106 protein-coding genes and 2 tRNA genes (2 of these 108 running past the window's edge) are annotated in these 112,133 nt (G+C 66.2%); 41 read left to right on the forward strand and 67 right to left on the reverse strand.

What is annotated here, in order from left to right; genetic code table 11:
• The 12 genes from ligK to AACH00_RS03275 all read left to right on the forward strand — a co-directional run.
• A protein-coding gene (gene ligK / locus AACH00_RS03220; RefSeq protein ID WP_479723908.1) for a 4-carboxy-4-hydroxy-2-oxoadipate aldolase/oxaloacetate decarboxylase crosses the window boundary here: on the forward strand, positions 1-203 show its final stretch. Its footprint begins 481 nt before the window's first position; only the last 203 of its 684 coding nucleotides appear in the window; the start codon falls outside the window, past its left edge; it ends in the stop codon at positions 201-203.
• A gap of 125 nt (positions 204-328) precedes the next feature.
• Entirely contained in the window at positions 329-1,315 is a 987-nt protein-coding gene (locus tag AACH00_RS03225) for a Bug family tripartite tricarboxylate transporter substrate binding protein (protein ID WP_341397520.1), read from the forward strand.
• A 28-nt stretch (positions 1,316-1,343) separates the two neighbouring features.
• Positions 1,344-2,294 carry an amidohydrolase family protein gene (locus AACH00_RS03230; protein ID WP_341397521.1) on the forward strand — a complete coding sequence of 317 codons (951 nt, stop codon included), beginning with the start codon at positions 1,344-1,346 and terminating at the stop codon, positions 2,292-2,294.
• A gap of 2 nt (positions 2,295-2,296) precedes the next feature.
• Positions 2,297-2,740, forward strand: coding sequence for a protocatechuate 4,5-dioxygenase subunit alpha (ligA, locus tag AACH00_RS03235; RefSeq protein WP_341397522.1), 444 nt, complete (start codon positions 2,297-2,299; stop codon positions 2,738-2,740).
• 1 nt (position 2,741) lies between these two features.
• Positions 2,742-3,596 (forward strand): class III extradiol dioxygenase subunit beta, encoded by an 855-nt coding sequence (locus AACH00_RS03240; RefSeq protein WP_341397523.1) that lies wholly within the window; start codon positions 2,742-2,744, stop codon positions 3,594-3,596.
• 1 nt (position 3,597) lies between these two features.
• Positions 3,598-4,572 (forward strand): Gfo/Idh/MocA family oxidoreductase, encoded by a 975-nt coding sequence (locus tag AACH00_RS03245; RefSeq protein WP_341397524.1) that lies wholly within the window; start codon positions 3,598-3,600, stop codon positions 4,570-4,572.
• 26 nt (positions 4,573-4,598) lie between these two features.
• Positions 4,599-5,600 (forward strand): aldo/keto reductase, encoded by a 1,002-nt coding sequence (locus tag AACH00_RS03250; RefSeq protein ID WP_341397525.1) that lies wholly within the window; start codon positions 4,599-4,601, stop codon positions 5,598-5,600.
• 47 nt (positions 5,601-5,647) lie between these two features.
• On the forward strand, positions 5,648-7,249 hold the full coding sequence (locus tag AACH00_RS03255; RefSeq protein WP_341397526.1) for an ATP-binding protein: 1,602 nt from the start codon (positions 5,648-5,650) through the stop codon (positions 7,247-7,249).
• A complete protein-coding gene (locus AACH00_RS03260) occupies positions 7,246-7,938 on the forward strand; it encodes a response regulator (protein WP_341397527.1) in 693 nt (230 codons plus the stop codon). The genes AACH00_RS03255 and AACH00_RS03260 overlap by 4 nt, the downstream gene beginning before the upstream one ends.
• 69 nt (positions 7,939-8,007) lie before the next feature.
• Positions 8,008-9,942 (forward strand): potassium transporter Kup, encoded by a 1,935-nt coding sequence (locus AACH00_RS03265; protein ID WP_341397528.1) that lies wholly within the window; start codon positions 8,008-8,010, stop codon positions 9,940-9,942.
• 60 nt (positions 9,943-10,002) lie between these two features.
• Positions 10,003-11,070, forward strand: coding sequence for a M14 family zinc carboxypeptidase (locus AACH00_RS03270; RefSeq protein WP_341397529.1), 1,068 nt, complete (start codon positions 10,003-10,005; stop codon positions 11,068-11,070).
• A complete protein-coding gene (locus AACH00_RS03275) occupies positions 11,067-11,930 on the forward strand; it encodes an alpha/beta fold hydrolase (RefSeq protein WP_341397530.1) in 864 nt (287 codons plus the stop codon). Before AACH00_RS03270 ends, AACH00_RS03275 begins: the two co-directional genes overlap by 4 nt.
• Here the strand turns inward: AACH00_RS03275 and AACH00_RS03280 are convergent.
• The 9 genes from AACH00_RS03280 to AACH00_RS03320 all read right to left on the reverse strand — a co-directional run bounded on the left by AACH00_RS03280 (position 11,863) and on the right by AACH00_RS03320 (position 23,680).
• On the reverse strand, positions 11,863-15,582 hold the full coding sequence (locus AACH00_RS03280) for a PAS domain S-box protein (RefSeq protein ID WP_341397531.1): 3,720 nt from the start codon (positions 15,580-15,582) through the stop codon (positions 11,863-11,865). The genes AACH00_RS03275 and AACH00_RS03280 overlap by 68 nt on opposite strands.
• 7 nt (positions 15,583-15,589) lie before the next feature.
• The gene (locus AACH00_RS03285) at positions 15,590-16,810 is read right to left on the reverse strand and encodes an ABC transporter substrate-binding protein (RefSeq protein ID WP_341397532.1); all 1,221 of its coding nucleotides are present in this window, start codon (positions 16,808-16,810) and stop codon (positions 15,590-15,592) included.
• Positions 16,811-16,984: 174 nt separating this feature from the next.
• The gene (locus AACH00_RS03290; RefSeq protein ID WP_341397533.1) at positions 16,985-17,197 is read right to left on the reverse strand and encodes a cold-shock protein; all 213 of its coding nucleotides are present in this window, start codon (positions 17,195-17,197) and stop codon (positions 16,985-16,987) included.
• A gap of 273 nt (positions 17,198-17,470) precedes the next feature.
• On the reverse strand, positions 17,471-18,190 hold the full coding sequence (locus AACH00_RS03295) for a DUF2894 domain-containing protein (protein WP_341397534.1): 720 nt from the start codon (positions 18,188-18,190) through the stop codon (positions 17,471-17,473).
• On the reverse strand, positions 18,187-18,846 hold the full coding sequence (locus tag AACH00_RS03300) for an OmpA family protein (protein WP_341397535.1): 660 nt from the start codon (positions 18,844-18,846) through the stop codon (positions 18,187-18,189). Before AACH00_RS03300 ends, AACH00_RS03295 begins: the two co-directional genes overlap by 4 nt.
• Positions 18,843-21,062: a DUF802 domain-containing protein gene (locus AACH00_RS03305; RefSeq protein WP_423221885.1), complete on the reverse strand. Its 2,220-nt coding sequence runs from the start codon at positions 21,060-21,062 to the stop codon at positions 18,843-18,845. Before AACH00_RS03305 ends, AACH00_RS03300 begins: the two co-directional genes overlap by 4 nt.
• Positions 21,055-21,828 (reverse strand): DUF3348 family protein, encoded by a 774-nt coding sequence (locus AACH00_RS03310; RefSeq protein ID WP_341397536.1) that lies wholly within the window; start codon positions 21,826-21,828, stop codon positions 21,055-21,057. Before AACH00_RS03310 ends, AACH00_RS03305 begins: the two co-directional genes overlap by 8 nt.
• Before the next feature lie 269 nt (positions 21,829-22,097).
• Positions 22,098-22,174: transfer RNA gene (locus AACH00_RS03315), tRNA-Ile, on the reverse strand.
• Between the two features lie 21 nt (positions 22,175-22,195).
• The gene (locus AACH00_RS03320; RefSeq protein WP_341397537.1) at positions 22,196-23,680 is read right to left on the reverse strand and encodes a sensor histidine kinase; all 1,485 of its coding nucleotides are present in this window, start codon (positions 23,678-23,680) and stop codon (positions 22,196-22,198) included.
• Positions 23,681-23,955: 275 nt separating this feature from the next.
• On the opposite strand from AACH00_RS03320, the gene AACH00_RS03325 reads away from it, so the two are divergent.
• Positions 23,956-24,642, forward strand: a complete 687-nt coding sequence (locus tag AACH00_RS03325) for a TetR/AcrR family transcriptional regulator (RefSeq protein ID WP_341397538.1) — start codon at positions 23,956-23,958, stop codon at positions 24,640-24,642.
• On the opposite strand, the gene hrcA is transcribed toward AACH00_RS03325, so the two are convergent.
• Positions 24,602-25,630, reverse strand: coding sequence for a heat-inducible transcriptional repressor HrcA (gene hrcA / locus AACH00_RS03330; RefSeq protein ID WP_341397539.1), 1,029 nt, complete (start codon positions 25,628-25,630; stop codon positions 24,602-24,604). The two genes, AACH00_RS03325 and hrcA, sit on opposite strands and share 41 nt — an antisense overlap.
• A gap of 72 nt (positions 25,631-25,702) precedes the next feature.
• Here hrcA and AACH00_RS03335 point away from each other — a divergent pair, with 72 nt between their 5' ends.
• Genes AACH00_RS03335 through rapZ form a run of 3 tightly spaced genes read left to right on the forward strand, consistent with a single transcriptional unit; the run spans position 25,703 to position 29,253 of the window.
• Positions 25,703-26,590, forward strand: coding sequence for an NAD kinase (locus AACH00_RS03335; protein WP_341397540.1), 888 nt, complete (start codon positions 25,703-25,705; stop codon positions 26,588-26,590).
• 21 nt (positions 26,591-26,611) lie between these two features.
• A complete protein-coding gene (gene recN / locus AACH00_RS03340; protein ID WP_341397541.1) occupies positions 26,612-28,339 on the forward strand; it encodes a DNA repair protein RecN in 1,728 nt (575 codons plus the stop codon).
• Complete coding sequence (rapZ, locus tag AACH00_RS03345) at positions 28,336-29,253, forward strand: RNase adapter RapZ (RefSeq protein WP_341397542.1); 918 nt, start codon at positions 28,336-28,338, stop codon at positions 29,251-29,253. The genes recN and rapZ overlap by 4 nt, the downstream gene beginning before the upstream one ends.
• A 26-nt stretch (positions 29,254-29,279) precedes the next feature.
• Here rapZ and mutY read toward each other — a convergent pair whose 3' ends face one another.
• The 3 genes from mutY to mutM all read right to left on the reverse strand — a co-directional run bounded on the left by mutY (position 29,280) and on the right by mutM (position 33,307).
• The gene (mutY, locus tag AACH00_RS03350) at positions 29,280-30,329 is read right to left on the reverse strand and encodes an A/G-specific adenine glycosylase (RefSeq protein ID WP_341397543.1); all 1,050 of its coding nucleotides are present in this window, start codon (positions 30,327-30,329) and stop codon (positions 29,280-29,282) included.
• A complete protein-coding gene (locus AACH00_RS03355) occupies positions 30,319-32,382 on the reverse strand; it encodes a dynamin family protein (protein ID WP_341397544.1) in 2,064 nt (687 codons plus the stop codon). Before AACH00_RS03355 ends, mutY begins: the two co-directional genes overlap by 11 nt.
• A 94-nt stretch (positions 32,383-32,476) precedes the next feature.
• A complete protein-coding gene (mutM, locus tag AACH00_RS03360; protein ID WP_341397545.1) occupies positions 32,477-33,307 on the reverse strand; it encodes a bifunctional DNA-formamidopyrimidine glycosylase/DNA-(apurinic or apyrimidinic site) lyase in 831 nt (276 codons plus the stop codon).
• A 69-nt stretch (positions 33,308-33,376) separates the two neighbouring features.
• On the opposite strand from mutM, the gene AACH00_RS03365 reads away from it, so the two are divergent.
• The 9 genes from AACH00_RS03365 (at position 33,377) to AACH00_RS03405 (ending at position 40,957) form a co-directional block, all read left to right on the forward strand.
• Positions 33,377-35,227 (forward strand): tetratricopeptide repeat protein, encoded by a 1,851-nt coding sequence (locus tag AACH00_RS03365; protein ID WP_341397546.1) that lies wholly within the window; start codon positions 33,377-33,379, stop codon positions 35,225-35,227.
• A 59-nt stretch (positions 35,228-35,286) separates the two neighbouring features.
• Positions 35,287-35,841 carry a lipoprotein insertase outer membrane protein LolB gene (locus tag AACH00_RS03370; RefSeq protein ID WP_341397547.1) on the forward strand — a complete coding sequence of 185 codons (555 nt, stop codon included), beginning with the start codon at positions 35,287-35,289 and terminating at the stop codon, positions 35,839-35,841.
• A gap of 23 nt (positions 35,842-35,864) precedes the next feature.
• Entirely contained in the window at positions 35,865-36,758 is an 894-nt protein-coding gene (gene ispE, locus AACH00_RS03375; RefSeq protein ID WP_341397548.1) for a 4-(cytidine 5'-diphospho)-2-C-methyl-D-erythritol kinase, read from the forward strand.
• Positions 36,759-36,795: 37 nt separating this feature from the next.
• Positions 36,796-36,872, forward strand: a tRNA-Gln gene (locus tag AACH00_RS03380).
• Positions 36,873-36,993: 121 nt separating this feature from the next.
• Positions 36,994-37,956, forward strand: coding sequence for a ribose-phosphate pyrophosphokinase (locus tag AACH00_RS03385; protein ID WP_341397549.1), 963 nt, complete (start codon positions 36,994-36,996; stop codon positions 37,954-37,956).
• 117 nt (positions 37,957-38,073) lie between these two features.
• Positions 38,074-38,697: a 50S ribosomal protein L25/general stress protein Ctc gene (locus tag AACH00_RS03390; RefSeq protein WP_341397550.1), complete on the forward strand. Its 624-nt coding sequence runs from the start codon at positions 38,074-38,076 to the stop codon at positions 38,695-38,697.
• Between the two features lie 130 nt (positions 38,698-38,827).
• The gene (locus AACH00_RS03395; RefSeq protein WP_341397551.1) at positions 38,828-39,811 is read left to right on the forward strand and encodes a LysR family transcriptional regulator ArgP; all 984 of its coding nucleotides are present in this window, start codon (positions 38,828-38,830) and stop codon (positions 39,809-39,811) included.
• A gap of 7 nt (positions 39,812-39,818) precedes the next feature.
• Complete coding sequence (pth, locus tag AACH00_RS03400) at positions 39,819-40,475, forward strand: aminoacyl-tRNA hydrolase (RefSeq protein ID WP_341397552.1); 657 nt, start codon at positions 39,819-39,821, stop codon at positions 40,473-40,475.
• Positions 40,476-40,510: 35 nt separating this feature from the next.
• Positions 40,511-40,957 carry a hypothetical protein gene (locus tag AACH00_RS03405; protein WP_341397553.1) on the forward strand — a complete coding sequence of 149 codons (447 nt, stop codon included), beginning with the start codon at positions 40,511-40,513 and terminating at the stop codon, positions 40,955-40,957.
• 17 nt (positions 40,958-40,974) lie between these two features.
• On the opposite strand, the gene AACH00_RS03410 is transcribed toward AACH00_RS03405, so the two are convergent.
• The 4 genes from AACH00_RS03410 to hisF are packed head-to-tail and all read right to left on the reverse strand — an operon-like array spanning position 40,975 to position 43,214.
• Positions 40,975-41,244, reverse strand: coding sequence for a YfhL family 4Fe-4S dicluster ferredoxin (locus AACH00_RS03410; protein WP_341397554.1), 270 nt, complete (start codon positions 41,242-41,244; stop codon positions 40,975-40,977).
• Positions 41,244-41,750: a pantetheine-phosphate adenylyltransferase gene (gene coaD / locus AACH00_RS03415; protein WP_341397555.1), complete on the reverse strand. Its 507-nt coding sequence runs from the start codon at positions 41,748-41,750 to the stop codon at positions 41,244-41,246. The genes AACH00_RS03410 and coaD overlap by 1 nt, the downstream gene beginning before the upstream one ends.
• A 28-nt stretch (positions 41,751-41,778) precedes the next feature.
• Positions 41,779-42,438 (reverse strand): 16S rRNA (guanine(966)-N(2))-methyltransferase RsmD, encoded by a 660-nt coding sequence (gene rsmD / locus AACH00_RS03420; protein ID WP_341397556.1) that lies wholly within the window; start codon positions 42,436-42,438, stop codon positions 41,779-41,781.
• The gene (gene hisF, locus AACH00_RS03425) at positions 42,435-43,214 is read right to left on the reverse strand and encodes an imidazole glycerol phosphate synthase subunit HisF (protein ID WP_341397557.1); all 780 of its coding nucleotides are present in this window, start codon (positions 43,212-43,214) and stop codon (positions 42,435-42,437) included. Before hisF ends, rsmD begins: the two co-directional genes overlap by 4 nt.
• A gap of 193 nt (positions 43,215-43,407) precedes the next feature.
• Here hisF and AACH00_RS03430 point away from each other — a divergent pair, with 193 nt between their 5' ends.
• Positions 43,408-44,523 (forward strand): OmpA family protein, encoded by a 1,116-nt coding sequence (locus tag AACH00_RS03430; RefSeq protein ID WP_341397558.1) that lies wholly within the window; start codon positions 43,408-43,410, stop codon positions 44,521-44,523.
• Between the two features lie 102 nt (positions 44,524-44,625).
• Here the strand turns inward: AACH00_RS03430 and hisA are convergent, their stop codons facing one another.
• The 10 genes from hisA to AACH00_RS03480 form a co-directional block, all read right to left on the reverse strand.
• Complete coding sequence (gene hisA, locus AACH00_RS03435) at positions 44,626-45,369, reverse strand: 1-(5-phosphoribosyl)-5-[(5-phosphoribosylamino)methylideneamino]imidazole-4-carboxamide isomerase (RefSeq protein WP_341397559.1); 744 nt, start codon at positions 45,367-45,369, stop codon at positions 44,626-44,628.
• A gap of 72 nt (positions 45,370-45,441) precedes the next feature.
• Positions 45,442-46,110: an imidazole glycerol phosphate synthase subunit HisH gene (gene hisH / locus AACH00_RS03440; protein ID WP_341397560.1), complete on the reverse strand. Its 669-nt coding sequence runs from the start codon at positions 46,108-46,110 to the stop codon at positions 45,442-45,444.
• Positions 46,110-46,706: an imidazoleglycerol-phosphate dehydratase HisB gene (gene hisB / locus AACH00_RS03445; RefSeq protein WP_341397561.1), complete on the reverse strand. Its 597-nt coding sequence runs from the start codon at positions 46,704-46,706 to the stop codon at positions 46,110-46,112. The genes hisH and hisB overlap by 1 nt, the downstream gene beginning before the upstream one ends.
• Positions 46,703-47,785: a histidinol-phosphate transaminase gene (gene hisC / locus AACH00_RS03450; protein ID WP_423221886.1), complete on the reverse strand. Its 1,083-nt coding sequence runs from the start codon at positions 47,783-47,785 to the stop codon at positions 46,703-46,705. Before hisC ends, hisB begins: the two co-directional genes overlap by 4 nt.
• A gap of 90 nt (positions 47,786-47,875) precedes the next feature.
• Positions 47,876-49,192, reverse strand: a complete 1,317-nt coding sequence (gene hisD / locus AACH00_RS03455; protein ID WP_341397563.1) for a histidinol dehydrogenase — start codon at positions 49,190-49,192, stop codon at positions 47,876-47,878.
• Between the two features lie 22 nt (positions 49,193-49,214).
• Positions 49,215-49,853 carry an ATP phosphoribosyltransferase gene (gene hisG, locus AACH00_RS03460; RefSeq protein ID WP_341397564.1) on the reverse strand — a complete coding sequence of 213 codons (639 nt, stop codon included), beginning with the start codon at positions 49,851-49,853 and terminating at the stop codon, positions 49,215-49,217.
• Positions 49,850-51,139, reverse strand: coding sequence for a UDP-N-acetylglucosamine 1-carboxyvinyltransferase (gene murA, locus AACH00_RS03465; RefSeq protein WP_341397565.1), 1,290 nt, complete (start codon positions 51,137-51,139; stop codon positions 49,850-49,852). The genes hisG and murA overlap by 4 nt, the downstream gene beginning before the upstream one ends.
• Before the next feature lie 121 nt (positions 51,140-51,260).
• On the reverse strand, positions 51,261-51,545 hold the full coding sequence (locus AACH00_RS03470; protein ID WP_341397566.1) for a BolA family protein: 285 nt from the start codon (positions 51,543-51,545) through the stop codon (positions 51,261-51,263).
• 50 nt (positions 51,546-51,595) lie between these two features.
• Positions 51,596-52,393 (reverse strand): ABC transporter permease, encoded by a 798-nt coding sequence (locus tag AACH00_RS03475; RefSeq protein ID WP_341397568.1) that lies wholly within the window; start codon positions 52,391-52,393, stop codon positions 51,596-51,598.
• Positions 52,390-53,313 carry an ABC transporter ATP-binding protein gene (locus AACH00_RS03480; protein ID WP_341397569.1) on the reverse strand — a complete coding sequence of 308 codons (924 nt, stop codon included), beginning with the start codon at positions 53,311-53,313 and terminating at the stop codon, positions 52,390-52,392. The genes AACH00_RS03475 and AACH00_RS03480 overlap by 4 nt, the downstream gene beginning before the upstream one ends.
• 80 nt (positions 53,314-53,393) lie before the next feature.
• Here AACH00_RS03480 and AACH00_RS03485 point away from each other — a divergent pair, with 80 nt between their 5' ends.
• Both AACH00_RS03485 and AACH00_RS03490 read left to right on the forward strand, forming a co-directional pair.
• Positions 53,394-54,053, forward strand: a complete 660-nt coding sequence (locus tag AACH00_RS03485) for a TetR/AcrR family transcriptional regulator (RefSeq protein ID WP_341397570.1) — start codon at positions 53,394-53,396, stop codon at positions 54,051-54,053.
• A 58-nt stretch (positions 54,054-54,111) separates the two neighbouring features.
• Complete coding sequence (locus AACH00_RS03490) at positions 54,112-54,885, forward strand: tetratricopeptide repeat protein (protein ID WP_341397571.1); 774 nt, start codon at positions 54,112-54,114, stop codon at positions 54,883-54,885.
• A 21-nt stretch (positions 54,886-54,906) separates the two neighbouring features.
• Here the strand turns inward: AACH00_RS03490 and AACH00_RS03495 are convergent, their stop codons facing one another.
• Positions 54,907-56,385, reverse strand: a complete 1,479-nt coding sequence (locus AACH00_RS03495; RefSeq protein ID WP_341397572.1) for a wax ester/triacylglycerol synthase family O-acyltransferase — start codon at positions 56,383-56,385, stop codon at positions 54,907-54,909.
• Between the two features lie 109 nt (positions 56,386-56,494).
• On the opposite strand from AACH00_RS03495, the gene AACH00_RS03500 reads away from it, so the two are divergent.
• On the forward strand, positions 56,495-56,749 hold the full coding sequence (locus AACH00_RS03500; protein ID WP_341397574.1) for an acyl-CoA-binding protein: 255 nt from the start codon (positions 56,495-56,497) through the stop codon (positions 56,747-56,749).
• Between the two features lie 29 nt (positions 56,750-56,778).
• On the opposite strand, the gene AACH00_RS03505 is transcribed toward AACH00_RS03500, so the two are convergent.
• The 3 genes from AACH00_RS03505 to AACH00_RS03515 form a co-directional block, all read right to left on the reverse strand.
• Positions 56,779-57,087 carry a polyhydroxyalkanoic acid system family protein gene (locus tag AACH00_RS03505; protein WP_341397576.1) on the reverse strand — a complete coding sequence of 103 codons (309 nt, stop codon included), beginning with the start codon at positions 57,085-57,087 and terminating at the stop codon, positions 56,779-56,781.
• Positions 57,088-57,178: 91 nt separating this feature from the next.
• The gene (locus AACH00_RS03510) at positions 57,179-58,294 is read right to left on the reverse strand and encodes an aminopeptidase (RefSeq protein WP_341397577.1); all 1,116 of its coding nucleotides are present in this window, start codon (positions 58,292-58,294) and stop codon (positions 57,179-57,181) included.
• Positions 58,295-58,301: 7 nt separating this feature from the next.
• Positions 58,302-60,347 (reverse strand): molybdopterin-containing oxidoreductase family protein, encoded by a 2,046-nt coding sequence (locus AACH00_RS03515; protein ID WP_341397578.1) that lies wholly within the window; start codon positions 60,345-60,347, stop codon positions 58,302-58,304.
• 158 nt (positions 60,348-60,505) lie between these two features.
• On the opposite strand from AACH00_RS03515, the gene AACH00_RS03520 reads away from it, so the two are divergent.
• From AACH00_RS03520 to AACH00_RS03545, 6 genes are all read left to right on the forward strand, one after another.
• The gene (locus AACH00_RS03520) at positions 60,506-61,639 is read left to right on the forward strand and encodes an ABC transporter substrate-binding protein (protein ID WP_423221887.1); all 1,134 of its coding nucleotides are present in this window, start codon (positions 60,506-60,508) and stop codon (positions 61,637-61,639) included.
• 89 nt (positions 61,640-61,728) lie between these two features.
• Positions 61,729-62,937 carry a M20 aminoacylase family protein gene (locus AACH00_RS03525; RefSeq protein WP_341397579.1) on the forward strand — a complete coding sequence of 403 codons (1,209 nt, stop codon included), beginning with the start codon at positions 61,729-61,731 and terminating at the stop codon, positions 62,935-62,937.
• 139 nt (positions 62,938-63,076) lie between these two features.
• Positions 63,077-63,628 (forward strand): flavodoxin family protein, encoded by a 552-nt coding sequence (locus AACH00_RS03530; protein WP_341397581.1) that lies wholly within the window; start codon positions 63,077-63,079, stop codon positions 63,626-63,628.
• Between the two features lie 110 nt (positions 63,629-63,738).
• On the forward strand, positions 63,739-64,338 hold the full coding sequence (locus tag AACH00_RS03535; RefSeq protein WP_341397582.1) for an isochorismatase family protein: 600 nt from the start codon (positions 63,739-63,741) through the stop codon (positions 64,336-64,338).
• On the forward strand, positions 64,335-64,991 hold the full coding sequence (locus AACH00_RS03540) for a DJ-1/PfpI family protein (protein WP_341397583.1): 657 nt from the start codon (positions 64,335-64,337) through the stop codon (positions 64,989-64,991). The genes AACH00_RS03535 and AACH00_RS03540 overlap by 4 nt, the downstream gene beginning before the upstream one ends.
• Positions 64,973-66,049, forward strand: a complete 1,077-nt coding sequence (locus AACH00_RS03545; RefSeq protein ID WP_341397585.1) for a GlxA family transcriptional regulator — start codon at positions 64,973-64,975, stop codon at positions 66,047-66,049. Before AACH00_RS03540 ends, AACH00_RS03545 begins: the two co-directional genes overlap by 19 nt.
• Here AACH00_RS03545 and AACH00_RS03550 read toward each other — a convergent pair.
• From AACH00_RS03550 to tal, 3 genes are read right to left on the reverse strand one after another with little or no spacing between them, the layout of a single operon-like run.
• Positions 65,994-66,653, reverse strand: coding sequence for an HAD family hydrolase (locus AACH00_RS03550; protein ID WP_341397586.1), 660 nt, complete (start codon positions 66,651-66,653; stop codon positions 65,994-65,996). The two genes, AACH00_RS03545 and AACH00_RS03550, sit on opposite strands and share 56 nt — an antisense overlap.
• A gap of 8 nt (positions 66,654-66,661) precedes the next feature.
• Positions 66,662-68,290, reverse strand: a complete 1,629-nt coding sequence (pgi, locus tag AACH00_RS03555) for a glucose-6-phosphate isomerase (RefSeq protein WP_341397588.1) — start codon at positions 68,288-68,290, stop codon at positions 66,662-66,664.
• 2 nt (positions 68,291-68,292) lie between these two features.
• Positions 68,293-69,240 (reverse strand): transaldolase, encoded by a 948-nt coding sequence (gene tal, locus AACH00_RS03560; protein WP_341397589.1) that lies wholly within the window; start codon positions 69,238-69,240, stop codon positions 68,293-68,295.
• Between the two features lie 238 nt (positions 69,241-69,478).
• Between tal and zwf the strand changes: the two genes are divergently transcribed.
• Together zwf and AACH00_RS03570 are read left to right on the forward strand one after the other, a co-directional pair.
• Positions 69,479-70,924: a glucose-6-phosphate dehydrogenase gene (zwf, locus tag AACH00_RS03565; RefSeq protein ID WP_341397590.1), complete on the forward strand. Its 1,446-nt coding sequence runs from the start codon at positions 69,479-69,481 to the stop codon at positions 70,922-70,924.
• On the forward strand, positions 70,924-71,790 hold the full coding sequence (locus tag AACH00_RS03570; protein WP_341397591.1) for a MurR/RpiR family transcriptional regulator: 867 nt from the start codon (positions 70,924-70,926) through the stop codon (positions 71,788-71,790). The genes zwf and AACH00_RS03570 overlap by 1 nt, the downstream gene beginning before the upstream one ends.
• 82 nt (positions 71,791-71,872) lie before the next feature.
• Here AACH00_RS03570 and AACH00_RS03575 read toward each other — a convergent pair whose 3' ends face one another.
• The 25 genes from AACH00_RS03575 to AACH00_RS03695 form a co-directional block, all read right to left on the reverse strand.
• Positions 71,873-72,190 carry an STAS domain-containing protein gene (locus AACH00_RS03575; protein ID WP_341397593.1) on the reverse strand — a complete coding sequence of 106 codons (318 nt, stop codon included), beginning with the start codon at positions 72,188-72,190 and terminating at the stop codon, positions 71,873-71,875.
• Positions 72,191-72,193: 3 nt separating this feature from the next.
• Positions 72,194-72,838: an MlaC/ttg2D family ABC transporter substrate-binding protein gene (locus AACH00_RS03580; protein WP_341397594.1), complete on the reverse strand. Its 645-nt coding sequence runs from the start codon at positions 72,836-72,838 to the stop codon at positions 72,194-72,196.
• Between the two features lie 108 nt (positions 72,839-72,946).
• The gene (locus tag AACH00_RS03585) at positions 72,947-73,795 is read right to left on the reverse strand and encodes an MlaA family lipoprotein (RefSeq protein ID WP_341397595.1); all 849 of its coding nucleotides are present in this window, start codon (positions 73,793-73,795) and stop codon (positions 72,947-72,949) included.
• Positions 73,792-74,271 (reverse strand): outer membrane lipid asymmetry maintenance protein MlaD, encoded by a 480-nt coding sequence (gene mlaD, locus AACH00_RS03590; protein ID WP_341397596.1) that lies wholly within the window; start codon positions 74,269-74,271, stop codon positions 73,792-73,794. Before mlaD ends, AACH00_RS03585 begins: the two co-directional genes overlap by 4 nt.
• Positions 74,272-74,290: 19 nt before the next feature.
• Positions 74,291-75,073, reverse strand: coding sequence for a lipid asymmetry maintenance ABC transporter permease subunit MlaE (mlaE, locus tag AACH00_RS03595; protein ID WP_341397597.1), 783 nt, complete (start codon positions 75,071-75,073; stop codon positions 74,291-74,293).
• Positions 75,070-75,885 (reverse strand): ABC transporter ATP-binding protein, encoded by an 816-nt coding sequence (locus AACH00_RS03600; protein WP_423221891.1) that lies wholly within the window; start codon positions 75,883-75,885, stop codon positions 75,070-75,072. The genes mlaE and AACH00_RS03600 overlap by 4 nt, the downstream gene beginning before the upstream one ends.
• Before the next feature lie 134 nt (positions 75,886-76,019).
• Positions 76,020-76,493: a hypothetical protein gene (locus tag AACH00_RS03605; RefSeq protein WP_341397600.1), complete on the reverse strand. Its 474-nt coding sequence runs from the start codon at positions 76,491-76,493 to the stop codon at positions 76,020-76,022.
• A gap of 91 nt (positions 76,494-76,584) precedes the next feature.
• Entirely contained in the window at positions 76,585-80,433 is a 3,849-nt protein-coding gene (locus AACH00_RS03610) for a pilus assembly protein (protein ID WP_341397601.1), read from the reverse strand.
• Between the two features lie 17 nt (positions 80,434-80,450).
• Positions 80,451-81,074: a pilus assembly PilX family protein gene (locus tag AACH00_RS03615; RefSeq protein WP_341397603.1), complete on the reverse strand. Its 624-nt coding sequence runs from the start codon at positions 81,072-81,074 to the stop codon at positions 80,451-80,453.
• Positions 81,075-81,081: 7 nt separating this feature from the next.
• Positions 81,082-82,284, reverse strand: a complete 1,203-nt coding sequence (locus AACH00_RS03620; RefSeq protein ID WP_341397604.1) for a PilW family protein — start codon at positions 82,282-82,284, stop codon at positions 81,082-81,084.
• Positions 82,281-82,724, reverse strand: a complete 444-nt coding sequence (gene pilV / locus AACH00_RS03625) for a type IV pilus modification protein PilV (protein WP_341397606.1) — start codon at positions 82,722-82,724, stop codon at positions 82,281-82,283. Before pilV ends, AACH00_RS03620 begins: the two co-directional genes overlap by 4 nt.
• A gap of 2 nt (positions 82,725-82,726) precedes the next feature.
• The gene (locus AACH00_RS03630; protein WP_341397608.1) at positions 82,727-83,320 is read right to left on the reverse strand and encodes a GspH/FimT family pseudopilin; all 594 of its coding nucleotides are present in this window, start codon (positions 83,318-83,320) and stop codon (positions 82,727-82,729) included.
• Complete coding sequence (locus tag AACH00_RS03635) at positions 83,314-83,778, reverse strand: type IV pilin protein (protein ID WP_341397609.1); 465 nt, start codon at positions 83,776-83,778, stop codon at positions 83,314-83,316. Before AACH00_RS03635 ends, AACH00_RS03630 begins: the two co-directional genes overlap by 7 nt.
• Before the next feature lie 221 nt (positions 83,779-83,999).
• Positions 84,000-85,466, reverse strand: coding sequence for a glutamate synthase subunit beta (locus tag AACH00_RS03640; RefSeq protein WP_341397610.1), 1,467 nt, complete (start codon positions 85,464-85,466; stop codon positions 84,000-84,002).
• 32 nt (positions 85,467-85,498) lie between these two features.
• Positions 85,499-90,250 (reverse strand): glutamate synthase-related protein, encoded by a 4,752-nt coding sequence (locus AACH00_RS03645; protein WP_341397611.1) that lies wholly within the window; start codon positions 90,248-90,250, stop codon positions 85,499-85,501.
• A 119-nt stretch (positions 90,251-90,369) separates the two neighbouring features.
• Positions 90,370-91,080 (reverse strand): transposase, encoded by a 711-nt coding sequence (locus AACH00_RS03650; protein WP_341397612.1) that lies wholly within the window; start codon positions 91,078-91,080, stop codon positions 90,370-90,372.
• Positions 91,081-91,124: 44 nt separating this feature from the next.
• Positions 91,125-92,279: a deoxyguanosinetriphosphate triphosphohydrolase gene (locus AACH00_RS03655; protein WP_341397613.1), complete on the reverse strand. Its 1,155-nt coding sequence runs from the start codon at positions 92,277-92,279 to the stop codon at positions 91,125-91,127.
• Positions 92,276-93,388: a 3-dehydroquinate synthase gene (gene aroB, locus AACH00_RS03660; protein ID WP_341397614.1), complete on the reverse strand. Its 1,113-nt coding sequence runs from the start codon at positions 93,386-93,388 to the stop codon at positions 92,276-92,278. The genes AACH00_RS03655 and aroB overlap by 4 nt, the downstream gene beginning before the upstream one ends.
• Before the next feature lie 57 nt (positions 93,389-93,445).
• On the reverse strand, positions 93,446-93,973 hold the full coding sequence (locus AACH00_RS03665; RefSeq protein ID WP_341397616.1) for a shikimate kinase: 528 nt from the start codon (positions 93,971-93,973) through the stop codon (positions 93,446-93,448).
• Between the two features lie 71 nt (positions 93,974-94,044).
• Positions 94,045-95,664 (reverse strand): Ig-like domain-containing protein, encoded by a 1,620-nt coding sequence (locus AACH00_RS03670; protein ID WP_341397617.1) that lies wholly within the window; start codon positions 95,662-95,664, stop codon positions 94,045-94,047.
• Between the two features lie 41 nt (positions 95,665-95,705).
• Positions 95,706-97,883 (reverse strand): type IV pilus secretin PilQ, encoded by a 2,178-nt coding sequence (locus AACH00_RS03675; RefSeq protein WP_423221888.1) that lies wholly within the window; start codon positions 97,881-97,883, stop codon positions 95,706-95,708.
• Entirely contained in the window at positions 97,880-98,407 is a 528-nt protein-coding gene (locus AACH00_RS03680; RefSeq protein WP_341397619.1) for a pilus assembly protein PilP, read from the reverse strand. The genes AACH00_RS03675 and AACH00_RS03680 overlap by 4 nt, the downstream gene beginning before the upstream one ends.
• Positions 98,404-99,105 (reverse strand): type IV pilus inner membrane component PilO, encoded by a 702-nt coding sequence (locus AACH00_RS03685; RefSeq protein WP_341397621.1) that lies wholly within the window; start codon positions 99,103-99,105, stop codon positions 98,404-98,406. The genes AACH00_RS03680 and AACH00_RS03685 overlap by 4 nt, the downstream gene beginning before the upstream one ends.
• A gap of 8 nt (positions 99,106-99,113) precedes the next feature.
• Complete coding sequence (locus tag AACH00_RS03690; RefSeq protein ID WP_341397622.1) at positions 99,114-99,740, reverse strand: PilN domain-containing protein; 627 nt, start codon at positions 99,738-99,740, stop codon at positions 99,114-99,116.
• Positions 99,737-100,774, reverse strand: a complete 1,038-nt coding sequence (locus AACH00_RS03695) for a pilus assembly protein PilM (protein WP_341397623.1) — start codon at positions 100,772-100,774, stop codon at positions 99,737-99,739. The genes AACH00_RS03690 and AACH00_RS03695 overlap by 4 nt, the downstream gene beginning before the upstream one ends.
• Before the next feature lie 304 nt (positions 100,775-101,078).
• Here AACH00_RS03695 and AACH00_RS03700 point away from each other — a divergent pair, with 304 nt between their 5' ends.
• Positions 101,079-103,445 (forward strand): penicillin-binding protein 1A, encoded by a 2,367-nt coding sequence (locus AACH00_RS03700; protein WP_341397624.1) that lies wholly within the window; start codon positions 101,079-101,081, stop codon positions 103,443-103,445.
• Between the two features lie 53 nt (positions 103,446-103,498).
• Here the strand turns inward: AACH00_RS03700 and cyaY are convergent, their stop codons facing one another.
• Positions 103,499-103,834 (reverse strand): iron donor protein CyaY, encoded by a 336-nt coding sequence (cyaY, locus tag AACH00_RS03705; RefSeq protein WP_423221892.1) that lies wholly within the window; start codon positions 103,832-103,834, stop codon positions 103,499-103,501.
• A gap of 132 nt (positions 103,835-103,966) precedes the next feature.
• Between cyaY and lptM the strand changes: the two genes are divergently transcribed.
• The gene (lptM, locus tag AACH00_RS03710) at positions 103,967-104,089 is read left to right on the forward strand and encodes an LPS translocon maturation chaperone LptM (protein WP_341397626.1); all 123 of its coding nucleotides are present in this window, start codon (positions 103,967-103,969) and stop codon (positions 104,087-104,089) included.
• A 27-nt stretch (positions 104,090-104,116) separates the two neighbouring features.
• Here lptM and AACH00_RS03715 read toward each other — a convergent pair whose 3' ends face one another.
• The 6 genes from AACH00_RS03715 to AACH00_RS03740 all read right to left on the reverse strand — a co-directional run bounded on the left by AACH00_RS03715 (position 104,117) and on the right by AACH00_RS03740 (position 110,017).
• Positions 104,117-105,109 carry an ABC transporter ATP-binding protein gene (locus tag AACH00_RS03715; RefSeq protein WP_341397627.1) on the reverse strand — a complete coding sequence of 331 codons (993 nt, stop codon included), beginning with the start codon at positions 105,107-105,109 and terminating at the stop codon, positions 104,117-104,119.
• Positions 105,106-106,089, reverse strand: coding sequence for an ABC transporter ATP-binding protein (locus AACH00_RS03720; protein WP_341397628.1), 984 nt, complete (start codon positions 106,087-106,089; stop codon positions 105,106-105,108). Before AACH00_RS03720 ends, AACH00_RS03715 begins: the two co-directional genes overlap by 4 nt.
• Before the next feature lie 5 nt (positions 106,090-106,094).
• Complete coding sequence (locus AACH00_RS03725; protein WP_341397630.1) at positions 106,095-107,036, reverse strand: ABC transporter permease; 942 nt, start codon at positions 107,034-107,036, stop codon at positions 106,095-106,097.
• A 27-nt stretch (positions 107,037-107,063) separates the two neighbouring features.
• A complete protein-coding gene (locus AACH00_RS03730) occupies positions 107,064-108,050 on the reverse strand; it encodes an ABC transporter permease (RefSeq protein WP_341397632.1) in 987 nt (328 codons plus the stop codon).
• A gap of 152 nt (positions 108,051-108,202) precedes the next feature.
• Positions 108,203-108,976, reverse strand: a complete 774-nt coding sequence (locus AACH00_RS03735; RefSeq protein WP_341397634.1) for a DUF3047 domain-containing protein — start codon at positions 108,974-108,976, stop codon at positions 108,203-108,205.
• Between the two features lie 108 nt (positions 108,977-109,084).
• The gene (locus tag AACH00_RS03740) at positions 109,085-110,017 is read right to left on the reverse strand and encodes a porin (protein ID WP_341397635.1); all 933 of its coding nucleotides are present in this window, start codon (positions 110,015-110,017) and stop codon (positions 109,085-109,087) included.
• A 272-nt stretch (positions 110,018-110,289) separates the two neighbouring features.
• Here AACH00_RS03740 and coq7 point away from each other — a divergent pair, with 272 nt between their 5' ends.
• Positions 110,290-110,925, forward strand: a complete 636-nt coding sequence (gene coq7, locus AACH00_RS03745) for a 2-polyprenyl-3-methyl-6-methoxy-1,4-benzoquinone monooxygenase (protein WP_341397636.1) — start codon at positions 110,290-110,292, stop codon at positions 110,923-110,925.
• A gap of 22 nt (positions 110,926-110,947) precedes the next feature.
• Here coq7 and AACH00_RS03750 read toward each other — a convergent pair whose 3' ends face one another.
• Positions 110,948-111,379 (reverse strand): OsmC family protein, encoded by a 432-nt coding sequence (locus AACH00_RS03750; protein ID WP_341397637.1) that lies wholly within the window; start codon positions 111,377-111,379, stop codon positions 110,948-110,950.
• 387 nt (positions 111,380-111,766) lie between these two features.
• On the opposite strand from AACH00_RS03750, the gene ilvA reads away from it, so the two are divergent.
• Positions 111,767-112,133 carry the beginning of a threonine ammonia-lyase, biosynthetic gene (gene ilvA / locus AACH00_RS03755; RefSeq protein ID WP_341397639.1) on the forward strand. The gene runs 1,217 nt beyond the window's last position, so 367 of the gene's 1,584 nt are visible here — the first part of the coding sequence; it begins with the start codon at positions 111,767-111,769; its stop codon lies off the right edge, out of view.

Raw genomic sequence — 112,133 nt, forward strand, 5'->3', positions numbered from 1 at the left:
ACCCCGGCGACGTGGTGATTGCCGATGTTGACGGCGTGGTGGTGGTGCCCGCCGCCATCGCCCAGCAAGTGGCCGATGCAGCCGAACACCGCGAGAGCTTTGAAGGCGAGAAGCGCGCCAAGCTGGCGGCCGGCGTGCTGGGCCTCGACATGTACAAGATGCGCGAGCCGCTCGAAAAGGCCGGCCTGAAGTACATCGACTGATCAGCGCACGCCGCGCGAAGCACACACCAGATTCTTCAACCAGAACAAGAGGACGCCGACAGCCGACCAGGCTGCCCGAGCGGCCCGCCAACAGGGGCCCTTCCCCGTTTCTTCCAGGAGACTCCATGAACGCTCTCAAGACCCTGGCCGCCGCTGCGCTGGCCGCCCTCACCGTGCTGACCGGCACCGCCTCGGCGCAAACCGCCGCGACCTGGCCCGACAAGCCCGTGCGCATCATCACCCCCTTCCCGGCCGGTGCAGGCCCCGAAGCCGTGGTGCGCGTGCTGGCTGAAAAGCTGCAGAAGAAGTGGGGCAAGCCGGTCATCGTCGAGAACAAGCCGGGCGGCAACGGCTTCATCGCCATCGACGCCTTCAAGCGTGGCGACACCAATGGCTACGACCTGATCCAGCTCGACAACGTCCACCTGGTCGCCTACCCACATCTGTTCAAGAAGTTGCCCTACGACCCGGTCAAGGATTTCGATCCGATCGCGCCGCTCTTCCGCACCTACTTCTTCGTCGGCGTGGGCTCGGGCAGCAAGTACAAGACGGTCGGCGACATCCTCACCGACGCCAAGGCGCACCCCGGCAAGCTGAACTACGGCTCGTGGTCGATCGGCAACCCGGTGCACCTGGGCTCGGCGCTGCTGGAGTCGATGACCAACACCGAGATGCTGCACATCGCCTACAAGGAAACGTCGATGCTGTACGCCGCCGTGGCCAACGGTGAGCTCGACTTCGCCCTCGGCAGCCTGGCCACCGCCGGCCCGCTGCAACGCTCGGGCAAGATCAAGTTCATCGCCGTGACCGCACCGAAGCGCCACCCGGCCTTCCCGGATGTGCCCACCGTCGCCGAATCGGGCGGCCCGGCCGGCTACGAGATGACCGGCTGGACCACCATCGCCGCACCCAAGGGCCTGCCCAAGGACGTGGCCGAGAAGATCCAGAAGGACATCGACGCCGCGTTGGCTGAGCCGGACATGAAGGACCGTTACGCCACCTTCGGCTACGAAGCCTTCCCGGCCACCCGTGCGCAGTTCACCGCCTACATCGCTTCCGAATCCGTGAAGTACGCCGACGTCATCAAGCGCGCCAAGGCCTCGCTCGACTGACCCCCCACTGCATCCAGGACGCCTCCCCATGAGCCAAGACAACAACAAGCCCGTCAGCGGCGATTTCACCAAGACTGCCGGCTGGCTGGACTGGTACACCGGCCCGAGCAAGCCGCGCTTCCAGGTGCCCGCTGGCGCCGTTGATGCGCATTGCCATGTCTTCGGCCCCGGGGCGGCGTTCCCGTATGCACCTGAGCGCAAGTACACGCCGTGTGACGCCTCACGCGAGCAGCTGTTCGCGCTGCGTGATCACCTTGGCTTCGACCGCAATGTGGTGGTGCAGGCCACCTGCCACGGCGCCGACAACCGCGCCCTGCTCGATGCGCTGGCGAACAGCAACGGCCGCGCCCGTGGTGTGGCCACCGTGCGCCGCAGCATCAGCGACACCGAGTTGCAGGCCATGCACGACGCCGGCGTACGTGGCGTGCGCTTCAACTTCGTCAAGCGCCTGGTTGATTTCACGCCCAAGGACGAGCTGCTGGAAATCGCCAGCCGTATCGCCAAGTGGGGCTGGCACGTGGTCATCTACTTTGAAGCGGTGGACCTGCCCGAGCTGTGGGACTTCTTCACCGCGCTGCCCACCACGGTGGTGGTCGACCACATGGGCCGTCCCGACACCAGCAAGCCGGTCGACGGTCCGGAGTTCGAGCTGTTCCTGAAGTTCATGCGACAGCACCCGAATGTGTGGAGCAAGGTCAGCTGCCCGGAGCGTCTGTCCGTCACGGGCCCGAAGGCCCTGAACGGTGAGCAGAACGCCTACACCGACGTGAGCCCGTTCGCCCGCCGCGTGGTGGAAGAATTCCCCGACCGCGTGCTGTGGGGCACCGACTGGCCGCACCCGAACCTGAAGGACCACATGCCCGATGACGGCCTGCTGGTCGACTTCATTCCGCACATCGCCACCACGGCAGAGCGGCAGCAACAGCTGCTGGTGAGCAACCCACTGCGCCTGTACTGGCCAGAAGAACAGAAAGGCTGACCATGGCCCTCGACAAACCGTACCTCGACATCCCCGGCACCACGATCTTTGATGCCGAGCAGAGCCGCAAGGGCTACCACCTGAACCAGTTCTGCATGAGCCTGATGAAGGCGGAGAACCGCGAGCGCTTCAAGGCCGACGAGCGGGCCTACCTCGACGAGTGGCCGATGACCGAAGAGCAGAAGCAAGGCGTGCTCACGCGGGACCTGAACCGCTGCATCGCGGCCGGCGGAAACATCTATTTCCTCGCCAAGATCGGCGCCACCGACGGCAAGAGCTTCCAGTACATGGCCGCCACGATGACCGGCATGACCCAGGAAGAGTACATGGCCATGATGCTGGCCGGCGGCCGCTCGATCGAGGGCAACCGCTACCTCGGCGAAAACGGCGACGCCCAACCCCAGAACCAGCCGCAAGGCCAGGCCCGCAAGCTGAAAGACCACTGACATGGCGCGCATCACCGCATCCGTCTATACCTCGCACGTGCCGGCCATCGGCGCGGCCATTGACCTCGGCAAGGCCCACGAGCCCTACTGGCAACCACTGTTCGCCGGCTACGAGCCCAGCAAGCAGTGGATGAAGGACAACAAGCCCGACGTGATCTTCCTGGTCTACAACGACCACGCCACGGCCTTCAGCCTGGAGCTGATCCCGACCTTCGCCATCGGCTGCGCCGCCGAGTTCAAGCCCGCCGACGAAGGCTGGGGCCCGCGCCCGGTGCCCGTGGTGCAAGGCCACCCCGAGCTGGCCGCGCACATCACGCAGTCCGTCATCCAGGACGACTTCGACTTGACCATCGTCAACAAGATGGACGTGGACCATGGCCTGACCGTGCCGCTGTCCTTGATGTGCGGCCAGCCCGAAGCCTGGCCCTGCCCGGTCATCCCCTTCGCCGTGAACGTGGTGCAGTACCCGGTGCCCAGCGGCAAGCGCTGCTTCCAGATCGGCCAGGCCATCCGCAAGGCGGTCGAATCATTCGATGCCGACCTGAACGTTCAGATCTGGGGCACGGGCGGCATGACGCACCAGCTGCAAGGCCCGCGGGCCGGCCTGATCAACCGTGACTGGGACAACGCCTGGCTCGACAAGCTGATCGACGACCCGGCCGCTGCCGCCGCCACTCCGCACATCGACTATGTGCGCGAAGCCGGCTCTGAAGGCATCGAGCTGGTGATGTGGCTGATTGCGCGTGGCGCGATGGCCGACGTGAACGGCGGGCCGAAGCCCACCGTGCGTCACCGCTTCTACCATGTGCCCGCCAGCAACACCGCCGTGGGCCACCTGATTCTGGAGAACAACTGACATGAGCAAGCAACAAGCCCACCAAGGCCCGATCCGCGTGGCCCTGGCCGGCGCGGGTGCCTTCGGCATCAAGCACCTGGACGGCATCAAGAACATCGACGGCGTGGAAGTGGTCTCGCTGATCAGCCGCGATCTGGAAAAGACCCGCGAAGTGGCCGCCAAGTACGGCATCGGCCACGTGACGACCGACCTGGCCGATGCCCTGGCCCTGCCGGAAGTTGACGCGGTCATCCTGTGCACGCCCACGCAGATGCACGCCAGCCAGACCCTGGCCTGCCTGAAGGCTGGCAAGCATGTGCAGGTGGAAATTCCGCTGTGCGACGTACTGGCTGACGGTGAAGAAGCCGTGAAGGTGGCGGCTGCAAGCGGCCTGGTGGCCATGTGCGGCCACACGCGCCGCTTCAACCCCAGCCACCAGCTGGTGCACAACAAGATCAAGGCCGGCGAATTCAACATCCAGCAGATGGATGTGCAGACCTACTTCTTCCGCCGCACCAACATGAATGCGCTGGGCCAGCCGCGCAGCTGGACCGACCACCTGCTGTGGCACCACGCCGCGCACACGGTCGACCTGTTCGCCTACCAGTGCGGCAGCCCGGTGGTGAAGGCCAACGCCATCGAAGGCCCGATCCACCCGACGCTGGGCATCGCGATGGACATGAGCATCCAGCTCAAGGCCGCCAACGGCGCGATCTGCACGCTGAGCCTGTCGTTCAACAACGACGGCCCGCTGGGCACCTTCTTCCGCTACATCGGCGACACCGCGACCTACATCGCCCGCTACGACGATCTGTTCACCGGCAAGGAAGAGAAGATCGACGTGTCGAACGTGGCCGTGTCGATGAACGGCATCGAGCTGCAGGACCGCGAGTTCTTCGCCGCCATCCGCGAAGGCCGCGAGCCCAACAGCAGCCTGGCCCAGGTGCTGCCGTGCTATCAGGTGCTGCACAGCCTTGAGCAGCAGCTCGCCGCCTGAGCCAGCAGCCCCCGGAAGCAACACCCATGAGCAGCACCCGCACCCTCGGCCCGTTCCAGGTCAGCCCCATCGGGCTGGGCTGCATGAACCTCAGCCACGCCTACGGCCAGCCACCGGCCTTCGAGCAGGCCGAGCGGCTGCTGCTGCAAGCGCTGGATGAGGGCGTCACGTTGTTCGACACCGCCGCGCTCTACGGCTTCGGTGCGAACGAGACGCTGGTGGGCCAGGTGCTGGCCAAGCACCGGCAGAAGTTCGTGCTGGCCAGCAAGTGCGGCATGCAGGGCGTGCAGTTCAGTGACGGCATTCGGCGCGTCATCGACGGCCGCCCGGCCACCCTGCGCGCCACCTGCGAAGACAGCCTGCGGCGCCTGCAGACCGACGTCATCGACCTGTACTACCTGCACCGCTGGGACAAGCAGGTGCCGATCGAGGAATCGGTGGGTGCGCTGGGTGATCTGGTGCACGCCGGCAAGATCCGCAGCGTGGGTTTGAGCGAGGTGTCGGCGGCCACGCTGCGCCGCGCGAATGCCGAGTTCCAGATCACGGCGCTGCAGACCGAGTATTCGCTGTGGACGCGCAACCCGGAAATTGCGGTGCTCGATGCCTGCCGCGACCTGGGCGTGGCCTTCGTGGCTTTCAGCCCGCTGGCGCGCGGCTTTCTGCCGGGCACGCTCGGCAGCGTCGACGGCCTCGACGCGAAAGACATCCGCCGCGCCATGCCGCGCTTCACGCCGGGCAACCACGCCACCAACCTGGCGCTGCTGAACGGCCTGCGCGAAGTGGCGGCCGAGGCCGGCTGCAGCCTCGCCCAGCTCTCGCTGGCCTGGCTGCTGCACCGCGCGCCGCACATCATCCCGATCCCGGGCACGACCAGCGCAGAGCATCTCTCCGAGAACCTGGGCGCCTTGGCGGTGAATCTGTCGGCCGCCCAGATGGCGAAGCTCGACGCGCTGATGCCGTCCAACGCCGCGGCCGGTGCGCGATACAACAGCATCAACCAGACCGAAGTCGACACCGAAGACTTCTGAGTGTGTTGCTGATGCGATCCTGATGCCGACCTTGGTATCGTGGCCGCATGTCTTCAAGCACCACACTGAGCCATGTTGCAGGCCCGGGCCCATGGCGGGGCCTGCCGGCCTTGCTGGCCGCTGCGCTCTGGGCCCTGACCGCCGTGGCCCTGGCCGCGCTGGACGGCCATGTGGACATCGCCAACCTCGCCATGCTGGTGGTGCTGTGCTCGGCGCTCAGCGCGCTGTGCCTGCCGCTGTGGGCGTCGATGCTGGCGAGTACGGCGGCCATGGTGGCCTTCAACTGGGCGCTGGTGCCGCCGCGTGGCTCTTTCGGGGTGCAGCTGCCCCAGCACGGTGTGCTGCTCGGCGCCATGCTGGGCGTGAACCTGGTGATTGCCACCTTGCTGGCCAGCCTGCGCCGCCGCGCGCTGCAGGCCCAGCGTCTGGCCGACCATGCCGAGCAGGCGCGCGACTGGGCCACCGCCCTGCGTGACAGCCCGCAAGCCGACCTGGCCAGCCTGACCGAAGCCCTGCATGACCGCATCCGCGGAACGCTCGGGATTGAGGCGCGCATCAGCAGCATCCGCCTGCTGGGCACCCTGCCGCGCAGCAACGACGACAGCGGCCTGGACACCACCCACCTGCACCACCAGGAAGCCGACAGCCGCGAAGGCCTGTGGCTGTGCCTGCGCCAATCGCGCGCCATGGGGCCGGGTACCGGCTGGCACGACGCCCAGCCCGCCTGGTACCTGCCGTGGCGCGCACGCCAGAACAGCCACGGCGCCAGCCGCATCAGCCACCCGACGCTGACCTTGCTGCCGCCGGCCGAGCAGGAAGCACTGCGGGTACACCTGCAAAGCCTGTGCGACCAACTGGGCGCGCACCTGGCCCATGCCCAGGCCACCCAGGCGGAACAGCAGGCCCGTGAACAGGCCCAGTCGCAGAGCGTGCGCAACGCGCTGCTGGCCGCCATCTCGCATGATTACCGCACGCCGCTGGCCACCATCCTGAGCGCTGCGTCGTCGCTGATCGAGCAGGCCGATCGGCTCTCGCCCGGCCAGCGCCTGACCCTGGCCACCACCGTGCATGACCAGACCCGGCAACTCGCCCGACTGACCGACAACACCCTGCAACTGGCCCGGCTAGACCACCCCGGCGTGCAGCTGCGGCTGGACTGGGAAAGCGCGGAGGACATGGTGGGTGCCGCACTCAACCGCGTGCGCCAGCGCGACCCGCAACGCCGCGTGCGCGCCCGGCTGGAGCCCGGCCTGCCGCTGCTGCGCTGCGACGCCGTGCTGCTGGCGCAGTTGCTCGACAACCTGATCGACAACGCGCTGGCCTACAGCCCTTCGGAAGCGCCGGTGGAGTTGCTGGTGCGCCGGCAAGCCAACGAGCTGGTGCTGGCCGTGCGCGACCGCGGCCCCGGCGTGCCGCCCGCGCAACGCGACCAGATCTTCACCGTGTTCCAGCGGGGCGAAGCCGCGCAAGGCCGTGGCGCCGGCGTGGGCCTGGCGGTGTGCCGCGCCATTGCCACCGCCCACGGCGGCACGCTCAAACTGCGCGCCCGCGCCCACGGTGGCAGCAGCTTCGAGGCCTGGTTGCCGGTGCCCGACACGCCAGCCCCGCCCAGCGCAGAAGCACACGCCGACACCGAGGGACCCGCATGAGCCTGCACGTGCTGCTGGTGGAAGACGACCCCGCGCTGGGCGCGATGCTGAAACACGCGCTGCAGGTGGAAGGCCATGAGGTGCGCACCGCCGCCAGCTTGTCTGAGGCGCGCGCGCTGCTTCAACACGCCGCGCTGCCCGACATGGTGGTGCTCGACCTGGGCCTGCCCGACGGCGACGGGCAATCGCTGCTGGTGTCGTTGCGCAAGCAGGTAGGCCTGCCGATCATCGTGATTTCAGCGCGGCAGGACGACGGCCAGAAGATCGGCCTGCTCGACGCCGGCGCCGACGACTACCTCGTCAAGCCCTTCAGCGTCGGCGAATTGCTGGCGCGCATGCGCGTGGCCTGGCGCCACCGCGGACGGCAGCTGCAACCGGCCGTCACGCACTACGCGCAAGACGGCCTGGCGGTGGACCTGCCCAGCCACCGCGTGCTGCTGCACGGCGCGCCGCTGCACCTCACACCCACCGAGTTCAAGCTGCTGGCCCGGCTGGTGCGCAGCGCCGGCCAGGTGGTGACGCACCGGCAGCTGCTGGCCGATGTGTGGGGGCCCGACTGCACCGAACAGACGCAGTACCTGCGGCTCTACATGGGCCAGCTGCGCGCCAAGCTGGAGGCCGACCCCACCGAACCCCGCCGCCTGCTGACCGAGCCGGGTGTGGGCTACCTGCTGGTGGCGCCAGACTGACGCCTCACTTATGCGTTCCTGATACCCGCTGCGGGAAGCTCCGGGCATCGTCACTGCCAGCAGGCACGCATGTCACACCTCGCCGCCACGGCTCCGTCCACACCGCTGCATAGCGCCACGGCCGTTCCCCATGACCACACCCCGCAAGGCGGCCTCGCCGCGCTGACACTGGCCGCCATCGGCGTGGTGTACGGCGATATTGGCACCAGCCCGCTCTACACGATGAAGGAAGTGTTCGCGCCGCACACCGGCGTGGCGCTGAACAGCGCCGGGCTGATCGGTGCGGTGTCGGCCATCTTCTGGGCCTTGATGCTGGTGGTCACGCTGAAGTACGTGCTGCTCATCCTGCGCGCCCACAACCACGGCGAAGGGGGCGGCCTGGCACTCACCGCGCTGGCGGCCCAGGCCGTCGGCAACCGCCCTGCCCTGCGCCGCGGCCTGCTGCTGCTGGGTGTGTTTGGCGCCACGCTGTTTTATGGCGACAGCATCATCACGCCGGCCGTGTCGGTGCTGGGTGCGGTGGAGGGCCTGCAGTTGCTGGCGCCGTCGCTGCAAAGCTGGGTCGTGCCCATCAGCGTGGTGGTGCTGGTGGCCCTGTTCGCGGTGCAGCGCTTCGGCACGGCCATGGTGGGCCGCGCCTTCGGCCCGATCATCGTGCTGTGGTTCCTGACGCTGGCCGTGACCGGCGTCTCGCACATCGTTGAAGAGCCCGCCATCCTGGCTGCGCTGAACCCGCTGGAGGCCGTGCGCTTCCTGCACACCCAGGGCAGCCATGTGCTGCTGGCGCTCGGCGCCATCGTGCTGGCCCTGACGGGCGCCGAGGCGCTGTATGCCGACATGGGCCACTTCGGCCGTCGCCCGATCCAGCTGGCCTGGATGGGCCTGGTGATGCCGGCGCTCGCCCTGAACTACCTGGGCCAGGGCGCCCTGCTGATGCGCAGCCCCGAAGCCATCGACAACCCCTTCTTCCGCATGTTCCCGGAGGCCGCCTTGCTTCCCGCGGTGGTGCTGGCAGCGCTGGCCGCCATCATCGCCTCGCAGGCCGTGATCTCGGGCGCCTACTCGATGACGCGCCAGGCGATCCAGCTGGGCTTCTTGCCGCGCATGCGGGTGCTGCACACCTCGGCCACGGCTTCGGGCCAGATCTATGTGCCGATGGTAAACCTGCTCTTGCTGGTGGGCGTGGTGGCGGCGGTGGTGGGCTTCGGCTCGTCGTCGGCCCTGGCATCGGCCTACGGCATTGCCGTGACAGTGACCATGCTGATCACCACGGTGCTGACCTTCTTCGTGGTGCGCCACGCCTGGAAGATGAACCCGGTGGTGGCCTGGGGCGCCACGCTGTTCTTCGTGGCCATTGACCTCGCCCTGGTGGCCGGCTGCGCCGTGAAATTCTTCGACGGTGGCTGGTTCCCGCTGGCCATGGGCTGCGCGCTGTTCCTGCTGATGAGCACCTGGGCCAAAGGCCGGCAGCTGGTGCTGGCCAGCATCCGTGAAGACGGGCTGGACCTGCCTGAATTTCTGGAGCAGCTCTCGACCACGCAGATGAACCGGGCCGACCGCACCGCCGTGTACGCCGTGGCCGACCCCCACACCGTGCCCCAGGCGCTGCTGCACAACCTGAAGCACAACCAGGTGCTGCATGACCGCAACATCATCCTCACGGTGCGGTTTGCCAATACGCCCACGGTGCCGCCGGAGCGCCGCGCCGAGGTGCAGTCGCTGGCGCCCGGCTTCTGGCGCATCACGCTGCACTTCGGCTTCATGGAAACGCCGGACGTGCCGGAGGCACTGGCCGGGTGTGAAGCCCAGGGCCTGCGCGTGCCGCTGTTCGAGACCAGCTACTTCCTGAGCCGCGAAAGCGTGGTGGCCACACCGGGCTCGGGCATGGCGGCCTGGCGTGAGCGGCTGTTCTCGGTGATGAGCCACAACGCCGGCAGCGTGGTGGCCTACTTCCGCCTGCCCGACAACGCGGTGGTGGAACTGGGCACCCGGGTGCAAATCTGACACGCCGTCGACACAAGATGCGGGTAGGCTGGCTGTTTCCAACCATGCCGTCCACCCGCCTTGGCCCAGCCCGCCGCAGCCACCGTCCTGCTGGACGCCCATGACCTGCCCAACCACCGGGCGCTGCTGCGCCTGGTGGAAGACGGCCAGCCGTGGATCGAACACCGGGTGCTGGGGCAGGTGCGCAGCGGGCAGCGCCTGCTGCCGCTGCACGCCCTGCTGCTGGGCAACCCCGACCCGGCCTGCCCGGCGGTCGGCCTGTTCGGCGGCGTGCACGGCCTGGAGCGCATCGGCAGCGATGTGGTGATGTCCTTCATCGACAGCCTGGTGCAGCGCCTGCGCTGGGACCGCACGCTGCAAGACCTGCTGCAAGGCCTGCGGCTGGTAGTGATGCCGATGGTGAACCCGGGCGGCCTGCTGGTGGGCAGCCGCTCGAACCCGGCCGGTGTTGACCTGATGCGCAATGCCCCGGTGGAAGCCGGCGCCGGCGTGCCCTGGCTGGTGGGCGGACACCGCCTGTCAGCACACCTGCCCTGGTACCGCGGCCCGCTGAAGGCGCCGATGCAGCCGGAAAGCGAAGCGCTGTGCCGGCTGGTCGAAACCGAGCTGCTGCCGCGGCCCTTCACCATCACCGTCGATTGCCACTCCGGCTTCGGCCTGAACGACCGGGTGTGGTTCCCGTTCGCCCACACCGCGCGGCCGATCGAGCACCTGCCCGAGCTGCATGCGCTGGCCGAGGTGTTCGACCGCAGCCTGCCCCAGCACCCCTACGTGATGGAGCCACAGAGCCGCCAGTACCTGACGCACGGCGACCTGTGGGACCACCTGTACCTGGCCTCGCGCCAGCAGCCCGACCGCATCTTTCTGCCGCTGACACTGGAGATGGGCTCATGGTTGTGGGTGAAGAAGAACCCGCGCCAGATGTTCAGCCGCGACGGCATCTTCAACCCGCTGATCCAGCACCGCCAGCAGCGCGTACTGCGCCGCCAGCACACGCTGCTCGACTTCATCCTGCGCGCCGCGCTCAGCCACGCGCAGTGGGTGCCGCAAGGTGCCGCCACGCGCGCCCGGCATCATGAGCAGGCGCTGGCCCGCTGGTACCGCATTCCACGCAGCGCCCGGCCATGAACACCCCCGTCGCTCCACCTTCAAGCCAAGCCCCCTGCGTTCTTCTGCGCGGCCTGGCGCGTGGCAGCGGCCACTGGGGACAAGGCCAAGGCGGCTTCGCCGACCAGCTGGCACACAGCCTGGCGCCCGGCGCCTTGCTGCTGCCCGACCTGCCCGGCAACGGCATGCTGTGGAATGACACCAGCCCCACCCGCGTGGGCGCGATGACCGACGCGCTGCGCCAGCAACTGGCCCCAACCTTGGCACAAGGCCCCCCGGTGCGCCTGGTGGCCATGTCGCTCGGGGCGATGGTGGCTCTCGACTGGGCGCACCGGTTTCCCGCTGAAGTTCAGAGCGCGGCGCTCATCAATACCAGCCTGCGCGGCTTGAGCCCGCCCTGGATGCGCTTGCGGCCCACTGCGGCCCGCGCGGTGCTGGGCGCCTGGCTGCAGGCCGTGGTGGGTTTGGGCGATGTGGAGCAGCGTGAAGCCACCGTACTGCGGCTGACCAGCCAGCTGGCTGCGCGCAACCCGGCCTTGGCTGCCCGTACCATGGCTCATTGGGTGAGCCTGCAGACACAGTACCCGGTGCAGCCGGCCAACCTCATGCGACAGTTGTGGGCTGCAGCGCGCTTCAAGGCACCCCAAACGGCGCCAGCCATGCCCGTGCTGGTGTTGAACGGTGCGGGTGACGCGCTGGTGCATCCGGCCTGCTCAGCCGCCGTGGCGCAAGCCTGGGGCACACCGATGTGCCAGCACCCGACTGCCGGGCATGACCTGCCGCTGGACGACCCCGAGTGGGTAGCCGCCCAGCTCAGCCGCTGGTGGCGCGGGCTGGTTCCAGCGCCTGCTCAGCCTGACACACCGGCAGCCACAGCGTGACGGTGGTGCCCTCGCCCAGCACGCTGTCGAGCTGAACCTGGCCGCCATGCAGCTCGATGATTTCCTTCACCAGCGCCAGGCCCAGTCCGGTGCCGGGAATGGCGCCCGAGGTGTCCGCGCGGAAGAAGCGCTCGAAGGCGCGCCGCGCGTGGCTGGGTGACATGCCGATGCCGCGGTCGCGCACGCTCACGCCCACCTGATCCTGCCCTTCGTGTTCGCGGCGCATCACGGTCAAGGTGATGCGGCCGCCCTCGGGCGAGTACTTGTAGGCGTTCGAGAGCACGTTGGTCAGCGCATGCTGGAACTTGGCCCGGTCCACCCGCACGGGCGGAATCTGCGGCGGCAGCACCAGGTCGATCTCGCGGGTGTCGCCCGGCACCATCAGCGCATTCACGCCGGCGTCGATGACCTCACGCACCTCGGTCACTTCCAGATGGAAGTCCTTGCCCTTGCGGGCTTCGATGCGGGCCAGGTCCAGCAGCTCGTTGATCATGTCGGTCAGCCAGATCGACTGACGGTTGATGGTCTGCAGCACGTCGCGGGTGCGGGCTTCATCAAACTTGCGCATCAAAAGCAGGTCAGAGAAGCCGCGGATGCTGGCCATCGGCGTGCGCAGCTCGTGCGCGGCGGTTGAAAGGAACTCGCTCTTCATGCGGTCCACTTCGGTTTCGCGGCTGATGTCGCGCAGGTGCAGCACCTGGCGCACATTGGGTGCATCACAGTCGCGCCGGCTGCACACCACCACCTTCTGCGGCAGGCCACGCAGCACCAGCACCTCGGCATGCACGGCGCCGCCAGCGTCTTCCACGTCAGACAGCCAGTGCGCCATGCCGGGCGGGTCACGCTGCTCGATCACATTCAGCAGCTGTGCATCGAACTCGTCGCTGGCCAGGCCCATCACCTCGCTGGTGGCGATGCCGGTCAGGCGCTCGAACGCCGGGTTGGCAGAGACCACGCGCCCCTCACCATCGAAGGACACGAAGCCGTCAGGGCTGAGCGCAAAGATGGTGTCGAGGCGGGCGAACTGGTCGCGCAGCAGCACCTCGGCCTTCAGCCGCGCCGTCACGTCGCTCAGCACGCCGATGTAGTGGGTGATCTCGCCGGTGGTTTCGTCGTGCACCGGCGCGATCGAGATGTCGTTGTCGAAGCGCGCGCCGTCCTTGCGGTAGTTGGTCAGCACCACGCGGCAAGGCTCGCCCAGGGCAATCGCCTGGCGGATGTCGTTGATGCCCGGCTGCTGGGTATTGCCGCCCTGCAGGAAACCACAAGAGCGGCCCAGCGCTTCTTCCGGGCTGTAGCCGGTGAGCCGGGTAAAGCCTTCATTGATGAAGACCATCGGGGCGCCCGGCTTGCGGATGTCGGTCAGCACGATGCCGTTGCTGCTGGCGTCCACCGCGCGGTTGCGCAGCCGCAGGTCCGCCTCGGTTTCGCGCTGCTCGGTGATGTCGGTCAAGGTGCCGCTGAAGCCCACGGGCTGCCCGTCGTCATCACGCAGGCGCTGCACCTGCACCTGCATCCAGCACACGCCGCCGTCGGCGGTGAGGTAGCGCAGCTGCTGGCGAACTTCATCCTTCTCGCCACGCAGCAGTGGCTCGACCAGGGCCTGGCCGCGCGCACGGTCAGCGGGCCAGAGCGCGTCGAGGAAGGCGGTGCCGAGCATCTGCGACGCAGGTCGGCCGGTGATGCGCTCCCAGGCCGGGTTCAGGTAGGTCCACACGCCCAGTGCATCGGTCTGGAAGATCACTTCGTTGATCGACTCGATGACGCGGCGGTGCAGCTCCTTCTGGCGGCGGCGTTCGGTCACATCGTCGATCACCAGCACCACATGGTGAACCCAGCGCCGCGCGCCCGGCAGGGTGTCTTCGGGCGCGTCCATCATCGGACTGATGGTGACCTCGCACCACATCAGCTCGCCGTCCTTGCGGCGCACGCGCGTGGTCATGCGTACATCGCGCAGGCCGAGCACGCACTCGCGCATGGCCTCGGACATGTCACCGCCCACCACCTGGTTCTGCAGGGTGATGGCATCGGATCGCAGCAGCTCATCGATCGGTGCGCCGGTGATGTGGGCCAGCGCCGGGTTGGCGTACACGGCCTTGGCGCCACCCGGCTGCAAGGCCATGATGAGCACGCCGTTGCCGGTGGCCACCAGCGCGCGGTCACGCAGCTTCATGCCGGCCACGGCCTGTTCGCGGGCCTGGCGGGCACGCACGGTGCTGGTGATGTCGGAAAGGATGCCGTCGATGCGGATGGGCTGGTCTGCGGCGTCGCGCACCACGGTCATCCGGTTCTCGATCCAGCGCGGGCCTTGGGCATCGCCCGGCAGCGAAAAGCTGGCCACCGCGGTGCCGTTCACCCAGGCCGCTTCGAAGGCCTGTTCCAGCTCGGCCAGGCCGACCGTGCTGAGCAGCCGAGCCATCGTGGCGCGCACCATGGGCACGCGGTCCGCGTCCAGGCCCAGCAGGCGCGCCACTGGCGGGCTGGCAAACAGCAGCTGGTCGCGGTCGATGCTCAGGGCATACACGCCGTCCGACAAGCTGGCCAACGTGCTGTCCAGGCGCTGCTTGGCCTGCGCCAGCTCGTTGGTGCGGGCGGTCACCTGCTGCTCCAGCGAGGTCTGTGCGCTGAGCAGGCGCTGGAGCATGGCGCTGAAGCTCTGCGCCAGGCTCTGCACCTCGATGCCGCCGCCCTGGAAATCGGCCTGCAGCAACTGGGGCACGGCCTCCAGGCCATCCCGGGTAACGGTGGCCGCGGCGTCTCGCAATGCTTGCAGCGGCTGCACGGCCTCACTCGACAGCGTGGCCATGCCGCGCCGCACGAAGCGCAGCAGCAGCGCACCGAGCACGAGGTAAGCGCCACCAATCCAGAACGCCGGCGCCATCGCGCGCAGCGCGCTTTCGTGCACCGCCAGGGTGATCACGGGGAAGCCTTCCACGCCCGGGCCGGTCAGCTGCAGCGGCGCCGCCAGCGACAACTCCCGCCGGCTTGCCGTGTCAGACGCCGCCAGCTGGGCATCGCCACTTTGAACCACGCCCCGATAGCCTTCCGGCAACTTGCCCAGGCCGGGGGCCAGCAAGGCACTCAGGTCGAGTTCACCCACCAGAGCGCCTTCCACCGTGCCCGTGCTGCCGAAGATCACCGGGTAGGCCACCAGCAGGCGCCAGCGCTCGCCACGCCGCACCAGTTCAACCTGGTACTTCGATTCATCCACGCAGCGCCGCCCCAGCGCCAGTGCCGTCTGGTCCTGCATCTGGTCGTCGTCGACGATGTGGTTGTCGGCCAGGGCCTGCCCCATGTGGTCGGTCAACCAGAGTGCGCGCAAGCCCGGGTGGGCGCGGCGATGCTCGGCGAGCGTTGGCATGATGTAGGCGGTGCGGCCGGTGGGGTCAACCAGCGCATTGCGCACCAGCGTGCGGCCGGACAGCTCATGCAGGCCATTGAGCTGTCCGCTCAGCTCGCTCGACATCTGCGCCTGCAGCTCACTGCTGACCCGGCTGAGCTGGGCGTCAGAGCGCTGCAGCAGCAGCCAGACGATCATCACCAGCGACAGGCTGCCGATCAGCAACGCGCCGGTCGTGACCAGGCGTTGTGCCCCCGCAGCCAGCCGATGGGCGAGGCTGTCAGGCGTGGGCTGCCGCGACCTGGTGTTCATGCCTGCATCAGCCCCTGGATTTCAGGGCACCGAGGCGGCCATCGGCTCCCCAGCGGGCGAGCAGCACGTCGCTCTCGGCCAGCGCTTCGTGGCGCTCACGGGTGAAGGCGGGGGCGTAGCGCCGCACCACGCCGTCAATCGGATCGAGGTTTTCGAGGGCGTCGCGGATGACCTCGCGCCGGGTGCTGCGTGCACGCTCCAGCGCCCGCTGAAGGATGAGCACGCAGTCATACCCGTGGCCCAGACCGACCAGCGAGGGCATGCGCAGCGGGTCAGTCAGACCCATGCGCTGTGCGGCGCGTGCCAGCACGCTTTGCCCACGCGGGGTACGCTGGATGTTCAGCGCGGTGGTTTGCACCACGCGCAGGTCGATGTCGCGCAGGCCTTCGCCCACCAGCTTCGGGAAGTCACCGCCGGCAATGCCCCAGTGGCTGTAGATGGGCGGGCGCACATTGGCGGGCAGCGCCAGCAGCTCCTTGCACAGCACGACGCCTTCCGGCTCGTTCGCCACCAGCAGCAGGGCTTGCATGCCGGCCTGCTTGAGCGCAGCCACATGCTCGACCATCGAGGTCTCGCCGCCCCAGTTGTACCAGCGCACCGGCAACAGCTGGAGCTGGGTGCCCTTCAACTGGCCCATGCGCGCCTCCGTGGCCGCCAGGCAACTGCGGCCCCAGCCGGAGTTGGGGGCCAGCAAGCCCATGCGCTGGTGGCCGTCGGCCTGCGCGGCCTGCAGCAGCGCACTCATCGCCCAGGTGTCGTTCAGCGACACGCGGAAGGCCCAGTCCGGCTGCCGTTTGGCATCGAGCACCGTGTTCGCGGCAGCCCAGGGGCTGAACACCGGGCATTGCAAGGCAGCTGCCTGGTTGCCCATTTCCACCAGCACCGGGCTGAAACGGCTGCCGAGCACGGCGATCAGGTCGGGCATGGCGGCCAGCTCGCGGAAGTTTTCCAGGCCCCGGCTGGGCACGCTGCGGTCGTCGCGCAGCTCCAGCTGCAAGGGCCGGCCACCGAGCACGCCGCCGGCGGCGTTGATGTCTTCAATGGCCAGCTCCACCCCGAGCCGGATGGCGTCGTCGCTGGTGCTGCTGGCCATCTTGAGCTCGGCGGTCATGCCGATGCGCACGGGCGCACCCGTGGCCCAAGCCTGGGCGGCCCAGGGCAGGCTCGCCACTGTGGCTGTGGCCCGGTGGAGGAAGGTGCGGCGGCGGCGGTCAAGGGCGTGGCTCATGGCGATCTTCCGTGCTGCAGGCGCCGCGCAGGGCGCAGCAACCTTTGTCAGGTTCACGGGATATCGGCCTCGCAGGCCGTGCCTTAAGTCAGGGAAACTTGCGCCACAGGCAAAAAAAAACCGCCACACGAAGTGGCGGTTTCCGCGAGCCGGCCCGTAGGCCAAGCTGGGTGCTTACACCGGGCGGATGTTGGCAGCTTGCGCGCCCTTCGGGCCTTGCTTGACCTCGAATTCAACGCGCTGGTTTTCCTGCAGGCTGCGGAAACCGCCGCCGTTCTTGATTTCGCTGTGGTGGGCGAACAGGTCCTTGGAACCGTCTTCAGGAGCGATGAAACCAAAGCCCTTGCCGTCGTCGAACCACTTCACGATGCCGAATTGCGTACTCATGGATGAATCCTTGTTGAGTGAAAAAGAAAAGCCACCAGACCGGCGCACACGCACCTGTCTGGACAGAGACACTCAAGAAAGTTCAAACCGGGGGAAGCAATCACCTGGGCCGACCAGCTGGGGCGTGCGTTGCACGCCGGCAGAAGGTGGAAGTAGAGCAAGACCTTGAGGAAACGGTCTTGTGCATGTCTGTGGGCGCAGTGTACGCCCCTCGCCCGGGCAGCGCCGGTTTTATTTTCCAAAGCCTTTCAAGGGGCTCTGGCCGGGCTGCGTTCAGCCGCGCCGGTTGCCGGCCTTGCGTTCCGGCGGCGCCATGCCACTGGCCTGCTCCAGCCAGAGCAGCGCGTCCACCTGGTTGAGCAGGTGCTCCAGGTAGCCGGGTGCGGTCTGGTTCATCAGCGTCAGGGCCTGGTTGAGCAGGCGCTGGGTGTTGAGCGGGCCGGCGTTCTCAGGCACCTTGGCCAAGGCCTGCGACAAGCGCTGCTCGACCCCCAGGCGCGACCAGGTGCTGCGAAAGAGCTGCACGGTTTTCAGTTCGGGCAGGTTGGCGGCCGGGTAGGCGGCGCGCGATGCCTGCGCTGGCGCTGAGGCGCCGGGATGGGCGGCGGGCAATGCCGCGTGATGCGCGACTTCTTCTACGGGAGTGCCACCGGCCAATGTGGCCAGCAGCCCAGCCAATGGACCTTGCGGGCTGCTTGGGCGCAGCGGCTTGGCTGCGACCGTGCTGCTGGCCACGCCTTGCAAAGCAGGGTCAGGCAGTTCGTTCAGCAGCACATGCAGCCGTTGTGCGAGCAAGCGCTGCACCGCATCAGGTTGCGTGTGGGCGCGACGCGCCATGGCGGTGATGAGGCGCCAGCGCACCGGGTCTGCCGTGGCAGCACCGGCCGCTTCCAGCGCGCTGATGCGATCAACCGCGATGGTGAGCGCGGGCACGAGCGGCACCGCAGGCGCCACGGGCACCGTCGGTTGCGCTGATGACGCCAGCATGTTCATGCCGGCTGCTGCCCCTTGGGCACGATGGGCTTCGGGGTCGGAGTGATCTCGACCCGGCGGTTCATGGCCCGGCCCTTGGCATCGGCGTTAGACGCCACCGGTTGCTCGGAGCCGAAGGCCGCCGCGAACACCGACGACGACGGCAGGCCGGCGTCGATCAGCGCACGGGTCACGGTCAAGGCGCGGCGGGCGGAGAGCTCCCAGTTGTCGGCCATCTGCTTGCTGCCGTCGCGCACCAGGCGGTCATCGGTGAAGCCGCTAACCATCAGAATTTCGTCGCGCGCACCGAGGTAGGCGGTCAGCGGTGCAGCCAGGCTCTTGAGCAATTGCACGCCCTCGCCTTGCAGCTGGTCAGAGCCGGCCGCGAACAGCACGCTGTTGCTGATGCCGATACGGCCATCGCGCAGCGTGACGCGACCATCGGCCAGCGGAATGGCCAGGGCCTTCTCCAGCGCAGTGCGGCGTTGCTCTTCCGCCTGGCGCTTGCTCACTTCGGCATCCAGCTCGATGCTGAGCTGCAACTGCACGCCGAGCGAGCACGCCAGGATCAGCACGAAGGCGCCCAGCAAGCCCGCCATCAAATCCCCAAACACGGCCCAGACGGGCACGCCCGCCTCGCCGTTGTCGGCGCCGGCGTCCAGCTCATCGATGCTCATGCTGCCGGGCCTGCGTTGGTGGCCACGGTACCTGCCGCGCGCTGCTGGCTGGCCATGCGCTGCAGGTCTTCCACCACCTGCTTCTGCGACATGATGCTGAGGTCGATCACCTCACGGGCCTGCGCCACGTAGTACGCCAGTTGCTCATCGCTGCGAGTCATCGACTGGCCCAGGGCCGTGTCCACACGTTCCAGGTGGCCCACCAGCTGCTGGCTGCCTTGCTGGAACACCTGCACCGCCGCGCCAAAGGCCTCGCCAAGGCTGGCCACTTCCACGGCGCTGCCGGCCAGCTGCGCGGCCACGTTGTCGAGGCGCGTGGCCTCGGCATCGACCTGGCTGGCGAAACGGGTGGTGGCCAGCGCCAGGCCGTCCGTCGTCGACTGCACCAGCGCATCGATCGCCTGGCGTTGCTCGGTGGAGGCGCGCTGCACGGCGTCAAGCAGGGTCGACAAGGTGCCCATCAAGCGGTTGCGCTCTTCCAGCATGGCCTGGTCACGCACCATGCTGTCTGACAATTTCTCGCGCAGCTCGGCCACCACTTCGGCGGCGGCGCGCGGGGCTTCAGCGGCCAGCGTCACCAGGCGCGACACCTCGCTGATGGTGCCTCGCGCATGGGCTTGTGCCTCGGCCGTGATGCTGCGTGCCGTGGCTTCCAGCGTCTGGCAGATCTGCTGTTGCTGGCTCAGGCTGGCCGCACCGGCTTGCTGCCACTCGCGTTGCAGCGAGCTGGCCATGGTTTCCAGCGATTGCTGCCAGGTGGCCAGGCGCTGGGTGTCGCGCGCGGCCAGCTCGGTTTGCAGTTGCTCGTGTGATTGCGCCAAGGCACCCAGCAAGGCGCCCGACTGGCGATCGAAATGCGCGCCGGCATCGGCCTGCACACGTTGCACCTGCTGCAGCAGCTGTTCGCTGTTGCGCTCTTGCTGGGCCAGCGCGCCTTGCCAGGTGGTGGATACACCGGCCACCGCCGCATCCAGCCGAGTGGCCACCGCCGACAGCTGCTCACCCACACTGCCCGCCACACGCTCATGCAGCGTGGCGCTTTCGCGGGCTACGATGTCGGCGGCGCCGACCAGGTCGGCCTGCAGCGCCAGGTGGCTGCTGGCCACCCGTTCCACCAGCGCTGCGGCGCGTTCATCAAAGCGCGTGGAAATGCCCTCGATCTGGCGGCCCACCTGCTCGACGATGCGCTCATGCAGCGCGGCGGTTTCGCGGGTGATGCCGGCCATCGTGGCTTCAGCCACCGGCTGCAGCGTGGCGCTGACCTGCCGGGCGCTTTCGCCCAGGCTGGCCTGCAGCGACGTGCCAACCGATGCGGCCAGCGCCTGGTAGCTGTCAGCGGCCTGGGCATGGAAGCGGGCCTGCTCGGCCGCGAGTTGCTCGGCCGATTGGCGGGCCTGCGATTGCACCGTCGTCATCAGCGACTGCATCTCACCCAGCCACGACCGGGTCATGCCCTGCAGCTCGGTCTGCATCTGGTTGAGCAGCGCGGGCATCTGGGCCAGCAGCTCAGGCATCTGCGCGGCCTGCTGCTGCATCAGCGCCAGCATCGCTTCACGCTGATGGGCGCGGCCGAACGGGCGCAGCGTGGTGGCAATCGCCGCGTCCAGCGCGGCCTGTGCGCGCTGGCGGTCACGCCGCACCAGCGCCGACATCAAACCCAGCATGGCCGAGGTGGCCACACCCACCACCGAGGTACCAAAGGCCAGACCCAGGCCCTTGACGGGCGCGGCCAGCGCGTCACGCATGGCCTTCAGATCGGTCGTGGCTTCAAGCGCAGCGCCCGTGCCACCCAGCGTGGCCACCATACCCAGGAAGGTGCCCAGCATGCCCAGCAGCACCAGCAGGCCGACCAGAAACGGCGTCATCGACGGACCGGGCAAGCCCACGCGTTCACCTTCCACCCGGAGGCGCACGGCGTGGCGCAGCGAGACCGGCACAGCTGCCAGCCAGGCGGCCAGGTCTTGCACTGGTGCAGCCGCCAGCGCGAGGGCGCCGTCGAGCCGGGCGGTGTCTTGCCAAGCGCGGCGCAGCTCCAGCGCGCCGACGCTGTAGAACACCACGATCAGCAGCGTCATGCCCAGCGCAAACGGCTGCCTGACGTAGCCGGCCGACACCCACAGGGCCACCAGCGCGCCCAGGGCATAGGCCACCAGCAAGGCCCAGCGCGTGGTGCGACGGGCATCCACGGGCGCGCGGGCGGATGGCGTGTCAGACACCGGAGGATTGTTCTTCTTTGCGTCGTTCATCTGTGTGTTGTTCTGGGTGTTGCAGCGCCTCCAGCAGGCCCTGCAGCGGCATCAGCCGCAATGCCAGTTCGGCGTGCAGCAAGCGCTGCATGTCCTGGCGAAAAACCACGCCCCATCGGGCTTCTTCAACAGCAGCCTCACTGCGTGCTGCGGCACTGCGCAGCCGGTCGAAGTGCCGCTCCACCAGCAGCGGCATCATCGACAGCAACTGGCGCTCATGCGCGCCGGCCACCTGCGCCATCACCGCGTCCAGCGCGGCCAGCCGGGCAGACACGCCGCCCCGGTGCGCCAATGAGGCACGCAGCTGGCTGCGCAGCCCGTCCAGCGCCATGTCCATGTTCTGCTGGATGGCCGCATATCGCTGCCGATACGGCGCCACGTCGCTGTCATCCAGACGCAGCACGGCGGCCGAGGCCGGCAAGGCGCGCAGGCCGGCAGGCTTCTGCCCCCCGCGCAGCAAGGGCTCGTCCCGGATCGACTGCTCGAACACCGCCTGCAGGCGCGACACCGCCTGCGCCGCTTTCGCCGCATCCAGCACCTTGGTGCCGGCCGGCGCAGGCTCCAGCCCGCCATGAAGCGCGGCGAACAAGGCGCCCGCTTCCGTCCAGCCCAGCCACCGGCTCATGCCGTCGGCAAAGGAAGGGGCGGCCACCGAGGCGTCAAATAATGAAAGCTGCTTGAGCAGGCCCACCAGGGCCGAACCATTCAGGCTTGCGAGGGATGCGTCTTGCGCCATGGCGAAGGCAGGCTCCAGACGGAAAACCCGGCAGTCTAATACAGCGGGGCTGGCTGGCTTTGAGGGCCGGACTGGGCACCGTGTGGCTCATGTCACGCTGGGCGGAGATGAAAACGGTGGGGTAGTTGGCACGAAGTGGCCGGGTGCCGAGGGCACTTGGGGGAACCGCCAGCACGGGTGCATCGGTCAGGCTGACTCCGTGATGAGCCTCGCGGAGGAGAGGCGGCGGGTGGCCGCGCAGTGGGCACCCCGCAACCCTTCTATTCACTTGGTAGGCCGTGTTGGACTTGAACCAACGACCAAAGGATTATGAGTCCTCTGCTCTAACCAACTGAGCTAACGGCCCTCCGTGAACAGCCGCGCATTATCAGGCATGCAGGGGGGTGGGCATGGGCAGGTCGACCCAGAAACAGCAACCTTCGCCGGGGACGGAGTTGACGCCGATCTCGCCGCCCATGCGCTGCACCAGCTCACGGCTGATGTGCAGGCCCAGGCCGGTGCCTTGGTCGTGGCTGTTGTGCAGGCGGGCGAAGGGCTGGAAGAGTCTGTCCTGGGCACCTTCGGGCAAGCCGGTGCCGGCGTCGCTCACGGCAATGCGGCAGCGCCCGCCGGTTTGCCAGGCATGCACCTCGACATGGCCGGGCGCGCGGTTGTGGCGCAGCGCGTTCGACAGCAGGTTGAGCAGAACCTGCTTCAGCCGGGTGCCATCGGCCACCACGCTGACGGTGTCAGGCACATACATGAGCAGCGGGTGCCCTTCGGCAGCCGGACCCAGCATCTGGAAACACTGGCTCACCTGCTGCGCCACATTCACGGGCTGCAGCTTGATGGGCAGGTGGCCGCTTTCAAGGCGGGCCACATCGAGCAGGTCGTTGGCCAGCGCCAGCATGTGGCGGCCGGCCCGAAGAATCTGCGCCATGTGCTCACGCTGGCGGGCATCGGTCACCTGGTTCTCGACGAGGCTGGCGAAGGCCAGCACCGCGTGCAGCGGGGTGCGCAGCTCATGGCTGACCTGCGACAAGGCGCCCTGCCCGGCCCGCTGCGCCGCCTCGGCCCGCAGCGCGGCACGGCGCAGGTCTTCCAGCTGGGCGATGGCCTCGGTGTGGTCATGAAAACTCGCGAACACCATGCCCGGCTCCTGCCCGTGGGGTGGCAGGTGCTGCACCAGGCCGTAGGCCATCAGCACGGAGCCATCGGCGCGCTTCAGCGGCATCACCGCGTTGCGGGCGACCAGCGGGTGCGATGCGCCTGCCGCTAGAGCATCAACACCCGCCGGCTGCCACCGAACCTGCACGTCGGCCGTCATCAGGCTCCACAGTGACACGCCATTCAAGGCGCCCGGCGCCCAGCCCAGCAACTGCTCTGCCGTGTGGTTGGCGTGGTGAATGCGCCCGTCCGGGCTGGCCAGCAGCATGCCTTCGGAGCCGGCCATGAAGGCACGCGTCAGGCCACGCTCAATGCCGAAGGCGGCTGTGTGGGCTGCATCGGTGGTCGAAGAGGGATGGCGAACCGCGGGCCTCACGTTGTCCGTGCTGACGTCGTCGGCCGGCAATTGCCCCGCCAGGCGCTGCAGCGTCATCAGCAGGCCGTAGCGCCACAACTCGGTTTGCTGATGCCGCGGCACAACCAGGGCATGGCTCAGCAGGTCAGCCCCCTCGCGCATCGACGCGCTGCCTTGCTGCCTGAGCAGATCAGCCACCAGCTCCAGTTGCTGGACCACATGAAACGGGTCACCCTCGGACGGCCCGACGGTGTCGATCAAGGCCATGGCGTGCTCAAGCGCATTGCGCATCAAAGGTAGCGCGGTATCCATGGCGAGCACCGGGGCGGTGCTGCTTTTCAAAAAACTCAACGACGACTCCTGCGATTCTGCGCAGCGCTGCCGGATCTCGGCCAGCATCAACACCCGGGGCCTCTCTGTGTCGAGAAGTCCCCGCCGAATCAGTTACGACTACCTGCCGATTGGTCACAAGCGTACACACACGCTAGAAACTATTCAATTGCCATCCTACAAAAGTGCGAGGTGTGGCACGGCCGCGACGCCGGGCCACGTGCTTACCCGTGCACGCCGCCTGTTGTGCGCGGGCCGTGTTCACAATGAGCCACACCTGCGCAGCGTCTCCTTCGATGTCAGCCACCCACCCCGAGCCCATCAAACGCACCCGCCGCCGCTCTCTGGCCGATCAGGCGGAGTTTCGCCAGACCATCCTGAAGCTGGCCAACGCCATCTTTGCGGCGGAAGGTTATGACGCTCTGTCGATGCGCCGCCTGGCCAATGAGGCCGGCGTGCCGCCGATGACCCTGTATCGCTACTTCCCCAGCAAGTACCACCTGCTGCGCCATATCTGGGACGACCTGCTGGTGGAAGCTGCCGCCAGTGCCAATGCCGCCAGCGCCAATGCCACCGAGCCCGTGGCGGTGCTCACCGCCTGGCTGGGCGGGTTCGTGGACTACTGGCTCAACAACCGCGACCATTACCTGCTGGTCTTCACGACCGGCCACGAAGGCAGCCGCGAAAGCCTGGGGCTGGCGCCCTATCTGGAAGCGTCGCCGGGCAAGATCGTGCTGGAACACCTGGGCAGCCTGCTGGACGCCTGCCTGCCCGCCGCAGGCTCGGCCGACAGCCTGGGGCGTGATGCCCGCCGCGCCTTGGGCGAATGGCTGATGTGCCGCTTGTTCGGCCTGCTGCACCCGGTGTTGTATCTGCCAACGTTCCCTTGGCGCAGCCCCGCGCTGCTGCGCGATGAGATGTTGGCCGAAGTGGCCGCGAAGATCAGCGCTGTGACAGGGCGTTGCCCACCAGCCGTGACGTGATGTCGACGATCTGGATCATGCGGTCGTAGGCCATGCGGGTCGGGCCGATCACGCCCAGCGTCCCCACGATGCGGCCGTCCACCTCGTAGGGCGCCGACACCACCGACAGCTCTTCATAAGGCACCACGCGGCTTTCGCCACCGATGAAGATGCGCACGCCCTCGGCGCGGCTGGAGGTGTCCAGCAGGCGCATCAGCTGGGTCTTCTGCTCGAACAGATCAAACAGCTTGCGCAGTGATCCCATGTCGTTGCCAAAATCCTGCACGCCGAGCAGGTTGCGCTCACCGCTGACGATGACCTGGTCCTGGTTCTCGGCCAGCGCATCCGTGCCGGCCTGCACCGCTGCCTGCATCAGGCTGGCGATTTCCACGCGCAGCACGTCAACTTCATTCTTCAGCCGGCCCCGCACCTCGTCGATGCTCAGGCCGGCGTAGTTCGCGTTCAGGAAGTTGGAGGCCTCCACCAGCTCGCTCTGGGTGACGTCGGTGGCGGTGAATATGACGCGGTTCTGCACATCGCCATCCGGCGCCACCAGAATCACCAGCACCCGCTTGTCGCCCAGCCGCAGGAATTCAATGTGGTGGAACACGCCCGCCTTCTTCGGCGCGGTGATGACACCAACGAAGCTCGACATGTTCGAGAGCAGCTGCGCCGCCTGCGCAATCACGCGCTGCGGCTGGTCGGGCTGCAGCTGGCCCCGCGCCACGGCTTCGTCGCTGACCAGGCTGGCCGCGTCGAACGGACGGGCGGTGAGCATGGTGTCAACGAACAGCCGGTAGCCACGGGCCGTGGGCACGCGCCCGGCCGAGGTGTGCGGGCTGACGATCAACCCGAGGTCCTCGAGGTCGGACATCACGTTGCGGATGGTGGCTGGCGACAGCTCCAGCCCCGAGGCCTTGGAAAGGGTTCGGGAACCCACGGGCTGGCCGTCCGCGATATAGCGTTCAACCAAGGTCTTCAACAGGGATCGGGATCGCTCGTCGAGCATGCTTTTCATTGTACGGACATGCGGGCTGACCACGCGGGCAGCACGGGGGCGTGTGGTGTAATTCCCGGCACGATGACCACTTCCCCGCAGCCCCGTTTCCGCCATGCCGCGCTGATCGGCAAATACCAGGCACAGGGCATTCGGCCGCAGCTTGAAAGCATCGCGCAGTTCCTGTCGCGCCAGGGCCTGGAAGTCTCGGTCGACCGGGACACCGCCCTGAACACCGGCTGGTCTGACTTTGGTGCGCTCACGCCCGCTGAAATTGGCGAGCGCTGCGACCTGGCGGTGGTGGTAGGTGGTGACGGCACGATGCTCGGCATCGCCCGCGAGCTGGCCCGCTACAACGTGCCGCTGGTCGGCATCAATCAGGGCCGGCTGGGCTTCATCACCGACGTGCGTGCCGCCGACTGGGCCGAAGCCCTCGGCCCCATCGTGCAGGGCGACTACGAGGAAGAGCAGCGCTCCATGATCGAAGGCGGCGTGTGGCGCGATGGCCAACCCATCTTCGAAGGCCTGGCCCTGAATGACGTGGTGGTGGGCCGTGGTGCCACCTCCAGCATGGTGGAGCTGCGTGTGGATGTGGGCGGCGAGTTCGTCGCCAACATGCGCGCCGACGGCCTGATCGTGGCATCGCCCACCGGCTCCACGGCCTATGCGCTCTCGGCCGGCGGGCCGATCCTGCACCCGTCGATCGGCGGCTGGGTGCTGGTGCCCATCGCCTCGCACACCTTGTCCAACCGGCCGATCGTCCTGCCTGACTCGCAAGAGGTGCAGATCACCATCGTCAACGGCAAGGACAGCAGCGCCAATTTCGACACCCACGGGCTGGCCAGCCTGCTGCATGGCGACCAGGTTCGCCTGCGCCGCTCGGCCCAGCGCGTGCGGTTCATCCATCCCCGCGGCTGGAGCTACTACGCCACGCTGCGCCGCAAACTTCGTTGGTACGAAGGCGTCGTCTGACGCCAGACCTTTGAGGGCCACATGCTCAAGCACCTGACCCTGCGTGACTTCGTGATCGTCAGCATGCTGGACGTCGACATCGACGCCGGCTTCTGCGTCTTGACCGGCGAAACCGGCGCCGGCAAATCCATCCTGATCGACGCCTTGCAGCTGGCGCTCGGTGCACGGGCAGACAGCCATGTGGTGCGCGAGGGCGCGGCCCGGGCAGAGATCACCGCCATCTTCGACCGGCCCGGCTCACTCAAACGCTGGCTGGAGGCCGCCGGCTTTGACGACAGCGACGAGCTGCTGCTGCGCCGCGTGGTGGACAACCAGGGCAAGAGCCGGGGCTACATCAACGGCAGCCCGGCCACCGCCAGCCAGCTGCGCGAGGTGGCCGACCACCTGGTGGACATCCACGGCCAGCACGCCTGGCAAGGCCTGACCCGCCCCGCCTCGGTGCGCGCGCTGCTCGACGAGCAAGCCGGCATCGACGCCACGCCGATGGCCACCGCCTACGCCGCATGGCAGCAGGCCGTTGAGCAACTCGCGCAGGCCCGCGCACGGCAGACCGAGCTCGACAGCGAACGTGAACGCCTGCAGTGGCAACTGGGCGAGTTGCAGAAGCTCGCCCCGAAACGCGACGAGTGGCCGGAGCTGAACGCAGAACATGAACGGCTGTCGCACCGCCAGGCGTTGATGGACGCCACCGCCCAGGCCGCTGCCCAGGTGGCCGATGACGACAGCAGCGCGATGCGCAGCGTCAGCCGCGCCCTGAACGCGCTGGATGACGTGGCCACCTACGACACCCGGCTGGCCGACATCATCACCGCCCTGCACGGCGCCCAGGCCCAGCTTGAAGACGCCGCGCACAGCCTGCAGGCCTATGTCAGCCGCACCGAACTGGACCCCGAACGGCTGGGCGAACTCGACGGCCGCATGTCGACCTGGATGGGCCTGGCCCGCCGCTTCCGGCGCTCACCGGAAGACTTGCCGACACTGCTGGAGGAATGGCAGGCCGCGCTGCGCGCGCTGGATGAAGCCGCCGATCTGGACGGTCTGGAACGCAAGGTGGCGGCGGCCCTGGCCCAGTGGCGCAGCCTGGCACAAGCCGTGAGCGCCGCACGCCGCAAGGCCGCACAACCGCTGGCGCAGCGCGTGACCGACGCCATGCAGCAACTGGGCATGGCCGGCGGCCGCTTTGACGTGACCCTGGTGGCGCAAGAGCAGCCGCAGGCCTTTGGCCTGGAGAGCGCTGAGTTTCTGGTGGCCGGCCACGCGGGCAGCACGCCGCGCCCCCTGGCCAAGGTGGCCTCGGGCGGTGAGCTGTCGCGGCTGGCCCTGGCCATCGCCGTGAGCACCGCCCAGGCACGTGGCCCGCAACGCGACGATGAGCCGGCGCCTGCCACGCTGATCTTTGACGAAATCGACAGCGGCGTGGGCGGCACCGTGGCCGATGCCGTGGGCCGCCAGATGAAGGCGCTGGGCCGCAGCGCCCAGGTGCTGGCCGTGACCCACCTGGCGCAGGTGGCCGCCTGCGCCGATCGACATTACGTGGTTGCCAAGGCCACCCAGGGCGGCCAGACACTGAGCCAGATCGCGCCGGTGGCCGGCGAGGCCCGGGTGGCCGAAGTGGCCCGCATGCTGGGCGGCGAGCGCAGCAGCGGCACCAGCCTGGCCCACGCCCAGGAACTGATCAACCATGCGCTGGCAGAGGTGGACGCCACCCCGCCGCGCACCAGGAAGCAATCCACCGGACGCACGCGATGAGCAGCACTGACACGAGCGAGTTGCCGCCCGAGGGCACCCAGGCACCAGACACCCGCGAGGTGGTGCTGGTCACCGGCATTTCCGGTTCAGGCAAGTCGGTGGCGCTGCATGCGCTGGAAGACGCCGGCTACTTCTGCGTCGACAACCTGCCGCCCGAGCTGCTGCGCGACTTCATCCGCGTGGAAACCATGCACGGCGTACGCCGCATGGCGATCGCGGTGGACGTGCGCACCGCTGGCTCACTGCCGCACCTGCTGCCGGTGCTCGACCAGCTCAAGGCTGACGGCGTGCTGGTGCGCAGCATCTTCCTGAATGCCACGACCACGGCCTTGGTGCGACGCTTCTCGGAAACCCGACGCCCACACCCCTTGAGCAAGCCCGGCGACATCGCCGACCCGCACCGCGCGCTGGTGGACGCCATCGAACTGGAGCGCAGCCTGCTGGCCGACCTGCGTGAACGCTCGACCGAGCTCGACACGTCGCAGCTGCGTCCAGTGCAATTGCGGTCGTGGATCCGCGACCTGGTGGGTGCCACGGGCAGCCGCCTGACGCTGGTGTTCGAGTCCTTCGCCTTCAAGCACGGCGTGCCGCTGGACGCCGACCTGGTGTACGACGTGCGCGTGCTGCCGAACCCGTTCTACCTGCGCGAGCTGCGTCCGCTCACCGGCCGGGATGCGCCCGTGGCCGACTACCTGCGCGCGCAGCCCGAGGTCGAGGAAATGGCCGGCCAGATCGAGGCGTTTGTACGGCGCTGGCTGCCGGCCTATGAAGACGACCACCGCAGCTACCTGACCGTGGCCATTGGCTGCACGGGCGGGCAACATCGCTCGGCTTATCTGGTTGAAACGCTGGCGGCGCGTTTCGCGGGCACGGTGGCAACGCTGATTCGTCACCGCGAGCTGGACGGCCGCTGAAACACCACTGAGCGGCCAAGCCTGCCTCAGCGCAGCAGCTTGGCGACCGGTGCCGGAAGGCCATGGGCTGGCAGATCTGCCAGCGTCACCCACTTGCCTGTGGGCCAGGTGCGCTGAAGGCGCTCCAGGCGCTTGGGGCCGGTGCGCTCCGGCAGTGTGTGCCGCAGCGGGCTCAGCTCCCAGTCGAAGTGCGTGAGCACATGGCGCACCACGGGCAGCGGCTGGCGCTCACCCGGCCAGTCACCCAGCCAGGCCTCTGCGGCCTCCAGATCCTCGAACTCCGGCATCGACCACAAACCGGCCCACACGCCGGTGTCGGGGCGCTGCACCAGCCAGACGGCGTCGCCTTGCTGCAGCCAGAGCAGCGCATTGGCCCTGCGGCTGCGCTTCACCTTGCGCGTCTTCACCGGGAACTGCTCGGTGCGGTCTTGCCGGTGCGCTTCACACAGGTCGCTCAGCGGGCAGCTGTTGCACAGCGGCTGGCGCATCGAGCACAGCGTGGCGCCCAGATCCATCAAGCCCTGCGTGTAGGCTTCGATGCCCTGGTCTTGCGGCAACAGCTGCTCTGCAATCGCCCACAGGCGCCGCTCATGGGTGGTGCTGGCCAGGTCGTCCTCGAAGGCCAGCACGCGGGTCAGCACACGTTTGACATTGCCGTCGAGGATGGCGGTACGCTCACCAAAGCAGAACGCCGCGATGGCCGCCGCGGTCGAGCGCCCGATGCCGGGCAGGCTCACCAGTTGAGCCGCACTGGGCGGAAACGCACCACCGAAGTCGCTCATCACAGCCTGCGCGCAGCGGTGCAGATTGCGGGCGCGGCTGTAATAGCCCAGGCCCGCCCACAGCGCCAGCACATCGTCCAGCGGCGCTGCGGCCAGGCTGGCCACATCCGGAAAGCGCGCCAGAAAGCGGTCGTAGTAGCCCAGCACCGTGGCCACCTGGGTCTGCTGCAGCATGATTTCCGACAGCCACACCCGGTATGGATCACGGGTTTGCTGCCAGGGCAGCGCGTGGCGGCCGTGGCGCTTCTGCCAATCAATCAGCGGGGCCGCGATGCCCGGCAGTTCAACCTTCACGCGCAGTGCCTGATTGCCAACCGTCGGTGCTCACCAGGGGCATGCCTTCGGTCGGGGGGCCGCGCTCGTCCAGCTCGGTCACCGGGCCACGCTCAGCGCGTGTGCGCAGCGCCGATGCCAGCTCGTAGGCCCGGTCCACCAGCTCCAGCAGGCGCGCGTCCTGCTGCTCGACCTCGGTCAGCCGACGCTCCAGCTCACCGGTGGCCGATTGAATGCGCTCCAGCGATTCACGGCGGCGCTTGAAGCTGCGACGGCGCTCGCGGAACTGGCCGTCCACCTGCGCCGTGGCCGCCTGGTTCCAGGCCTCCACCTCGACACTGGCGCTTTCGAACACCACCCGCAGCTTCGACACCAGCATGCGCTGGAACTGCTCGGCAAAGCCCGGCGAGTTCATCTTCATCACCTGGGTGACGCCGAAGTAGCGGCTGTAGCTGCGCTCGATCAGCGCCAGCTCGTCACGGTAGGTCTGCAGCACCGGCGGCTCGTTCAGTCCCAGCGAAAAACCGAAATCGGCATTCAGCTGGTTGAACAGCGCCTGCAGCATTTCGTAGGCTTCATGGCACTGGCGCGAAGCCGTGTCGATCTGCGCCTGCAGGCCGGTGCAGAGCTCTGCGAAAGCGGCGCGTGCGCGCAGGTTGAACCAGCTGGAACCGATGGTTTTCTGGAGTTCGGCCACGCCTTCGCGGATGCGGTCAGCGTCGAGTGCGCGCATGGCGCCGCGCTGCAACTTGGCATGCACGGCACGCATGGCCATCAGGCGAGCATTGCAGCGCTCGAATTCTTCGGTGTCTTCGCGGACGCGGTCCAGCATCTGCGACACACGGCCAGAGCTCTTGCCACGCAAACCACGCAGCTCCAGCATCTGCTCGGCGTTGTGGCGGCGCTGGTCACGCAGGCGGCGGGTGGAATGTTCCAGCATCGACTGCACACCGGTGATGACCGCGCGCGACAGCACGCGCTGGCGTTGCGGCAGCAAGTCGGCATTCAGTGCAGATTCCAGCAGCGGCAGGCGGCTGGCCTCGAGCAATTCGGCATCGCCGGACATCCGCGCCGTCAAGGCCATGCGGGCAGACACCGGGAACACGCGCTCACGCTGGATGCCCAGCGTGCTGGCCGTGGCCACCCGCTGGCGCTCGATCGTGGCCTCGCGCTCAGCCGGCGTGGCGAGCGGGTCGGCCAGGGTGTCCATCTTGTTGAGCACCACGAAACACGCCAGGCCCTGGCCACCAAGGTGGTCCGACCAGATGTCGAGGTCAGAGCGGGTCACGCCGGTATCAGCACCCAGCACGAACAGGGCCGCATGGGCGCTGGGCAGCAGGCCCAGGGTCAGCTCAGGCTCGGTGCCGATGGCGTTCAGGCCGGGCGTGTCGACCACCACCAGGCCGCGCTGCAGCAAGGGGTGCGGGTAGTTGATGACGGCGTGGCGCCAGGCCGGGATCTCCACCAGACCGTCTTCGGTGGTCGGCGGGTTGTGAGTCGGGTGAGAGTCAGACCACAGCCCCAGGGCGCGGGCCTGCTCGCGGCTGACCTTGCGGATCTGGGTCACTTCCTGGAGCGCCTGGGCCAGCGCCTCGGGGTCATCCGGCGTGAGCTGGATGCGGCGCCAGTCCTCACGGCGCTCGCGCCAGTCGGTCAGGGTCAGCGCGTCGCTGCGGGTAGTGATCGGCAGCAGATCAAGCGAGGGCAGCTCATTGGCGTCCCACGACAGCTCCACCGGGCACATCGTGGTGCGGCCAGCGGTGGCTGGCAGGATGCGCCGCCCGGCATCGGCAAAGAAGATCGCGTTGATCAGCTCGCTCTTGCCGCGCGAAAACTCCGCCACGAAGGCCACGACCAGCTTGTCGGTCGACAAGCGTTGGCGCAGGGACTTGGACGCGGTCGCGGCGTGCGTAGCCAGCAAGTCGCTCTCGGAGAGAAACTCTTCAAGCGCCCCCAGTTCACGCTCCAGCGCCAGCCGCCAGTCGGCGAGCGCATCGAGACCGGGAACCAAGGTGGTCTGCATTTGCAGGCGCTGGTCAGGGGTGGCGGCAGTCAACATCACGATACGAGTCATGCTAGCGTCATTCGGCGGAACAAATTGACAGCGATTGAAACTGTTCGCCCGGACGAACCCTGAATTGTGGCAGGCCGGCGACGCCCCTTCCGCCTCACCGGTGCTGGCACCCTGCGCAGTAATAAGTGGCCCGCTGGCCCTGCACGATGCGTTTGATGCTGGCGCCGCAGCGCGAACAGGCCTGCCCCTCGCGCCCGTACACCCGCGCCTGGCCCTGGTATTGACCGACGCTGCCGTGCGCGTCGGTGAAATCTCTAAGGGTGGATCCGCCCGCCTCGATCGCCTCGGCCAGCACCTTGCGTACGGCGCTCAGCAGCTTTTCGGCGCGGCCATAGGCGATGCGGCGGCAGGGCGTGCGGGGGTCGATGCCAGCTTCGAACAGGGCGTCGCTGGCGTAGATGTTCCCGGCGCCCACCACCATGTCACCCGCCAGCAAGGCCTGCTTGACGGGCGTATTGCGCTTCTGCAGGGCCTGGTGGAAGTCGGTCGGCGTGTAGCTCAGATCAAAGGGCTCGGCCCCGAGCTTGGCCAGCATCTTCGACGCCGGCAATGCCCCCAAGCCAGGCGACCAGACCACGGCACCGAAGCGGCGCGGGTCGGTCAGGCGCAGGGTGCCGCGGTCGGTCACCAGGTCGGCGTGGTCATGCTTGCCGGCCGGGCCGGGCTCGGGCGTGAACTTCAGGGAGCCCGACATGCCCAGGTGCCAGAGCAGGCCGCCGGGGTCGCGGCCATCGGGCAAGCTCAGCGGCAGCCACAAGTATTTACCTCGCCGCTGGAACTCTCCAGCCGTGCAGCCGGTCAACTCATCGGGGCTCAGGCCCAGGGGCCAGCGCAGCGGCTTGCCCATGCGCAGCGCCAGCACCTTGGCGCCGGCCAGGCCCACCAGGCTGCGGCGGGTTACTTCAACCTCTGGTAATTCAGGCATGGCCGGATTATCGATGGGCGACCAGCACACAACACCGCCCACTAGAATCGATCGGATCCAGGAGACACGATGACGACCCAAGGTCCAGAACGCCAGGCCCCGCTCTTCCCCGTCACCGGGTCGGCATGGCGCATCTTCCGCCTCGCCACCCTGGCCTTGGCCGTGCAGGCCGCATGGTTGCCTGCCCAGGCCCAGACCACGCCTGCGGCCGAAACGCCCGCAGCCCCTGCCGCCGAGCCCGTCGAAGCCGCACCGCCCGACAACTCGTCACTCGACGCGCCAATGTTCTACCAGCTGCTGGTGGGCGAAATGGAAGCGCAGAACGGCCGCCAGGGCGTGGCCTTCGAAGTGCTGCTGGATGCGGCCCGCCGCCTCCGTGACCCGACGCTGTACCAGCGCGCCATCGAGCTTGCCGTGCAAGGCCGCTCAGGCGACAAGGCACTGCAAGCGGTGCAAGCCTGGCGCCAGGGCGTTCCGGAATCGCTGGATGCCGCCCGCACCCATGTGCAGTTGCTGGTGGCCCTGGACAAGCCCGCTGAGCTGGCTGAGCCACTGGGCACCTTGATCCGCCTGGTGCCGGCCGCCGAGCGCAGCGGCGTGATTTCCGGCCTGCCCCGCTTTCTGGGCAACCTGAACAACAAGGCGGCCACATACACGGCGGTGGAGCAGGCGTTTTCGCCCTGGCTGAATGCGCCGGCCACCCGCACTGCAGCACGCACCACGCTGGGCCGCATGGCACTCATGGCCGACAAGCCGGATGTGGCCATGGCGCTGGCCCGCCGCGCCCATGCTGACGATGACGACGCCGCCGGGCCGATCGCCCTGGCCCTGGAACTGGCGCCCGGCGACACCGGCGCGGAAGCCGTGGTGCAGGGCTATCTGGCACGCGCCAATGCCCCCGCCCAGCTCCGCCTGGCTTACGCCCGGATGCTGGAAAAGCAGCAACGCATTGGCGATGCCGCCAATCAGGTTCGCCTGGCGGTAGCCAGCCAGCCCGAGCTGATTCCGCCTTGGCTCACTTTGGGCGCCTATCTGGTTGACCTGCGGGAGCCGGCCGAGGCGATCACCGCCCTGGAGCGCTTCCTGGCCTTGCAGGCTCAGGCCCCGGAAGGCGACACCACCGACGACGACGAAAGCGGTATCCGCAGCCAGCGCGCAACCGACCTCGCCTGGCAGTTGCTGTCGCAGGCCCATGAGCAGCTCGGTCACACCCGGCAGGCGGCAGAGTGGCTGGAGCGCATCGACAGCGAACGCATGGACCTGTCAGTGCTGGCACGCCGTGCCAGCCTGATGGCCCGGAACGGCCAGCTCACCGCGGCCCGCGCGCTGCTGCGTGACGCGCCAGCCCAGGACAAGCCGGACGCCCGCGCCCGCCTGCTGGCAGAAGCCCAGCTGCTGCGCGACAACCGCGACTGGCAAGGTGCCCATGACCTGCTGCTGCAGGGCATGCGGGAAGCGCCAGAAGACACCGTGCTGATCTACGAGCTGGCCATGGTGGCCGAGCGCCTCGCCAAGTTCGACGACATGGAAGCCCTGTTGCGCCGGGTGATGACGCTCAAGCCGGACGATGCGCATGCCTTCAACGCGCTGGGCTATTCGCTCACCGAACGCAACACCCGGCTGGATGAAGCACGCCTGCTGCTGCGCAAGGCCACCGCACTGGCACCGAACGATCCCTTCATCGTCGACAGCCTGGGCTGGGTTGAGTTCCGGCTGGGCAACAAGACGGAAGCACTGAAGTTGCTGCGCCAATCCTGGCTGTCACGCCCGCATGCCGAGGTGGCGGCCCACCTGGGCGAAGTGCTTTGGAGCCTGGACCAGCGCGAAGAAGCCATGAAGATCTTCCGCGAAGGCCAGCGCCGCGAGGCCACCAACGAGGTGCTGCTTGAAACCATGAAGCGGCTGAAGGCCGCCCCGTGAGGCTGGGCAGGCCTGCAGAGCGACCTGGCCGCAGCGACTTGCTGGCTGCGGCGTGCACCTTGGCGCTGGCCACCCTGGTTTTGGGCGGCTTGCAAGGCTGCGCCACTCGCCCCACCCCGACACCGTCCAGCCTCACCGCTGAAGTCGCTGAGCGCACCGGGCGGCTGCTGATCAAGGTCGATGCCCGCCCGGGGCAGGCCGCGCAAACCTTGAGCGCCAGCTTCGAGTTGTCAGGCGGGGTTGAGCAAGGTCGCCTGCGCATCAACACGCCACTGGGTACACGCTTGGCCGAAGCGCAGTGGCAACCAGGCAGCGTGCGTCTCATCACCGCTGATGGTGAACAAGCGTTTGACGATCTGCCCAGCCTGACCCGGGCAGCCCTCGGCGAGGAGATTCCGCTCGCCGCCCTGTTCGACTGGCTGAACGGAAGCCCGTGGGCCGGCGCGCCGACCGAGCCCACTGCTGCTGCCAGCGACAATCGCCAGCACTTCGCGCAACTGGGTTGGACCGTGGACGCGAGCCGCCTGAGCGCAGATGGCTTGCTGGAAGCCCGGCGCCTCGCCACGACGGCTGATTTGCCGGCTGTGCTGTTGCGCGTTCGGCTCGACCGCTGATTCACATTCCCGCCTCCTTTGCCATGAGCCTGACTTCGCTGACCGACCTGCCGGCACCGGCCAAACTCAACCTGTTCCTGCATGTGGTGGGCAAGCGAGCCGACGGCTATCACCTGCTCGAATCGCTGTTCGTGCTGATCGACTGGGCCGACACCCTGCATCTTGAATTGCGCACCGATGGCCAGTTGCACCGGCATGATCTGGGGCCGGCGCTGCCAGCCGACGACTTGTGCCTGCGCGCAGCGCGTGCGCTTCAAGCTGCCAGCGGCACCACGCTCGGCGTCGACATCAGCATCGACAAGCAGGTGCCCTGGGGCGCGGGCATGGGCGGCGGCAGCTCGGACGCAGCCACCGTGCTGCTCGGCCTCAACCGGCTGTGGGGCCTGAACTGGCCGCGCAGCCGCTTGCTGGCCATCGGCGAAAAGCTTGGCGCCGACGTGCCCTTCTTCGTTGGCGGGCGCAATGCCTATGTCCAGGGCATCGGCGAAATCCTCACGCCGGTGAGCTGGCCGCGCCAGTGGCTGGCCGTGGTCAAACCCCCCGTGGCGATTGCGACCAAGGAAATTTTTTCGAGCCCATTAATGACAACTCGAAAATCCGATGCTATAGTCATGGACTCAGTTGCTGACACGGCACTTGAGTTGCAAAAGCTTCTAAACAAGCAATGCAGCGAAGGTGGCAATGACTTGCAAGCGGCTGCCGAAGCGCTCAGCGCCGAGGTGCAACAAGCAAGACATTGGCTGGTTCAGGCATTTGGCAATGGCCGGATGACAGGATCAGGTAGCGCAGTGTTCGCAGATGCAGGCACAGGAGACCAACCTGTTGCAGCTCTCCCTGAAGGCAATTTGCCAGCAGGTTGGGCCAGCAAGATGTGCCGCACTCTGGACCATCATCCGCTCGTCGGTTGGGCCAGCTGAAATGTGTTGCGGTTGCAGCGAAAGCTGTGACCTGTGTAGGGGAGTCGCCAAGTTGGTCAAGGCATCGGATTTTGATTCCGACATGCGAGGGTTCGAGTCCTTCCTCCCCTGCCAAATTCTTTGAAAGCCGTGGCAAGTTCACGGTTGTACCCGCACCGCGTCTCAGGACGCGGTTGCCGTTTCTGAGCCTCGCTGCTCTTCTCCTGTGAAGCCTGCATCCTCCGGAGTCACTGACGTGCTGTTCAACACCGTCCTCTTCACTGGCAATGCCAACCCGGTCCTTGCACAGGAAATCGCCACCCATCTGGGTGCCGAGCTCGGCAAGGCCTCAGTCGGCCGCTTCTCTGACGGTGAAGTCACCGTCGAAATCCAGCAGAACGTTCGCGCTCGCGACGTCTTCGTCGTGCAGTCCACCTGCGCCCCGACGAACGAGAACCTGATGGAACTGCTGATCATGGTCGATGCACTGAAGCGCTCCAGCGCTCGCCGCATCACCGCCGTGATCCCCTACTTCGGTTACGCCCGCCAGGACCGCCGCCCGCGTTCCACCCGCGTGCCGATCTCGGCGAAGGTCGTGGCCAACCTGCTGGAAACCGTGGGCGTCGAACGCGTGCTCACGATGGACCTGCACGCTGACCAGATCCAGGGCTTCTTCGACATCCCGGTCGACAACATCTATGCCTCGCCGGTGCTGCTCACCGACGTGAAGGCCCGCAACTACTCCGACCTCGTGGTCGTGAGCCCGGACGTGGGCGGTGTGGTGCGTGCCCGTGCGCTGGCCAAGCAGCTCGGCTGCGATCTGGCCATCATCGACAAGCGTCGCCCGAAGGCCAACGTCTCGGAAGTGATGCACGTCATCGGTGAAATCGACGGCCGCAACTGCGTGATCATGGACGACATGATCGACACGGCTGGCACGCTGGTGAAGGCTGCTGAAGTGCTGAAGGAGCGTGGCGCCAAGAGCGTGTACGCCTACTGCACCCACGCCGTGTTCTCGGGCCCGGCGATCGAGCGCATCAAGGCCTCGCACCTCGACGAAGTGGTCATCACCAACACCATTCCGCTGAGCGACGCCGGCAAGGCCTGCGGCAAGATCCGCCAGCTGTCGGTGGCCTTCCTGTTCGCCGAAACCATCCGCCGCATCTCGGACGGTGAATCGGTGACCTCGTTGTTCTCGGAACAGAACAACAACTTCTGATTTTTATCCGGGCCGCTTCTTGCGGCCCGTTCTACGGCGTGCCAGCCATCCAGGTTGGCGCGCTTTTGCAAACGGGGCGATTCTGGTCGCGGACGCCCCGACTCACTGGAGAGTGTCATGGAATTTGTCGCTTATGAGCGCGCACTGCAGGGGACCGGAGCGAGCCGCCGCCTGCGCATTTCGGGCAAGGTGCCTGGTATCGTTTTTGGCGCCGGTGAACCGGTCAAGATCGAGCTGGATCACAACGCCCTGTACTTCGCCCTGAAGAAGGAAGCGTTCCACTCGTCGATCCTCAGCATGACGCTGAACGGCAAGGTCGAGAAGGTTCTGCTGCGCGCATTCCAGGTTCACCCCTGGAAGCAGCAAGTGCTGCACGCCGACTTCCAGCGCGTGGACGAAACCACCCGCCTGCGCAAGAAGGTGCCTCTGCACTTCACCGGCGAAGAAAACTCGGTCGCCGTCAAGACCGACAAGTGCGTGGTCAGCCACGTTGCCACCGAAATCCAGATCGAATGCCTGGCTGTTCAGCTGCCGGAATTCATCGCCGTCGACCTGAGCGGCCTGGTGCGTGGCAAGAGCCTGCACGCTTCTGACCTCGTGCTGCCGGAAGGCATCAAGATCGTCAAGCACGGCACCCAGAACCCGGTCGTGGTGTCTGTGGCCGAGCCGAAGGTCGAAGAAGAAATCGTCGTTGTCGCCGCTCCGGCTGCTGACGACAAGAAGGGCAAGAAGAAGAAGTAATCTTCTCTTCAAGCTCACGCTGAAAACCCCGCCCTGGCGGGGTTTTTTATTGCCTGAACGCCAGGCGCAGCAGAAGCGTTTCCGCTGCAATGCCCGGATACATTAGCCAGGCTGATTACCGGAGACGCCCTTGCACGCCCTTGATACCGCCGGCCTTGATTGCCTGGCCGCCCTCGCCGAAGCCGGCAGCTTCGACCGGGCCGCGCAACTGCTGAACATCACGCAGTCGGCTGTCTCGCAGCGCCTGCGCTCGCTCGAATCACAGGTGGGCCACCCTTTGGTGGTGCGGGCACGGCCGCTGCGACTGACCGAGCCGGGCAAGGTGCTGCTGCGCTACGCGAGACAGATTCAAGCCTTGCGGGCCGATGCCGCACGCGAGCTGGGCAGCACGCTGGCACGCGACGAGCGCCTGCCGATCGCCGTCAATGCCGACAGCCTCGCCACCTGGGTGCTGCCCGCGCTCGATCCGCTGGTGCAGGCTGGCCAGCGCGAGGGTTACGGGCTGGAGCTGATCGTCGACGACCAGGATTTCACGCACGACTGGTTGCGCCAGGGCGATGTGCTGGGCTGCGTCAGCTCGGTCTCCCAAGCCTTGCGCGGCTGCCTGTGCCAACCCCTCGGCCTGATGCGCTACATCGCAGTGGCTGCGCCGTCCTTCATCGAGCGCGCCATGCCCCAGGGCCTGACCCGCAGCAACTTCTCGCAACTGCCCTTCATCGTCTTCAACCGCAAGGACGATATGCAGGCCCAGTGGGTCTCGCGCGCCTTCGGTGTGCGTGAGCCGCGCCTGAAAGAGCGCTATGTGCCCAGCAGCGAGGCCGGCGCACGGGCCGCAGAGATGGGCTGGGGCGTGGCGGTGCTGCCTGAGTTGCTGGCACGCCCGCATGTGGCCAGCGGCGCCCTGCTGCCCCTGCTGCCGGACGTGACCATCGATGTGGCGCTGCACTGGCACCAGTGGCGCTTGAGCGGGGATGACAGCGGCACCAACACAGCCTCCAACACAGCGGCCAGCACGCCCACCACCGGGCCAGCACGAACCGGCCTGATGGACCAGATCGGCGCCGCCGTGATCGCCGGCGCACGGGCTGCGCTCAGCGCCGTGCCGGCGGGATAATGCGGCCATGATTCGATTGATTGTCGGCCTGGGCAACCCGGGCCCCGAGTACGAGGCCACGCGCCACAACGCCGGCTTCTGGTGGGTTGACGGCGCCGCACGCCAGCTGGGTGCCAACCTGCAGGTGGACCGCGCTTATCACGGCCTGGTGGCACGCGTGAACCGCGGCTCACAGCCGATCTGGCTGCAACAGCCGATGACCTACATGAACCTGTCGGGCAAGGCAGTTGCCCCGCTGGCCCGCTTCTTCAAGATCGCGCCGGAAGAGATCCTGGTCGTGCACGACGAGCTGGACTTGCCAGCCGGCCAGATGAAGCTGAAGAAGGGCGGCGGCAATGGCGGCCACAACGGGCTGAAGGACATCCAGGCGCAACTGGGCACGGGTGAGTTCTGGCGCCTGCGCCTGGGCATCGGGCACCCTGGCGTCAAGTCGGAAGTGGCGGCCTATGTGCTGCGCAAGCCGCCCGCCGACGAGCGCGACGCGATCGAGCGCAACATCGAAGATTCGCTCAAGACACTCCCCCTGATGCTGGATGGTGGCATGGATCAGGCGCTGCTGAAAATCCACGCCAAGCCACCTCGGCCCAAGCCGCCCCGCCCGCCCGCCGCGGAAGGTGCCACACCATCGGCAGCTGCCGTGCCCCCCGGAGACCCTCGACCATGACCCTCTGCAGACGGATGTTGTTGTGCCTCGGCGTAGTGACATTCATCTGCAACACCGGGACGGCCGTTGCGGCTGGTTCGTCAACGGTGTGGCGATGTGGGCAGACCTACCAGAACACCCCCTGCGCGCCCGGCGAGAGCGGACGCACCATCGAGGCCGCCGACCCGCGCGATGCCGAGCAGGTGCAGGCCGCCCGGTCAGCCCAGCAGGCTGATGCCAAGCTGGCCGGTGCGTTGGTGAAGGAGCGGGAAGCGCGGGAACGTGAGCGCAGGCTGTCGCCTCAGGCTGCACCAGCGCGCATCGGCCCTGCGAAGGCACCAGCCGCAGCCCCGGCGGCCATGGCGCCCATGCCGGCTGGCCCGCAGCCTTGCAAGCCGAACAAGACCAAGCTGCGCTGCGACGTGGAAGGCCTGCTGTATGTGCCGCCGCCGACACCGCCGAGCACCGAGGCCATGATGCCCAGACCCCAGCCCAAGCGCTGACGCTGCCGGCGAAGCCGTCAGAGCGACGGCGTCTTGCCGCTCGCGATCATCAGCGTGCGGTACTTGTGTTCGAGCTGATCTCGGGTTTCGGTGTGCGCCGGGTCTACCGGAATGCACTCCACCGGGCAGACCTGCACGCACTGCGGCTCACCGAAGTGACCGACACATTCCGTGCACTTGGCCGGGTCGATCACGTAGATGAACTCGCCCATCGAGATCGCCTCGTTGGGGCATTCGGGCTCGCAGACGTCGCAGTTGATGCACTCGTCGGTGATCGTCAGGGCCATCAGTCTTCCTTCGGGCCAGCCACACGGGCCTTCAAGCGCGCCAGGACCGAGGGCGCGACGAACTTCGACACGTCGCCACCCAGGGTGGCGATTTCGCGCACGAAGGTGCCGCTGACGAACTGGTACTGGTCACTCGGCGTGAGGAACATGGTTTCCACGTCGGGCATCAGCTGGCGGTTCATGCCGGCCATCTGGAATTCATAGTCGAAGTCACTCACGGCACGCAAACCGCGAACAACCACCGTGCCCTGGTGGCCCACCACGAAGTCGCGCAGCAGACCGGAGAACGGAATCACCTCGACATTGGGCAACTCGGCAGCCAGCTCGGTGGCCATGGCCACACGCTCTTCGACCCCGAACAAGGTGCGCTTGTGGTGCCCCGCCGCCACCGCCAGGATGACGCGCGGGAACAGGCGACTGGCGCGGCGCATCAGGTCTTGATGGCCCAGCGTCATCGGGTCGAAGGTGCCGGGGTAAACGGCGGTCACGGGGCGTGCTGCACTCATGGCGTGTCTCTCGGGCTGAAAACGCGGGTCAGGCCGGCTGCGCTGGCGTCACGGCATGCAGCAGATGCGCATGCACGGTGCCAGCCTTCATGTGTCGATGCAGCTGCAAGCCAGACGGCGGCTCCTTCAGCTCGGTGGCGGTTTCCAGATAAACAAAGCCACCTGGCACCACCAGCTTCGCGGCGGCCTCCAGCGACGGCAAGGCCAGCTCGCTGTCGAACGGCGGGTCCAGCAGCACCAGCTCGAAACTCGCCATCGGCGCCGACTTCAACCACGACAGCGCATCGGTGCGCTGCACGCGGATGGCCTCGGCCTTCAGGCGAGTCTTCGACTCACCGAGCGATCGCACAAGGCCCGCGTCCTGCTCCAGCAGCAGCACGGCAGCGGCGCCACGCGATGCAGCCTCGAAACCCAGGGCGCCGGAGCCGGCGTAGGCATCCACCACACGCCAGCCGTCGAGCTCATTGCCCAGCCAGTTGAACAGCGTTTCGCGGACACGGTCAGGCGTGGGGCGCAGACCCGGCTTGTGGGCCACAGGCAGCATGCTGCGCTTCCATTGGCCACCGATGATGCGCACCTGTGCGGGTGCACCGCGTGGTGGCCCGCCTGCAGCCTTCGCCGCCGCAGCAGCGCGTGATTCCTTGGCCGCGGCGGCCAGGGCCTCCGCACGTTCCCGAATGGCTTTCATGAGCGTACCGGCACGCCGGCCTTTGCAAGTGCGGCCTTGGCCTGCCCGACGGTGTATTCGCCGTAATGGAAGATGCTGGCCGCGAGCACCGCGTCCGCACCACCGATCTGGATGCCTTCGACCAGATGCTCCAGCGTGCCCACCCCGCCAGAGGCGATGACCGGCACCGACACCGCGTCGCTCACGGCGCGGGTGAGTTCCAGGTCGAAGCCGGCCTTGGTGCCGTCGCGGTCCATGCAGGTCAGCAGGATTTCCCCGGCGCCGTAGGCGGCCATCTGGCGCGCCCAGTCCACCGCATCGATGTGCATGTTCTTGCGACCACCGTGGGTGTAGATGTCCCACCCCGGGCCCTTCGCTGCAAGGTCGTCGCCCACCCGGCGCTTGGCATCGATCGCAACCACGATGGCTTGCGAGCCGTACTTGTCGGAGGCATCCCGGATGACCTGCGGATTCGACACCGCGGCGGAATTGAAGCTGACCTTGTCAGCACCGGCGTTCAGCAGCCGCCGCACGTCTTCGACGGCGCGCACGCCGCCGCCCACGGTCAAGGGAATGAACACCTGCGAGGCCACGGCCTCGATGATGTGCAGGATCAGGTCACGGCCGTCACTGGTGGCCGTGATGTCGAGGAAGGTGAGTTCGTCGGCGCCTTGGTCGTTGTAGCGGGCAGCGATTTCAACCGGATCACCGGCGTCGCGCAGTTCAACGAAGTTGACGCCTTTGACGACGCGACCACCGGTCACGTCCAGGCAGGGAATGATGCGTTTGGCGAGCATGCCCCGATTGTCGCAGTTGTCGGAGTAGCCACACCGGGTGCGCAACGCCACCGTGGCGCATCCACGGAAAAGTCAGACCTGATGGCGAAATTAGGGGGTGACCGATGGTCAGCGCAGCTAGCATGCGCAGCGTTGAGTGGCAGGCCTGAAGGCCGCTGCTATTGCTCTGCTGGATTCCAAGGAGAACTTGCCAATGTCATGGATGAATTGCCGCCGCACCGTGGTCGCTCTGCTGAGCCTGGCGGCGCTGTGCACCCAGTTTGCCCGCGCAGCCGAAGGACAAGACCACCCGGCGGTGGCGGCCTACCCGGGCGCCAAGATCGAGAAGTACGACTACAAGGAATACGAGGAAGCGCAGCTGCTGCTGAGCAAGCCGTACCTGGTCCACGGCAAGTACAAGGCCGACAAGGTATTGCCCGTGGAAGGCCAGGTGACGTACATCCACTACCGCATCCCGGGCTCGGCCTCGGCGCTGCAGGTGATGCGCAACTACCAAAGCTCGCTGCGCCGCAGTGGCTTCCAGGAACTGTTCGTGTGCGAGCGCCCCTGCATCAATGACAACCTGGGTGACCTGCGCGAGCTGCTCAAGGCGCGTGATCTGTACCTGAACGGCCACTATGACGTCCAGTACCTGTCAGCGCAGCGCGGCAACACCTACGTCTCGCTGGCCGTGAACACCTTCGGCAGCGGCAGCGACACCTACGCCTGGCTGTTCGTCATCGACAAGGGTGCGCTGGACGACGGCAAGATGGCCATCTCCGGCGAAAGCCCGATGGCCCTGGCGCTGGCCGCCAGCGGCAAGGTCGACGTCTATGGCTTCCAGTTCGACACCGGCAAGGCGCAACTGAAGAGCGGCTCTGACGCGACCCTGCGTGAGCTGGCCAAGGTGATGACCGACAACCCGGATCTGCGCATTGATGTGGTGGGCCACACCGACGACGTGGGCCAGGCCGAGGCGAACCTGGCGCTCTCGCAGGCCCGCGCCCAGGCCGTGACGATGGCCCTGACACAGCAATACGCCGTGGCCGCTGAGCGCATGGCTGCCACCGGCCAAGGCGCCAGCCAGCCGGTGGCGCCCAACACGAACGAAGCCGGCCGTGCAAAGAACCGCCGCGTGGAAATCATCGTGCGCGCACCTGCGGCCAACACCGCGGCGCCTGTGCAGCAACGCCAGCAGCGCATGCAGCGCGCACCGGTTGAAACACCGACGCCCACGCCCAAGCCCGAAGAAAACAAGCCGACCGTGGGCGACCGCACCCGCAGCGCCATCGACACCTTGAACTCGATCAAGGGCCTGTTCGGCCGCTGAGCCTGAGAACGGCGGGCCGCGCAGGCCCCAACAAAAAGCCCGCCAGGTTTTGCGCCTGGCGGGCTTTTTCAATCCAGGGGCCACCAAGGCCCGGCAGACAACTCAGTCGCCGTTCAACTCGTCGGCGCGAGCCTGGCCGGCTGCAAAGTCGAGGGCGCCGGTGTAGATGGAGCGGCCGCAGATCACGCCTTCGACGCCTTCGCTTTCAACGGCGCACAGGCGTTCGATGTCGGCCAGATTCGACAGGCCACCCGATGCGATGACCGGGATGTGCAGCGCCTGGGCGAGCTTCACGGTGGCGTCGATGTTGATGCCGGTCAGCATGCCGTCGCGGCCGATGTCGGTGTAGATCACGCCTTCGACGCCGTAGTCCTCGAACTTCTTGGCGAGGTCGATGACTTCATGGCCGGTGAGCTTGCTCCAGCCGTCGGTGGCCACCTTGCCGTCCTTGGCGTCGAGGCCCACGATGATGTGACCGCCAAAGGCCGTGCAGGCATCGCGCAGGAAGCCAGGGTTCTTCACCGCGGCGGTGCCGATGATGACGTAGCTGATGCCGTCATCGAGATAGCGCTCGATGGTGTCCAGATCACGGATGCCGCCACCCAACTGCACGGGGATGTCGTTGCCGACCTCGCGCAGGATGGCCTTGATGGCGCCTTCGTTCACCGGCTTGCCGGCGAACGCGCCATTCAGGTCCACCAGATGCAGGCGTCGCGCACCGGCGTCAACCCAGCGGCGCGCCATGGCGGCCGGGTCTTCACCGAAGGTGGTGGACACATTCATGTCGCCTTGTTCGAGGCGGACACATTGACCATCTTTGAGGTCGATCGCAGGGATCAGCAGCATGGCTCGCGGAGCGCAATTGAGGAAGTTGGAGGAGGTATCCGGGTGCCTGACACAGGCGCCCGGAGCGAAAGCTCAAGGTTGCCAGTGCAGGAAGTTCCGGTAAAGGGCCAAACCGTGTTCAGCGCTCTTTTCCGGATGGAATTGCGTGGCAAAAATATTATCCCGGGCGATGGCGCAGGTAAAGGTATCCCCGTAGTCCGTCAGGCCGGCACTGTGGCGCGGGTCGGACGGCTGGGCAAAGTAGCTGTGGACGAAATAAAAATAAGCCTCGTCCGGAACACCGGCCCAGATCGGGTGCACGGCGCCGTCATGGGCCACCTGCCGCACCCGGTTCCAGCCCATCTGCGGCACCTTGAAACGGCTGCCGTCCGGCTGCAGACGGCCGTCCAGCGCGAAGCGCTTCACGCGTCCACCGATCAGGCCGAGGCCGGGCGTGTCCTGCTCTTCAGAGTGGTCGAGCAGCATCTGCATGCCGACGCACACACCCATGAGCGGCTTGCTGGCCGCAGCCTCCAGCACGGCCTCTTTCAGGCCGGAATCGGCGAGCTCGCGCATGCAGTCACGCATCGCGCCCTGCCCTGGCAACACCACGCGCTCGGCGGCACGAACGTCCTCCGGACGCTGGGTCACGGTGACCTCCACGCCCGAGCCTGCAGCCACGTGCATCACGGCCTGCGAGACCGAGCGCAGGTTGCCCATGCCGTAGTCGACCACGGCCACGGTACGTTGACGCACCGACATCAGAGACTGCCCTTGGTAGACGGAATCACGCCGGCCGAGCGCGGATCAGGCGTCAGCGCCATGCGCACTGCACGGCCGAAGGCCTTGAAGATCGTCTCGCACTGATGATGGGCGTTGTGGCCCTTCAGGTTGTCGATGTGCAGGCTCACCAGCGCATGGTTCACGAAGCCCTGGAAGAACTCATAGACCAGCTGGGTGTCGAGCGCGCCGATCATGCCGCTGGTGAACTTGACGTCCATCTCCAGGCCGGGCCGACCGGAGAAGTCGATCACCACGCGCGACAAAGCTTCGTCGAGCGGCACATAACTGTGGCCGTAACGGGTGATGCCCTTCTTGTCGCCAATGGCCTGCGCCACCGCCTGGCCGAGCGTGATGCCCACGTCTTCCACCGTGTGGTGACCGTCGATGTGCAGGTCACCGTCGGCCTCGATCTCGATGTCGATCAGGCCGTGGCGGGCGATCTGGTCGAGCATGTGGTCAAAGAAGCCGATGCCGGTAGCCAGCTTCGATTGACCCGTGCCGTCCAGGTTGATGCGCACCCGGATCTTGGTCTCGTTGGTATTGCGCTGGACTTCGGCGATGCGGGGTGAGCTCATGCTTGGGCTTCCTGGTTCAGATCGTTCAGGGCGGCCGTCAAGGCGGCCAGCATCTGGGTGTTTTCTTCCGGCGTGCCCACGGTGATGCGCAGGCAGTTGGCCAGCAGCGGGTGCAGGCCGGAAACGTTCTTGATCAGCACCTTGCGGGCCTTCATGCCGGCAAACACGCGGGCGGCGTCGGGCACACGCACCAGCACCATGTTGGCTTCGCTCGGGAAGGGCGTCAGGCCGGGCAGCGCTGACAGCGCGGTGGTGATGCGGGTGCGCTCGGCGCGGATGATTTCCGCCTGGTGAGCGTATTCGTCGGCGTGCTCCAGCGCGAACAGGGCGGCTTCGCAGTTGAGCACGCTGATGTTGAACGGCGGGCGCAACTTGTCGATCTCGGCGATCACGGCGTTGCGGCCGATCAGATAGCCGATGCGAACGCCGGCCAGGCCGAACTTGCTCATCGTGCGCATCAGCAGCACGTGGTCGTGGCGCTTGAGGCGGTCGAGCGAATCGCGCGAGGCGAACGGCTGATAGGCCTCGTCCATCACCACCAGGCCCGGCGAGGCCTCGATGATGGCTTCGATCACGTCGTCATCCCACAGGCTGGCCGTGGGGTTGTTCGGGAAGGCCAGCCAGACCAGCGCGGGCTGGTGCTCACGGATGGCAGCCAGCATGGCCGGGCCGTCGAGCTGGAAGTCGGCGGTGGTGGGCACGCCGACGAACTTCAGGCCCTGGAGCTTGGCGCTCATCTCGTACATCACGAAGCCCGGCAGCGGCGCCAGCACCACGTTGCCGGGCACGTCAGCGGCCAGCGTCAGCAGCGAGATCAGCTCATCCGAGCCATTGCCCAGCATGATGTTGTTGCCGTCCGGCATCTGCGCATGGCGGGCCAGTTCGGCGCGCAGCACATCGCCGCGTTCAGCCGGATAGCGATTCAGGGCCACGTCGGCCAGGCGCGCACCCAGCTCGGCACGCAGGTGCTGCGGCAACTGGAACGGGTTCTCCATGGTGTCCACCTTGACCATGCCGGCGCTGGGCTGCACGGCATAGCCATGCATGCCCTGCACATCGGCACGGAGAAAACGGGACATGCGGTCAGCCAGCGAAGTCATGGGCAATTCCGGAAAATTCAGGGCAGTGCAGAACAGGGCGAAGCAAGGCGATGCAGAGGTGCGCGCCGCTCAGCGCTTCAGGCGCATCTCGGCGGCCATGGCATGGCCCTGCAGGCCTTCGCCATAAGCCAGCTCGGCGGCGATCACGCCCAGCGTCTGCGCACCGGCTTCACTCACCTCGATAAGGCTGCTGCGCTTCTGGAAATCGTAGGTGCCCAGCGGTGAGCTGAAGCGGGCCGTGCCCGAGGTAGGCAGCACATGGTTCGGGCCGGCGCAGTAGTCGCCCAGGCTTTCGCTGGTGTAGGCGCCGAGGAAGATGGCGCCGGCATGCTTGAGCGCAGGCTCCCAGCGATGCGGCTCTTCGCTGGACACTTCCAGATGCTCGGGCGCGATGCGGTTGCTGATCTCGCAGGCCTCTTCCATCGACCGGGTCAGGATCAGCGCACCACGGCCTTCCAGCGAAGCCTTGATGACCGCCGCACGCGGCATGGTGGGCAGCAGGCGCTCGATCGAGGCGCGCACCCGGGCCAGGTAAGCAGCGTCCGGGCACAGCAGGATGCTCTGCGCGAGCTCGTCATGCTCGGCCTGGCTGAACAGGTCCATCGCCACCCAGTCGGGCGGCGTGGTGCCATCGGCCAGCACCAGAATCTCGCTCGGGCCGGCAATCATGTCGATGCCGACCTGGCCAAACACGCGGCGCTTGGCACTGGCCACGTAGGCATTGCCCGGGCCGGTGATCTTGTCGACCGGCGGCACCGTGGCCGTGCCGTAGGCCAGCGCGGCCACGGCCTGCGAGCCACCGATGGTGAAAGCGCGCGTGACACCCGCCACATAGGCGGCGGCCAGCACCAGCGCGTTCTTCTCGCCCTTCGGCGTGGGCACCACCATGATGATTTCACCGACCCCGGCCACGTGGGCGGGAATGGCGTTCATCAGCACGCTGGACGGATAAGCCGCCTTGCCGCCCGGCACGTAGATGCCGACGCGGTCCAGCGGCGTGACCTTCTGGCCCAGCAAGGTACCGTCTTCGTCGCGGTAGCTCCAGCTCTGGCCGCTGGCTTGCAGCTGGCGCTCGTGGTAGCTGCGCACGCGGCGGGCTGCGGCCTGCAGTGCATCGCGCTGGGCCGGGGTGATGGCCTCGAACGCGGCCTTCAGCTCTTCGCGCGTCAACTCGAGGGCCGCGACGCTGGGCGCCTGCAGGCCATCAAAACGCGCGGTGTATTCCAGCACCGCGGCATCGCCACGGGCCTGCACATCGGCCAGGATGTCTGCCACGCGCTGCTCGATGGCGGCGTCGGTGTCTGCAGCCCAATGGCGCAGGCGCTGGAATTCGGCTTCGAAATCAGCGGCGGCGGTATCGAGTTGGCGCAGGTTCAGGTCAGACATGGGTCGCGGTTCAGGCAATGGTTCAGGCCGGGATGGCGCTGGCAAAGGCGTCGATCATCGGACGCAGGGTGTCTCGCTTGAGCTTCAAGGCGGCCTGGTTCACCACCAGGCGCGACGAGATTTCCATGATGTGCTCCACCTCGACCAGGTGGTTGGCCACCAGCGTCTTGCCGGTGGACACCAGGTCGACGATGGCATCGGCCAGGCCGGTCAGCGGTGCGAGCTCCATCGAGCCATACAGCTTGATGAGGTCCACGTGCACGCCCTTGTCGGCGAAGTGCTGGCGGGCCACGGTGGTGTACTTGGTGGCCACGCGGATGCGCGAGCCCTGGCGCACGGCCGCCTGGTAATCGAAGTCGTCGCGCACGGCCACGCTCATGCGGCACTTGGCGATGTTCAGGTCCAGCGGCTGGTACAGGCCTTCGCCGCCGTGTTCCAGCAGCACGTCCTTGCCGGCCACGCCCAGGTCGGCGCCGCCGTACTGCACGTAGGTCGGCACGTCGGTGGCGCGCACCAGCACCACACGCACATCAGGCCGGTTGGTGGCCAGGATGAGCTTGCGACTCTTTTCGGGGTCTTCGGTCACCTCGATGCCGGCGGCCGCCAGCAGCGGCAGGGTCTCTTCGAAGATGCGGCCTTTGGAGAGTGCCAGCGTGATCATGCGGGCACCCGTTCGATGTCGGCACCGATGGCGCGCAGCTTGGCTTCCATGCGGTCGTAACCGCGGTCCAGGTGATAGATGCGGTCAACGGCGGTGTCGCCATCGGCTACCAGGCCGGCGATCACGAGGCTGGCGGAGGCACGCAAGTCGGTGGCCATCACGGTCGCACCCGACAGGCGCTGAACGCCGGTCACCACCGCCGTGTGGCCGTCCACGTCAATCTTGGCGCCGAGGCGGATCAACTCGTTGACGTGCATGAAGCGGTTCTCGAAGATCGTCTCGCTGATCTTCGCCGTGCCTTCAGCCACGCAGTTCACAGCCATGAACTGGGCCTGCATGTCGGTCGGGAACGCCGGGTATTCGCTGGTGCGGAAGCTGATGGCCTTCGGGCGGCCGCTGGCCTGCACGCGAATCCAGTCGTCGCCGCTGGTGATGGTCACACCGGCCTCGGTCAGCTTGTCGATGACGGCGTCCAGGTGATCGGCGCGCGCGCTGCGCAGGGTCACGTCGCCGCCGGTGGCTGCCACGGCGCACAGGAAGGTGCCGGTCTCGATGCGGTCCGGGATGATGCGGTGGCCATTCACCGGTGCATGCAGGCGCTCGACGCCCTGGACGCGGATGCGGTGCGTGCCGTGGCCTTCGATCTTCGCGCCCATGGCGATCAGCATCTCGGCGAGGTCCGGGATTTCCGGTTCCTGGGCGGCGTTTTCGAGGATGGTTTCACCCTCGGCCAGCACGGCGGCCATCAGCAGGTTTTCAGTGCCGGTGACAGTGACCATGTCGGTGGTGATGCGGGCACCGCGCAGGCGGCGCTGGCCGGCAGCGTTCATCGGAGCCAGCGCCTGGATGTAACCGTGCTCGACGACGATCTCCGCACCCATGGCCTGCAGGCCCTTGATGTGCTGGTCAACCGGGCGCGAGCCGATGGCGCAACCACCCGGCAGCGACACCGTGGCCGAGCCGAAGCGCGCCAGCAAGGGGCCGAGCACCAGGATGGAGGCGCGCATGGTCTTGACCAGCTCGTACGGGGCGACCGTGGTGTTCACGGGGCCGGCATTGATCACCACGCGGTCTTCCTGCGCTGCATCGCGCTCAGCGGTGGCGCCCATGTGGCGCAGCAGCTTCAGAGTGGTCGACACGTCCTGCAGGCGGGGCACGTTGTTCAGCGTGACCGGCTCGGCGCTCAGCAAGGCGGCGCACAGCTCGGGCAGCGCGGCATTCTTGGCGCCGGAAATCAGCACTTCACCGCTCAGGGTGCGGCCGCCGCGGATGATGAGTTTGTCCATGTTCAGGGTGTCTCGTGGTTCAGTCAGGCGAGGCGCCGGGAGAACGAGGGGGCGGACTGCTCACTGGCGCCAGGCCATGCCACCACCCTGCCCTCCCGACCTCTGGGGCCGGAAGGCAGCGTCAATGGCGATGGGCGGCAGGTACCGGCAGGCTCGCGCCGGGGCCCGCGGCGGCCCATTCGGCCGGGGTAAGCGTTTTCATCGACAGCGCGTGGATTTCAGCGCGCATGCGGTCGCCCAAGGCGGCATACACGCGCTGGTGGCGGCGGATGCGGCTGAGGCCTTCAAATTCGGCAGCCACGATGGTGGCGTAGAAATGCTGGCCGTCCCCCTCGACTTCCAGGTGTTCGCACACCAGGCCGGCGGCGATGTAGTCGTGGAGTTGTGCGGGGGTTGGATTGGCCATGATGCGGAGATTATCGCCGAAGCGGCCACCCTCTCGGGCAGCCGGGTGAATCAGTGACGCAGCTTGTAGCCGGTCTTGAGCAGACGCAGCGTCAGACCGGCCACCACGGCGGTGGCGGCTGCCACCACACCGAGGCTGGTCCAGGGCGACACGTCGCTTACGCCAAAGAAGCCGTGGCGGAAGCCATCGATCATGTAGAAGAACGGATTCAGGTGGCTGGCCGCCTGCCAGAACGGCGGCAAGGTCTTGATCGAATAGAACACGCCGGCGAGCATCGTCATCGGCATGACCAGGAAGTTCTGGAACGCCGCCATCTGGTCGAACTTCTCGGCCCACAGCCCGGCGATCAGGCCCAGGCTGCCCATCAGGGCCGAGCCGAGCAGCGCAAACGCCAGCACCCACAGCGGCTGCGCCAGCCCGGGTGGCGAGAACCACACCGTCACCAGCAGCACGCCCGTGCCCACCACCACGCCGCGCACCATGGCCGCGCCCACATAGGCCACGAACCAGGCCCAGTGCGACAGCGGCGACACCAGCAGGAACACCAGATTGCCGGTGATCTTGCTCTGGATAAGGCTAGACGACGTGTTGGCAAAGCTGTTCTGCAACAGACTCATCATCACCAGACCCGGAATCAGGAAGGCGGTGTAGCCGATCTGGCCATACACCTTGACGTGGTCTTCGAGCACATGGCCGAAGATCAGCAGGTACAGCACAGCGGTCAGCACCGGTGCGCCCACCGTCTGGAAGCTGACCTTCCAGAACCGCAGCACTTCCTTGTAAAACAGCGTGCCAGCGCCCGACAGCGCGCCGCCCGGCGTGCGCTCAACGATCACGGGGGTGTTCATCGGGCCACCTCTGCCTTGCCGGCGTTTTGCATGATGCTCAGGAACACGTCTTCCAGGTCGGCGCGGCCGATTTCGAGGTCTTCGATGCGCACGCCCGATTCACGCAGACGAGCCAGCGTGGCTTCCACGCCATTGGCGTCACGGGTGGCGATCTGGGCGATGCGGCCGGTGACGCGGGCCTGGCCAGCCAGGTCGGGCGGCAGGGCGTCGTCCGTCTTGAAGCGCAGCATGCTGCCCTTGGTGGCGGCCAGCAGGTTGGCGGTGCGGTCGAGGGCCACGATGCGGCCCGACTTGAGCATGGCGATGCGGCCGCACAGGGCTTCCGCTTCTTCCAGGTAATGGGTGGTCAGCAGCACCGTGTGGCCCTTGCGGTTCAGGCCGGCGATGAATTGCCAGAGCGTCTGGCGCAATTCCACGTCAACGCCTGCGGTGGGCTCGTCCAGCACGATGACCGGCGGCTTGTGGACCAGCGCCTGCGCCACCAGCACGCGGCGCTTCATGCCGCCGGAGAGCTGCCGCATGTTGGCACCTGCCTTGTCGGTCAGGCCGAGGCCGGCCAGCAGCTCGTCGATCCAGTCGTCGTTGTGGCGGATACCGAAATAGCCGCTCTGGATGCGCAGCGCCTCACGCACGGTGAAAAACGGGTCGAACACCAGCTCCTGCGGCACGATACCCAAGGCGTGGCGGGCCGCGGCGAAATCAATCGCTACGTCATGGCCCATCACCTTCACCCGGCCTTCGCTGGCCTGCGCCAGACCGGCCAGGATGCTGATCAGCGTCGTCTTGCCGGCGCCGTTGGGGCCGAGCAGGCCAAAAAACTCGCCGGGCTCGATGTCGAAGCTGACGCCATCAAGTGCGCGGAGCGCGCCTTTGGCACTGGGGTAGGTCTTGGCGACCCCCTGGAAGGAAACTGCTGGCATGGGCGATCATTGTAGGGAGAGCCATCAAGCCCTGCAGGCCGAGGTGGTGCTAGATTCCACTGGAATTACGCGCTGCCCCGATGACCACCAAAAAACCACGCCGCACGGCTGAACGCATCCTGGATGTCACCCTCGACTTGTTCAACCGCTTCGGCGAGCCGAACGTCTCGACCACGCTGATCTCCGCAGAGCTCGGCATCAGCCCGGGCAACCTGTACTACCACTACCCGGCCAAAGACGAGCTCATCAACTCGCTCTTCGACCGGTTCGAGCGGGCCCTGAACGAGCTGCTGAACGCGGCCGACGACGTTCGCAACGTTGAAGACGCCTGGCTGTTTTTCCACATGCTCTTCGAGCTGATCTGGGACTACCGCTTCCTCTACCGCGACCTCAACGACCTGCTCAGCAAGAACCGCCGGCTGGAAACCCATTTCCAGTTCGTGCTCAAGCACAAGTCGCGCGCCATCGAAGCCGTGCTGGCGGGCCTGACCCGCGGCAGCGCGATGCGCATCGACCGCGTGGACAGCGGCGCCGTGGCCACGGCCATGGTGGTGGTGCTGACCTACTGGCTGAGCCACGAATACGTGCGCGAACCCCGCAAGGCCCTGGAGCCCGAGAACGCCGCCACCACCCTGGCGCGCGGCGCCTGGCATGTGCTGAGCCTGCTCAGCCCCTACCTGGAGCCCGAGGCGCGCACCCACCTGCACACCCTGGCCGGCAAATACCGCGAAGGCCCCTGAGCCGGGTCACCCGCCTCGCCCGAAACAACAACACAGCCACCTGACGGAGACAAACAACATGGCCAAATGGACCGCCTACCCTTACGACACCGCCGAGTACCAGCGTGACGCCGCGACGCTGAAAAAGCACTGGGCCCGCCTGCACACCGGTGACGCGGAACCCTGGCCCAAGGACACCGCCGTGCAGGCCGCGTGGGCGCTGTTCCATGCAGGCCATTTCCAGCAGGCCGTGGAAGCCGGCTTGAAGGCAGGGGGCGCGGGCATCACGGTGGCCAACAAGGCCCAGGCCATCCATGCCAACTACCTGGAAAAGAGCGAGAAGAACAAGCTCGCCCTGTTCCTGGAAGTGGCCGAGCGGGCCGCGGCCCAGCAGGTGGAAGAACCCGGCAACGCCAACGCGCATTACTGGCAGGCCTATGCCCTGGGCCGCTACAGCCAGGGCATCAGCGTGGCCAAGGCCCTGTCGCAAGGCCTGGGCAGCAAGGTGAAGACCGCGCTGGAAACCGCCATCAAACTGCAACCCAAGCATGCCGACGCCCACATCGCGCTCGGCGCGTTCCACGCCGAGGTCATCGACAAGGTGGGCAAGCTGCTCGGCAAGACGCAGGGCGCCGACGCCAGCACCGGCCTGAAGATGTTCCGCGAAGCACTCAAGCTGAACCCCACCAGCGCCATCGCGATGGTGGAGTACGCCAACGGCCTGGTGATGCTGGAGGGCGACAAGAAGATGGCCGAGGCGGAGCAGCTGTATGCCGACGCCGCAGGCGCCGAGGCGCAGGACGCCATGGAGCGTCTGGACGTGGAGATGGCCAAGGCCGAGCTCGAAGACTGAGCCCGACCGGGCGCGGCGGCGTCAGTCGGCGCTGCCGCTGCCGTCGCCATCACCGTCGCCGTCACCCCACGGCAACATCATCGACAGATACAGCAGCTGCTCGAATTCGGGCTGGAAGCGCTCGACGATCTGGTCGGGATCAGGGCACAACGTGTCGTCGGTGATCAGCCCGAACTGCACGCCGCCGGCATAACTGAGGATGCTGACGCCGACGCCGATGTCGCCGCTCTGCGGCACCCAGAACATCACCTGCTTCACCGTGCGGTCGCAGAACTTCAGCGCCTCGCGCGGGCCGGGCACGTTGGTCATCACCGCCGTGGCCTTCTTGGCAAACAGGTTCAGCAGCGCATGCTGCATCGGCTTGATCAGCAGGCCGGCGACAGCCAGCAGCGCAAACGCCAGCAGGGGTTGGTAGCCGCCCTTCAAATCGTTCATGCGGGCGCGCACTGCGGCCAGGCGCTCCACCGGGTTGGCAATGCCGATCGGCAGCACCAGCGGCACCAGGCCGAAGCGGTTGCCGAGCTTCCAGGCGTCTTCCAGCGGACGCAGGTTCACCGGCACCATCGCGCGGATCTCCTTGCCCGTCGGGTCTTCGCCCTTGCTGCGCAGGTAGCCGCCAATCGCACCGGCCACGCAGGTCAGCAGCACGTCGTTGATGGACGCGCCAAGTGCCTGGCCCACGGCCTTCACGTCGTCCAGCGCCAGCGGCTCACCCCAGGCCACCACCTTGCCGGGCGTGGCCTTTCCCTTGAGGCGGGTGTGTGAGTCATCGGGCATCAGCGCCAGCGAAGCTGCGTCGCTGATGACCTGGTAGCCCACCTTGGCCGCCTCCAGGCTGCCCACCAGCGGTTGCTCCGGGTGGGCCATCATTTCCATCGACTTGGCCACGCCGCCGCCCGTCAGGCCGATCGCCTTGATGGTGAGGTCGGCCATCGGCTTGATCAGTGCATCGCTCAGCCAGTCGTGCTCGGCGTCTTCTTCCTTGTGCCGGCGCTTGCGCTGAGGCGGCGGCGCACCACCGTCAGTGATGGACAGCATCACCGAGATCAGTGCGATGCCGTCGCCGATGCAGTGGTGCACCCGCACGATGAACGCGCTCTGGCTGATGCCGGAGTCCGGGTCGAGTTGCTCGACCAGCTGGATCTGCCAGAGCGGACGCTCGGGGTTCAGCGGGGTCATCGACAAGACACCCACCCGCGCCTTGAGCGCGTCCATGCGGGACTGCCCGCGGGCCGGATGGAGTTGCTCGGGCACCACGTGGGCATCGAGATCAAACGTCTTGTCCTCGACCCAGTGCGCACCCATCGCGTCTTCCACCACACGCTGGCGGAAGCGGTCATAGCGCAGCAGGCGCTCGGCAACGCGCTCGCGAAGCGCAGCGATGTCGAGGCCCGGCTCGATCAGCCACACCCCGACGATCATCATCAGGTTGGCCTCGTTGTCCATGCGCAGCCAGGCGGTGTCGACACGCGACATGCGTTCATTCACGGGTGCGGGCATGGAGAAGAACCTCTAGCAAATACAGACTCGGATCGGCGACGATGCTGGTTAACATTCACAGCGTCAAGCCCTCGGTTTCACGCAGGGCACGCCTTGAAGGAGACACAACATGGCCGACTTGAAGACCCAATTTGAAACCGCCGTCGCCGAGAGCAAGCAGCTGCCGGAGAAGCCGGACAACATGACGCTGCTCAAGATCTACGCGCTCTACAAGCAGGCCAGCGCCGGTGATGTCGACGGCAAGCGCCCCGGCTTCACCGACATGGTCGGCCGCGCCAAGTACGACGCCTGGGACGCCCTGAAGGGCACCTCGGCCGACGACGCGATGCAGCAATACATCGACCTGATCGAAGACCTGAAGTAAGCCCTCCCGGGCCTGCGCGCCAGGGGCCTTCAGGCCTTGCGCGCAGCTTCCTTGGCCAGCGCAGCGTCCAGCTGCTTGCTGGCCTCGGCTTCCACCTGGCTGGCGAAGGCCTTGAACAGGAAGCCGAGCTTGACCTCCATGTCGAAGTGATCGCCCGTGACGATCAGGGTGCCGCTGGCGCCTGAACGCTTGAACTCCACCTTGTCGCTGGTGTCGCCTTCAATCACGGTGCAGGTCATGTCGAGCTTCTTCTCGGCATGTTCAGCCCATTTCCACGCCACCTTGCGGGCACGTTGCAGGCCCAGCTGGTGGTCTCGGCGGATGCGGATGTCAGACATGTTGTGGCGGATTCCAAAGGTGGCAGACAGGCCGCCAGTATCTCCGCAAACCAGCAGGCCACGCCACAGGACGTCGCCCGAGGTCAGCCCCTCAGGGCGTGGCGGGCGCTGATGACAGCAACGCCGTCAGTGCGGCATCGCGGTCGGGCTTGGGCAGCATGGCCAGGGTCTGAACCGCGCGGTGGAATCGCGAGAAATCGCAACCCTCGCGGCGCCAGAGCGCCTCAAACGCCGGCACCCATTGCTGGTAGGCCGCCTGCACGCCGAGCGTCGCGTTGTTCATGCGCGCGAAGTAGGCGTCGTAGCCATTGAAGCCTTGCCACTGCTCGCGCTTCAGCGTGGTGTAGCCAGCCTGCAGGCGGGCCAGCACGTCGGCCTTGGCCTCGCGCTTTTGTGCATCGCTGCGGCCGCTGGCATACACCGCTGCCAATTCGTCACGCGCGCCGTTGACCAGCACGCGCACTGCCTCGCGCCGGGCCTGCAGCACAGACACCTGCTCGCGCGCGGCTGCATCGGCCTGCTCGTGCAACCAGCGGTCACCGCCCAGCCGCTCGACGGCCGTGGCGTAGCTCTCGTTGAACATGGTGTCGCCCGGCACGTAGACCACCTGGTGCGACAGCTCATGGAAGATCATGCGCGCCAGCTCACCTTCGGGCCAGGTGATGAAGGTGTTGAGCAGCGGATCACCGCCCAGCCAATCCGTGCGGCCCAGCGTGGAATAAGCCGGCACCGGGTACACGCTCACCTCCAGGCCCGGCTCCTGGCGAAGTTCATCGGCCGCCGCGTTGGCCGCCTCCAGGCTGTAGTAGCCCCGGTAGCCCACGCAGCCCACCACCGGAAAACACCAGGTGCGCAGCGCCAGCGACAACTCGGGCGCAGCCACCACGTTCCAGACCGCCGCGGGGCGCCCCAGGTCGGCATAGCTGCGGTAGCTGCGGTTGTCAGGAAGGTGCAGCGTGCTCACCGCCCAATCGCGCATGCGCTGGCTCAGCAGCAGGCGCTCACGCAAGGCCGCGGGCGTGGCGGCATCGGCCACCACCTCCGGCACCGGCCGGCCACTGCCCGCCATGGCCAGGTGGCCGGCGCCGGCCTGGGCCAGGTAGCCCACCGAGCTGCAACCGCTGCCCAGGCACAAGGCGCCCACCACCACGGTGGCCAGCGCCAAAGTGCCGCCCAGGCCCACCATCAGCCAGCCTCGCCGACGCATCGTGTGCTCACAGGGCCGCCACTTCAACCAGGCAGTCGTAGAACGACGGCGCGTTGCCCAGATCGGTCAGGTGCTGGTGGGTCAGCTCGTTCACGTTGGTGCCGTTGCGACCCAGCTTGCGCCACCAGATGCCCAGGCCGTGCACCACACCGGCGCGGGCCCGGCGGCTCACGCGCAGGGTGCAGTGGTACTCGCCACGGTCATTGAAGACCCGCACGCCCTGCCCGTCCTGCAAGCTGCGGCTGGCGGCATCGTCGGCGTGCATTTCCAGCAGTGGCTCGGACTCGATGTCGCGCAGGCTCTTGACGTTCACGAACGTCGAGTTGAGGAAGTTGCGGGCCGGCGGCGAAATCATCGCCAGCGGAAAGCGTTGCGCCAGCTCGGGCGTTGACGCCGCACTTTCATGGTTGGGCACATGGTCAGGCAGCTCCAGGCCCGGCCCGCAGGCGCGCGCCTTGCCGTTGGCCGTGGGGAAGCCGCCTTCTGCAAACGGTGCATCGGGCAAGGGCAGCTTGAACCAGCCCGTGGTGGCCAGGGCCTCGGCATCGACCAGACTGGTGAAGGCCTGCCGCGCCAGGGTCTCGTCGCTGTCCCGGAAGCAGGGCTCTTCGAAGCCCATGCGTGCGGCCAGGCGGCGGAAGATCTCGCAGTTCGAGAGCGACTCGCCACGGGGCTCGATCGCCGGCTCGTTGATCAGCGCGTAGGTGTGCCCGTAGCTGGTGTGCGCGTCCCAGTGCTCCAGCTGCGTGGTGGCGGGCAGCACGTAGTCGGCATGGTCAGCGGTGTCGGTCAGGAAGTGCTCGAGCACCACGGTGAACAGGTCTTCACGCTGGAAGCCCGCCACCACCTTGCGAGACTCCGGCGCCACCGCCACCGGGTTGCTGTTGTAGACCACCACGGCTTCGATCTTCGGACCAAACGCCGTTGAGGCGGGGCGCAACAGGTCGTCGCCGATGGTGCTCATGTTGATGGTGCGCGGCTGACGGCCGGCCAGCAGCTGCGGCTGCTGCAGCCAGGCGTCATTGCGGGCGGGCTTGAACCAGCCGGAGGCCGACAGCAGCAAGCCGCCAGCCGCTTCGCGCCAGGCGCCGGTCAGGCAGGGCAGCAAGGCGATCAGACGCACGGCGTTGCCGCCGCCACGCACACGCTGCATGCCGTAGTTCAATCGAATCGCGGTGGGGCGCGTGGTGCCGTAATCACGGGCCAGGCCGCACACCTCGTCCACCGTCAGGCCACACACCTCGGCCGTGCGTTCGGGCGGCCACTGCAGGGCGCGCTCACGCAAGGCCGGCCAGCCCTCCACATGCTGCGCCAGGTAGTCGTGGTCCAGCCAGTCGTGGGTGATGAGCTGGTGCATCAGGCCCAAAGCCAAGGCGCCATCGGTGCCGGGGCGCAGGGCCAGGTGCTGGTGGCACTTCTCGGCGGTTTCGGTGCGACGCGGGTCGATCGCGATCAGCTTGGCGCCGGCGCGTTTGGCCGCCTGCGCAAACGTCCAGAAGTGCAGGTTCGACGCGATCGAATTGCTGCCCCAGATGACAATCAGGCGGCTGTTGGCGAACTGCTCCAGGTGCATGCCCACCTTGCCGCCGTAGGTCTGCTGCAAGGCCTCACCACCGGCCGAGGCGCAGATGGTGCGCTCCAGCAAAGACGCGCCGAGCTTGTTGAAGAAGCGCGCCGCCATGCTCTCGCCCTGCACCAGGCCCATCGTGCCGGCGTAGCTGTAGGGCAGGATGGCTTGGGCATCGCGCGCGGCGATGTCGGACAGCCGGCGGCTGATGTCGTCGAGCGCCTCGTCCCAGCTGACCGGCACGAACTGCCCTGCCCCCTTGGGGCCGACGCGCTTGAGCGGCTGCAGCACGCGCTCGGCATGATCGGTGCGCTCGGCGTAGCGCGACACCTTGGTACACAGGGCCCCGTGGGTGGTGGGGTGGTCGGGGTCGCCCTGGATGCGGACGATGCGCTGGCCTTCCACCGTGACGCGCATGGCGCAGGTGTCGGGGCAGTCGTGGGGGCAGGCCGCGTGGATGGTGCGGCTGACGGCGTCTTGAATCATCTTCAAATGATGTCACAGACGGTTTCCAATGCAGGGGCTGCGCGACAAATTGTCGCGATTGAGGCGCTTTGAAATTAAGCAAGAATGCATTGGTGCCGACATACCCCGTAGGCACCGTACGCGGTCTCGTTCAGTCCGAATTTGCAGTTGTTGTATCCATGAGCTTGTTCTTGCCCCGCCGCACCGTGATCCGGTGCATGGCCGCCGCTACCGCCGCGCTGTCCTTGCCCGCGCGCAGCCAGAGTACCAAGCTGGTGCTGGGCCAGTCCGCCGCGTTCAGCGGGCCCGCCGCCCAGTTGGGCATCCAGATGAACCGCGGCGCCAAGCTGTGCTTTGACCAGGTCAATGCCAATGGCGGCGTGAACGGCGCCAGCATCGAGCTGCGCACGCTGGACGACGCCTACGACCCGGCCAAGTGCAAGGCCAACACCGAGAAGTTCATCAGCGACGACGTGTTCGCGCTGTTCGGCTATGTGGGCACGCCCACGTCGCTCGCGGCCCTGCCCCTGGTGAAGGAAGCCAAGATCCCGTTTTTTGGGCCGTTCACCGGCGCGATGGCGCTGCGCGACCCGTTCAACCGCTACGTGTTCCATGTGCGGGCGTCGTACGACGACGAGACCGCACTGATCGTCAAGAACCTGACCTCGCTGGGCCTGCGCCGCATCGCGGTGTTCCGGCAGAACGACAGCTATGGCCAGGCCGGCCTCGACGGCGTCGTGAAGGCCTTGCAGGCCCAGGGCCTGACGCCGGTGGCCGTGGCGACGGTCGAGCGGAACTCGGTCGACGTGAACGCGGCCGTGAAGGCCATCACCGCCGTCAAGCCGGACGCTGTTGTGCAGATCAGCGCCTACAAGAGCTGTGCCGCCTTCATCCGCGAAGCCCGCAAGGCCGGTTATGGCGGGACCTTCTACAACGTGTCCTTCGTGGGCACGCAGGCCTTGTCCGATGAGCTCGGCAAGGACGCTCGCGGCGTGGTGGTGAGCCAGGTCGTGCCCTTCCCGTTTGGCACCACGGTGGGCATCGTCCGGGACTATCACGAAGCCCTGAAGGCCGCAGGCGGCGAGCTGCGCCAGAACTACTCCAGCATGGAAGGCTATCTGGCGGCCCGCGTGTTCGTGGAAGGCCTGAAGCGCTCGCGCGGCTTCACCCGAGAGGGCCTGATCGGTGGCCTTGAATCGCTGCAGAACCAGAACTTCGGCGGCTTCAACCTGCAGTTCAGCTCGAAAGACCATGTGGCCTCGCGCTTCGTGGAGCTGTCGATGCTGACCGAAGACGGCGGCGTTCGCCGCTGAATCGCCCCATCCGCATTGCGGCCGTGGGCGTGGCGATCAAGGCCTCGGCGGCCGGCGGGTAACATCCGCTGCAGACCGAGGAGAGCCCCATGCCCGTGATCGAAGAACTGCAGGCCGAAGCGCCCGCCCTGACCGCCCTCCGACGAGACATCCACGCTCATCCGGAACTCTGCTTCCAGGAAGTGCGCACCGCCGACGTGGTGGCCAAGGCGCTCGAAGGCTGGGGCATTGAAGTGCACCGCGGCCTGGGCACCACCGGCGTCGTGGGTGTGCTGCGCAACGGCAGCAGCCCGCGCGCCATCGGCCTGCGCGCCGACATGGACGCGCTGCCGATGACCGAGCACAACACCTTCGCCCATGCCAGCAAGCATGTCGGCAAGATGCACGCCTGCGGCCACGACGGCCACACCGCCATGCTGCTCGCCGCTGCCCAGGAACTGGCCCGCACGCGCCGCTTCGATGGCACGGTGTACCTGGTGTTCCAGCCCGCCGAAGAAGGCGGTGGCGGCGCCCGCGAGATGATCAAGGACGGCCTGTTCGAGCGCTTCCCGATGGACGCGATCTACGGCATGCACAACTGGCCGGGTCTGCCTGAAGGCAGCTTCTCGGTGTGCAAGGGCCCGACCATGGCGTCGAGCAACGAATTCCGCATCACCATCACCGGCAAGGGCTCACATGCCGCCTTGCCGCACAACGGCATTGATCCGGTGCCGGTGGCCTGCCAGATGGTGCAGGCCTTCCAGACCATCGTCACGCGCAACAAGAAGCCGACCGACGCAGCCGTGATTTCGGTGACGATGATCCACACCGGCGAAGCCACCAACGTGGTGCCTGACGCCTGCGAAATCCAGGGCACCGTGCGCACCTTCACGCTCGACGTGCTGGACATGATCGAGCGCCGCATGGGCGAGATCACCCAGCACACGGCCGCGGCTTTTGGCGCCACGGCCAGGTTCGAGTTCCGCCGCAACTACCCGCCCACCATCAACCACGATGCCGAGGTGGATGTGCTGCGCGAGGTGATGCGCGAGGTCGTCGGCCCGGCACAGACGCTCGATTTCGACCCGACCATGGGCGCGGAGGACTTCAGCTTTTTCCTGCAGAAGAAGCCGGGCGCGTACTTCATGATCGGAAATGGCGACGGCGCCCACCGCGAGGCCTATGCCGGCCATGACCACGGCCACAACCTGGGGCCGTGCACCCTGCACAACCCGAACTACGACTTCAACGACCGGCTCATCCCGGTGGGTGGCAGCCTGTGGGTGCGGCTGGCCGAGCGCTTCCTGGCGCCCGCCTGATCTTCAGCCACATCGAACGATGGCATCGAAGCCGGTGAATGATCGCCGGCTTCACCCTTCCCAGAATCCGGACTGCTGCACAGACGCCTGAGTGGTGTTGCCGCAGTATCCCGAATCACATCGCAAGGAAAGGTCCACCATGTCGTCGATCGTCATCGTTTTCCACAGCGGCTACGGCCACACCCAGAAAATCGCCCAAGCCGTGGCCGAGGCCTCGGGCGCCGGCCTGGTCGCCATCGACGCCGAGGGCAATCTGCCCGAAGGCGGCTGGGAACAGCTGGCCGCCGCCAAGACCATCGTCTTCGGCTCGCCCACCTACATGGGCAGCGTGAGCTGGCAGTTCAAGAAGTTCGCCGATGCCTCGTCCAAGGTCTGGTTTGGCCAGGGCTGGAAGGACAAGCTGTTCGCCGGTTTCACCAACTCGGCCTCGATGAACGGCGACAAGCTGTCGACGCTGCATTACATGTTCACCCTGGCCATGCAGCACAGCGGCGTGTGGGTGGGCACCGGCATGATGCCGAGCAACAGCAAGGCCGCCACCCGTGACGACATCAACTTCGTCGCCTCCAGCAGCGGCCTGATGACCGCCACGCCGTCCGACGCCGGTGTGGACGAAATGGTGGCCGGCGACCTGGCCACTGCCGCCGTCTTCGGCAAGCGCCTGGCCGACGTCACCGCACGCCTGGGCTGATGCCCGCACATCAATGTCCGGATTCGTCCGGCATTGGTCCACTTCCGGCCTAGGCCGGAAGGTTTGCCTGAGCAAACATGGTGGCTTATCCTCTCAACCAGGTAGCCACCATGTCCGAAACTGTCTCCACCGCCCTCCTGCTGATCGACATCCAGGCCTCGTTCACCAGCCGGCCCTACTGGTCTGATGCTGAAGTGCCCGCCTTTCTGGCGGCCTGCAATGCCTTGATCGATGGCTGCACCAGGCAGGGCGTGCCCATCGTCCAGGTGCTCCACACCGACGGCCCGGCTGAAAGCAGCAACCCCTTCGCAGTGGCCAGCGGGCTCATCCGGCCGCTGGATGGCCTGCGCAGCTACACGCCTGCACTTTCCTTCCACAAGCACCGCCACAGCGCGCTGGTGGGCACCGGCCTGGCCGAATGGCTGAAGGGCCGAGGCATCACCCGCCTGATCGTGGCCGGCATCCGCACCGAGCAGTGCTGCGAAACCACCACCCGCCACGCCAGCGATGAAGGCTGGGACGTCGACTACGTCACCGAAGCCACGCTGACCTTCGACATGCTCACCCCGGCCGGGACCGTGCTGACGGCTGCGGCCATCAAGGAGCGCACGGAGACCGTGCTCACCGAGCGCTTTGCCACCCTGTGCTCGGTGTCGACTGCGCTGGCACGCTCGCTGCCCGCAACAAGCCAGGCACAGGCCGCCGCATGACAGCACCCTTCCCAACCCCCGAGTACACCGCCACCGTCAGCATCCTGATGCTGATGTTCGACGACGTGGAGCTGCTCGATTTCGCCGGCCCCTACGAGGTGTTCACCACCGCCAATCGCATGGCGGCGCGCATGCGCCTGGAGGCGGGCGATACGACGCCGGCCGCGCCCGTGTTCGAGCTGGTGACGGCCTCGGTGGACGGCGCGCCCGTGCGTGCCCGCGCCGGGCTGCGCTTGAGCTCCGACCACGCACTGGCAATCGCACCAGCCACCACCTGGCTGCTGGTGCCCGGCGGCGTGGTTGACCAGCTGTTGGCCAACCCTGCCCTGCTGGCCGAGCTGGCACGTCGCGGTCAGCATGCAGGCTGCATCGCGTCCGTCTGCACCGGTGCGTTTGTGCTGGCCGCCGCGGGCTTGCTGCAACACGCCCCGGCCACCACCCACTGGGAAGACCAGGCCGACCTGGCGCAGCGCCACCCCGACCTGCAGGTGCTGGATGGCCCGCGGTGGGTGGAGGCGGGCCGCTGCATCACCTCGGCCGGCATTGCCGCGGGCATCGACATGGCGCTGCACCTGGTGGCGCGGCATGCCGGCTCGGCGCTGGCACAGCGCACCGCGCGTCAGATGGACACACCATGGCATCAGCACCCTTAAGCTCAGCCAGCCCGATCGGCAGCCAAAGCGACGGCACACACACGCCCGTTCATGTCTGGTTCGTCGTGCTGCCAGACAGCCTGCTGCTGGACCTGGCCGGCCCGGCGGAGGCCTTTCGGCTCGCCAACCAGCAACTGGCGCGGCGGGGTCTGCCGGCCCACTTCCAGCTGCATTTCGCTGGCACCGATCAGGGCAACACCTCGTCAGTCGGGCTGGCCCTGACTGGCCTGGAGCCCTTGCCCGCCAGCCTGCCGGCCGCCTCCTGGGTGGTGCTGCTCGGACGCCCGGGCGACGGTGCGGATGTGGTGCGTCCGGCGCCCGCGTGGCTGGCGGCCCGCCACTGGCTGAGCCAGGTGGTGGCGCCCGCACTCGCCCTGCCGGCCACACCCCACCGGCTGCTGACGGTATGTTCAGGCGCCCTGCTGGCGGCCGATGCCGGCCTGCTGAGCGGGCGACAGGCCACCACCCACCACGAGTTGCTGGATGAACTCGCCCGGCTGGCGCCCGCGGCTGATGTGGTGGCGAACCGGGTGTTCGTGGCGGACGGCCCGGTGCTGACCAGCGCCGGCGTGACTGCCGGCATTGACCTGGCCCTGCACCTGATTGCCGACGCGCTGGGCGAAGGGCTCACATCCGCCGTGGCGCAGGTCATGGTGGTGTTTCACCGCCGCGCTGCCGACGACCCCGAACAATCACCGCTGCTGGCAGGTCGCCGTCACCTGCACCCGGCCGTGCATGCCGTGCAGAACGCGGTGGTGGATGCGCCCGGTGAGGACTGGACGCTGGATCGGCTGGCGGCGCGCGCGCATGTCACGCCGCGGCACCTGGGGCGCCTGTTCCAGCAGCACGCAGGCATCAGCCCGCGCGAACATGTGGAGCAGGTGCGTCTGGCTTTGGCCGATGAAGCCCTGCGGCGCGGCCTGGCCGTGCAGGCCGCCGTCGACCTGGCGGGGTTTCACAACGAGCGCCAATGGCGCCGTGCCGCCGCCAGGCGGCGAGCCCTCAGCCCAGCAAACCGCGCTGACGCAGATCCGCGGCCAGCTGCTCGGGCGTCGTGAACAGCAGCGCTGGCAAACCTAGGGCCGTGGCCGCCTCGATGTTCACGGGGTGGTCGTCGATGAACAAGGCATCAGCGGCCGGGATGCCGAAGTCCGCCAGCGCCAGCTCATAGATGCGCCGGCCGGGCTTGCCGGTGCGCACCCGCGACGAGAACACACCGCGCTCGAACCAGGCCATGAAGGCGTGGGTGCGTTCCAGGTGCTCAGCGTAGGGCGCCGGCATGTTCGAGAGGTAAAACAGCCGATGCCCAGCCGCCTTCAGCACCTGCATCAGGGCCACCGTGCCGGCTTGCGGAGCCAGCTCATCGGGCACGGCGTCCACCACGGCCTGCACCTCGGCGGGCGTCAGGTTGGTGCGCGCGGATATGCGCTGCACCACCTCGTCGGCGCTGATCAGGCCGCTGTCGAATGCGCCCCAATCGCCCTCGTAGTTCTGGAAGAACACCGCCTTGAGCTGCTCTGCCGCCTCGGGCGTTGGCGCATGTCGCGGCAGCACCCGCGCCAGCAAGGTGGCCGGGTGCCAGCGGAACACCACGCCGCCAAAATCAAAAATGATGTGCGGCAGGCGGGGTTGTAGCTGGGCCTGGTCGGTGGACATCGGCATGGTGTGCATCAGCCGCGCAGACGGGCCAGCAGGCCGGCGGTGGAAGCATCGAGCCCCTCCGCTTCACCAGTGGCAAAACGCGGCAGCAACTGGCTGCACAGGGCCTTGCCCAGCTCCACGCCCCACTGGTCGAAACTGTTGATGCCCCAGATGGCGCCGCTGACGAACACGCGGTGCTCATAGAGGGCGATCAAGGCGCCGAGTGAGCGCGGCGTCAGCGCCTCCAGCACCAGCGTGCTGCTCGGGCGGTTGCCCGGGAAGCTGCGGTGGTTGGCCAGCACCTGGCGGTCCAGCGTGGCGGAAGCCGTGGGGGCCTTCTCGTTCAAGGCATCGGCGGCCGTCTTGCCCAGCATCAGCGCCTGGCTCTGCGCCAGGCAATTGGCCAGCAGCTTCACATGCTGGTCGGCCAGCCCGGCCCGCACGGTATCGGGCAACGGGCTGCGGTCATGGCTGGTGGTCTTCACGGCGATGAACTCCACCGGAATCACGTCCGTGCCCTGGTGCAGCATCTGGAAGTAGGCATGCTGGCCGTTGGTGCCCGGCTCGCCCCACACCACCGGGCTGGTGGCGTAGGCAAAGCGGCGCCCCTCGGCGTCCACGCACTTGCCGTTCGACTCCATCTCCAGCTGCTGCAGGTAGGCAGGGAAGCGCTTCAAGCCCTGGTGGTACGGCGCCACCGAGCGGCTGCTGAAACCATGGAAGTTGCGGTACCAGACGTCGAGCAGGCCAAGCTGCACCGGCAGGTTGCTCTCCAGCGGCGCCTGGGCGAAGTGCTGGTCCATGGCGTGGGCGCCGGCGAGAAACTCGCGGAACCCCTCGGCGCCAATCGCGATCGCCAGCGGCAGGCCGATGGCGCTCCACAGCGAATAGCGCCCGCCCACCCAGTCCCAGAAACCGAAGGTCTGGTGGATGCCCAGCTGCGCAGCCGCGGCGATGTTGGTCGTCACGCCCACGAAGTGGCGCGCGATGTCAGTGCCGCCAGTCGCCTTGAACCAGGCCAGGGCCGCTTGCGCGTTGGCCATGGTTTCCTGGGTCGTGAAGGTCTTGCTGGCGATGATGAACAGCGTGGTGGCCGGGTTGAGCTGCTGCAGCACCGGCGCGATGTCGTGGCCGTCCACGTTCGAGACGAAGTGCAGCTTCAGGCCCGGGTGGCTGTAGGCCTGCAGGGCCGGCACGGCCATCTGCGGGCCGAGGTCCGAGCCGCCGATGCCGATGTTCACCACGTCGGTGAAGCCGCTGCGGTCCACCGCGCGCACCTCTTCGGCGTAGGCCAGCAGGCGGTCGAGCACCTCGTGCACATCGTCGCTGAACGGCGCCGTGCCGCGGGGGGCGCGCAGGGCCGTGTGCAACACAGCCCGGCCTTCGGTGGTGTTGATCGGATCACCACGCAGCATCGCGTCGCGGTGCGCCGGCAGGCCGCATTCCTCGGCCAGCTCCACCAGCAAGCGCCGCGTCGTGTCATCCCATCGGTTCTTCGACAGATCGGCATACACCTCGGGGGCGCTCACACCGAAGGCGTCGAAGCGGCCTGCATCGCGGGCAAAAGCCTCCCGCAGATCGAAGCCTCGTCCGTGCGCTTCGAAATGCCCCTGCAGGGCGGTCCAGGCGATGGTCTGATCGCAACGCGGCATGCTCATGCTCAAGCCTCCAGGATCAGCTTGTCGAGCTTGCCGGCGTCGATCGCGAACAGGCGGATGCCTTCGGCGAGCTTCTCGGTGCCCATCGGGTCTTCGTTCAGCGCGAAGCGGAAGCCGGCTTCGTCGAAGCTCACCGGTTCCAGGTCGAGCTGCTGCGCAGCCTCAGCCGACAGCGCCGGCGTGACAGGCGCATCAGCGGCCTGCAGTTGCGCCAGCAGGTCCGGGCTGATCGTCAGCAGGTCGCAACCCGTCAGGGCGTTGATCTGGCCGATGTTGCGGAAGCTCGCGCCCATCACCTCTGTGCGGATGCCGAACTTCTTGTAGAAGTTGTAGATCTGGGTCACCGACTTCACGCCCGGGTCGTTGGCGCCGGCCATGTCGGCCTCCACCCACGCGGCGCCAGCCTGCTTCTTGTACCAGTCGTAGATGCGACCGACGAAGGGGCTGATCAGCTGGATGCCGGCCTGGCCGCAGGCCACGGCCTGGCAGAAGCTGAACAGCAGCGTCAGGTTGCAATGGATGCCTTCGGTTTCCAGCTGCTTGGCTGCCTGGATGCCTTCCCAGGTGGACGCGATCTTGATCAGGATGCGGTCGCGCGGAATGCCGGCAGCTTCGTACAGGCCGATCAGGCGATGGGCGCGGGCGATGGTGGCGGCCGTGTCGAAGGACAGGCGGGCATCCACTTCGGTCGACACGCGGCCCGGCACGACCTTGAGGATTTCCAGGCCGAAACGGACCAGCACCTGGTCGACGATTTCGTCGAGCGGCTTGCCGCGGTGGGCCGCCACGGTGTCGGTCAGCAGCGGCGCGTAATCGGCCTGCTGCACGGCCTTGAGGATGAGCGACGGGTTGGTGGTGGCGTCGCGGGGCGCGTACTGCGCCATCTGCTTGAAGTTGCCGGTATCGGCAACGACGATGGTGTGGGCCTTGAGTTGTTCGAGCTGATTCATGGTGCCGGCAGGGTTCAAAAGGAACAGGTGCCAGCCGCAATTAGAACCGAGGCGCAGGCTGGCGTGTTACAGCAAGGTTTCACGGCGAAGGTGCCGCGCGATCCGCCGTGCGCGCCAGTGTGGGGCACAGACGATTTCAGGACAAACCCTAGGATGCCCGGCAGAGCGCCCGCAGGCATTGACCCCCTCAAGAAACTCATGCATCATCCAACAGGTAATTAAATTACACATCGAAATCATGTCCTTCGACCTCGTCTTCTTTGGTGGCACCGGCGACCTCACCTGGCGCAAACTCATGCCCGCCCTCTTCCAGGCGTTCCGCCACGGCAAGCTGCCGGCCGGTGGTCGCATCCTGGCCGTGGCCCGCGACGAGCGCACCGACGAGGAATACCGCCAGTTCATCCGCGAACGCTTCTCCGAGGTCGACAGCTCCAAGCGGCCGTCGGACGAAGAGTTCGACCGGTTTGCCGCCCTGCTGCACTACCGCCGCATGGACCTGTCGCAGCCGACCGATTACGCCGGTCTGAAGCAGTGGCTGGACGACCGCGGCGCCGACACCGCCGTGCTTTACCTCGCCACCAGCCCGCACCTGTTCCCGGCCATTTGTGAACAACTGGGTGCCGCCGGCCTGAACCACGACAAGGTGCGTGTGGTGCTGGAAAAGCCGCTGGGCCACGACCTGGCCAGCGCCCAGGAAATCAACCGCGTGGTGCGTTCGGTGTTCACCGAACAGCAGGCCTTCCGCATCGACCATTACCTCGGCAAGCCGTCGGTGCAGAACCTGATGGCGCTGCGCTTCGCGAATGCGCTGTTCGAGCCCCTGTGGCGCCGCGAGAGCATCGCCAACATCCAGATCACGCTGGCGGAAAGCCTGGGCGTGGGCACCCGCGGCGACTTCTATGACCGCACCGGCGCCCTGCGCGACATGATCCAGAACCATGCGCTGCAGCTGCTCACCATGATCGCCATGGAGCCGCCGTCAACGAATGACGCCGACGCCATCCGCGACGAGAAGCTCAAGGTGCTGAAGTCGCTCAAGCCGTTCACCGCCGAGTCGGTCACCCGCGATGTGGTGCGCGGCCAGTACCGCGCCGGCAATGTCGACGGCAAGTCGGTGCCGGGCTACCTCGAAGAGGTGAAGGTGCCAGCCGACAGCCGCTGCGAAACTTTCGTGGCGCTGCGCACCGAAGTGCAGAACTGGCGCTGGGCGGGTGTGCCGTTCTACCTGCGCACCGGCAAGCGCCTGGGCGCACGTGATGCGCAGATCGTGGTGAATTTCCGGCCCGTGCCGCACCCGATCTTCCCGTCGGCCGGGCATGCCAACAAGCTGGTCATCAAGCTGCAGCCGGAAGACGGCCTGGAGCTGCATCTGCTGGCGGCCAAGGGCGCCGGTCAGGGCGACGCACTGTCACCGGTGCGCCTCGACCTGGACTTCGACAAGGCCTTCCCGACCGACCGTGTGGGCGCCTACGAGCGTCTGCTGCTGGACGCGATTGCCGGACGCCTGAACCTGTTCGTGCGCAGCGATGAGCAAGAGCAGGCCTGGCGCTGGGTCGAGCCCATCCTGGACGCCTGGGAAAACAGCGGCAGTGACCTGAAAACCTACGCCGCCGGCAGCTGGGGCCCGGCCGCAGCCAGCGCCCTGGTGGCCCGCGACGGCAACGCCTGGGCCGAGGAGCAGTGATGCTGGACCGTATCCGTGCCTCCATCCCTGCCCTGCCGCCCGCCGAGCAACGGGTGGCCAAACTGGTGCTGCTGGATGCACGGAGCTTTGCCTCCATGCCGGTGGGTGAACTGGCCGAACGCGCCCACGTCAGCAAGCCCACGGTGGTGCGGTTCTGCCGCAGCGTGGGCTACGACGGCCTGGCCGACTTCAAGCTGAAGCTGGCCGGTGTCGTCAATGAAGGCGTGCCCTTCGTGCACCGTGCGGTGGACGAAGACGACAAGCCCTCGGACATCATCGTCAAGGTCATCGACAACGCGGTGGCCGCGATGCTGAAGTACCGCAACGATGCCACCGGCCACTCCTTCGAGCGTGCGATGGAGGCCTTGACGGCCACCGCCGTGGCGCGGGGCCGTGTCGAGTTCTACGGTGTGGGCAACTCGGGCATCGTGGCCCAGGACGCCCAGCACAAGTTCTTCCGGCTGGGTGTGAACACCGTCGCGATGAGCGATGGCCACATCCAGATCATGAGCGCGACGATGCTCAAGCCGGGTGACTGCGCGGTGGTGATTTCCAACTCAGGCCGCAGCAAGGACCTGATCGACGTGGCCGAGATCGCGCTGCGCAAGGGCGCCACGCTGATCATCATCACGGCCAGCGCATCTCCGCTGGCGCAGCTGGCCCAAAGCAACAACCAGATCCTGCTGGCGGCCAACCACCCGGAAGACTACGACCGCTACAGCCCGATGGTCTCGCGCATGCTGCACCTGATGATCATCGACATCCTGACGACCGGCGTTGCCCTGCGCCTTGGCCAGGAGATGCGCCCGGCCCTGCAGGAGATCAAGCGCAATCTGCGCACGCGGCGTTACGCGCAGCCGGAGTGAGGTGCGGGCAGGCGCTGCCCAAGCCCCATGAAAAAAGCCGCCCGAGGGCGGCTTTTTGCTGTGCGAGAGGTTCGTACATCCATCAGGATGTCGCTGACACCGCTGCAGGCGCGGCCTGCGCAACCGGCAATCCAAGCAGGTCCTGCACACCGTAGAGGTGCGCCAGCTCCACCAGGCGCGCCGGCGCATTCACCACCACCAGCGTACGTTGCTGGCGCCGCGCTTCACGCTGGCACTCCAGCAACACGGCCAGGGCCGAGGTGTCGATCTGGGCCAGCGCGGCAGCGTCCATCGTGACCGCCGGCGTACCGGAGGCCGCCATGGCCGACACCAGCGCCTTCAGCGTGGGCTTGGCATCACGCAGCGTCAGCTGCTGGGGCAAGGCCAAGGTCGCCGACACGATTCAGCCCTTGCCGCCGGAAGCGGCCTTGTTCTTCTCGGCCAGCTTGGTGATCAGGCCGTCGAGGCCGCTGGCACTGATTTCCTGGGCGAAGCTGTTCTTGTACTGCTCGACCAGCCAGATGCCCAGCACGTTGACGTCATAGATCTTCCAGCCGGCAGCCGTCTTTTCCAGGCGGTAGTCGAGCTGGATCGGCTCGCCCTTGCCCTTGATCTCGGTGCGCACCACCACCTCGGTGTCTTCAGCGGCCGCACGGAAGGGCTTGAGGCCGATGGTCTGGTCCTTCACCTGCGTCAGGGCACCTGCATAAGTGCGCACCAGCAGGGTCTTGAACTCGTCCTGCAAGCGCTTCTGCTGCTCCGGCGTGGCCGAGCGCCAGTTCCGGCCGACGGCCGACGCGGTCATGCGCTGGAAGTTCACGTTCGGCATCACCTTCGTGTCGACCAGCGCGATGATCTTGCTGACGTCACCACCCTGGATGGCCTTGTCGGCCTTCACGGTGTCGATGACTTCGGTCGAGACCTGGCGAATCAGCGCGTCAGGCGCAACCAGCTGCGCCTGGGCCTGCGCCAACGGGGCCAGCAGGGAAGCCGTGGTGGCCAGGGCCAGACTGATCGCCATACGGCGGGTGATGAGGGACATACGCATTCAGATTCCTTTCGGCAAACCCACAGAGGCTTGCTGGGCTACATCACAACGCGGCAAGCCGAGTCGCGGTGGACACGCCGGCCGTGAAGCCCAGCGCGCAAGGGTTGATCATTTCACAGGATCGGCTGGCGCCGGGACCGGAGCCGGCGTCGGGGCAGCTTGAGCAGGTGCTGGTGCCGGTGAAGGTACCGCCACAGGTGCCGGAGCCGACTCATCCGCGTCGCTGGCAGATGAAGCGTCCATGTCAGGCTCTTCCGGCGGGTTGCCGTCCCAGACCTGATTCAGGCGGCGAGCCAGGTAGGCGTCGCGAAGAAAGCTGTACTTGTCGAGCGCCACATCATCCAGCAGCCGGGACGCGGTGAGCAGACCGGCGCGGGTGCTCACGGTCTGCAGCATCACCGTGGCAATCACGTCGTTCGTGCCGTTCACGAAGGCACTCGGGCCAGCCATGCGGTCGACAGGCAGCGCCACGGCATCACGCACGGTGGACGGCCCGAAGACCGGCAGCACGAGGTAGGGGCCCGAAGGCACGCCCCATCGGCCCAACGTCTGGCCAAGGTCTTCGCTCTGGCGCTCCAGGCCCATTTCAGAGGCCGGATCAAGCAGGCCGGCCAAGCCGAACACGGTGTTGGTCGACACGCGCATCGCCATGCGGGTCGTCGCTTCGCCCTTGCCTTGCAGCAGCAGGTTCACGGTCGACCAGACGTCGCCGATGTTGCCGAAGAAGTTGTCAACACCTTGCCGCAGCAGCTCAGGCACGGCCTTGCGGTAGCCCTCGGCCAGCGGCTTGAGCAAGGCCACGTCGATGGCGTCGTTGAAGCCGTAGATCGACCGGTTGACGTTCTCGAACGGATCACGCGGTGACGGCGCAGCCACCGCCAGCGTGGGCAGGTACAGGGCCGTCAGCAGGCACACAACACCCTGCCGCAAACGCGCCGGGGTCAGGCGTGATGTCACTTCTTGTCCCCAGTCTCACCGGATTCGGCGGCCTTGTTGAACAGGAACTGCCCAATCAGGTTCTCGAGCACCACGGCAGACTGGGTCTGCTTGATGACATCGCCTGCCGCGAGGTTCTTCTCGTCGCCACCGGGCTCGATGCCGATGTACTGGTCACCCAGCAGACCGGCGGTCAGGATCTTGGCGGACGAGTCACGCGGAAACTCCACCGTCTTGCTGATCTCGAGCGTCACCACGCCTTGGTAGGTCTGGGGGTCCAGGGAAATCGACACCACACGGCCCACGTTGACGCCTGCGGCGCGGATGGGCGCGCGGGGCTTCAGGCCGCCGATGTTGTCGAATCTGGCCTTCAGCTGGTAGGCATCGCCCGACGCGAAGCTCGCGAGGTTCGCCGCCTTCATGGCGAGAAAGACCAGGCCAAGCGCGCCGAGCACGACGAACAGGCCGACAAAGATTTCAATGCTTTTCTTGTTCATGATTCATTGCCCTCTGCGTTCAGGGGGTCGAAAACATCAGGGCGGTGAGGACGAAGTCCATCGCCAGGACACCGAGTGAAGCGATGACCACCGTGCGGGTGGTGGCGTGGGCCACACCTTCCGGGGTTGCCTGTGTTTCGTGGCCTTGGTACAGCGCCACCGTGGTGCAGATGACGCCAAACGCCATCGACTTGACGACGCCGTTGCCGACATCGCGCCAGACGTCGACCTTGGCCTGCATGATGGACCAGAAGTTGCCCGAGTCGACACCGATGAGCAGCACGGCCACCACGTAGGCACCGAGGATGCCGATGGCCGAGAAGAGCACCGCCAGGATCGGCATCGACACCACGCCGCCGATGAAGCGCGGGGCCAGCACGCGTGAGCGCGGGTCAATCGCCATCAGCTCCATGGCGGCGAGCTGCTCACCGGCCTTCATCAGGCCGATCTCGGCCGTCAGCGACGTGCCTGCACGGCCGGCGAACAGCAGCGCGGTCACCACCGGGCCGAGTTCACGCACCAGCGCGAGGTTGACGATCAAGCCCAGCGACTCGGCCGCGCCGTAAGCCACCAGCGCGTAATACATCTGCAGCGCCAGCACGAAGCCGACCGCCAGGCCCGAGGCCAGGATGATGACGAGCGAGCGGTTGCCGATGGCATGCACCTGAGCCACCACCAAGCCAAACCGGCGCAAGGCCATCGGGGTGAAGCGGACCAGGTCCCAGAAGAAGAAGGTGGCGTGGCCGAGGGTTTGCAGCCAGCGCAGCACGGCCGCGCCCACGCCCTGGATGAATGCCGTCATGCGCCCAGCCCCAATGCGGTGGCCAAAGGTTCAGCCGGGTAATGGAAACGCACCGGGCCGTCCGGTTCGCCGCGGATGAACTGGCGGACTTCCGGGTCTTCAGACGCATTCAGCTCAGCCGGGGTGCCGTGCGCCACCACCTTGCCCTGCGATGACAGCAGGTAGGCGTAATCGGCGATGGCGAAACACTCCTGCACGTCGTGGGAGACCATCAGCGAGGTGGCGCCGGTGGTGTCGTTCAACTTGCGGATCAGGTTGGCCGTGACGCCCATGGAGATGGGGTCGAGGCCGGCAAAGGGTTCGTCATACATGATGACTTCCGGGTCCAGCGCCACCGCACGCGCCAGGGCGATGCGGCGGGCCATGCCGCCGGAGACCTGGCTGATGCGCAGGGGGGCGGCACCGCGCAGGCCGACAGCATTGAGCTTCATCAGCACGATGTCGCGGATCATGGATTCGGACAGATCCGTGTGTTCACGCAGCGGGAACGCCACGTTCTCGAACACGGTCAGGTCGGTGAACAAGGCACCAAACTGGAACAGCATGCCCACGCGGCGACGCAGCCGGTAGAGCTGCGCCTTGTCGCGCGGATCCACCACTTCACCGTCGAACACCACACGTCCCTTGGTGGCCGGATAGACGCCGCCAATCAGCCGCAGCAGCGTGGTCTTGCCGCAGCCAGACCCGCCCAGAATGGCAGTCACCTGGCCTCGGGTGAAGCGCAGGGAGACGTCATTGAGGATCGTTCGGCTGGGGTCGTAACCGAAGGTGACGTGGTCGATCTCGATCAGGGGATTGGGCAAGGGCTCAATCGGCAGGCGCCGGCGTTGGGCTATGAATAAAGCCTCGGCAGACGGCGCCAAGAGCTTCGGGACAACCCGTAGGATAACGGATGCGGCAATTCCGCATGCGGTGCGGCTTGTTGCACTTTCGTCAAGACAACGTTTCAGGGAACCGGCAGGCCGACACGGATTTCCTTCACCGACGCCACATCCTGGCCATCGCGACGGGCCGGGATGTGCGGGGTAGCCTGCAACGCAACCGCCAGCCGGCGGGCGAAGGGCTCGTCAGCCGGATCACACGACACCACTTCCACGCGCTCGACATCCCCGGATGCCGAAATGTGCAGGCGCAGCACGATCAGCCGGCCGGTGGACGCGACACCCTCCACCACGCTCAGGTCGGGTGAGGTGCGCGCCAGCGCCGGCCGATCAGGCAGCAAGGTGCGCTCTTCAGTGCCCTGGGTGATGGACAGCGTCTCCTGGGGCGGCAGCCGCAAATCAGCCATCTGCTGCCACTCGATCAGGCTGGCCGGCCCCAGAGGTGCTTCCGGCAGTGGCAAGGCAAGGGGGTCTTCCCCCGCGATCACCGACGGCGGCAGCAGGCGCACCTGCAAGGCCGGCAACTCCGGCAGCGGCATGTCCCGCTCAAGCGGCTGAGCCCTGTCCTGCAGGGCCCACCATGCACCAAGATGCAAGGCAGTAGCGGCCAGGCCCGCCACCGCCCGAGGGTCAATTGACAGTCGAGATTTCACGCCAGTTCAGTCGGCGCAGGCTCGGCAGGTCTTGCTGCACGGTGAGGCTCTTCACCTGACCGCTGCTGTCGCCCACGGTGACGCGCACTTCACCGTCCACCGACTGCACGTTCACTTCAGTGGCCACACCGCTGGAGTTGCTCACCGATGCCAGCGCAGTGCCGTTTGAATCCAGCAGCGACGTCTTGCCCTTGGCGAAATTCACCGCGAAGTAGCGGCTGGTACCGGCCGGAGAACAGGCATCGCCGTTCGGCAGATTGACCGCAAACGCTGCCAGGCTGCCGCTGACGTCGCCGTCCACGTTCATGCGTTCGGCGATGCGGCTGGTGACACTGAACGTGTGATACCAGCCGACTGGTGAGGCCGTGCCCGAGATGCCGGTGGTCAGGTCCGTCACGCGCGACAGGTCTGCGCGCCCGAAGGGCATGGTGTAGCCCGAGGGCAGTGTGGCGGAGGTGAAGAAGCCGCCACTGCTGCCGGTGCCGTCGACGATGGCGACAAACGCCTGCGTCTGGCTGCTGCTGATGTCGCTGTCCGCCAGCAGCCGGCCGGTACCGACCATCACATAACGCTTCTGGGTGGTGGGGTCGACGCCGATCAGCGGCTTGGTGGTCACCGACAAGGCGTTGTCGGACGGATTGGTCAGCGTGGCCAGCTTCACCGGTGCCGGATAGCTGCCGCTGGTGGCCGTCAGATCAAAGCGCCAGACATTGCCCGCCAGATCGGCACCGTAGACGGCATCGGCCGTGTAGTCGGTCAAGTCCGGAATGTAAGCCCGGATGTTGCCCATGTTCAGCGGCGCGGAGGTGGTGCCGGCCGTGGTGGCGACGGCCTCCAGCAGCGCGCCGGTGCGTGGGTTGACGATGAACAGGTAGGCCTTGCCGTCACTGTTGTTGTAGCCCGAAGCCAGCAGCACCACCCAGCCGTACTTGGCCGTCTTGACGACGTGCGGCTCACCGTAGCTGTAGCCCATGCGGGAGTCGGTGAACTCCCACATGACCTTGCCGGCCACGGCGGTTTCCGAAGTCCACGACGTCGGATCGGTCACGTCGATGGCGTAGTAGCCACGACCGCCCTTGCCCAGGCCGCCGATCAGCACGGTGCGCCAGGTGCCTTCGGCCAGCGAGGTGCCGGAGGTCTTGCCCAGGTCAATGTCGAAGGCCAGCGGCGTGGCGTTCACGTAGAAGTGATGGCTGAAGCCCGGATTGCCCAGCGCGGCCAGGCCGTAGGTACCGAAATAGCGGTCCGACGACGTGGACGACTCGCCGTAGGTGAAGCTCGGGATGTAGGCGAACAGCTCCTTGCCCTTGGTCGTGCTGCTGCCCGACACGGTGCCGTCGAAAGCGTGCAGCATGCCGTCGTTGGCGCCGGCGTACACCACCGTCGCGCGGTTCTTGTACGTGGTCTTGAAGGCGCTGTAACCCGGGTTGGTGGCGTCGTAGTACGGGAACTGCGGCGCTGCCACCGGGTTCGCCTTCGATCCGACGATGTCGCCGAGGCGGAAGTTGCGGTTGCGATAGGCGCCACCGTTCTTCTGCTCCATCAAGCGATTGCCGCGCAGGTACGACAGGAAATTCGCCGCCGACTGCGTACCGGTCACCCCCGGGACGGCGCCGAAGGACGTGTACAACGTGCGGCTGTGCAGCGTCGCTGCGTCCATCGCGGTGGTGGTGAACGGCAGGGCCGCACCGGCACTGGTGCAGCACGTGACGATCTTGCGGTCCGTGGTGGCCATCGCGTCGAGCAGCGCACGACCGTCCCACACATCGGTCAGCGTGACATTGCCCGATGCATTGAAGGTGGCGGTCGAGCCCGTCACATTGCCGGTCCAGTTCTTGGGGTCGTAGCTGGCAGCGTAGCTGCCGTTGCCCGAGCTCGACACCTTGCGGGTGGCCGAGCTGGAAGCGGTGGTGACCTGGCTGTCAGCCTCGCTCACGATTTTCGAGAAAGCCGCATTCAGGCCGTCCACCATGGCGCTGCCCTGGTTGGCACCGAAGTAGTTGTCCGGACGGGGATTGCCAGCCACGACGGGCGTGGTGTTGGTATTCCAGGAGGATGTCGGCAGCGTGGACGATGAATTTGCACTGTCGTAGGGGCGGAAGCCATCGGGCACGGTGAAACCACCGTACTTCGCGGCCAGCCAGTACTCGCTCTTGTGCCAGTAGCTCTGGCCTTCCATCACGTCCACGAAGTACGTATTGATGGTCTGGCTGCCGGAAAGATCAGACCGCATGTCCACTGTGTGGGCGTCATAGGCCAAGCCCGCCACGTAGTAGGTGTCAGCCCGGCCGGCGCTCAGGTAGCTGGTCGCAATCGATGCATTCAAGCCTTCCAGCTTGGCCACCATGGCCGTGGCGGTGGTGACATTGACGCTGGTATCGGCCGTCACCGTCGAGGGCGTGGCCGGCTCCTCAGCCGCGGACCACAGAGACGTGCCAGGCAGGTTGGCATCCCGGTGGGTGTTGACGTCACCGATCGCCAGAATGAAGTTCTTCTGGCAAGCGTAGATGATCGGGTCTGACCAGGTGGTCGCCACCGGGAAGCCGTCCAGCCAGGTGGTCTTGTTCGCGGTCGTTGCGCCAGACATGCTGGCGTACTCCGGCACCGGTCCCAGGTTCTTGAAGTAGCGCAGGATGGTGTAGTAGAGCTCGCTCACCGGGTCGAAACTCTTGTAACGGCTGCCACCGGCCGTCGTCAGGCCAAACTTGTTCAGGTAGTTCATCGCCCCGCTCTGGCTGACGGTGACACCAAAATCGGCGGTGGAAGACGTGGCCAGCGCACTGTCGGGGTTGGTGAGCATCACGCCAGTGCTGCCATCCCATTCGGCGTCGGGGTTGGTGATGTCGCTCGAACCAGGCACGGGCTTGGTCGGGCCGAGGTAGCGCATCGGTGCGCGCAGCACGCCGCCGTCGCGCAGCTTGTTGGAATCATTGAGGTAGCCGAAGGCTGCGAACCGCAGCTTCTTCGAATACTTCTGCATCAGGCCTTCCGGCTTGTAGTTGTCGCCGTAGGCCACGCAGTTGTCTTCCTTGGTGACCCCGGAAGAAGGCTTGCAGACCTGCACGTTGATGAACAACTCATACGTGGTGGCAGCGTCGGCCAGATTGCCACTGCCGGCTGAGGCGTAGGAGTTCTGGGCGTTGTAGTCGCTGCGAGTGTTGTTTGCCAAGCAGGCGACGTTTCGGACACAGCCCGAGGTGGGCGCGCTGTCGTTGGTGCCTGCGACCACGTTAGTGCCGGTGATCAGCAGCGAAATGCCGCGATTCTTGATACTGGAGGTGGCACTGACCCAGTTGAACGGCGTGGCGCCGGTGACCGCGGTGGTGATCGTCTTGTCAGGCGCAATGCTGCCACCACCGGTGACGTCGGCGTAGGTCTTGGTGATGACCGTGTTGCTGGCGGTGTCGGTGGTTCGGTAGCCGCCGGTCAGTGCCCAGCGGAAGATGTCCAGCGTCTGCATCGACGCCCAGTTCAGGTAGTTGCCGCTCCACAGCGGCAGTGAGCCGGTGCTGGTGCAGGTGCGATCGGTCGCAGCCCGGTTTGGCGCGAAATAGCTGTTCGTCGGAGTCGTCGCGTTGTAGATGTAGCGATAGCACTTCTCAGGGTCAAAGTAGCCGACGAAGCTGGACGCCGAGGAGTAAGCCGTGGTGCTCGGGTACGACGGCGTGGTGGCGGTGGGCCACTCCACTGACAGCGCCAGCGCGACATTGCCCGGCACCGAGGTGGTGGAGAACAGCGGGGCATCGGCCAGATCAACGGCGGATGCCGTGCCGACATACAGCAAGGAGGCGGCCAGCAGAGCTGACAGGGGGCGCCAAGTGGTCATGGGGAGTCCTCGTTGCTTCACAGCGCGATGATCGACTGGAAAAACGCCTGGGTGGAGCGTGGTCCGTCCACTCGGACGGAGATGCGGTAGGCGGTGCCGGTGCACTTGAGCGTCTGGCCGCCCATGGAGGCCGAGTCCTGCCCGCCCTTGGCGGAGCAGTCCAGCGGCAGGCGGGTGCATTGGCTGTCTGAGGGCGTGCCGGTGGCCATGCACAGGCGGTCAATCACGGTACGCACCGTGACACCGGCGGTCGTGTCCGTCAGGTCGGCAGCACTCATTTCAGCGTTCGTGAACGCCGTGTCGTCGGTCAGCACCGTGGGCACGCCCTGGGCATTGCTGGCCAGGCGAATCGCCGAATAGTTGGACGAATCCAGGTCGTTAGCGCGCGCAGTCGAGGTGCTCAAGGCGCCCGTCGACAGCCGCGCCAGCGCCTGCGACAAACCGCGCTCGCCCTGGTTCTTCAGATCACGCCGGAAGGCCAGCTGGCCGGCCAGCTGCGACGTGGTGTCGGACGAGCGAACCAGCGCAATGCCGCCGGCCATCAGGATGGCCAGGGCGATCAAGGTGATGATCATCACGACGCCGCGCTGCTGGCTGGCACGCGCGGACCGTGACCGATGAATGAGGGAAGACTTCAACATGCTCGGCTCACAGCATCAGGTTGTTGCGCAACACCAGCGTGGTGTCGACCACGCGGTAGCGGTAGCGCTGCTCGGTGGTGCTCAAGGTGCGGGTCTGGCTGAGACCGGCCCCGGCAAGATCCGGGAACAGCGTCAGCGAGCTCGGGCTGACGGCCGTCTTTTCGAGCAGCGGCAGGCGCATGATCATCGCCACCCGCACCGCCTTGATCTGCTGCAGGCGGGCGTTTGCCGTGGCCGAGCCCGCCGTCAGGTTGGCCGGCGCGTAATTGCCCGTGGAGGGCGACACCCAGCTGTCGATCTCGCCGTCGTTGTCGGTGTCCACGCCGTAGATGGCATGCATCTCGAACACGCCCTGCGTGCGGGCCTGCAAGGCCTGGTCGGCGCCGGCCGTCTGCAGCAGGTCGTAGGTGAACAGCGTGTCGTTGTCGCCCACGCCGATGACCAGGAACTGCGGCGGGTTGGTGGTGGGGTTGCCCAGCGGCAACGCCATGGCGTCTGCGGAGTAACCGGTCAGCGACGTGCTGTTGATGGTGCCACCGTGGAAGCTGCCGCCCAGCGTGAGCGAAGTGGCGGTGCCGCCGGTGAACGTGGAGTCCACCTGCGTCACCATGCACGGCACGGCCGCGCCGCCGGTGCCGTTGGGGTCAGCCACCAGCAGCATGTCGCCCGCGGCATAGGACAGCGTGTTGTTGAGCGTCAGTGCTGTGGTGCCCGGCGCGGCGGTCATCACCGAGGGTGCCCCGCCAAAACCAGCTGAGCCGCCCATGACCACCAGCACGTCCGACGTGGCGCCGCTGCTGCCCGGCGTCGTGGCATTCGGCAGGATGATGACCGGTGCAAGCGCAAAGCGGCGCGATCCATCGGGATTCACGCTGGCGAACGGGGCAGGCAAGGCAGCCGACCGCGGCAACGTTTGCCCGCTGGCCGCAGTGGCGGTGAGGCGGCAGCCGTAAGCGTAGTCTGCAGCGGCCAGAAAGCCGCTGCCTGCGCTGCGAACCCACTGGTCGAGCTGGTACTGCACGATGTTGCCGGCCTGATCCAGGTCATTCAAGCCCCCGGTGATGCGCTTGCTGCCTTCGGACGACGACAGCACGGCAAACAAGGCCAGCGACAACACCATGCCGATGACCAGCGACACCATCAATTCGATGAGCGACAGGCCGGCCTGACCGAGGCGCGCAGCCGCGCGGAAGACAGGGCGCTGCATCATGGAGCTCCGGGCAAGGTCACCTGGGTGACGTACTTGGAAGACGGGCCGGACGCACCACGCGCCACCGAGGTCCAGTTGATGGTGATGGTGACTGTGCCGGCGGCATCCGGCGCGCTGATGGTGCGCGTGGCCGACGGCAGACCCGAAGTCTTGTCGTCCTGCAGGCGCGCTGTCCAGGCGTTCAAGGTGGCGGTGGGCACCGTGGTGCTTTGTGCGCCCCACATGGCCGCGACCAGGTCATTGGCCATCAAGGCGGCGCGGCTGCGCTCAGCGGCTTCGATCGAATACCGCGTGGCCTGGGCCTGCAATCCGACCAGGCCCAGCACGCCCAGCGAGAAGATCAAGATGGACACCAGCACCTCGATCAGCGAGAAGCCATGCTGGCGACGGTGAGGGCCGGCGCGGCGCGCACGCCGTGCGGAGGAAGAGGCTCGCGTCATGATCAGCATCCGTCCGGTGAGGTGGCGGAAACGGTCTTGGAGGTGTCGCACATGCGCACCCGGCCACCCAGCGACACCTGAACGCGCATCGTCTTGGTGGCAGCCGTGCCGGCAAAGGTGATGGCCGTGGGCGTGGCGTCGGTCGGCGCTGTGCAAGCCACACCCAGATTGTTGGCCGTCGAGGTCATCGTGACCTGCTGACCGAAGGCGTTGAAGCAGATCGCGGCCGGGCCGGTGACCGTGACGCCCAGCGAGGCCGGGTCAGTGCCGCCCTTGAGATACAGGCCCGTGTCATCGCTGTCCACCGTGCGACGGATCAGGCGGGCGACCCAGCGGGTGCCGTTGGCCTCCGGGCTGGCATCAACGGCAGGGGTGGCGTTGGTGAGGATGAACGCCGCCGGACGACTGCGCTTGATGGCTTCTGCCTGCGTCAGACGAATGGCGTTCTGCACGGCATCCGCGGACGAGCGGACACGCGAGTTGGCGATCAGGTCTTGCGCCGCCGGCACGACGGCCGCCATGACGATGCCTGCCACAGTGAGCGTCACCATCAACTCGATCAGCGAGAAGCCCCGCTGGGACGAACGCATCAGCATGTGCCGCCCTTCCGCATGATCCAGCAGTTTTGAGGCGCCGTGCCCCAGGCGGTTGGCATGGCTGTGGTGCGCTGGGTGCCGTCTTGATTGATGGTGTAGGTGAAGGCCGAGGTGGTGCCCGTGCCCGTGGCGGTGGCCGTCCAGGTGGTGGCGGTCACGCTGCCGCAGGCGATGCCGAACTGGCCAGCCGTGCTGCTGACGCACGGTGTGGTCGGGCCGCTGGTGACCGACGCGTAGGTGCGGTTGTCCTGATAGTGCTGCTCCATGCGCACACGCAGGCCGGCCAGCGCGTTCGTGGCGTCCACCAGACGGCCGCGCAACACGTAATCCTGGTACATCGGCAGGGCCACGGCGGTGAGGATACCGATGATGGCCACCGTGATCATCACCTCGATCAAGGTGAAGCCGCGTGCACGCTGGGTGGACGAACGGATGATCGAAGCGGATGCAAGGCGCATGGTGTTCTCTTTGGGTATGGAAATGGCCGGCATGGTCGACGGTGCCGGTCTGCTGCATTATCGACAGTGCCGATGGGGCTTCAAGACCAGCCGGGGTGGCGGTCAGCTCCGGGCGGATCAACGGTGCGCAGGCATCGACAAGCGGCACGGACGAAAAAAAGCCCCGCGGCCGGGGCCCGGGGCTGGTGGCTGGGCGGCGCTTGCCACCCGGCGCTTGGTGATCAGCGAGGCAGCGTGGTGGCGCCCATCAGGAAGCCGTCGATCTCGCGGGCGGCCTGGCGGCCTTCGCGGATCGCCCAGACCACCAGGGACTGGCCGCGGCGCATGTCACCGGCAGCAAACACCTTGTCGACGTTGGTGCGGTAGCCGGTGTCGGCTTCCACGCCCGCCTTGATGTTGCCGCGGTTGTCCTTGGCCACGCCGAAGGCGTCCAGCACGGTGGCGACCGGGTTCACGAAGCCCATGGCCAGCAGCGCCATGTCGGCCTTCAGCACCTGCTCGGAGCCGGCCACTTCCACCATCTTGCCGCCCTGCCATTCGAGGCGAACCGTCTTCACGCCGGTCAGCTTGCCCTTTTCGCCCAGGAATTCCTTGGTGGCGATGGCGAACTCGCGCTGGCAACCCTCCTCGTGGCTCGACGAGGTGCGCAGCTTGATCGGCCAGTACGGCCAGGTCATCGGGCGGTTCTCGGTTTCCGGCGGCATCGGCATCAGTTCGAACTGCACGACGCTGGCAGCGCCGTGGCGGTTGCTGGTGCCCACGCAGTCGCTGCCGGTGTCGCCACCGCCAATCACCACGACATGCTTGCCATCGGCGCGCAGCTGGCCCTTGAGCTTGTCGCCCGCGTTGACCTTGTTCTGCTGCGGCAGGAACTCCATCGCGAAGTACACGCCGTCCAGGTCGCGGCCCGGCACCGGCAAATCACGGCTCTGCTCGGAGCCACCCGCCAGCAACACGGCGTCGAATTCGGTCTTCAGCTGTTCCGGGCTGACCGTTTCCTTGGCCCAGTTCGTGACCTTGCTGTCCTTCGGCATCTCGCCCACCAGCACGCCGGTGCGGAAGGTCACGCCTTCGGCTTCCATCTGCTTCACGCGGCGGTCGATGTGCGACTTCTCCATCTTGAAGTCAGGAATGCCGTAGCGCAGCAGGCCGCCGACGCGGTCGTTCTTCTCGAACACCGTGACGCTGTGGCCGGCGCGCGCCAGCTGCTGTGCGGCTGCCAGGCCAGCCGGGCCGGAGCCGACCACGGCCACTTTCTTGCCGGTCTTGACGTCGGCCACCAGCGGGGTGACCCAGCCTTCGTCCCAGGCGCGGTCGATGATCGCGTGCTCGATCGACTTGATGCCCACCGCGTCGTCGTTCACGTTCAGCACGCAAGCCGCTTCGCAGGGCGCCGGGCAGATGCGGCCGGTGAACTCGGGGAAGTTGTTGGTGCTGTGCAGCACCGTGATCGCGTTCTTCCAGTCGGCCCGGAAAACCAGGTCGTTGAAGTCAGGGATCACGTTGTTGACGGGGCAGCCGTTGTTGCAGAACGGCGTGCCGCAGTCCATGCAGCGTGCGGCCTGAACCTTGGAGTCGTCAGCCTTCAGGCCGATGACAAATTCCTTGTAGTTCTTCAGCCGCTTTTCGACGGGCTCGTAGCCCTCTTCGAGACGCTCGTATTCCAGAAAGCCGGTGACTTTTCCCATGATGCTTGTTTCCTGATGTCGTCGTGGGGTGCTTACTTGGCGGACACGGCCTTGACAGCCTTCTTGTCACCCTTGGCCTTGCCGACGACGTCGGTGGCCTGCTTGCGGGCATTGATCTCACCCAGCGCGCGCTTGTATTCGTTCGGGAAGACCTTCACGAACTTGGCACGCGATTCAGCCCAGTGGTCGAGGATGTCGCGGGCGCGCAGCGAACCCGTCCACTTGTGGTGGTCCTCGATCAGCTTCTTCAGCAGGGCTTCGTCAGGCTGATCGCGGTGCCAGATGGCAGCCGGGATGCTGGCTTCCTGCTCATCACGCGGCAGCACCTTGTCCAGCGACACCTGCGCGGTGTTGCAACGCTGGGCGAACTTGCCGTCCTCGTCGAACACGTAAGCCACACCACCGGACATGCCGGCCGCGAAGTTGCGACCCGTCTTGCCCAGCACCACCACCGTGCCGCCGGTCATGTATTCACAACCGTGGTCGCCCGTGCCTTCGACCACCGCCGTGGCACCCGACAGGCGCACGCCGAAACGCTCGCCAGCCACGCCGCGGAAGAAGGCCTCGCCGCTGGTGGCACCGATCAGCGCGGTGTTGCCGACGATGATGTTCTTGGTGGAATCGCCACGGAACTCGATGCTCGGGCGCACCGCGATGCGGCCACCCGACAGACCCTTGCCGGTGTAGTCGTTGGCTTCACCGATCAGGTACATCGTGATGCCCGGGGCCAGGAAGGCGCCGAAGCTCTGGCCGCCGGTGCCTTCCATCTGGATGAACAGCGTGTGGTCCGGCAGGCCTTCGGCGCGGTGGCGGATCAGCTCGCCCGACAACATGGCACCGACCGAGCGGTTCACGTTGCGCGCGTCTTCCATGAACTGGACCTTCTCGCCCTTCTCGATGGCGGCGCGGCTCTTCTCGATCAGCTTGCGGTCGAGGGCCTTGTCCAGGCCGTGGTCCTGCGACTCGGTATGCATGCGCGGCACATCGGCCGGCACGGCCGGGATGTGGAACACCTTGCTGAAGTCGAGGCCCTTGGCCTTCCAGTGCGAGATGGCCTTGCGGGTGTCCAGCAGGTCGGCGCGGCCGATCAGCTCGTCGAACTTGCGCAGACCCAGCTGGGCCATGATCTGGCGCGCCTCTTCAGCCACGAAGAAGAAGTAGTTCACCACGTGCTCGGGCTTGCCCGAGAACTTCTGACGCAGCACCGGATCTTGCGTGGCCACGCCCACCGGGCAGGTGTTCAGGTGGCACTTGCGCATCATGATGCAGCCCTCGACCACCAGCGGCGCGGTGGCGAAGCCGAACTCATCCGCACCCAGCAGGGCGCCGATGACCACGTCGCGGCCGGTCTTCATCTGGCCGTCGGCCTGCACGCGCACACGGCCGCGCAGACGGTTCAGCACCAGGGTCTGCTGGGTTTCAGCCAGGCCCAGTTCCCACGGCGTGCCGCAGTGCTTGATCGACGACCAGGGCGACGCGCCCGTGCCACCGTCGTGGCCGGCGATCACGATGTGATCGGCCTTGCACTTGGTGACGCCGGCAGCGATGGTGCCCACGCCCACTTCGGACACCAGCTTGACGCTGATGCTCGATGCCGGGTTGACGTTCTTCAGGTCATGGATGAGCTGCGCCAGGTCTTCGATCGAGTAGATGTCGTGGTGCGGCGGCGGGCTGATGAGGCCCACGCCCGGCACCGAGTGACGCAGCTTGCCGATGTATTCAGAGACCTTGCCGCCAGGCAGCTGACCGCCCTCACCCGGCTTGGCACCCTGGGCCATCTTGATCTGGATCTGGTCAGCCGACACCAGGTACTCGGTGGTCACACCGAAACGGCCCGAGGCCACCTGCTTGATGCGCGAGCGCAGGCTGTCGCCGGCGTTCATCTCGTAGTCGGCTTCGATGACGTCGGCGCCGACCACTTCAGACACCTTCGTGCCCTGGGTGATGGGGATGCCCTTCAGCTCGTTGCGATAACGCGCCGGGTCTTCACCACCTTCGCCGGTGTTGCTCTTGCCGCCGATGCGGTTCATGGCCAGGGCCAGCGTGCTGTGAGCCTCGGTGGAAATCGAGCCCAGCGACATCGCACCGGTGGCGAAACGCTTGACGATGTCCGACGCCGATTCCACTTCCTCCAGCGGAATCGCCTTGCTCGGATCGATCTTGAATTCGAACAGGCCGCGCAGGGTCAGGTGGCGCTTGCTCTGATCGTTGACGATCTGCGCGTATTCCTTGTAGGTGTCGAACTTGCCCGAGCGGGTACTGTGCTGCAGCTTGGCGATGGCGTCCGGCGTCCACATGTGCTCTTCACCGCGGGCGCGCCAGGCGTATTCACCGCCGGTTTCCAGCATGCTGTCGAGCAGCGGGTCGGTGCCGAAGGCGGCGCGGTGGTTGCGCAGGGCCTCTTCAGCCACTTCGAACACGCCGATGCCCTCGACCTGGGTGGCGGTACCGCGGAAGTACTTCGACACCAAGTCACGGTTCAGGCCGATGGCCTCGAACAGCTGGGCGCCACAGTACGACATGTAGGTCGACACGCCCATCTTGGACATGATCTTCGAGAGGCCCTTGCCCACCGCCTTGATGTAGTTGTAGATCGCCTTGTCGGTGGACAAATCGGCCGGCAACTCGGCATGCAGCGAGGCCAGGGTTTCCAGCGCCAGGTACGGGTGCACGGCTTCAGCGCCGTAGCCAGCCAGCACGGCGAAGTGGTGCACTTCGCGGGCCGAGCCGGTTTCCACCACCAGGCCGGCGGTGGTGCGCAGGCCTTCACGCACCAGATGGTGGTGAACGGCGGACAGCGCCAGCAGCGCCGGGATGGCCACGTTGCCGCGGTCCATCTGGCGGTCGGTGATGATCAGGATGTTGTGGCCGCCCTTGAGCGCATCCACGGCTTCCGCACACAGCGACGCCAGCTTGGCTTCAACGCCAGCCTTGCCCCAGGCCAGCGGGTAGGTGATGTTCAGCTCATAGGATTTGAACTTGCCGTTGGTGTGCGCCTCGATGCTGCGCAGACGGGCCATGCCCTTGAAGTCGAGCACAGGCTGCTCCACTTCCAGACGCATCGGCGGGTTCACCGCGTTGATGTCCAGCAGGTTCGGCTTCGGGCCGATGAAGCTGTTGAGCGACATCACGATGGCTTCGCGGATCGGGTCGATCGGCGGGTTCGTGACCTGGGCGAACAGCTGCTTGAAGTAGTTGTACAGCGGCTTGTTCTTGTCCGACAGCACGGCCAGCGGGCTGTCGTTGCCCATCGAGCCGATGCCCTCTTCGCCGTTCATGGCCATCGGCGCCATCAGGAACTTGATGTCTTCCTGGGTGTAGCCGAAGGCCTGCTGGCGGTCGAGCAGCGACTCACCAAAGGCGGCCGGGCCGACGCTGGCGGTCTCGATGTCATCGAGGCGCACGCGGACGTTGTCGATCCACTGGCGATACGGACGCGCGCTGGCGTACTGGTTCTTCAGCTCTTCGTCGTCAACGATGCGGCCCTGCTCGAAGTCGATCAGGAACATCTTGCCGGGCTGCAGACGCCACTTCTTGACGATCTTGTTTTCCGGGATCGGCAGCACGCCGGATTCCGAGGCCATCACGACCAGGTCATCGTCGGTGACGATGTAGCGGGCCGGACGCAGGCCGTTGCGGTCGAGCGTGGCGCCGATCTGCTTGCCGTCGGTGAAGACCATGGCGGCCGGGCCGTCCCACGGCTCCATCATCGACGCGTGGTATTCATAGAACGCGCGGCGACGCTCGTCCATCATCTCGTGCTGTTCCCAGGCTTCCGGGATCATCATCATCGCGGCCTGGGCGAGCGGGTAGCCGCTCATCGTCAGCAGCTCAAGCGCGTTGTCGAAGGTGGCGGTGTCGGACTGGCCTTCGAAGCTGATCGGATACAGCTTGGGCAGGTCCTCACCCAGCACCGGCGACTTCATCACGCCTTCACGGGCACGCATCCAGTTGAAGTTGCCCTTGACGGTGTTGATTTCACCGTTGTGGGCGACCATGCGGTACGGGTGGGCCAGCGGCCATTCCGGGAAGGTGTTGGTCGAGAAGCGCTGGTGCACCAGGGCCAGGGCCGAGACGGTGCGGGCATCTTGCAGGTCGAGGAAGTACTTGCCGACCTGGTCAGCCAGCAGCAGACCCTTGTAGATGATCGTGCGGCAGCTCATGCTGGGCACGTAGTACTCGCGGCTGTGGGTCAGCTTCAGCGCCTGGATGGCGGCTGAGGCCGTCTTGCGGATGACGTACAGCTTGCGCTCGAGAGCGTCGGGCACGATCACGTCAGGGCCGCGGCCGATGAAGACCTGGCGGATCACGGGCTCGGTGGCGCGCACGGCCGGGCTCATCGGCATCTCGCGGTCGACCGGCACATCGCGCCAGCCCAGCAGCACCTGGCCTTCGGCCTTGATGGCGCGTTCCAGTTCCTGCTCGCACGCCAAGCGCGACGCATGTTCCTTCGGCAGGAAAATCATGCCGACGCCGTATTCGCCCAGCGGGGGCAGTGCCACGCCTTGCGCAGCCATCTGTGCACGGAAGAATTCGTCGGGGATCTGGATCAGGATGCCGGCGCCGTCGCCCATCAGGGCGTCCGCACCCACGGCGCCGCGGTGGTCGAGGTTCTCGAGGATCTTCAGACCCTGCTCAACGATGCCATGCGCCTTCTGGCCCTTGATGTGGGCAACAAAACCGACGCCGCAAGCGTCATGCTCATTCGACGGGCTGTACAGCCCGCCCTCGGCCAGGGCTTCAATTTCTTCGCGGGACACATGACCCGATGCAGCCTTGTTCATGGCGCAATCCTCGACGGTAGCTAGGGATAAACGCGAGGATAAAGCCAAGCCCCCAACCCTTCAAGCACTATTAAATGGGGTCAGAGTCAGATTAAATATCTGGAGAGGAGAGGCGAGATTTAATTGGGGACAGAGTCAATGCCCGGCACCTTGCGCGGCCGGCCACGTGGGCGGGGGCTCAGGTCACGTTGGGTCAACACGCCAACCTGGTGGACAAAGGCATCGTTGCCGAGCGTCGCCCCCCTCATCAGCGTCGCGGTGATGTGTTGGCGGTCTGTGTCGGACAGCCCCTCCTCCAGCCAACGGCGATAGTTGATGTCACGCTCAAACGGCGTGTTGCCCAATTGCCAGAAGGCAGGATGGTCGGTGATCAACGGATCCCGCCGCTCACCAATGTGGTGCGACAGGCTCGACCACGGCCAATCAAGCAAGCCTGAGGCCAGCCCTGCGCGGTGGGGGTTGAGTTCGATGTATTTGAGACAGGACAACAGCCATCCGTCAGCGTCGATGACCTGTGCACGGAAGCGCCCTTCCCAGAGCGTCCCCGTGCGGCCATGGCGGTGGTTGAACCAGCCCACGTACCGGCGACCCAGGCTCTGCATCATGCGGCTCAAGCTCTGCTCGGTGCTCGGCGACACAAGCAGGTGCACATGGTTGTCCATCAGCACATAGGCGTGGATCGACACCCGGTGTTCAATGGCAACGTCCCCCAGAACCTGCAGGTAGTGTTTGCGATCGACATCGTCGTGCACGATCAGGCCGCGGTTGTTGCCACGCTGGATGACGTGGTGTGGGTGGCCGGGCGCCACCAGTCTTACTTGTCTCGCCATCTGGCAAGCTTAATCTACTCTGACCCCATTAACCGAGGTAATGATCAGTCGGCTTGCGGGAACAGGCGCTGTCCGGTCAGGCGGTGGTGTTCGCGGGTGGCGAAGCGGTCGGTCATGCCGGCGATGTAGTCGCAGACGGATCGCGGAAGATCGGCGGCTTGGGCGTAGTCGTCGGGCATTTCAGCGGGTGCGCTCAAATACGCGGCGAACAGGTCGCGGATGATCTGGCGGCCAGCCTCGGTGGTGGCCACCACCTGGGGGTGGCGATACAGTTCGCGGAACATGAAGCGCTTCATGTCGGCGCTGGCCTGTTTCATCTCGGCACTGAAACCGATCAGCGGGCCGAGCAGCCGGGCGGCTTCGGCATCTTCGGGTGCCGCCTCGGCCAGACGGGCACGGCTCGCGTCGATCACGTCGTAAACCTGCGCGGACAACATGCGCCTGATGGTTTCGGCGAGCTGCCTCTTGACGGTGGCACCCGTCAAGGCGGGGTGCGCTGCCATCGCGTCCTGAAAATGGCGCTCGAACAAGGCCACCCCACGCAGTTGGTCGAGCGACAACAAGCCGGAGCGCACGCCATCGTCGACGTCATGCGCGTTGTAGGCAATCTCGTCAGCCAGATTGGTCAGTTGCGCCTCAAGGCTGGCTTGATGGCCGAGCATGAACCGCTGTCCCACCCCACCCGGCTCTCGCTGCTCCATGCGCTGCGCCAACGCGAGCGGGCAACGCTTCAGCACCCCCTCGCGGGTTTCAAAGCACAGGTTCAAGCCGTCCCAGTCGGGGTAACGCTGCTCGAGCTCGTCGACCACGCGCAGACTTTGCAGGTTGTGCTCGAAACCGCCGTGGGCCGCCATGCAGTCGTTCAAGGCGTCTTGGCCGGCATGGCCGAACGGCGTGTGGCCAAGGTCGTGCGCCAGGGCGATCGCCTCAACCAGGTCTTCGTTCAGCGCCAAGCTGCGCGAAATGCTGCGGCCCAGTTGCGCCACCTCCAGCGAGTGGGTCAGCCGCGTGCGGAACAGGTCACCTTCGTGATTCAGGAAAACCTGCGTCTTGTAGACCAGGCGCCGGAAGGCGGTGGAATGGACGATGCGGTCCCGGTCGCGCTGGAAGTCGTCGCGCGTGGGGGCGGCCGGCTCCGCGCGCCTGCGACCCCGGCTTCGTTGGGGCCAACTGGCCCACGGCGCCAGCGGTGCATTCATGCGGGTTGGCAGCAGGCAGCCAGCGTTTGGCGCACCAAGGCTTCGGGCGCCGGGCGCATCACCGCCGAGCCCAGCTTGTCGATCAGCACGAAGCGGATTTCGCCGCCCTGAGACTTCTTGTCGACTCGCATGTGCTCCAGGTACTCCTCGGCTGACAGCGCGGGCGCGACCACCGGCAGGCCGGCGCGCGAAATCAGTGCCCGCAGACGATCGGCAAAGCCGGCAGGCATCAGGCCGCAACGCTCTGACAGATCCGCCGCCATCACCATGCCCGCAGCCACCGCCTCGCCATGCAACCAGGTACCGAAACCCAGGCCCGCTTCGATCGCGTGGCCGAAGGTGTGACCGAAATTCAGAATGGCGCGCAGGCCACCTTCCCGCTCATCAGCCCCAACCACGGCAGCCTTGATTTCACACGAGCGCTGAACCGCATGAGCGATCAATGCAGGCTCCAGCGCGACCAAGCCCTCCATGTGCTCTTCGAGCCAGGCCAGGAAAGACGCATCGGCAATCGGGCCGTACTTGATCACCTCGGCGAGGCCGGCCGACACCTCCCGCGCAGGCAAGGTGCGCAGCGTATCCATGTCGCAGATCACCCGCACCGGCTGGTAGAACGCACCGATCATGTTCTTGCCGAGAGGGTGATTGACGGCGGTCTTGCCGCCAACGGACGAATCAACCTGCGACAGCAAGGTGGTGGGCACCTGCACAAAAGGTACGCCGCGCATGTAGCAGGCAGCGGCAAAACCAGTCATGTCCCCGACAACTCCGCCGCCCAGCGCATACAGCACTGACTTGCGGTCTGCCCCATTGGCCAGCAGCCGATCGAACACGAGGTTCATCGTCTGCCAGTCCTTGTGAGCCTCGCCGTCTGGCAGCACCAGCACGTCCACGCGGTTGTGTAGCGCCGACAGTTGACGTTGAAGCACATCGGCATAGAGCGGTGCCACCACCTCATTGGTCACCACCAGCGCCTGGGCAGACTTCGGGAGATCAGACCAGGTAGCGGCCGCATCCAGCAGGCCGGCGCCGATCACGACATCGTAGGAGCGATCGCCAAGGGCGATGCCGACCTTGGTCGGCGCAAGAAGATTCGAAGGAGCAGACATGCAGAGAAGTGTAGTTGGATGGTGGCCTGAGCCCCTGCAACCGAAAGATGCAGGCCTTCAGGCCTGGGGTTTGGCCGGCAGCATGTCGAGTTGCATGGCCACGAGATTGGCCAGCGTGTGCACGGACGTTCTACCGGTATCAATGCCGAAATCGGCAACCTCACGGTAAAACGGGTCACGCTCGGCAAACAGATCCCTGAGGCGCTTCAGCGGATCAACGCCTTGAAGCAGCGGGCGCTGTGTGTCATGCCGCAGCCGGCGGGCCAGGTCATCGGGTGTGGCGCGCAGGTACACCACATGATGGCCTGACCGCTTGATCTGTGCGCGATTGGCTTCCCGCAGCACAGCGCCACCACCGGTGGCCACCACCAGGTCTGGTCGAGCACAGAGCTCGGCGATCACCTGCTGCTCATGGTCCCGGAAACTTTGTTCACCGTACTGCTCGAAGTGGACGCGGATGCTGGTTCCCAGCTGGCGTTCGATTTCGGTGTCGGCATCGACGAACTGCAAGTTCATCAGACGCGCCACATGCCTACCCACCGTGGACTTGCCGCTACCCGGCAAGCCAACCAGAACCACACTCATGACTGACCCACATGTAAAAAAGCCCGCAGAGGCATGCACCTCTGCGGGCCCGAAGCGTAGCTGGAGTCTACTCAATTCGCATTCGCGCACGAACTCGACTGGCCGTAAGGGCTCAGCCAGAACGCCGGCGTCGCGGTGGTGATGGCCAGCACATCGGACGGCACCTTCGTGAGGCCCGAGAACTGCGCCGTGCCTTCAGTGCCAGCGACACCGTTTGCAGACACCGTGATGCCGTAGTTCACCCAGCTCGCCTTGTCTTGCGGATAGACCAGGCGCAGGAACACCATGCCGTTGCTGTTGGTGAGGTTCGAACCGTTGAAGCTCAGGGACGCGTCTGCCTTGCGAGGCTCAATCGAGCCACTGCCATTGGTGTCTTCAGCGATGCTCAAGACGCCATTGCGGTCCACGTCCTCGTTGGTGCAGCTGGCGGTAATCGTCTGGCCCCAGGCTCCGTTCGCCAGATTCCAACGGCCCTTGTGATAGGCGGGCAGATCAAGCGTGGCGCTCACAGCGACATTCGACATGGCGAAGCCGGCGGAATTGACCACCATCACCACGTAATCGAGCACGTAGGTCAGCTTGTCGCTGCCTTCGGCGATGCTGCCGTTGGCGCCGATGCTCACCGACAGCGGCTCAGCCGTCACGGTCAGCTTCACATCCACCGGGTTCGGGCAGACACCGACTGCAAAGTCGCTGTAGTCCCAGCAGGCACGAACAGTGACGCCATCGGTCGGGCTGGAGCGCGTGCCAGGCACGTAAGACGTGCTCACGATGCCGTTGGCGCTCGAATACAGCAGGTTGGATCCGGCCGAGATCGTGCCGCCAATGCTGTTCGGATCCGGCAACTCGAATCGCACGCGAACATTTTCCACCGGCCGGTTGGCAGCAGCCACGAACAGGGCCCGGATTTCAGTCTGGTTGGACGTGCCCGTCGAGTTGACCGGAACCGTCTTCGGATTTGCCGACAGCGACGCGGACGTCACCGGGCCGACGGCCACGGGAATGTTGCTGTTCGTCGACTGCACCTGGACGGTCTGGTTCAGAGACACACCACCGGCTGTCGCCGTGATCGTCAATGGGCCGCTCGTGGTCGGTGCGGTGAAATCGAAGCGGTACTCACCCGATGAGTTGGTGATGCCAGTCGCGCCAGCGAGACCTGGCGCCGTGACCACCACCTCTTGCCCAGGCAAGGCATTGGAATTGGAATCCGAGACCTTGTAGTTCACATAACCGGCACCGCCAGGCACCACGGTCGAGGTCAACGTAGCCGTGATCTTGGTGCCCGTGACCAGGATGGTGGCGCTGCGGCTGAGGGAGCCAGACGTGACCGTGACGGTGATGATGCGGTTGGATCGGTCAGAGCCGATGCCGACCGTGGCGGAGGCCTTGCCGGAGGAATCGGTGCTTGAAGAGCCGACTGACGCGACCGCGTTGTTGTTCACGGCGAAAGTCACGTTGGCACCGGACACTGCATTCCGGTTACCGTCCACGGCCGTTGCCGTTGCGGTCACGGTCTCGAGGCCGGTATTGACCAGTTGCTGGGTGCTCAGCGTCAGGACCAGATCAGACACGGTGCTCGTGGTCGATCCACCACCAAACCCCGAGGTGCCCGAGTCAGACCCACCACCGCCACAGGCGGTCATCAAGACCGTGGCGGCCACTGCCAGCCACGTGCCAAATTTCTTGTGCATTCCAATTGCTCCCATGTCTACGCGCGCAGCCTCGGCAAATTTCAGCGGGCTGCGGAACGATCCGTCACGACCTTCGGCGTGATGAACACCAGCAACTCAGTGCGGTTGCTGTAGCGGACCGTGTTCTTGAACAGATTGCCGACCACCGGCAGATCGCCCAGGAACGGCACCTTGTTGGTTTCGTCGCGGTCGTTCTGCGTGAAGATACCGCCAATCACCACCGTGCCGCCGTTCTCTACCAGCACCTGCGTCTTCACATGCTTGGTGTTGATGGCAGGGCCGGCGTTGGTCAACTCACCGCGGCTGTCCTTGTTCACGTCCACGTCGAGAATCACATTGCCTTCTGGCGTGATCTGCGGCGTGACTTCCAGCTTCAGGCTGGCCTTCTTGAACTGGATCGACGTGGCGCCGCTGGACGTGGCCACGTTGTAAGGCAGCTCTTCACCCTGTTCGATCAAGGCCTTGACCTGGTCGGCAGTGATGACGCGCGGGCTCGAGACGATCTTGCCCTTGCCTTCAGCTTCAAGTGCCGACAGTTCCAGGTTCAGGAAACGGTTGGCAGAAGCACTGAACAGCGACAGCGCGAAGGTTGCTGCCGAAGCGGTGCTGATGTTCGAGGTCGATGCCGGCAGGCTGACAAACTGGGTGTTGGTAAACGCCGTATCCGTCGTCTGCTGCAGGGTCTGGTAGCCCACGCCGTTGTAGTTGCCGCCGATGGTGACGTTGTTGCCACCACCCACGTTGTAGCCCGGGGTGCCGCCGCGCAGGCCACGCATGTCTGCGGTGCCGAGCTTCACACCGAGCGCGCGGCCAAACTTGTCATCAGCCTCGACGATGCGCGCCTCGATCAGCACCTGACGCACCGGCACGTCGATCTTGGCGATCATCATCGCCACTTCTTCAAGCTTCGACGGGACGTCCGAGACGAACAGCTGGTTGGTCCGGGTTTCGAACAGCACCGTGCCGCGAGGCGACAGGATGCGCGTGGTGGTGTTGTTGCCGCCGCTGCCAGAGTTGGTCGTCGTGCCAATCAGGCCGCGGGCCACTTCCTCAGCCTTGGTGTAGTTCAACTGGAACGACTGCGTGCGCACCGGCTCCAGATCAGCGATCTTCTTCTTGGCTTCCAGATCGATCTGCTCCTTGGCAGCCAGTTCGTCCTTCGGCGCAATCCAGAGCACATTGCCCGACTTGCGCATGCCCAGGCCCTTGCTCTGCAGAATGATGTCGAGGGCGTGATCCCACGGCACATCCTTCAGGCGCAGCGTCGAGGTGCCGGTCACGGTATCGCTGGTCACCACGTTGAAGTTGGTGAAGTCAGCGATGACCTGCAGCAGCGCGCGCACTTCGATGTTCTGGAAGTTCAGCGACAGCTTTTCGCCCTGGTAGGTCGGACCCTGCGTGACCTTGTTCGGGTCCATCCGCACGGGCCGCACTTCCAGCACGAACTGGTTGTCGGTCTGGTAAGCGCTGTGTTCCCAGGCGCCGCGGGGCTCGATGACCATGCGGACACGGTCACCAGTCTGTGCCATCGACACGGCCTGCACAGGCGAGCCGAAGTCGGACACATCCAGGCGACGGCGCAGGTTCTCGGGCAGCGACGAGCGCAGGAACTCGACGACGAGGTTCTGGCCCTGCTGGCGCAGATCGACGCCCACCTGGGTGTTCACCAGGCCGACGATGACACGGCCAGCGCCATCCGGGCCACGCCGGAAGTCGATGTCGCGGATCGGCAGCGGGTCAGCATTCTGGCTGGCGGCGAAATGCACGGGCGGCGTGGAGGCCGAGGTCGGTGCAGCGCCCACGGCCGCAGCCTGATCCAGCAGGATCAGCAAGGTCTTGCCCTGGATTTCAGTGCGGTAGGTTGCAGCTTGCCGCAGGCTCAGCACCAGACGGGTCCGGTCACCGGAGTTCGCCACGTTCACCGCGCGAACATTCCCCTGGTTCACATCCACCGATGGACGGCCCAGCGCGTTCACCACGCCCGGCAGGTCGATCGCCACGCGGGGCGGCGATTGCACCGAGAAGCCAGCCGGCAATGCCGTGAGCGCCTCGCTCAGCTCCACCCGCACCACCTCGCCGCCCGCCTGCTGGGCAGCGGTGATACCGCGGATCATGTTCTGGGCCCAACCCATGGCGGGCATGGTCATCAAGCCCAAAGTAAGGACAACGGCCCCTGCGTAGCGACTCCGCATCGTGCGTGACTCCAACCTGTTATTCATCGCGCCGTCTCCTGCAATTGGAGCGTACTGTTGCGCTCGATCCATTCACCCGCCGCGTCCTGAACGATTTCGCGCAAGGTGATTTCCGTTTCGGTGATCTTGGTGATCTTCCCGTAGTTCAGCCCCAGGTACTCGCCGACCTTCACATAGTGAAGCAGGGCCTCGACCTTCAGAATTGCGTACTGGCGCTTGTCGCGTGTCATGCTGCCGACCATCACCATGCCGTCCAGCGGGAAGGCCTCCAGAGGCTCCTTGCGGCGCTTGGCTTCCGACGCCAGCATGGCACCGGACTGGTTCGCATCCAGCTTGTTGCCCGAGGACATCTTCTGCGCACCGAACGGGTCAACCGCACCCAGGCCGGTGTAGGCCTGCGGCGTGAACTTCTTTGGCGCGGCGATGGGCTCGACGCTCGGCTTGACTTCCTGCTTCTGCTGATCCATCCAGGCCTTCAATTCGTCGTCATCCGACGAGCAGGCGCCCAGGCAGGCCAGCAGGCAGAGGCTGGCTATCCAACGTTGATTCATGGCGCGTCCTTGGGCTTGGCGCCGTTCTTGCGCGCGGCAGCCGCATTGCGCTTGACCTCGGCCACTTCGGCGGCGTCGAGGTAGCGGTAGGTGCGTGCGGTGGCTTCCATCGTGAGCGGGCCGTTGCTGTCCTTGCCAGCCGGCGACACCACGAGGTTGTGCAGCGTCACGATCCGGGACAGGTTGGCCACGTCGCCGGCGAACGAGCCGATGTCGTGATACGCGCCAGAGACCTTGATCGAGATCGGCAGCTCGGCGTAGTAATCCTTCACCACGATCTGGCCGGGCTTGAACAGCTCGAACTGCAGACCACGGCCAGCACCCGCCTGGTTGATGTCGGACAGCAGCGCATCCATTTCGGCCTTGCCGGGCAGCTGCTTTTCGAGCTGGGTCACGTATTCCTGAACCAGCTCCTTCTGCTTCTTCAGCTCATCCAGGTTGATGGCCTGGGTCAGCTTGATGCGGTACTCATTGCGCAGGTTGGGCTCCTTGGCCCGCTCGGCGGTGAGGTTGTCGTCTTCCTCGCTCAGCACCACCAGCCAGCCGAGGATCACCACGGCCACCATGGCGGCCAGCCATGCCACGATCTTGGGCAGCAGCGGCCATTGGCCTGGTTCTTTGGGGTTGAGTTCCCGGAACTGGGAGAGGCCGCCACGCAGTGCAGCCCCGACATCGATGTTTTTGCCTATCGTCGCCATCTTCTACCTCACGACGCCTGCGGGGCAGAAGCTGCCGGGGGGCGGGCCACTGCACCACTGGCGGCACCCGCCGGGGCTTGCGGCCGCTTCAGGCTGACCTTCATGGAGAAATCAAACAGCTTTCGCTGGGCCTTGCCAACAGTCACGTTGGTAGCCTTGATTTCGACCAATTCAGGCTTCTCCAGCCACTGAGAGTTGTAAGCCGCGTTTCGAATGAATTCAGAGACCCGCTCCTGCGACTGGGCCAGACCCTGGAACGTCACCACGCTGCCGACCTGGCGGATGTTGGTCAGGTACACGCCTTCCGGCGTCTGCTTGACGAGTTCGTCCAGCAGGTAGACCGGCACATTGCGGTCGGCCTGCAAGTCTTCCACGGCCTTCTGGCGCGCCTTCAAGGCTTCAATTTCATCCTTGAGGTTGGCAATGTCCTTGATGCGCTCTTCAAGTTCCTTGATGGCCTCGGTCAGGTAGCGGTTGCGGCCCTGCTGCACAGAGATCATCTGTTGCAACACGCCAAACCACAGCACCACCAGGCCCACGCCCACCAGGGACGCCAATCCCAAAGCCGAGAAGAACGCACGCTTGCGTTCCTGTCGGCGCGCCTCACGGTGAGGCAACAGGTTGATCAGAATCACTGCACAAACCTCCGCATGGCCAGCCCGCACGCGGTCAGGTAAGAAGGCGCCTCGCGACGCAGCTTCGCTTCACGCACCGAGGATGCGATCTTCATGGTCTCGAACGGGTTGACCACCTTGGACGAAAACCCGGTGACATCCTTGACGCGTTCACGCAGGCCAGGCATCGACGCCGTGCCGCCCGCCAGCATCACGTAGTGCACCTTGTGGTGCGGCGTGCTGGTGAAGAAGTACTGAAGCGCCCGTCCGATTTCATGGGCCAGGCTGTCGACGAACGGCGTCAGCAGCGACGACTCGTAGTCCTCGGGCAGATCGCCAGCCAGCTTCTTCTGCTCGGCTTCTTCGTACGAAAAACCGTACTGACGTGAAATCAGCTGGGTCAACTGCGAGCCGCCGAACGATTGGTCTCGGTCGTACAGCATTTCGTCTTCGCGCAGCACCTTCAGGCTCGTGGTGTCAGCGCCGATCTCGAACAGGGCCACCAGCGCGTCCTTGCCGCGGTCAGGCAGGGCCTGGATCAGACGCCCCATTGCCAGGCGCGACGCATGTGATTCGATGTCGAGCACCACAGGCGTCAGGCCGGCGGCTTCCGCCAGGCCTTGGCGGTCTTGCACACGGTCCTTGCGGGAAGCCGCGATCAACACGTCAACATCACCGACAGACGTGGCGTTAGGGCCGATGACGCAGAAATCCAGGCTGACTTCGTCCAGCGAGAACGGAATGTACTGGTGGGCCTCGGACTCAACCTGAAGCTCCATCTCGTCTTCACGAAGGCCCGCAGGCAGCACGATGCGCTTGGTGATGACAGCCGATTGCGGCATGGCCATCACGACCTGGCGCGTCTTGGTGCCGCTCCGGCTGACCACGCGGCGCACGGCATCGGCGACCTCATCGAATTTTTCGATCTGGCCGTCGACGATCCAGCCCTTTTCAAAAGGCTCGCTGGCAAGACGCTCCAGCACCAATTCCCCGGACGTTGATTGGCTCAGCTCCACCAGCTTGACGCTGGATGAACTGATATCCAGACCGATCATCTGGGGATGTTTCTGGCCGAGAAGGCGATCTAGAAATCCCACGAGACAAGGCTCCCGCTGCGCCGCGAGCGACGCGAAGTTAACAAAGCACTTCAATGCTAGCAGCAAGACTCTTGAGCAACAAAGGATTAAGGACCGTATGAACTCGGGGCACGTTGCTCTCGCCCGACGACATTCGTAAGCATTTGCTGCCCAACCCATCAGGGTTTGCCCGTGCGTTGCACCTGTCGTGAAGTCAAAGTCTTCTGCAAGCCGCGTGCCATGGCGCCGGTTCCTATAATCCGGCTGCCCCAATGGGATCCTCATGAGCGACCAAGACACCAACCAACACACCGCCCCTGCCAAACCGGGCAACAGCGTCTCAAACGGCTTCGGGCGCTGGCTGGGCAAGGTGCTGCTCGGCCTGCTCGGCACGGGCCTGGCGCTGATTTTTGCGGGCGTCATCTGCGGCGGCATTGCCCTGGCTGTGGCCTACCCAGCCCTGCCGGAGCTGGACTCGATCACCGATTACCGGCCCAAGTTGCCGATGCGGATTTACTCGGCTGACGGCCAGTTGCTGGGGGAATACGGCGACGAACACCGCCAGTTCACCCCCGTGACGGAGATTCCCAAGGTGATGAAAGAGGCTGTTCTCGCGATCGAGGACGCCCGGTTCTATCAGCACAGTGGCGTCGACTATCTCGGGGTGATTCGCGCCGGGGTGGCGCAATTTGGCTCGATGGGCAGCCAGGGCGCATCGACGATCACGATGCAGGTGGCCAGAAACTTTTACCTGTCTGCAGAAAAGACGCTCACCCGCAAACTTTACGAAGTGCTGCTGGCGTTGAAGATCGAAAGCCAGCTGACCAAGGACCAGATCCTGGAGGTCTACATGAACCAGATTTATCTGGGTCAGCGGGCCCATGGTTTTGCAGCTGCCAGCGAGATTTATTTCGGCAAGCCGCTGAAGGACATCTCTGTGGCCGAAGCCGCGATGCTGGCCGGCCTGCCCAAGGCGCCATCGGCTTACAACCCGATTGCCAACCCCAGGCGCGCCACGCTGCGGCAGCAATACATCATCGACCGGATGCTGGACAACGGCTTCATCACCGAAGAGCAGCACAAGCAGGCCAAGGCAGAGGTGCTGAAGTACCGGGCGTCCAACGAGATGCCCGTGCATGCCGAATACGTGGCGGAAGCAGCGCGACAACTGGTGTTCAGCCAATACGGCGCGGACACCTACACCCGGGGCTTGAACGTCACCTTGACGGTCAAGGCGGGCGACCAGATGGCCGCCTACCGCGCCCTGCGCAAGGGTTTGATGGACTACGAGAAGCGGCAGGTCTACCGCGGCCCGGAAGCCTATGTCGATCTGCCCGCCGACCCCAAGGCCCTGGACACCCGCATCGCCGAAGCACTGGCAGACCATCCCGACAACGACGAGCTGAAGGCTGCCGTGGTGCTGGAAGCCTCGCCGAAGAAGGTGGTGGTGGCCCTGCAATCCGGCGAGTCGGTGACGCTGACGGGTGAGGGCCTGCGCCCCGCCACGTCAGGTTTGTCTGACAAGGCCGACCCCAAGGTGCAGGTGCGCCGCGGCGCCATCGTCCGGGTGATCAAGGGCGCAAAAGACGCCTGGTTCATCACCCAGCAGCCCGAAGTGGAAGGCGCGTTCGTGGCCATGGAGCCACAAACCGGTGCCATCCGGGCCCTGGTAGGCGGCTTTGATTTTGGCAAGAACAAGTTCAACCACGTGACCCAGGCCTGGCGTCAGCCGGGCTCCAGCTTCAAGCCCTTCATCTACTCGGCGGCACTGGAAAAGGGCTTCACGCCCGCCACCGTGGTGAACGACGCGCCCTTGTTCTTCGATGCGGGCAGCACCGGCAGCCAGCCCTGGGAGCCCAAGAACTACGACGGCACCTTTGACGGTCCGATGCCCTTGCGACGCGCCCTGGCGAAGTCCAAGAACATGGTGTCGATCCGCATCCTGCAATCCATCGGCGTGCCTTACGCCCGGGACTGGATCACCCGTTTCGGTTTCGAGCGCGAGAAGCACGACCCTTACCTCACCATGGCGCTCGGCGCCGGCTCGGTCACACCGATGCAGATGGCCACCGCCTACAGCGTGTTCGCCAATGGTGGCTACCGAGTCAACCCAGTGCTGATCGCCCGCATCACCGACACACGCGGCAAGGTGCTGCATGAAACAGCCATGCAGGCGCCAGATGAATCGCTGCGGGTGGTGGAGGCGCGCAATGCCTTCGTGATGAGCAGCCTGCTGCAGGAAGTGACCCGGTCCGGCACCGCGGCACGCGCACAGGCCACCCTGAAGCGGCCTGACGTCTACGGCAAGACCGGCACGACCAATGATTCGATGGACGCCTGGTTCGGCGGCTATCACCCGAGCCTGGCGGCGGTGGTGTGGATCGGCTATGACAACCCGCGCAAGCTCGGCGACCGGGAAACCGGCGGCGGGCTGTCGCTGCCCGTGTGGATCGAGTTCATGCAGCACGCCCTGAAGGGTGTGCCGGTGGCCGAGATGGTGCCACCGGAGGGCGTCGTGAATGTGGGTGGCGAGTGGTTCTATACCGAATTCAGCCAAGGCCAGGGCGTAGGCTCGCTGGGGGCCGAGGAGCGCTCACCGGGCCGGCCGAGCGACGAGGAAAAGAAGGGCATCCTCGACCTGTTCCGCTGAGGAACCGCGGGCGGGTCGAGCCGGGGCAGGCCCGACAGCTCGCCCGCCGCACCTCAAGCGGCGGAGGCAAACACCAGCGCTTGTCCGGCCTGGGCCGTGGCCTGCTTCGACAGGCTGGCGAAGAACTCGCTGCCGTCGCGCGTGTCCACCCACTGTCCATCCAGGAAACGGTAGTGGTGGCCACCGGCGCGCGCCGCCATCCACAACTCATGCAGCGGCGCCTGGGTGTTCAGGATGATCTTGCTGCCGTTCGGAAACGTCATCTCCAGCACCCCGCCGTTGCGGTGGGTATCGATGTCGATCACGTCGTCGTCGAGCCAGCGGTCCACATGGCTTTCGACTGCTGCCAGGATGGCTGCGGTGGCGCGGTGGTACTCGGCATCAGACAGGATATGGGCGCTCATGGTGGGTAAGATCCGGGCATGAAAAGTTCAATGGCGCCCAGTGTAGTGGCGAGTCTCCAACCCTCCTCGCAACACCCCTGCCCGGCTCTAAGCCGTGCACTCAGCGGGCGCAGCGTGATGTGTGCGGTGGCAGTCATGCTGATGCTCACCGCCTGCGGCCAGCGTGGCCCGCTGGTGCTGCCGAAGCCGGCCCAGCAAGCGGCCAGCGGCACGCCGGCCGCCAGCGCACTCGCTCGCTGAAATCCTGTCAGGCCCGCGCGCCTGACCTTACAGCCACCCCTGCTGCACCGCGTGGCAGGCCACCTGGCTGTCACCATCCACCACCAGCTCCGGCCGCTCCGCTTTGCACACCGCGCGAGCGTGCGGGCAGCGCGGATGAAAAGCGCAACCGGTTGGTGGATTCATCGGATTGGGCACTTCGCCAATCACCGGGCTGCGCTGCCGCCCTGTCATCCGTACATCCGGAATGGCGTCCAGCAGCATCTGCGTGTACGGGTGGCGCGGCGCACTGAAGACCGTGCGTTTCGGCGCCACCTCGACCAGGCGGCCCAGGTACATCACGCCAACGTCGTCGGCCACGTGCTGCACTACGGCCAGGTTGTGCGATATGAACAGATAGGTCAGCCCGCGCTCTTGCTGCAGGTCCTTCATCAGGTTCAGCACCTGCGCCTGCACCGACACATCGAGCGCGGACGTCGGCTCGTCACACACCAGAAACTCGGGCTGGCTGGCCAAGGCACGCGCGATGGAGATTCGCTGCCGCTGCCCACCCGAGAACTGGTGCGGAAAGCGGGCAGCATCCGACGCCGACAGGCCCACGCCCTGGAGCAGCTGCGCCACCCGGTCATTCACCTCGGTGTCATCGGTGAGGATGCGATGCTCCCGCAGTGGCTCAGCCACGATGTCAGACACGCGCCAGCGCGGGTTCAAGCTGGCGTACGGGTCCTGGAAGATCATCTGCATGCGTTGCCGGAGCGCCGTGCCTTGCGGCCCCTTCAGCGCGCCGGTCAGCTCGACCTGGTCGAACAAGACCTGGCCGCGCGTGGCCTCATGCAGGCCCACGAGCAAACGCGCGACCGTGCTTTTGCCGCAGCCTGATTCACCCACCAGCGCGAACGTCTTGCCGCGCTGGATGCTGAAACTGACGTTGTCCACCGCATGGACAAACTGCCGGGGCTGGCGCTCAATCACCCGGTTCAGCCACGGCGCCGACACGTCGAACACTTTGGCCAGGCCTTTCACCTCCACCAGCGCGCTCATGCCGCCACCTCCGCTTGAGCGTCGCGCAGCAACCAGCAAGCGGCCGATGTAGGCCCCGCACGGAGCAGCGTCGGCCGCGCTTGCCGGCAATGCTCGGTAGCACGGTCGCAGCGCGGGTGAAAGGCGCAGCCTTCAGGCATCGCATTCAGGCGCGGCATGCTGCCGTCGATCTGCAGCAGGCGATCCCGAGACTCCCCCATCACCGGAATCGCCCCCATCAAGCCCTGCGTGTAGGGGTGGGCCGGGGCATGCAGCACCTGCTGTACAGGGCCGATTTCCACCACTCGCCCGGCGTACATCACCGCCACCCGGTCACAGGTTTCAGCAATCACGCCCATGTCGTGGGTCACCAGCATCACCGCAGTGCCCTGCTCCTTGGCCAACTGCCGCAGCAAGGCAATGATCTGCGCCTGGATGGACACGTCCAGTGCCGTCGTCGGCTCATCTGCCACGATCAGCCGCGGCTCAGCCGCCAGCGCCAGCGCAATGACGACCCGCTGGCGCATGCCGCCAGAAAACTGGTGCGGGTATTGATCAACCCGCGCTTCAGGCGCCGGAATGCCGGTCTTGCGCAGCAGGTCCACCGCCCGAACGCGCGCCTCGGCGGCACTCAGCGGCAGGTGGGTCACGATGGTCTCGACCAGTTGCTGGCCCACGGTGTAGAGCGGGTTGAGGGAGGTCAGCGGATCCTGGAAGATGGCGCCGATGCGCCGGCCGCGCACGTGCCGCCATTGGGCCTCTGTGAGGTTGTCGATGCGCTCACCTTCCAGCCGGATTTCACCGCCGGCCACACGGCCGGGTGGCTCCAGCAAGCCGATGATGGCGGCGCCCGTGAGCGACTTGCCGGCCCCCGACTCACCGACAACGCCGAGGATTTCACCGGCCTCGATGTGGAAACTCACGTCGTCCAGCGCCAGCAACTTGCCGTGGCGCGTGGGGAACTCCACCCGCAGGCGGTCAACTTCAAGCAACGCGGCCATGCGGCTTACCTCAGTCGGGGATTGAGCGCATCGCGCAGCCAGTCCCCCAGCAAATTCACGGACAAGGCGATCATCACCAGCATCACGCCGGGAAACAGGGTGATCCACCATTCGCCGGCAAACAGGTATTCCTGGCCGATGCGGATCAACGTGCCCAGGGACGGGCTGGTGGGTGGCACCCCGACGCCCAGGTAAGACAGGGCCGCTTCGGTCTGGATGGCCAGGGCGACCTGGATGGTGGCGATCACCATCACCGGGCCCAGCACGTTGGGCAGCACATGGCGGAGCATGATGCGCCAGGGCTTCACGCCAATGACCTGCGCCGCCTGCACATATTCCTTGCGCCGCTCTACCAGCGTCGAGCCCCTCACCGTGCGGGCGTATTGCACCCAGCCGGTCAAGGAAATGGAAAGGATGAGCACGGCAAACGCCAGCGTGTCGTGCGCGTTGGGGAACAAGGCGCGACCGACGCCGTCGATCAGCAAGGCCACCAGAATCGCCGGGAACGAGAGCATCACATCGCAGACCCGCATGATCAGCGCATCGACGCGGCCACCCACGAAGCCGGAGAGCAGGCCCAGGCCGACGCCCACCAGCATCGACAGCAGCACCGAGGCGATGCTCACGAGCAGCGAGATGCGCGCGCCGTACATCAGCGCGGAAAGGATGTCTCGGCCCTGATCGTCGGTGCCGAGCACGAACTTGGCGCTGCCCTCAGGCACCCAGGCCGGCGGCAGCCGCGCGTCCATCAACTCCAGCTGAGACAAATCGTACGGGTTGTGCGGCGCCAGCCAGGGCGCCAGAAAGGCGCCGAGCAGGCAGACCAGCGCCACCAGGGCGGCCGCCATGGCGGTGCGTGACTGGCAGAAGCTGTACCAGACATCGCTGGCGCGCCATCGCGCCAGCCAGCCCGCCGGGCGGGGTTGTGGGGAAGTGGAAGTGGTCATCGCAGGCTTGTGAGTTCGGGCCACCGGTCAATGGCCGGCCGTGGAGCGCTCAACCCGCAAGCGGGGGTCGACAACGACGTAGAGCAGGTCAGCGGCCAGGTTCACGGCCACGAAGATCAGTGCGATCAGGCACAGGTAAGCCGCCATCACGGGAATGTCAGCGAACTGCACGGCCTGCACGAACAGCAGGCCCATGCCGGGCCACTGGAACACGGTTTCAGTGATGATCGAGAAGGCGATCAAGCCACCCAGTTGCAGCGCGGTGATGGTGATCACGGGCACCAGTGTGTTCTTGAGCGCGTGGCCGAAGTGCACGGCCCGGTTGCTCAAGCCGCGCGCCCGGGCGAACTTGATGTAATCGGTGCGCAGCACTTCCAGCATCTCGGCGCGCACCAGCCGCATCAGCAAGGTGATCTGATAGATCGCCAGCGTGACGGACGGCATCAGCAGATGCTTCCAGCCGTCCAGCGTGAACCAGCCGGTCTGCCACCAGGAACCCCAGGCCACCGTTTCCCCGCGGCCAAACCCGGGCAGCCAGGCCAGGTGCGCCGAGAACACGAAGATGAACAGGATGCCGATCAGGAAGGTAGGCAGCGACACGCCCAGCAAGGACGCTGTCATTAGCAACTGGGCATCCGCATGGCCACGGCGCAGCGCGGCATACACGCCCAGCGGCAAGCCGAGCAGCAGCGACAACAGCGCGGCCGTCAATGCCAGTTCCAGCGTGGCAGGAAACCGTTCACCGATCAGCGTGGATACCTTGCGGCCCTGACGCAAGCTCAGACCAAATTCACCCTGCACCGCGCGGCCGACAAAGTTCGCGAACTGCACCGGAAAGGTTTGGTCGAGCCCGAGATCGGCACGCAGTTGGGTGCGCTGCTCGGGCGTGGCGTCCTGGCCCAGCAGGTTGGTGACCGGATCACCCACGTACTGGAACAGCATGAAGGCCAGGAAGGCCACCGTGAGCAACACGAGGACAGCCTGTCCCAATCGGCGGATGATGAATGCAAGCATGAGTCGTGTGAGTGTCGCAAGGTGTGTGCCCGTGCGACATCAGCATAAGCGAGGCCGTGCGCGGATCGTTATGCGCTCTTTGCGCCGGGATTTGCGCCGGGCTTTGCGCCTGTCTGCTGGATGAGCCCGGGCGAGGCCGGTGGCACGCGCGCTCAGAAAATCGAGAGACCTTGGCTCCCCGCCTGCCCTGGCACCTCAACCGGTCCGTACCAGGTCAGCGCAGAGGCCTCGAGGTTGTCGGAATCCGTCATGAGTGCGACGCCCACCAAAGGCCCGGGCGCCTCCCCAAAAAGCTGCTGGAAATCATCTGACAGGCGACGCTCATGCTGCCGCCAGCTACGCAAGTGCGCATCGCCCGATTCGATCACGATCTTGCGGACGCGATCACTGCGTGGATGAACCACCGCCGTGCCCACGGGCAGATCATTGCTCCAGGCATAGACGAGCGTGGCATACGGGGGGCGCTCTTGTCCCAGCGACTCCGCGAGGTCGAACAGCATGCGGTTGCGCATCGACAAGCGGGCATCGTCGCCGGCAAATGCGAAGACGAGCCGCGCCGGGGAATCGGTTCGGCCCGCTTCGTCCAACGCTGCACCCGGGACGAGCCGATCCACCCACCACGAAAAGCGCACGACATCGAATTGGCCGGGTTCGAGACTCACACGGTGCCGCCACATGCTGGCTGACTGATGGGCTTCAGCCCGCCAGGCAGGCACACCGTCCTTCACGTCACGTCGGTAGGTCGTCAACGCCTTGCCCGGGAAGGTCACGGCCTGCCAGGCGCCGGTCTGGCTGGCGCCTGCAGCAGCATCGGCCTGCAGCAGCGACGTTGTTGAGGCGCACCCTGACAGCGCGGCAACGCCGGCGACCAGCAGGGCGCGGCGGGTCGGCTGGTGCAAGCGGGACGTGGGCTCAGGCAAATTCATGGCGACACGGTACAAGTGAACGGGGGACTACAGACGTTTCACCAATGAAAAAGCCACCCGAAGGTGGCTTTTGGTTTCTGCCAGACCTGCCCGGAGGCAGGTGGTGGATCAGAAGCTGTGGTTGATACCAGCGCTGTAGCCGCTCTTCGGGCCGACCGGCACGCCGCCGCCAACCTTGGAGTAGTTGGCGAACAGCTTGGTGCGCTTCGACAGGTTGTAGTCAGCACCAATGGAAGCACGCTTGGTCTTCAGGCTGGTGTTGTCCAGCTTGTTTTCAGCGTAGCCGATCTTGAAGTCGGTCGCGCCGAAAGGCACCACGGCGCCCAGCAGGAATCCCTTGGCATCCACATTGGCGTTGTTCGAGCCCTTGCCGTAGCCGGCCGACAGGGTGGCGAAGCCGAAGTTGTAACGGCCACCGATGTTCCACACGTTGTCGTTGGCGCCTTCCGGGTTTTCAATGCCCAGGCCCAGGAACATCGGACCAGCCGAGTAGTTCACGGCCACCGACATCGGACGGTCAGGGCTGCCGGCAGGAGCTTCGCCAACGCTGGCTGCGAAGTTGATGCCGTTGGCGCTGAAGTCGTAGCGGATCGAGTCAGCGACGCGAACCTTGGTGATGCCACCAAAACGCATGCCGGTGTCACGCAGAGCGGCTTGGGTGTCGCCCGAGAACGGGTCGATCTGGTTCTGGATGTGGGTGAAGGCTGCGACGTACTGACGGCCCAGGTTCACGCGACCGAACGAGCCAGCCAGACCAACGGTCGAGTAGCCATTCCAGAAGTTGGTCGAGGTCGAGGTGCCGGTGTCAGGAGACAGGCGGTGCTCGAAACCGAACAGGGCTTGCATGCCACCGCCCAGGTCTTCAACGCCACGGAAGCCGATACGGCTGCCGGTGTTGTTGTCCATGATTTGCTTGTCGGTGGTGCCGGTAGGCTTGCCAGCGGCCAGTTCGATCTTGCCGTAGATGGTCACAGACGATTGAGCCGAGGCTGCACCAGCGAAAGCGCCGAGCACTGCGAGAGCGAGCAGAGATTTATTCATTGCAACTATCTCCTAGGTTGGAACAAGAGGTCCCGATCGGGGGGAGTACCCTGCCACCTTGATGATGGTCCGGGCTGATCAGGCCAACCTCCTTATCGGAAGCTGTCGCCATTGCACCAGACGCACCCGGCCCACGCAAACCGTAACGACCCCAAGCTTGTTGTCTTGTTGTCACATTACAACGAGTTGTCACGGTACGGTGACACTGTGCCGCCCGCCAGCAGCCACTGGCACAGCCGTGTCGGAGATTGAAGTTGCCTTATCCTGCTGCCATGCGTGTCTATAACCCTCTGGATGCATGGATCGTCGCCGCAGACAACGCGCTGCGAACCGTTCATGCACAACCTCACTCAGCACGTCGCGTGCCAGGCTTGCCCACCGAGCCCGAGTCGCTCAGCGCGGACGAGCGGAAGCTTTCAGGCGCTCTGATGCGCGTGAACCACGTGGGCGAGGTGTGCGCCCAGGCACTTTATGAGGCGCAAGCGCTGACCGCACGCTCCGATTCGGTGCGTGACCAGATGCGCGCAGCCTCACGGGAGGAAACCGATCACCTGGCTTGGACGGCGCAGCGGCTGAAGGAGTTGGGCGATCGCCCCAGCCTGCTGAACCCGCTCTGGTATGCGGGCGCCTTTACCATCGGCGTGGTGGCCGGCAAGGCAGGTGACGCCTGGAGCCTGGGCTTCATGGTTGAAACCGAGCGCCAGGTCGAGCGGCATCTGGCCAGCCACCTGGACCGTCTGCCTGCGGCTGATCAAACCTCGCGCGCCATCGTCGCGCAGATGAAGGTTGACGAAGCGCACCACGCGGAGCAGGCAGAAGCCGCAGGCGCTGCGGCCATGCCTCAGGTGTTGCGCAGCGTGATGAAGGGCGCTGCCAGCGTCATGACGCGCATCGCCCACCACATCTGAGCGGCGGGCGCCGCCCGCTCATTCAGGCAGCCGTGGTGTCGCGCAGCTCGATGCTGGTGGTGATCTCGGCGGTACGGCCCAGCATGGCGGTCGCCGAGCAGTACTTCTCATGCGACAGGGCGACGGCGCGTGCCACCACGGCCTCTGACAGGCCCCGTCCGCTCACCACGAAGTGCATGTTGAGCTTCGTGAAGACCTTCGGGTCGGTCTCTGCGCGCTCGGCCTTGATCTGCACGTCGCAGCCGGTCACGGCCTGGCGACCGCGCTTGAGGATCAGCACCACGTCATAGGCGGTGCAGCCGCCGGCGCCCACCAGCAACATTTCCATCGGACGCGGCGCCAGGTTGCGCCCGCCGCCCTCCGGCGCGCCGTCCATCGTCACGATGTGGCCGCTGCCGGTTTCTGCTTGCATCACCATGCCGGCGTCGGCGATCCAGCGAACAGTGCAATCCATCTCGAATCCTTGCCCCTCGAGGCCAGAGAGCCAGCCAATACATTCAGCCGGAATTGCGCAATTATCCTCTGATGGCGTACGTTCTCTGTCCGAGGGATATTGCAGTGCAACACGGTAGTGATTACACTGATCTCCATCACGTTGCTGTACGCATAGGCTGGTTCGGCGCCTCTCAGGCCCCACCCAGCTTTGCACGAGCCAAAGCTCGCAACGCACCCAGTTGTCTCCTCCACCTCCTCGATTGGTGGATTCAGCCCGAAGTCGCAAGACTTCGGGCTTTTTTCTGGCCAAAACGGGCAGCCGGTATCATGCGGCAGCGCAGCAAACCTCGATTTCATGAGGCATGGCTGCTTGTTCCAGCCCGTACAAAACCACAGGAGAGCCGCCATGGCCGGCGCCGCACGCAAGACCCGCGTCAACCCACGCACAACCAGCACCTCGCGCGAGGTGGCCAAGCCCAGCCCGGCTGACTACCTGCGCAAGATTCTGAATGCCAAGGTGTACGACGTGGCGATGGAATCGCCGCTCGACCACGCGCGCATCCTGTCCAAGCGAGTCGGCAACCAGGTGCTGCTCAAGCGGGAAGACCTGCAACCCGTGTTCAGCTTCAAGCTGCGCGGCGCGTACAACAAGATGGCGCACCTGAGCCAGGAAGCGCTCAAGCGCGGCGTCATTTGCGCGTCTGCCGGCAACCATGCCCAAGGTGTGGCGCTGGGTGCGCGCAAGCTGGGCTGCCGCGCTGTCATCGTGATGC

The sequence above is a fragment of the Ideonella margarita genome, assembly GCF_038066635.1.
Lineage (GTDB): Bacteria > Pseudomonadota > Gammaproteobacteria > Burkholderiales > Burkholderiaceae_C > Ideonella > Ideonella margarita.

What these genes read in the sequence shown, in the direction of transcription:
- lptM (WP_341397626.1), top strand. Translation starts at nt 103,967, where the DNA reads ATGTGTGCGGTGGCAGTCATGCTGATGCTCACCGCCTGCGGCCAGCGT.
- AACH00_RS03485 (WP_341397570.1), top strand. Translation starts at nt 53,394, where the DNA reads ATGACCACCAAAAAACCACGCCGCACGGCTGAACGCATCCTGGATGTC.
- AACH00_RS03520 (WP_423221887.1), top strand. Translation starts at nt 60,506, where the DNA reads ATGAGCTTGTTCTTGCCCCGCCGCACCGTGATCCGGTGCATGGCCGCC.
- AACH00_RS03645 (WP_341397611.1), bottom strand. Translation starts at nt 90,250, where the DNA reads ATGAACAAGGCTGCATCGGGTCATGTGTCCCGCGAAGAAATTGAAGCC.
- AACH00_RS03280 (WP_341397531.1), bottom strand. Translation starts at nt 15,582, where the DNA reads ATGAACACCAGGTCGCGGCAGCCCACGCCTGACAGCCTCGCCCATCGG.
- AACH00_RS03500 (WP_341397574.1), top strand. Translation starts at nt 56,495, where the DNA reads ATGGCCGACTTGAAGACCCAATTTGAAACCGCCGTCGCCGAGAGCAAG.
- mutM (WP_341397545.1), bottom strand. Translation starts at nt 33,307, where the DNA reads ATGCCTGAATTACCAGAGGTTGAAGTAACCCGCCGCAGCCTGGTGGGC.
- AACH00_RS03665 (WP_341397616.1), bottom strand. Translation starts at nt 93,973, where the DNA reads ATGAGTGTGGTTCTGGTTGGCTTGCCGGGTAGCGGCAAGTCCACGGTG.
- hisB (WP_341397561.1), bottom strand. Translation starts at nt 46,706, where the DNA reads ATGAGCTCACCCCGCATCGCCGAAGTCCAGCGCAATACCAACGAGACC.
- AACH00_RS03295 (WP_341397534.1), bottom strand. Translation starts at nt 18,190, where the DNA reads ATGAACATGCTGGCGTCATCAGCGCAACCGACGGTGCCCGTGGCGCCT.
- AACH00_RS03615 (WP_341397603.1), bottom strand. Translation starts at nt 81,074, where the DNA reads ATGTTGAAGTCTTCCCTCATTCATCGGTCACGGTCCGCGCGTGCCAGC.
- aroB (WP_341397614.1), bottom strand. Translation starts at nt 93,388, where the DNA reads ATGTCTGCTCCTTCGAATCTTCTTGCGCCGACCAAGGTCGGCATCGCC.
- AACH00_RS03430 (WP_341397558.1), top strand. Translation starts at nt 43,408, where the DNA reads ATGTCATGGATGAATTGCCGCCGCACCGTGGTCGCTCTGCTGAGCCTG.
- AACH00_RS03535 (WP_341397582.1), top strand. Translation starts at nt 63,739, where the DNA reads ATGTCCGAAACTGTCTCCACCGCCCTCCTGCTGATCGACATCCAGGCC.
- AACH00_RS03730 (WP_341397632.1), bottom strand. Translation starts at nt 108,050, where the DNA reads ATGCTTGCATTCATCATCCGCCGATTGGGACAGGCTGTCCTCGTGTTG.
- AACH00_RS03260 (WP_341397527.1), top strand. Translation starts at nt 7,246, where the DNA reads ATGAGCCTGCACGTGCTGCTGGTGGAAGACGACCCCGCGCTGGGCGCG.
- AACH00_RS03475 (WP_341397568.1), bottom strand. Translation starts at nt 52,393, where the DNA reads ATGAACACCCCCGTGATCGTTGAGCGCACGCCGGGCGGCGCGCTGTCG.
- ligA (WP_341397522.1), top strand. Translation starts at nt 2,297, where the DNA reads ATGGCCCTCGACAAACCGTACCTCGACATCCCCGGCACCACGATCTTT.
- AACH00_RS03480 (WP_341397569.1), bottom strand. Translation starts at nt 53,313, where the DNA reads ATGCCAGCAGTTTCCTTCCAGGGGGTCGCCAAGACCTACCCCAGTGCC.
- hisD (WP_341397563.1), bottom strand. Translation starts at nt 49,192, where the DNA reads ATGTCTGACCTGAACCTGCGCCAACTCGATACCGCCGCCGCTGATTTC.
- AACH00_RS03570 (WP_341397591.1), top strand. Translation starts at nt 70,924, where the DNA reads ATGCTGGACCGTATCCGTGCCTCCATCCCTGCCCTGCCGCCCGCCGAG.
- AACH00_RS03525 (WP_341397579.1), top strand. Translation starts at nt 61,729, where the DNA reads ATGCCCGTGATCGAAGAACTGCAGGCCGAAGCGCCCGCCCTGACCGCC.
- coaD (WP_341397555.1), bottom strand. Translation starts at nt 41,750, where the DNA reads ATGAGTGCAGCACGCCCCGTGACCGCCGTTTACCCCGGCACCTTCGAC.
- hisG (WP_341397564.1), bottom strand. Translation starts at nt 49,853, where the DNA reads ATGATCACGCTGGCACTCTCCAAAGGCCGCATCTTCGAAGAGACCCTG.
- hisC (WP_423221886.1), bottom strand. Translation starts at nt 47,785, where the DNA reads ATGTCCCGTTTTCTCCGTGCCGATGTGCAGGGCATGCATGGCTATGCC.
- AACH00_RS03515 (WP_341397578.1), bottom strand. Translation starts at nt 60,347, where the DNA reads ATGATTCAAGACGCCGTCAGCCGCACCATCCACGCGGCCTGCCCCCAC.
- AACH00_RS03680 (WP_341397619.1), bottom strand. Translation starts at nt 98,407, where the DNA reads ATGAATCAACGTTGGATAGCCAGCCTCTGCCTGCTGGCCTGCCTGGGC.
- hisH (WP_341397560.1), bottom strand. Translation starts at nt 46,110, where the DNA reads ATGTCGGTGCGTCAACGTACCGTGGCCGTGGTCGACTACGGCATGGGC.
- AACH00_RS03310 (WP_341397536.1), bottom strand. Translation starts at nt 21,828, where the DNA reads ATGGCGCAAGACGCATCCCTCGCAAGCCTGAATGGTTCGGCCCTGGTG.
- AACH00_RS03545 (WP_341397585.1), top strand. Translation starts at nt 64,973, where the DNA reads ATGGCATCAGCACCCTTAAGCTCAGCCAGCCCGATCGGCAGCCAAAGC.
- AACH00_RS03720 (WP_341397628.1), bottom strand. Translation starts at nt 106,089, where the DNA reads ATGGCCGCGTTGCTTGAAGTTGACCGCCTGCGGGTGGAGTTCCCCACG.
- AACH00_RS03650 (WP_341397612.1), bottom strand. Translation starts at nt 91,080, where the DNA reads ATGGCGAGACAAGTAAGACTGGTGGCGCCCGGCCACCCACACCACGTC.
- AACH00_RS03470 (WP_341397566.1), bottom strand. Translation starts at nt 51,545, where the DNA reads ATGGCCAATCCAACCCCCGCACAACTCCACGACTACATCGCCGCCGGC.
- rsmD (WP_341397556.1), bottom strand. Translation starts at nt 42,438, where the DNA reads ATGAAAGCCATTCGGGAACGTGCGGAGGCCCTGGCCGCCGCGGCCAAG.
- AACH00_RS03265 (WP_341397528.1), top strand. Translation starts at nt 8,008, where the DNA reads ATGTCACACCTCGCCGCCACGGCTCCGTCCACACCGCTGCATAGCGCC.
- zwf (WP_341397590.1), top strand. Translation starts at nt 69,479, where the DNA reads ATGTCCTTCGACCTCGTCTTCTTTGGTGGCACCGGCGACCTCACCTGG.
- AACH00_RS03655 (WP_341397613.1), bottom strand. Translation starts at nt 92,279, where the DNA reads ATGAATGCACCGCTGGCGCCGTGGGCCAGTTGGCCCCAACGAAGCCGG.
- AACH00_RS03700 (WP_341397624.1), top strand. Translation starts at nt 101,079, where the DNA reads ATGAGCGACCAAGACACCAACCAACACACCGCCCCTGCCAAACCGGGC.
- AACH00_RS03335 (WP_341397540.1), top strand. Translation starts at nt 25,703, where the DNA reads ATGACCACTTCCCCGCAGCCCCGTTTCCGCCATGCCGCGCTGATCGGC.
- AACH00_RS03285 (WP_341397532.1), bottom strand. Translation starts at nt 16,810, where the DNA reads ATGAGCCACGCCCTTGACCGCCGCCGCCGCACCTTCCTCCACCGGGCC.
- AACH00_RS03675 (WP_423221888.1), bottom strand. Translation starts at nt 97,883, where the DNA reads ATGAATAACAGGTTGGAGTCACGCACGATGCGGAGTCGCTACGCAGGG.
- AACH00_RS03250 (WP_341397525.1), top strand. Translation starts at nt 4,599, where the DNA reads ATGAGCAGCACCCGCACCCTCGGCCCGTTCCAGGTCAGCCCCATCGGG.
- AACH00_RS03245 (WP_341397524.1), top strand. Translation starts at nt 3,598, where the DNA reads ATGAGCAAGCAACAAGCCCACCAAGGCCCGATCCGCGTGGCCCTGGCC.
- AACH00_RS03550 (WP_341397586.1), bottom strand. Translation starts at nt 66,653, where the DNA reads ATGCCGATGTCCACCGACCAGGCCCAGCTACAACCCCGCCTGCCGCAC.
- hrcA (WP_341397539.1), bottom strand. Translation starts at nt 25,630, where the DNA reads ATGCTCGACGAGCGATCCCGATCCCTGTTGAAGACCTTGGTTGAACGC.
- murA (WP_341397565.1), bottom strand. Translation starts at nt 51,139, where the DNA reads ATGGACAAACTCATCATCCGCGGCGGCCGCACCCTGAGCGGTGAAGTG.
- coq7 (WP_341397636.1), top strand. Translation starts at nt 110,290, where the DNA reads ATGCGTGTCTATAACCCTCTGGATGCATGGATCGTCGCCGCAGACAAC.
- mlaD (WP_341397596.1), bottom strand. Translation starts at nt 74,271, where the DNA reads ATGAACAAGAAAAGCATTGAAATCTTTGTCGGCCTGTTCGTCGTGCTC.
- AACH00_RS03355 (WP_341397544.1), bottom strand. Translation starts at nt 32,382, where the DNA reads ATGACTCGTATCGTGATGTTGACTGCCGCCACCCCTGACCAGCGCCTG.
- AACH00_RS03540 (WP_341397583.1), top strand. Translation starts at nt 64,335, where the DNA reads ATGACAGCACCCTTCCCAACCCCCGAGTACACCGCCACCGTCAGCATC.
- AACH00_RS03365 (WP_341397546.1), top strand. Translation starts at nt 33,377, where the DNA reads ATGACGACCCAAGGTCCAGAACGCCAGGCCCCGCTCTTCCCCGTCACC.
- AACH00_RS03685 (WP_341397621.1), bottom strand. Translation starts at nt 99,105, where the DNA reads ATGGCGACGATAGGCAAAAACATCGATGTCGGGGCTGCACTGCGTGGC.
- AACH00_RS03275 (WP_341397530.1), top strand. Translation starts at nt 11,067, where the DNA reads ATGAACACCCCCGTCGCTCCACCTTCAAGCCAAGCCCCCTGCGTTCTT.
- AACH00_RS03410 (WP_341397554.1), bottom strand. Translation starts at nt 41,244, where the DNA reads ATGGCCCTGACGATCACCGACGAGTGCATCAACTGCGACGTCTGCGAG.
- recN (WP_341397541.1), top strand. Translation starts at nt 26,612, where the DNA reads ATGCTCAAGCACCTGACCCTGCGTGACTTCGTGATCGTCAGCATGCTG.
- AACH00_RS03225 (WP_341397520.1), top strand. Translation starts at nt 329, where the DNA reads ATGAACGCTCTCAAGACCCTGGCCGCCGCTGCGCTGGCCGCCCTCACC.
- AACH00_RS03610 (WP_341397601.1), bottom strand. Translation starts at nt 80,433, where the DNA reads ATGACCACTTGGCGCCCCCTGTCAGCTCTGCTGGCCGCCTCCTTGCTG.
- AACH00_RS03605 (WP_341397600.1), bottom strand. Translation starts at nt 76,493, where the DNA reads ATGCCGCTGCCGGAGTTGCCGGCCTTGCAGGTGCGCCTGCTGCCGCCG.
- AACH00_RS03725 (WP_341397630.1), bottom strand. Translation starts at nt 107,036, where the DNA reads ATGACCACTTCCACTTCCCCACAACCCCGCCCGGCGGGCTGGCTGGCG.
- AACH00_RS03495 (WP_341397572.1), bottom strand. Translation starts at nt 56,385, where the DNA reads ATGCCCGCACCCGTGAATGAACGCATGTCGCGTGTCGACACCGCCTGG.
- AACH00_RS03630 (WP_341397608.1), bottom strand. Translation starts at nt 83,320, where the DNA reads ATGCTGATGCGTTCGTCCCAGCGGGGCTTCTCGCTGATCGAGTTGATG.
- AACH00_RS03505 (WP_341397576.1), bottom strand. Translation starts at nt 57,087, where the DNA reads ATGTCTGACATCCGCATCCGCCGAGACCACCAGCTGGGCCTGCAACGT.
- AACH00_RS03635 (WP_341397609.1), bottom strand. Translation starts at nt 83,778, where the DNA reads ATGCGCCTTGCATCCGCTTCGATCATCCGTTCGTCCACCCAGCGTGCA.
- AACH00_RS03290 (WP_341397533.1), bottom strand. Translation starts at nt 17,197, where the DNA reads ATGAGTACGCAATTCGGCATCGTGAAGTGGTTCGACGACGGCAAGGGC.
- pth (WP_341397552.1), top strand. Translation starts at nt 39,819, where the DNA reads ATGATTCGATTGATTGTCGGCCTGGGCAACCCGGGCCCCGAGTACGAG.
- mlaE (WP_341397597.1), bottom strand. Translation starts at nt 75,073, where the DNA reads ATGACGGCATTCATCCAGGGCGTGGGCGCGGCCGTGCTGCGCTGGCTG.
- AACH00_RS03490 (WP_341397571.1), top strand. Translation starts at nt 54,112, where the DNA reads ATGGCCAAATGGACCGCCTACCCTTACGACACCGCCGAGTACCAGCGT.
- pgi (WP_341397588.1), bottom strand. Translation starts at nt 68,290, where the DNA reads ATGAGCATGCCGCGTTGCGATCAGACCATCGCCTGGACCGCCCTGCAG.
- AACH00_RS03510 (WP_341397577.1), bottom strand. Translation starts at nt 58,294, where the DNA reads ATGCGTCGGCGAGGCTGGCTGATGGTGGGCCTGGGCGGCACTTTGGCG.
- AACH00_RS03240 (WP_341397523.1), top strand. Translation starts at nt 2,742, where the DNA reads ATGGCGCGCATCACCGCATCCGTCTATACCTCGCACGTGCCGGCCATC.
- AACH00_RS03695 (WP_341397623.1), bottom strand. Translation starts at nt 100,774, where the DNA reads ATGATCGGTCTGGATATCAGTTCATCCAGCGTCAAGCTGGTGGAGCTG.
- AACH00_RS03580 (WP_341397594.1), bottom strand. Translation starts at nt 72,838, where the DNA reads ATGCGTATGTCCCTCATCACCCGCCGTATGGCGATCAGTCTGGCCCTG.
- rapZ (WP_341397542.1), top strand. Translation starts at nt 28,336, where the DNA reads ATGAGCAGCACTGACACGAGCGAGTTGCCGCCCGAGGGCACCCAGGCA.
- tal (WP_341397589.1), bottom strand. Translation starts at nt 69,240, where the DNA reads ATGAATCAGCTCGAACAACTCAAGGCCCACACCATCGTCGTTGCCGAT.
- ispE (WP_341397548.1), top strand. Translation starts at nt 35,865, where the DNA reads ATGAGCCTGACTTCGCTGACCGACCTGCCGGCACCGGCCAAACTCAAC.
- AACH00_RS03620 (WP_341397604.1), bottom strand. Translation starts at nt 82,284, where the DNA reads ATGATGCAGCGCCCTGTCTTCCGCGCGGCTGCGCGCCTCGGTCAGGCC.
- AACH00_RS03325 (WP_341397538.1), top strand. Translation starts at nt 23,956, where the DNA reads ATGTCAGCCACCCACCCCGAGCCCATCAAACGCACCCGCCGCCGCTCT.
- AACH00_RS03300 (WP_341397535.1), bottom strand. Translation starts at nt 18,846, where the DNA reads ATGAGCATCGATGAGCTGGACGCCGGCGCCGACAACGGCGAGGCGGGC.
- hisF (WP_341397557.1), bottom strand. Translation starts at nt 43,214, where the DNA reads ATGCTCGCCAAACGCATCATTCCCTGCCTGGACGTGACCGGTGGTCGC.
- AACH00_RS03750 (WP_341397637.1), bottom strand. Translation starts at nt 111,379, where the DNA reads ATGGATTGCACTGTTCGCTGGATCGCCGACGCCGGCATGGTGATGCAA.
- AACH00_RS03670 (WP_341397617.1), bottom strand. Translation starts at nt 95,664, where the DNA reads ATGCACAAGAAATTTGGCACGTGGCTGGCAGTGGCCGCCACGGTCTTG.
- AACH00_RS03390 (WP_341397550.1), top strand. Translation starts at nt 38,074, where the DNA reads ATGGAATTTGTCGCTTATGAGCGCGCACTGCAGGGGACCGGAGCGAGC.
- AACH00_RS03230 (WP_341397521.1), top strand. Translation starts at nt 1,344, where the DNA reads ATGAGCCAAGACAACAACAAGCCCGTCAGCGGCGATTTCACCAAGACT.
- pilV (WP_341397606.1), bottom strand. Translation starts at nt 82,724, where the DNA reads ATGACGCGAGCCTCTTCCTCCGCACGGCGTGCGCGCCGCGCCGGCCCT.
- AACH00_RS03255 (WP_341397526.1), top strand. Translation starts at nt 5,648, where the DNA reads ATGTCTTCAAGCACCACACTGAGCCATGTTGCAGGCCCGGGCCCATGG.
- AACH00_RS03640 (WP_341397610.1), bottom strand. Translation starts at nt 85,466, where the DNA reads ATGGGAAAAGTCACCGGCTTTCTGGAATACGAGCGTCTCGAAGAGGGC.
- AACH00_RS03715 (WP_341397627.1), bottom strand. Translation starts at nt 105,109, where the DNA reads ATGAGCGCGCTGGTGGAGGTGAAAGGCCTGGCCAAAGTGTTCGACGTG.
- AACH00_RS03740 (WP_341397635.1), bottom strand. Translation starts at nt 110,017, where the DNA reads ATGAATAAATCTCTGCTCGCTCTCGCAGTGCTCGGCGCTTTCGCTGGT.
- AACH00_RS03735 (WP_341397634.1), bottom strand. Translation starts at nt 108,976, where the DNA reads ATGAATTTGCCTGAGCCCACGTCCCGCTTGCACCAGCCGACCCGCCGC.
- hisA (WP_341397559.1), bottom strand. Translation starts at nt 45,369, where the DNA reads ATGCTGCTGATCCCTGCGATCGACCTCAAAGATGGTCAATGTGTCCGC.
- AACH00_RS03530 (WP_341397581.1), top strand. Translation starts at nt 63,077, where the DNA reads ATGTCGTCGATCGTCATCGTTTTCCACAGCGGCTACGGCCACACCCAG.